Source organism: Enterococcus sp. C65 (assembly GCF_040887165.1).
GTDB classification, from domain to species: domain Bacteria; phylum Bacillota; class Bacilli; order Lactobacillales; family Enterococcaceae; genus Enterococcus_B; species Enterococcus_B hirae.
In genome coordinates, this window is record NZ_JBFOFG010000006.1 from 115,344 (window position 1) to 230,686 (window position 115,343).

Below are 115,343 nucleotides of genomic sequence, written 5' to 3' on the forward strand. Positions count from 1 at the left end.
TTCAATTCATTCCTTCCTATTTTACCATATTCATAAAAAACTATATAGCAAATAAAAAAGGTTGTCTCACTCCTTATTCGTTTCATTCATTTTAACCTAAAATTACTTTGCTGAACTTCCATGATTTACTTTATGTTATTCCATGATTGAGAGATTCCTGCCTATCAATAAACAGCTTTTACTTAATAGATAAGGCAAAGAACCAATCTAACCAAGCCTAGATCTATCGAGTGAGGAAGAGAGATAAAAGAAGGATATGTATGATTGCATGGGGAACAAGGCGTACCGATTGATGTTGCCTTGGCGCTCACCTTGAGGAAATTGGGACATGCATGAAAAAAAATCTAAAAAAAATAAGTCTGATTTTGACGTTGCGGATCAAAATCAGGCTTATTTTCTTTTTAAGAGAGGGTGGTTGTCCCAAACTCTTTAAATGATAAGTTTAAGATTGTAATAGCTCTTTCACAATCGCATTCACTTGGTTCCCATCTGCTTTTCCTTTGACTTTCGGCATGATCGCACCCATGACTTTGCCAAATTCTTTGACAGAAGAAGCTCCAGTTTGTGTAATCGCTTCTTGAACAAGTTGACGAATATCATCCTCAGAAAGTTGTTCTGGCATGTATTTTTCAACAATTACTATTTCACTTTTCACTTTTTCAGCTAAATCGTCACGTCCAGCTTCTTCGAACTCATGTAAAGAATCACGCCGTTGTTTCATTTCACGAGACAACACTGTTAATTCTTCATCTTCAGTCAAGTCGTGACCTTCTTTGATTTGCTCGTTTTGAATGGATGACTTAATCATACGTATGACTTGTAAAGATTCTTTATCTTTTGCTTTCATCGCTGTTTTCATGTCATCGTTCAATCTACTTAGTAGTGACACACTACCAACTCCAATTCATAAAGGAACTAGTTTTTTTGCGTTTTTTTGCGTTTTTTCGCTGCTTTTCTAGCTGCTTCAGATTTTTTCTTACGTTTTACGCTTGGTTTTTCGTAGAATTCACGTTTACGAGATTCTTGTAAAGTACCCGCTTTTGACACGGAACGTTTGAAGCGACGAAGAGCATCGTCAATTGATTCGTTTTTACGAATGACTGTTTTTGACATGTTAATTCCCTCCCTCCGAGCTTAAAAAGTAACCGTAATTGTTATTGAAATTATAATCCAAAAAACAAGACTGTTCTATAAAACATTATATCTAATGCTGATTTGACCGTCAAGGGAATCTTTGGATTTTTTAAAATAATGATATGTTATTTTATTATAAAACAACTACTGACAGTTTTCACATCGACCGAAAATTTCAAACCGATGCCCTTCGATCGTACAACCTGATAATTGATTTTCAAAATAGTCCATTGGACACATATGGATTTCTTTCGTCATCCCACAAACGGTACAAATAAAATGATGATGGTGACCGATCTCTCCCTGGCAACAATGAAAGCGAAACTTCATTTCGCCATTCAAATCGGTTTCTTCTAATAAGTCTAACTCAGAGAAATCATGGAGATTACGATAAATCGTATCATAACTCACTCCTTTAAATTCCTCATTCATAAAATCAAATACTTCTTTTGCTGACACATAACGATTTCTTTTGACCAAATAAGTCAATAATGCTTCTCGCTTTTTCGTATATTTAAATCCGTTATTTTTCAAAATTTCTAACGATTGTTCGATTAATGTTTGGTTTTTCAAGTCTTTCCCTCCAAATCAAAATGATTACGAAGTACATATTCCACAGTATGGTATACTAAAGATAAAAAAAATGCAAGTGAGGTTTTTTATTTATGGCTTTTGACTCTACTGAGATCGTTACTTTTTTTGTCATTTCTGATTCAGCTGGTGAAACAGCAACAAAACTCGCACAGGCAACCATGGCACAATATCCTACAGTTGAATTTAATTTATTTCGTCGAACGTTTGTCACTGACCAAGACACCCTCGAACAAGCCTTACAAGATGCGTTAGCAGAAAAAGCGCTAGTTCTTCATACCTTGATCAACCAAGAGCTGATTGATTATACCCGAAGTTTTTGCGAAGAAAACAACTTATTTAGTTTTGACGTGATGACTCCACCGATCGAAGAAATCCAACGATTAACAGGAATTCAACCCACTCGTCAACCTGGAGCCTTACATTTATTGAATGAAAATTATTTTAAACGAATCAAGGCAATGGAATTTGCCGTAAAATACGATGATGGGAAAGATCCAAGAGGCTTCTTAGAAGCAGATGTGGTATTGTTAGGAGTTTCCAGAACGTCAAAGACACCGTTAAGTCTTTTTTTAGCGAATAAAAACTTAAAAGTGGCGAATCTCCCACTCATTCCTCAAGCCCATATCCCAAAACAACTTTGGGAGATCGATCCTAAAAAAATTGTTGGTTTAACCAATAATCCCGATATTTTAAATAATATTCGAAAAGAACGGATGCGTTCCTATGGATTAAATCCTGATACGGCTTATTCTGATATCGAAAAAATACGAGCAGAATTAGATTTTGCTAATGATTTGTATGAAAAATTAGGTTGCGTTGTGATCAATGTTGCTTCTCTCTCAATTGAAGAAACGGCTTCGTTGATCCTAAATGCCTTAGATTTAGAGGACCACAGTTATTATGGCACGGATACTTCAGGAGAAAAATAAAGAGCAAATAATTGTATCCAGTAAGCAGCTATAACAAACAACCAGAACCAAACGCATAACTAGTTGAAAAAAAAGCCAGCAGACACGTGTCTGCTGGCTTTTTTATTCAGTATAATCTATTTACATTCCCTTAGAAATGCCTCATTCTTATTTTACTGATGTTCCACATGTTTCAAGGTTTGTTCCAAGATATCCAACACGTGAAAATCATCTAAACTATACAATATTGCTTTGCCTTCACGATGCGATTTAACCACATGGTTCTCCCTTAATAAACGTAGTTGGTGGGAAACAGCGGATTGTTCCATTTCCACTGCTTGGCTGATGGCCGTCACATTTTGTTCTCCATCTTTTAAATACATCAATATTTTCAATCGGGTAGGATCACTTAAGACTTTAAATAATTGACTCACTTTTTCTATTTCGCTTTTTGGTGTGTCTGTCAACCGATTCACCTCCATAAAAAAAGACTGACTTCTAAAGTTTACCACTTTTTCCATCAGTCTCAATTATTTTATTCTTCTGTCATTGATTTGATGATTGCTTCATAGGTATCGATCTTTTCTTGTGCCTCTTGTGCAGAATTGCCTTTTACACCGATATAGAATTTGATTTTTGGCTCTGTTCCTGAAGGACGGATCGCTACCCAACCATGTTCTTCTAATACATATTTTAATACGTCAGATGGAGGTGTCGTTAATTTTTCCACTCGTCCAGCTGAATCTGTTTTCGTTAATTCTTTGAAATCTTCTGTTTGAAGAACTTTTGCTCCAGCAAATTCTGATGGGGCATGGTCACGGAATTTCTTCATCAAAGCAGCGATTTTGGCTGAACCTTCTTGACCACTCATCGTGACTGAGATTGTTTTTTCAGCAAAATAACCATATTTTTCAAAAATCATTTGTAAGCCGTCATAAAGTGTCTTCCCTTGTTTTTTATAAAAAGCAGCCACTTCGGCTAACAATAAAAGTGCTTGGATTGCATCTTTATCACGTACAAATGGTTTGACCAAGTAACCATAGCTTTCTTCAAAACCAAACATAAATGTATGAGAATGATCTTTTTCAAATTGATGGATTTTTTCTGCAATAAATTTAAAGCCTGTTAAGACATTGATCATCGTAGCGCCATAGCTTTCAGCGATGGCTGCAGGAAGTTCACTTGATACGATTGACTTAAGTACGGCTGCATTTTCAGGTAAAGTCCCTCGTGATTGATGTGCTTCTAAAATATATTGAATCATTAACGCACCGATTTGATTACCGGTCAAAACTTTATAAGAGCCATCAGGTTGGCGAACTGCTGCTCCTAAGCGATCCGCATCAGGATCAGTCGCAATCAATAAATCAGCGCCTTCTTTTTCACCTAAACGAATCGCATACTCAAATGCTGAATGTTCTTCAGGGTTTGGTGATTGAACCGTTGTAAAGTCAGGATCAGCTACAGCTTGTTCAGGTACAAGCATAAATTGTTCGAAACCAGCTTGTTGTAATGCTCTTTCTCCTAGCATTTTTCCTGTACCATGAAGGGGTGTAAACACCAATTTTAAGTCTTTCCCCATTGTTTGGACTAATTCTTGATCAATCGTGACTGCTTTGATTTCTTCCAAATATGCTTTATCGACTTCTTCACCAATGATCGTAATCAATCCACTAGTTTCTACTTCGTCATCAGCTAAAACAGCGACTTTTAAAGGATTACTTACTTCACGTACATATTTTGTCAATGCATCCGCATCAGCGGGTGGCATTTGTCCGCCATCTTCTCCATAAACTTTATAGCCATTGTAAGCTGCTGGGTTATGAGAAGCTGTCACCATGATTCCCGCAAACGTATTCAAATGACGAACAGCGAAAGAAAGTTCAGGTGTTGGACGTAGACTCTCAAAGACAAAAGAAGGAATATCGTGTTGTGCCAAAGTCTTCGCTGCTTCCATCGCAAATTCAGGCGATTGATGGCGTGAATCATAAGCAATCGCTACGCCGCGACGTTTTGTTTCTTCTCCTTGTGTATCCATAAAACGTGCCAGCCCTTCTGTTGCTTGTCTGACCGTATAAATATTCATTCGATTGATCCCAGGACCTAAAATTCCCCGCATTCCTGCTGTTCCAAATTCTAAAGGAGCATAAAAAGCATCTTCCAGCTTTTCAGGGTCCTGACTAAGATCAGTTAATTGTTTTTTTAAATTTTCTTCTAAATTTTCTTCATTGGCCCATTGTTGGTATACTTGTTCCCAAGACATGAAGCGAACACCTCTTTCTAAAATATCTACCTCTTTCAGTATAGCATTCTCTTTTTAGATAGAAAAGTCAGAAGGAAAAATAAGCGCAGATGGGGACTTCTTTTCTTTCACCAAGATCAAGATTAATCCTACTGTTTTTACAATATCAAACAAGATTTTTCTTGTTTTTGAAATTGCACTGAACCGTTACGATTATCTGGTTGAGTTTTTTTATTTTTTAGAATATCAAATAATTTTCTTTTTTTATTTGTTTGCTCTTCTTTCTTTTGCAAAGTTCCAAGATTATTCCAACTCTTCGGCTGATATGCTTGCCAAACTTCTGGTTCCTGTTCCCAAGGTGCTTTTACCCTCTGTCCTCCTTTCATAAAAATAACTTTCTTGCTCAATTCCTTCCTATTGCGATAAACGTAGCGAAGCTCAGTTGATGTTTTCTTTTTGCCGTTGCAATTGTCTTTAGATAAAACCTCACTCATATTTAACCCATCTAAACAAAAATGGATCTTTAAATTTGGATTTAGTTTTGCACTATTCAAGCCAATTTTGCATTCTCTACGTATATGCCTTATGGAGAGGAAAGTACGCATAACAGAAAAAATAAGTTCGATTTTGACAATAAACATCAAAATCGAACTTATTTTCTTTTTGAGAAAGAACTATTGTCCCACTCTCTCTTTAGTAGTATAAAAATGAATAATATTCAAACAGCCCTTCTAACGACCTCTTTTGATCACTTTACGCTTGTGTTGTTTCTTCTAATGCTTCTAAATATTTATAAACTTGTTGACCAGCAATGCCGCCATCGCCGACTGCTGTCGTGATTTGTCGTAAATCTTTTTCACGAACATCCCCAATAGCGAACACACCAGGCATAGTCGTACGCATGTCTTGATCTGTTGGAATCCAACCAGCTGCATTAGTTAAACCAGCTTTTTTAAATGGTTCAGTCAATGGATCTAATCCTACGTAAATAAACACGCCATCTGCTGCTAAATCAACGGTTTCATTCGTTTTCACATTATGCGCTTTAACCCCAGTGACCACCATGTCATTACCAACGATTTCATCTGTGACAGTGTCCCAGACAAATGAAATCTTTTCGTTAGCGAATGCGCGATCTTGGATGATTTTTTGCGCACGTAATTCGTCTCTTCGATGAACAATCACGACTTCAGAAGCAAATTGCGTTAGGTAGATGGCTTCCTCTACCGCAGAATCGCCACCGCCGATCACGACTAAGCGTTTGTTTCGGAAAAAAGCACCATCACATACGGCACAATAGGAAACACCTCGGCCAGCGTATTCTTCTTCTCCAGGAACACCTAACTTACGATGGATACAACCCGTTGCGATGATCACTGTTTTGGCTTCATAAGATTGATCTTCACAGATCACTTCTTTGTAATTCCCATGGTCTTTGATATCTTGCACAATTCCATAGACATTTTCTGTTCCAAATTTAGTGACACCTTCATACATTTTATATGCAAGGTCAGGTCCCATGATGGAATCAAATCCAGGGTAATTTTCAACTTCAGCGGTGTTATTCATTTGTCCACCAGGTGCGCCTTGTTCAATCATAGCAACTGAAAGATTTGAACGTGACGCATATAACGCAGCAGTCATTCCAGCAGGTCCAGCACCAATCACGATAACATCATACATATGTACATTCCTCCATTATAAAAATCAAGTAAGCTTACTTTACAGCCTATAGAAAAAAAAGTCTATTGTTCTGCTTACTCTTTCCTCGAATAGATTTATTATACTCGAAAAATCAGTTTAAAAACAATAGACTTTTATTTAATTCACTATTCGTTACTTAAATCTTCTCCATTTGTTGCAATGACTTTTTTATACCAGTTGAACGATTTTTTCTTCGAGCGTTCCAATGTCCCATTTCCTTCGTTGTCACGGTCAACGTAGATGAACCCATAGCGTTTCTTCATTTCGCCAGTCCCAGCAGAGACAAGATCGATACAGCCCCAAGTCGTGTAGCCCAGGAGATCCACACCATCAAGCTCAACCGCATCTTTCATTGCTTGGATATGTTGTGCTAAATAATCGATCCGATAGTCGTCTTCTACATAGCCATTTTCATCTGGTGTATCAATCGCACCTAATCCATTTTCGACGATGAACAATGGCTTTTGGTAACGATCATAAAGATCATTCATCGTGATACGTAACCCCAATGGATCAATTTGCCAGCCCCATTCACTGGCTGAAAGATAAGGATTTTTAGCCGATTCAAAAATATTACCGGCCGTTTGCTCTAATACTTTTTGATCAGTAGTAGCTACCCGGGAAGAGTAATAGGAGAATGAAATAAAATCAACGGTATGTTCTTTTAATAATTCTAAGTCAGTTGGTTCCATCTCGATTTTGATTCCATTACGTGCCATTTCTTTTAAGGCATAGGCGGGATAACTTCCCCTTGACTGGACATCAATAAAGAAATAGTTTTCCCGGTCCGCCTTTCTTGACGCCCAGACATCTTCAGGTTTACAAGTGTAAGGATAATTTGCGCCAGCTGCTAACATACAGCCAACTTTATTTTCTGGATCCACTTCATGAGCGATCTTTGTAGCGATTGCACTAGCAACTAATTCATGATGGGCTGCCTGGTATTTGATTTGTTCCACATCGTCCCCTTCTTCAAAATACAATCCAGCGCCCATAAATGGAGCATGTAAAATCATATTGATTTCGTTGAAGGTCAACCAGTATTTCACTAGTCCTTTGTAACGATTAAAAATGACATGGCAAAGTCTTTCATAAAACTCTATCAACTTTCGAGAACGCCAAGCACCATATTCTTTGACCAAATGCATCGGACAATCAAAATGAGTAATCGTCACTAACGGTTCGATTCCATATTTTTGACATTCTTTAAAGACATCTTCATAGAACTTCAACCCTTCTTCATTTGGTTCCTTTTCATCACCTTTTGGAAAAATACGACTCCACCCAATGGATAAGCGATAAGTTTTAAATCCCATTTCCGCAAAAAGTGCAATATCCTCTTTGTAACGATGGTACATATCAATGGCTGTTTTTGCTGGATAAAAATGTTCCTCATCAAAGTCAAACATTTTTTGTTTACCAGTGATCACTGAAAAACGATCTTTACCAATCGGAACAACATCAACATTAGCTAAACCACGTCCACCTTCAGCGTAGCCTCCTTCACATTGATTGGCAGCCGTTGCGCCACCCCATAAAAAGTCTTTCCTAAATGCCATCCTACTTCCTCCATTATTGTTTTTGATAAGTTTTTGTCAGGTTGTTTGCTATTTCATCTTGTACTTCGATCCCCTCTTCTTTTAAGCGGTGGATCGTTTCCTTAAATTGTGGCAAATACGCTTCGTGAGCAACAAACAATTCATCCATGATCCGTTTCGCTGTTTCACCCGAACGTACTAAGGGATTGATCGTAAATGCTTGAAGCGCTGTGCCATAATCACCCGTCACTGCCGCTTCGATCGTCAATAATTCCATATTTTTCATGACTTGAAGCCAGCCACGTTCAGCTGGTGGCAAAGAACCGAAAGCAACGTTACGTGCTCCTTGTGCCCCGACATACGCTGTGACCTCCACGACACAATCAGCAGGCAGATCAGGAACAGCGCCGTCATTTTTTGTTGAAACAACGATTTGGGTTTCTTTATTGGCATAGATCGAAGCGATCGTTTCACAGGCAGCATCTGAATAATAAGCACCCCCACGTTGTTGTAACTGTTCTGGTTTATGGTCTAGTTCTGGGTCCTGATACAACTCAAATAATTCTGCTTCCGTTTTTTTAACTTGTTCTGCTCTTGTACCAATTGTTTGATATTCTTCTAAAGCATGGTTCAACATTTCTTCTTCACGATAATAATAGCGATGGTAGCCACAAGGAATCATTTGCATTTGTTGTAATTGTTCCTTGAAAAACGGCACATCGAATATATTTTTTGGTAAGCCATTATTTTCAGCATAAAGTCGGTCGATTAGCTCATTCGTTCGATCGTTTCCATGTGAATCTGCTACTTTATGCCAATGAAAGTGATTGAGTCCAGCAAATTTATAAATCAAGTTTTCTTTGGTTTCTCCCAGCATTTCTGGCTCTGTCATCATTGCCATAACTGGTACATTACAAAGCCCAATCACCTTTTCCCATTTTCCGTAGCGAACGACAGCTTCTGTAACCATTCCACTAGGATTGGCAAAATTGATCAGCCAAGCATCGGGACATAGTCTTTTCATATCTTCTACGATTGAAAGAATGACCGGAATGGTACGAAACGCTTTGAACATACCGCCAGCTCCATTGGTTTCTTGTCCAAGCATGCCATAATATGCAGGGATTCGTTCATCTTTCACTCTGGCATCTAATTGACCTACCCGAAACTGAGTTGTTACAAAATCAGCATCCCGCAGTGCTTCTTCTCGATCCAACGTCGCATAGATCTTAACATCATAAGGCGAAGCATCCCACATTCGTTGAGACATTTCACTGACGATTCTTAGTTTTTCTTGACCCTCTGCTACATCCACTAACCAGATTTCTTTAATCGGTAATTCTTCATATCGTTTAATAAACCCTTCCATCAATTCAGGGGTATAGCTACTTCCGCCACCAATTGTTGCAATCTTCACTTTTCGTTCCATGAGCTTCCTCCTTTTTTGTTTTTACAACTATATTATGTTTTTTGTAAACGAAAACAACAAGTTAACTTTATTCTTTTGCATTTCCATTTACAAAAATTCATTATATAGCCGATTATTTTGTAAAAATCTTGTATAAGAACAACGAACGATTGACGAATCAATAAATAGCGCTTACAATATTTTTACACAAAAACTTAAAAACATGTAAAAGAGGATCGTCATGCTATTAAAAGAAAAACTAAAAAAAATTGCTTTTTCTCCCGCAGAAACAGAAGTGATCCATTTTATTCAAAGCCATGAACATCAACTCAAAGAAGCAACAATTCAACAAATTGCGAAGGCATGTTATGTCCATCCTTCTACGTTGATTCGGATTGCCAAAAAGGCTGGGTTCAACGGTTGGGTCCACTTTAAGGAAGCTTTTTTGGCGGAAAACGAGTATTTGGAAGGAAATTTTCAAGAAGTTGATGCCAACCTCCCCTTTCTAGAAAACGATGGAATCATGTCTATTGCGAACAAAGTCGCTGCACTGGAACGAATGACGATTGAAGACACACTCTCATTGCTTCACCACGATGACTTACAACGAGCAAAACAGCTTTTATTGAAAGCAAAAAAAATCGTCCTTTTTTCTAGTAATTCGAATACTTTGATCTCGCAGGCTTTTATGTTGAAAATGAAGCGAATCAAACGAGACGTAACGATCGTGACGACTTCAGGCGAATCCTACTATGAAGCCTACAACTGTACGCCTGATACTTGTGCCATCTTAATTTCTTATACCGGCGAAAATAAAATGATGTTACGAACAGCCAAGATTTTGCAAGAAATCAATGTGCCGATTTTAACATTGACGAGTATTGGTGATTCCACTCTTTCTACTTTCAGCTCAGCAATCCTTCGTATCACTACCAGAGAACGATTGTATTCCAAAATCAGTAATTTTACGATCAATACTTCAATTTGTTACTTACTAGACGTACTATACAGCTGTATCTTTGCAGAGGAATATCAAAAAAACCTCAACCATTTAATCAATATCGGACAAAAAGTAGACGATCGCCCAATCAGCTCCTCTATTATGGAAGAGCCTCCTGCAATTAAGGAATAAATTATCTTATCCTACACTTTTTGCTCGCTTACTTGTTTCCTCTTTTCACCATCTAGCTTGTATAAGTTAGTCGGAAAAGAAAAAACCTAAAAAAGTTATCCACGACGACATGGATATTTTTTAGGTTTTGTTTGCTTAAATTTCATGTTGTTTTTCGTAGTTGTTAGCAGTTGGACTAGGCTCAGTAGCGCCTATTAGTCCACGTTCTCTTGCCTGACTAAAACTTGCTCCCCCCCTCACTCTCTTTGTTTCTTTGTTTTGATTCAATTGATGAGAGTTGTTCCATTTTGGCAGCCACTACTTTTTTGAGCTCTTCTACGGATACTTTTGGATCATCAATCTTGTCGGCCATTAAGTCTACCAAAACTACTTTTTGTTTTTCATTAAGTTCTGACAGACGATAAAATGTCTCCGCTAAGAAATGATCACTAAATAGTTATTTTATATCTGTTTTGTTTATTTCAAACGCTATTGTTCAAGGTACTCTACTTCTGATACTCAATAAAATTGTCTTTATTAAAAAAACAGAGAAAAAGAAGATGATTTCCTCTTTTTCTCTGTCTGATTACTTCTATTTGGAACAACTATTCACTTTGGAGTTTATACATATCAGCATACAGTCCTTCTTTTACTAGCAACTCCTGGTGGGTTCCTTGTTCAACGATTTTTCCTTTATCCAAGACAAGAATGAGTTCTGCATCTTTGATCGTTGATAAGCGGTGCGCAATCGCAATAGTGGTTCTTCCTTGACGCATCTTTGCTAATCCTTCTTGGATCAACCCTTCTGTCTCGGTATCAATATTGGCAGTTGCTTCATCTAAAACCAAGATTTTAGGGTCAGTAACAATGGTTCGTGCGAATGTGATCAATTGTCGTTGTCCACTAGAATAACTTGCGCCTCGCTCAATCACTTTTGAATGATACCCATTTGGTAATTCATTAATAAAGCGATCTGCTTGGACAAATTCTGCCGCTGCACGTATCTGTTCATCTGTGATCGCTGGATCCATCATACGTATATTTCCTGCAATATCCCCATAGAATAGAAAAGCATCTTGGAGAACTAACCCCATTTTTTTACGAAGTTCAGCAATCGGATATTCCCGAATATCACACCCGTCAATTAAAATCTGTCCTTCATAAAATTCATAAAAACGCATCAATACATTGATGATCGAACTTTTCCCACTGCCAGTATGACCGACTAATGCGACAGTTTCACCAGGATTGGCAACAAAAGAAATGTTGTTCAGCACTTTATTTTTTCCATCATAGGAAAAGCTGACATTACGAAATTCGATTTTCCCTTCAGTGATGGTTTTGTTTGCTCCTTCATGTTGCTGTGGTGCGTATTCTTCTGTGTCCATGATTTTTAAGATTCTGCTACCAGCGACGATTCCGTCAGTGAATATACTTAAGAAATCCATCATTTGGGACATCGGATTGAAGAACCCTTGGACATATGTGGTGAAAGCATAGATCAGTCCAACTTCCACTGGTGATTTTAAGGCATCTAAACCAAAAAGCGTCAGTGCCCAAGCAATGGCTAATGCATATAAAAAGCTGATAATCGGGCTCAATAACAGCGAATTGGTTTTGATCATAGCGTATCGTGTATTGAGATAATCCGTATTGACCGCTTCAAATTCGTTTGCTAACCGTTTTTCCTGCCGGAATTGCTGGATGATCCGCATCCCTGAAATGGATTCATTTAATTTAGTATTCAACTGACTTAACTTTTCTCGCATATTACGATAAATCCGAGAACTAAATTTTTGATAATACCAGATCACGACTCCTAGAACAGGTAAAAAAAGCAACAGCCATAAAGCAATGCGTCCGTTGATTTGAAACATTGCAATAAAGGAGGAAACTACTGCGAAAATGCCTGTCAATACCATCAGAAAAACATACCAAAATTCAAAAAGCGTTTCGGTGTCATTCGTGACTCTTGAGACAGTCGAGCCGGCTGGTGTCTGGTCAAAATATCTCATTCCCAATGTATGCAATTTTTCAAATAGTTTTATACGGATATATTGATAGGTTTTAAGCGAAGCATTGGAATACAAATACCATTGGAAAAACCAGATGATACTTTTGACGATGACCCCAAATAAATACAAACCTGCAAAAAATAGAATCACTTGTGTCGTAGCAGATTGTTTGGCTAAATATTCATCCATAAAGGTTTGAATGATTCGAGGTAATAGGACATTGATTACTGACAATCCCAAAGCAAACAGGATGGCAATGATGAAAGTCGCTTTAAAGGGTTTAGCAAAATGCAACAAGCGTTTAATGATTTGCTTTTGCTCTCGCAATGGAATGGATTTTGACCATTCGGATTGATAGTTATCTTCCATCATTTTCTCCCCTTTCAATTTTGGCTTCTAACTGTTGTTTTTCCCACATTTGTTTGTACCAACCACCTAAAGCCAATAGCTCGGCGTGACGGCCACGTTCAACGATCTGTCCTTTGTCAATGACGATGATTTCATCAGCATGCATCACACTGCTTAGTCGATGAGCGGCAATGATCGTGGTTTTACTTTGACGAATTTCTTTTAAATTTCGCAAAATTCTTTCTTCTGTTTTAGCATCCACTGCCGACAACGCATCGTCAAGGATCAATAACTCTGGATTTTGGATCAATGCTCTGGCAATCGAGATCCGCTGTTTTTGTCCACCAGATAAGGAAACACCCCGCTCACCAACTAATGTTTCATACCCCTTCGGTAATTCTTTGATCTCTTGGTTGATTGATGCTAACGAAGCAGCAGCTTCCACTTCTTCGTTAGATAACTTAGGATCAGAAAAACGGATATTCTCACGAATCGTCATTGAAAACAAAAAATGATCTTGTGGTACATAGCCAATAGAATGTAAAAGAGCATCTAAGGAATATTCTTTGATCGAACGACCACCAAATTTGATTTGTCCTTGATAGTCATCATATTCACGCATCAGCAACTTCATGATCGTGGTTTTTCCAGCACCAGTTTTACCAACAATTCCTAATGTATCCCCTTCTTTAATTGCAAACTTGATTTGTTCCAAGGCGGGTAATTCTTCTTTGGGATAATGGAATTGCGCGATCTCTACATTTAATTCTCCTTTTGCGGGCGTCTTCACTGCACCAAGTTGTTCAACGATATGAGTCTTCTCATGTAAGAGTTCATTCACTCGGTCATAAGAAGCATTTCCTCTTTCCAGAACATTGAACAACCGACCAATAGCAAACATCGGCCAAACCAACATTCCAATGTAACTGATGAAGGAAACCATTTGTCCAATCGTGATCGTGCCATCTAGCACATATTTACCACCCAAGATGATCGTTAAAACATAAGATAACCCAATGATCAGCGTGATAAACGGATCAAACAAAGCATCTAAAAAGTTGACACGTTTATTCTTGGTGATTGCCTGTTCGATTTTTTCTTGAAAATCTGCCAGATCTTCCTGCTCTTGCCCAAAAGTTTTGATTACTTTAATCCCAGTAATACTTTCTTGCGTTTTGTCGTTGATACTGGAAAAAGCTTCTTGTGATTCTCGAAAAGCATCATGTAGTTTTGATCCTAATATCCTTGAAGTAACAGCTAATAGCGGCAAAGGGATCAAAGCAAGTAACGTCAAGCGCCAGTCAATGAAAAAGATCATGGCAATGATTGTGGTTCCACCAGTAATGACCGAATCAGCAAATGTCAAGATGCCTGCTCCTGCCACATTTTGGATCGCATTTAAATCATTGGTCGCATGTGCCATTAAATCACCTGTACGATATTTTTGATAAAACATACTATCCATACGGGTGAAATGGATAAACAAACGCTGACGTAATTCCTTCTCTAACCTCGCTGCACTTCCCCAAATATTCACCCGCCAAATGAAACGAAAGAGATACTGTAAAATGGCAGATCCGATTAATACAGCGATCCAAAAGACGATAAATCGCATGGAGAGATTCTTATCTGCAATCTCATCGATGATGATCCCGATTACTTTAGGCGGAACTAACTGAACCAAAGCAACACATAATAAAGAAAAAACGCCGATCACATAGTGCTTCTTTTCTTGTTTAAAAAACCAACCCAACTTCCTAAAAATAGACATATTTTTCCTCCTTTTTAACTCCCATCAACCTCTTTTTCTCTTGAAAATTTAGTCAGTGTTACTTATTTTTCTCACTAACTACACAACCTTGTTTTTAATCGCTTCCATAAATCCATCTAACAAAAAAAGCGAGCTGAAATCAATCAGCCCGCTATGATTTGTCCAATGAAAACCTTATTTTTTCCCTTGGTTTTTCATTTGTTGCATCATCTGACGAATTTTCTTTTCAGATGGTTTTTGCCCCATTGACATCATCATTGATCGTAACATGTCCTCATTAACGGGAGGATTTTTTTCTAAATAATCTTTCATATATTTACGCGCAAAAAAGAATCCACCGATTGCGCCGATTAATAAAGCAATAACTGCGATAAGTACGACTATTCCTGTTGTTACCATATAAATCTCTCCTTTCTATTTCCGAATTGCTCTCAATGACTTATTTTACTAAAGTTTTCCCAAAAAAGAAAGGCGTTTTCTTTAGTTTTGGCTAAAAAGTTTATTTTACTGCTTTCCTATAACTTCGCCAAATAGAAGCTTAACCATATATTTTTTTTAGGCAAACCGAATAAATTGCTTTCAATTTTTTTGATGCAGGTGTAGAATGGTGTCGTGAAGAAAATGAGAGGTGATCTTTTTGAGTAATCAATTCCATAAACAAAAATTGATTGAACACACCAACGGCTTATCTTTAGCTGAAGTGAACGGGACAGTCAAAGTTCCTAAAGGGAAAAGTTTTTTTAAAACATTATTAGCTTATTCAGGTCCTGGCGCACTCGTTGCGGTAGGTTATATGGACCCAGGAAACTGGTCGACTTCTATTACAGGAGGTCAAAACTTTCAATATTTACTGATGTCAGTCATTCTTTTATCCAGCTTAGTCGCTATGCTCTTGCAATATATGGCAGCAAAACTAGGCATCGTTAGTCAAATGGATTTAGCCCAAGCCATCCGAGCCCGTACAAGTAAAACACTTGGTGTGATTTTGTGGGTGTTAACTGAATTGGCAATCATGGCAACCGATATTGCAGAAGTAATTGGGGCCGCCATTGCCCTTTATTTACTTTTTGATATTCCATTAGTAATTGCTGTATTTATTACTGTTTTTGATGTTTTTGTTTTATTGATGTTAACTAAGATTGGCTTTCGTAAAATTGAAGCGATCGTCGTTTGTTTGATCTTTGTCATTTTATTCGTTTTTGTCTACCAAGTGGCTTTGTCAAATCCCGACTGGAAACATTTATTTGCTGGCTTTGTTCCTAATAGCAAAACGTTTGCTGATTCACCGATGATTGGTGGTGAAACACCATTGACAGGTGCATTAGGAATCATTGGCGCAACTGTCATGCCTCATAATTTGTATCTCCATTCTGCAGTCTCACAAACGAGAGAAATCGATCGGAAAGACCCAACCGATATCGCTCGAGCTGTTCGTTTTACAACTTGGGATTCTAATATTCAATTAACTATGGCTTTTTTAGTCAATGCTTTACTTTTGATCATGGGCGTTGCAGTATTTAAAAATGGTTCTGTGCAAGACCCATCATTTTTTGGGCTTTACGAAGCATTGTCTAATCCTTCTGTTATGAGCAATGATGTATTGACCACTGTAGCAAAATCTGGCATTTTATCTACATTATTTGCTGTTGCCCTTTTAGCTTCTGGACAAAATTCTACGATTACTGGAACACTGACAGGACAAGTGATCATGGAAGGCTTTATCCACATGCGTATGCCGATTTGGTTACGTCGTTTGGTCACACGTCTCTTGTCTGTCATCCCTGTTTTACTCTGTGTCCTCTTTACCAGCACGAAAGGAACGATCGAAGAACATACTGCTTTGAATCATTTGATGAACGAATCTCAAGTATTCCTTGCATTTGCGCTTCCTTTTTCAATGATTCCATTATTGATGATGACAAATAGTGAAGTAGAGATGGGGAAACAATTTAAAAATAATCTATTCGTTAAATCTTTAGGCTGGGTCTCCGTAATCAGTCTGACATTCTTGAATTTACGAGGGTTGCCTGGACAAATCGAAAGTTTCTTTGGTGATCAAGCAACTACCAATGAATTGATGTGGGCAGACAATGTGGCCTACTTGATTATCTTTGCTGTCTTAGCCTTATTGTGTTGGACGATCTTCGACTTGTATAAAGGGAACAAAAGATACGCAGAACGTTTGCAACAACTAACCGTCCAAGAAAATAACTAATAAAAAGATTAGATGATAAAAAAGTTGTTCCTTAAGTGTCCAACTTTAAAAAATAAGCCAAAGAATCCCGAAATAGTTACTCAGGGAAATTCTTCGGCTTATTTTAATTCGTATAACTACATTCAACAGCTTTGATGTCCATTTGTTGAAATGTCTTCGTGAAGAGATAAATCACGTTTTTTTCTACTAATATCAGTAGATTTTGCACAGATCCTACAATCAAAACTTTAAGGTTTCATTTGTTTATTCATTCACTGCTGCTAATAATTCTGGGAAAGCTTCTGGATCAAAGTGTTTTTCTTTTAACATAGCAATTTCTTTTCCATATGGTGCATAGGCCGTTTTTTTCTCTTTCCCTACATAAGGGGTTTCTAAGATTTTGGCAATATCTGAAAACATCGGTTCATGTACGATTTCTTTCAGTGCATCAAAACCGATCGTCCCGAAACCAATATTAGCATGACGATCCTTATGTGACCCTTGAGGATTCTTCGAGTCATTGATGTGTAACACTTTCAATCGATCCAAGCCGATTACTTTATCAAATTCTGTCATGACACCTGAAAAATCATGACACACGTCATAGCCTGCATCGTTCGTGTGACAAGTATCAAATGTCACAGACAATTTTTCATTCAAAGTCACGCCATCAATGATCTGCGCTAATTCTTCAAATGTCCGACCGACTTCCGTCCCTTTACCAGCCATTGTCTCTAAAGCAATTTGTGCAGTCTGTTCTTTCGTCAAAACTTCATTCAATCCTTCAATGATTTTGGCGATACCAGCTTCGGCACCTGCACCGACATGGGCACCTGGATGCAAAGTGATCTGGGTTGCTCCTAAAGCCTCCGCTCGGACGATCTCTTCTCTTAAAAATTGAACCGCAAAAGGAAACATCTCCGGTTTAATCGTATTTCCCAAATTAATAATATAAGGTGCATGAACCACTATATCAGATAATCCATGTTCCTTCATATACGCTTTCCCCGCTTCGATATTCATGTCTTCAATTGCTTTACGTCTAGTATTTTGCGGTGCTCCAGTATAAATCATAAAGGTTGAAGCACCGTAACTTGCAGCTTCTTCTGCTGCCCCTAATAGCATTTTTTTTCCACTCATGCTTACGTGTGACCCTAATAACATAAAATTCTTCCTCTCCATGAAAAGTGAATCAATGATCGAAATCCTTATCAAGCCATATTCCATTCATTGATAATCACTCTAAATAAGCTAATCTTTTTCTATTTTAACTGAACATATAGGGAAAGAAAAGTTTACGACTCGAAAACCGGTCTAGTGCTTTAAGTTTCTCGTTCACTCTATCATTCAGAAAAAGAAAGTTGAAATAATCCTTATAAAAATCACCATATCTGTTTTTTTGTTCCATTATTTGCTATAATTAGCGAAATAAAACTATTAGTTGAGGTGAACCCTTTTGCCACGTAAAGATACTCGGAAAAAGCAACATCGAAGGAAAAAGCAAAAATGGTTGGGATTAAACATCGCTTTTGGTGTCTTCCAATCATTGACTACTTTTATCGTCGTCCTTCTTCTGCTACTGGCAGCCCTTGGTGTTGGTATCGGAGCTGGTTATTTTGCCTATCTTGTTGAAGATACCGAAATACCATCCAAAGCAACCCTGCAATCAGAGCTTGGCAACATTACAGAAACATCTAAACTTGTTTATGCTGACAATTCTGAAATATCAAAGATCCAAACTGATTTAATGCGGACAGCCGTTCCTTCAGATCAAATTTCGCCTTTATTGAAAACTGCAATCATTAGTACTGAAGATGAGTATTTTGAGCGACATAACGGCTATGTACCAAAAGCTGTTTTGCGTGCTTTATTTTCTGAAGCAACTGGTATCGGTTCTTCCGGTGGTTCCACGTTGACTCAACAGTTAGTCAAACAACAAATCTTGACTGATGAAACAACATTCAAGCGAAAAGCAAATGAAATTTTATTAGCAGCACAAGTCGAGAAACACTTTTCCAAAAATGAAATTATTTCTATGTATCTAAATGTTTCTCCATTTGGTCGAAACAATAAAGGACAAAATATCGCTGGTGTACAAGAAGCAGCGAAAGGAATCTTTGGTGTCAATGCCAAGGATGTCAACTTGCCACAAGCTGCCTTTATCGCAGGCTTGCCACAAAGTCCGATCACTTATAGTCCTTATACAAATACTGGGAGTTTAAAAGAAGACCTTTCAGCAGGATTGAATCGAAAAGATGTGGTTCTATTCAGCATGTATCGTGAAAATAAAATCACAAAACAACAATATGAAGAAGCGAAAGCTTATGATCTCACGAAAGATTTCTTACCACAACAGATTGCTGAACAAAGTGATCGTGAGTTTCTATATTATACCGTTATGGGTGAAGCCACAGAGATCATCACTAAACAATTAGCTGAAAAAGATGATGCAGATTTATCTGATAGTTCAGTCTATGATGCCTACTATCAAAAAGCACAACAAACGATCCAAAACAAAGGTTATACGATCCATTCAACGATCGATAAAAATGTTTATGCGGCAATGCAAGAAGCAGCAAAAAGTTATGGTCATCTATTAGACGATGGCAAAGCCACACAAGTTGAGACAGGAAATGTCTTGATGGATAATAAAACTGGTCGTATCTATGGTTTTGTTGGTGGTAGAAATTATCTACAAAACCAAAATAATCATGCTTTTGACACCCAAAGACAAGCTGGGTCTTCGATTAAACCAGTACTCGTGTATGGTCCAGCCATCGATATGGGGCTTGTAGGATCAGAATCACGCGTTTCTGATTACGCAACTACGTGGCAAGAAGGAAGTAACGCAGGAGAAAAAATCGTCAATGCAACGAATGAAGGTTCTAATACCTTCCAAACGATTCGAGAGTCTTTGGAATGGTCTAACAATATCCCTGCCTATCATTTATATCAGGATGTTTTAGAAAATGGTGGTTCTAAACAATATGCTTATGAAAATTACTTGGCAAAAATGAATTATCCAACCAACGATAATTGGGGCGTTGAGTCTGCGCCGTTGGGAACCGTTGATGTAACGACTTTGGAACAAACCAATGGCTTCCAAGCTTTAGCTAATGGCGGGGTCTATCAAGAAGGTTATTTGATTGATTCAATTACTGATAACTCAGGAAAAGTCATCTACAAACATGAGGAAAAACCTGTAAGAGTGTATTCTGAAGCTACAGCATCAATTATGAATGATATGATGCGTAGTGTAATCACTGCGAAAATCACGACACCTTTTAAAGATGATATTACTGCTTTAAATCATGAACTGGGACAAGCGGATTGGATCGGCAAAACAGGTTCAACAAATGACTACCGTGATTCTTGGCTGATTGTTTCAACGCCATCTATTACGATCAGTAGTTGGGCAGGTCACGATGACAACACTGGAATGGACTCAAGAGCCCGATTACGTTCTTCTAGCTATTTAGCCAATCTCATTAATCAAGTATACCAAGCAAATCCAGCGATGTTCGGGACAAAGGATAAATTTGAATTATCTTCTGATGTCTCCAAGAAAAAAGTAGCATCCTTTACAGGACAACTTCCTGGTAAAGTTACTGTTGATAAGAAAACCATCGAAACGCCAAGTCAGACAGTTGAATCGCTTTGGGCAAAAAATGGTCCAAAAAAATCAACATTCAAGTTTGGTGTCGGTGGAACGGATGAAAACTATAAAAACTATTGGGGAACTGCTTCATCCTTTGCTCGAGCGCATCCAGCAAAAAAAGAAAATGATAAAGAAAAAGAATAACTCAGACTTTGTCAAATAATATTGATGAAACGTACCAACATTATTTGACAAAGGACCTACAAAAACAGTCGCCAATTATGGCGACTGTTTTTATCTTGTTAATTTTTCAGTAGCGCCCATACGCTTTTTTTCTTGCTGTTTGACTAAGTTCATTGCTTTATTCCTTTTTTGATCCACTGTTTGCTGTTGATGAGTATTTTTATCTGTAGTCGGTGAATATTTAGACTGATTTAGATCATTGGTAGCAGGTTTGCTTTTTTCTTTTTCATATGTGACTGGTTCCCATACCCCAATTTCAAACCACAGCGGGTTCGTTTCACTTGATTTCTTTTGGTTATCTGACTGTTGGACATTTCCATTGATATTCAATGATGGCTCAGCTTTTTCTAAATATAGGCTGGTTCCTTCTTTAGATTTAGGAGCAGTCAAGCTTTTAAAGGTGCTAGGGTTAAAACTATTTAGATCATTGGTAGCAGATTTGCTTTTTTCTTTTTCATGTGTGACTGGTTCCCATACCCCAATTTCAAACCACAGCGGGTTCGTTTCACTTGATTTCTTTAGGTTATCTGACTGTCGGTCATTTCCATTGATATTCATCGAGGGCTCAGCTTTTTCTAAATATAGGCTGGTTCCTTCTTTGAATTTAGGAGCAGTCAAGCTTTTAAAGGTGCTAGGGTTAAAACTATTTAGATCATTGGTAGCAGGTTTGCTTTTTTCTTTTTCATGTATGACTGGTTCCCATACCCCAATTTCAAACCACAGCGGGTTCGTTTCACTTGATTTCTTTAGGTTATCTGACTGTTGGTCATTTCCATTGATATTCATTGAGGGCTCAGCTTTTTCTAAATATAGGCTGGTTCCTTCTTTGAATTTAGGAGCAGTCAAGCTTTTAAATGTGCTAGAGTTAAAACTATTTAGATCATTGGTAGCAAGGTTGCTTTTTTCTTTTTCATGTATGACTGGTTCCCATACCCCAATTTCAAACCACAGCGGGTTCGTTTCACTTGATTTCTTTAGGCTATCTGACTGTTGGTCATTTCCATCGATATTCATCGAGGGCTCAGCTTTTTCTAAAGGTAGGCTTGCATCATCTTTGTCTTTTCCTTTAAAGTCACCTGATTGCCGGTTATCCCCTTCTTTGACAGTCATCACTTGCTTACTTTCGATTTCCCTACAATAATCGCTATTGTTTTCTCTATTTGGCTCTTCAGGACTTTGCATTTTACTTTCATCTTTATTCCAATTGGTTCTTTCGCTACTGTTCGTTTGTACTTCTATCCATACTTGTGGGTCATGCTGTTTTTGTTTCTCTTCTTCCAAACGTATGCTGTCACCCCTTTTTTGATTACGTTCCTTTGAAGCTTCACGTCTTTTTCTCCATTTGTTGACAGGATCTAATAACTCAATAGATTGATTGTTTTGAAATTGGAAGACTGTATCATTTTCCATGCTTTTTTTCAAAATATCGTTAAAATTGTCTCTAAACCGTCCATATATTTGACTTACTTTCCTACTGATGCTAACTAAAATAGCATCGATTTTACTGTCAGACAATTCACTTTTTTTCAAAGTAGAAAGATATTCAAAAGAATAACTCTCCGTATGTAAACCTATATGTTTTGCTAAGATATAACCAATCGCTTCTGATTTAAAATATTCTAATTGGTCTGGATAATCGGTACTAGTCCCTCTTGTCTTATGTATGGCTGAACGCATAAAGTTACTCAATGTTTGTTTATCATTCATCCCTGATTGAATCTCGATTGGCATACTTTTAAATTGGTTAATACTTTGGAACAAAATTTGGTAGAGAGATGAATCAACTGTTTGATTCCCTACATAGTATGCTGGTCTGGGTATTTCTTGCTTTTCCGCTAATTCACTAACATCGAAAACCTGTACTAGAAAAGAGGCTGTTAGTTTACTTTTTGTTTCTTTGTCGAAACGTACTTCTGTATGGTCTCTATAAAGTGCCTCTGGACCCAGTTTTAATTTTTTTTCTAGTTTCTTCCATTCCTGAGCCTCGAGAGCCAATTGGACATCTGGTTTTTGGGCGATCAGGTTTTGGGTTATTTTTGAGTGTTGCCAAGGAAGATGCGCTGTAACAGATAAAAACTTAATAAAATTATCCTCTTCTAGAAAAGTTGAAAGTTGTTTTTTTCGATACGTTTCAATCCCTTCCCTATCCCCCCGTTTATTCAAGCTTTGTATACTTTTATCGTCTATTCCCTCATTAAACCTAAGATTTAGTATATATTCAACTCCTTCTGGAAATAAGTCAATTGAGTTAACCAACTTATTACCACGTTCATTAATATGATGTGCCATACTTACAAAATAATAAAATTTTTCTATGATCTTTTCTTTATTTTCTTCTATAAACGGACGATATAATTCCATTCCCGGATCCTTAGTTACTATTACCAGTGAAGAATCAAGATACAAGGAATGATTAAAAACAAAACCTGGAGTACAGCGACGATTGTTCTTGTACTTCTCTTCCATTACTGGCAATGGATATACAAACTCTGTAAAAATTTTCTCTGTAAAAGATTTAATAGGAATATACCAATTTCTCCTATTTCTTTCCAATGCAAGATATGTCCTATTTAAATTTTCTAATGTTATTTCTTTGTACTTTGAAGTTTTTAACTCATCGTAAACATCAGGAAGCAGTTTCACAAAATAAATATCTGACATTTATAACTTCTCCTTACAATTTAGATTTTCTCTTCTGATAGAGATTCCATTTCATTATACGGAATAAAAAGCTAAAATTTGTCCAAGTTTTTACAAAAAAAATAAATAGTTGTTCTTGTTAACTAGCTAAAAGCTTCAACGAATGTTTACTTATTTCAATCACTAAATCTTTTTTAGAAGTTAAAACGAGAGTGGGACAATAGTTCTTTCTCAATCGTTGGCGATTTGGAAATTATAACCTGGTTTGCGCTGTCCATTTCGCATATAACCGTCTTTCATCCACATAAAGGTGGTAACAGTTAATGTTCTACATTTCGTGGTAAAGTTGTTTGGCTGATGGTATAATTTTTAAACATAAAGCACACTCCTTTGATTTTTGTTTAAGCACTTTAATCATACAAGGTTGTGCTTTTTATGTACCTTAAAATCAAAAAAATGGGGAAATAATCAGATTTTTTTCTGACTATTGTCCCACTCTCGTTTTTATCTGGTTATGGTTTTAAAGAAGCTTTTTTATCTTGCCACTGTTCTACGCCCGGATACTCCATTTTTTTTCTGCCGATTGTTTTTATTTGCTTTTTCCTGAGCTATCCTTTGCCATTGCGGAATGAATTTATCTGTAGTCAATGAATTTAGACTGTTAGTATCTACTTTTTCTAAAGTGCTTTTGTTGCTTTTGTTGCTTTTTTTACTTCCTTTTTTTGTAACTGTTTCCCAAGTCATTTCTTCCGGCTCATTTTGATCCGTTTGATGATCTGTCTGCTGATCTTTTCCATTAATAGTCGTCGAAAGTTTAGATTCAGTTCGGTTGGTATCCTCAGCTTTTTTCAAAGATAGGCTTTCACCTTCTTTGGCTTTCATGTTAAACAAGCTTGCAAAGGTTTTAAGGGTAGAAGATTCTTGATGATCTGTCTGCGGGTTAATTCTATTAATAGTCGTCGAATGTTCAAATTCATCTCGATTGGTATCCTCAGCTTTACTCAAAGGTAGACTTGCACCTTCTTTGGCTTTAAGGATAATCGATCCTTCAAAAGTTCTAAGTTTAGAACTCTTTAAATCATTGGTAACAACATTTTCTGAAGTACTTGTGTTACTTCCTTTACTTGTGTCTTTTTCCAAAGTTCCTTTCTCAAACCATTGTTGATTCGCTTCTCCGTATTTCTCTAGATTATCTAGCTGATTGTTTCTTTCTGTGCTTGAGTTCTCTTTCCAAGATCTCTCTTTAACTTCTTGTTGCTTAGTACCATTTGATCCTTTAATATGAACTGTCTGTTGCTCATTTCCCTTAATATCCATCGAGAGTTCAGTTTTTTTTATGCTGGCACCCTCAGTTTTTTCCAAAGATATTTTGACTTCAGGTCTAATCAATCCTTTAGAGTCGCCTGATAGCTGGTGGTTCCCTTCTTTGACTTTCCTCACGTGTTTACTTTCGATTTCCCACCAATACTCACTATTATTTTCGCTATTTTGCCCTTCAGAATTTTGTGTTTTACTCTCATATATATTCGGATGGATTCTTTTACTCTTTTTAGTTTTAACTTCTGTCCAAGTTTGTGGATCACGCTGCTGTTTTTCTCCTACTTTCAAACGTTTGTCGCTAAACTTTTTTTTACTATTTTCAATCAAAGCTTCACGTCTTTTTTTCCCTTTATTGACGGGGTCTAATATCTCTATAGATTGATTATTTTTAAGTTGGGTAACTTTATTCTTTTCGTTACTTTTATTCAAAATAATATTAAATTTTTCTATAAAGTCATTATATGTTTTATTTACTTCTGAACTAATGCTCTCTAAAATATTATCTATTGTAGTTTCAGACAATTTATTCTGCCTCAAAGTAGAAAGATATTCAAAAGAATAACTCTCCGTAGATAATCCTAAATGTTTTGCTAAGGTATAACCGACCGCTTCTGATTTAAAATATTCTAAATGGTCTTGATCACCGATACTAGTCCATCTTCTCTTATGTATGGCTGAACGCAATAAGATACTCAATTTTTCTTTATCATTCATTCCCGATTGTATCTCGATTGACCTACTTGTAAGTCCTCTGATACTTTGGAATAAAATTTTATAGAGAAATGAATCAACTGTTTGATCTCCTACGTAGTAAGCAGGTCTAGGTATTTCTTGATTTTCCTTTAATTCACTAACATCAAAAACCTGTACTTGAAAATAATCTGTTGGTTTAGAGTTTGTTTTTTTTTTGAAAACTTCTCCTGTATATGCTCTAAGGAGGGATTCCGGACACAGATTTAGTTTTTTTTCAAGTTTCTTCCATTCCCAAGCCTGAAGAGCCAATTGGACGTCTGGTTTTTGGGCGATCAAGATTTGGATTATGCTTGAATCTTGCCAAGGAAGATGAGATTTAACAGATAAAAACTTAATAAAATAATCTTCTTCTAGAAAATTTGGAAGTTGTTTTTCTCGATATGCTTCAATCCCTTTTATATCACCTCGTTTGCTCAAATTTTGTATACTTTTATCACTTATTCCCTCATTAAATTTAAGATTGCATATTTCCTCTATTTCTTTTAGAAATAATTCAAGCGTTCCGGTCTTCTTATCGTATACACAATGATTATAATATCCTCTTAGATAATGATAAAAAGCGTCCTTAATTTTTTCCAAATTTTTTTCTATAAACGGTAGGTATAAATCAGCTATCTCTTCACTTTTTATCTTTACTTCTATTACATCTGAAGAGGAAAGATTTAAGGACTGATAGAAAACTAATCCCGGAGAAACAAGATGAGGGTCCTCCTCCAATATTGGCAAAAAAAATACAGAATCTGGATGTTTTGTACTTGTATGAGCTTTAAAAGGAATATACCAATTTCTTTCATTTTGTTCGAACGCAAGATACATTCTTGTTTCTTTATTTAATATCCTATTTTTAGTTTCCTTTGAAGTTATTAAATCATTGTAAACTTCAGGGCGTAGTTTTACAAAATAAAAATCTGACATATACAGTAACTCCTGGCATTTTAGATTTTCTCTTCTGATAGAGATTCCATTTCATTATACGGAATAAAAAGCTAAAATTTGTCCAAATTTTTACAAAAAAATAAATAGTTGTTCTTGTTAACTAGCTAAAAGCTTCAACGAATGTTTACTTATTTCAATCACTGAATCTTTTTAGAGGTTAAAAACACTCCACTAGCATCATCTAGTGGAGTGTTAATCACTTATTATTTCGTCGATCCTTTTTCTTCAATTCCATAAGGTAAGATAATTGTTTTTTCTTCAACTTCTTCTTTATTCATCATTTTTGTTAATAGACGCATTGAAACGGCACCTAAATCATACAATGGTTGTGTGATACTTGTTAGGCGTGGACGTGCAACTTCTGTTAACAATGAGTTATTACTTGTAATGATCTCAAATTCTTCTGGTACTTTCACACCCTTATCTAAAAGACCATCTAAAATACCGATAGCTAATTCATCATCTGAAACATAAACAGCTGTTGCGCCACTGTTATGAATGCGATCAACTAGGGTTAATCCGTCTTTAAAGTTATACTCTGCTTCAAAGATCAAACCTTCGCTGTAAGGTAAATTATTTTCTTTAAGTGCTTCTTTATATCCTTTCAAGCGATTTTGACCATTGATTGGATCAATCAATGCCCCACTGACAAAGGCAATTTTTTTATTGCCATTCTTAGCTAATTTATTGACAGCATCCTTAGTTGCTGAAGTGTAATCGATATTCACACTTCCAACTTGTTCATCAGGGTCAATTGAGCCAGCCAATACTACAGGAGTCTTAGATCGAGAAAACTCACCACGGATTTCATCAGTGATATGATGTCCCATGAAGATCACGCCATCTACTTGTTTTGCTAGCAAGTTATTTAATACATTCACTTCTTTTTGATCATTGCCGTCTGAATTTGCTAAAATGATGTTGTATTTGTACATTGTAGCAACATCATCGATCCCACGTGCTAAAGAAGCAAAAAACATATTGCTGACATCTGGAATGATTACCCCTACTGTCGTTGTCTTCTTACTTGCTAGCCCACGTGCAACAGCATTCGGACGATAGTCCAATCGATCAATGACTTCTAATACTTTTTTTCTAGTCGCAGGTTTGACATTCGGATTCCCGTTAACGACACGTGAAACAGTAGCCATCGAAACATTTGCCTCTCTCGCTACATCATAAATAGTAATTGTTTGCTTTTCCATTCTTGCTCTCCTGTTCATTTTTATATGTTTTCTGAAAATACGCTTTACATTTCTAAAACAGGATAACAAATAATACTCAAAATTGCAACCGTTTTACTACCGCTTTCATGAAAATAATTCATTTTTTCACTTTTATACGTTGGTCTTTGAAACATTAAGTGGTACAATTATCTAATAATTCAATAAATTAGAAAGAAGGATGCCAAAATGAATAACGTAAAAATCAACGAATTACGTAAATGGATGGCTCAAAATCAAGTGGATCTTGCCTATATTAGTGATCCAGGACACATCGCTTATTTTTCAGGATACGAAAGTGAACCCCATGAACGTGTCTTAGCACTATTTATCCCACTTGAACAGGATCCTTTTTTATTCACTCCGGCTTTAGAAGTTGAAGATGCACAAAACAGTGCATGGTCTTTTGATGTTCGTGGCTATTTAGACAGCGAAAATCCTTGGGAAATCATTGGGAAAGAAATTCGTCACCGTTATGGTCAGCCTGGAAATATCGGAATCGAAAAAAATGCGTTAACCGTTGATCGTTTCGATGCCATTTCAGATGTTCTAACTGGTTCTGACAACTTTACTGATTTAACAGCAATCATTCAACGTCTCCAATTAATCAAAACACTGGAAGAAAAAGACCAATTACTTGCTGCTGGTAAATGGGCAGATGTTGCCTTTGAAATCGGCTTTAAGGCAGTAAAAGAAGGTGTTACTGAGCAAGCAATCATTGCAGAAATCGAATATCAACTAAAAAAACAAGGTGTTTCGCAAATGTCGTTTGACACGCTTGTTTTAGCTGGTAAAAACGCAGCAAGCCCCCACGGTGCTCCAGGCAGCACAAAAATTTCGCCTAATGAACTTGTTTTGTTTGATTTAGGTGTTGTTTGGGATGGTTATTGCAGCGATGCTACTCGAACTGTAGCCTATAAAAAACCAACTGAATTTCAGGAAAAAATTTATCAAATCACACTTGAGGCACAATTAGCTGCCCAAGCAGCTGTACGTCCCGGCGTAACGGCTGCCGAACTAGATCAAATTGCAAGAAATGTAATCAATAGCTATGGCTATGGCGAATACTTCAATCATCGTCTAGGTCACGGAATCGGAACCACTGTCCATGAATTTCCTTCCCTTGTAGCAGGAAATGATTTAGTCATCGAAGAAGGCATGTGCTTCTCCCTTGAACCAGGAATCTATATCCCTGATCAAGTAGGTGTTCGAATCGAAGACTGTGTCTATGTGACAAAAGACGGCTGTATTCCATTTACAACTACGCCAAAAGAATTATTGGTTATTGAGTAAGGTCGTGAAAGAAGCGGTTAACTCCGAACGAATAAGCGATGATTTTTTAAAATAGCTTCTCTTATTTTAGAAAATTATCGTTTATTGTTAAGGAGTTGCTTCTTGAACGCCGTGGATCAGAGGTTGTGAGAAGAGCGACTTGATCTGAGCGCTCACCAAGTAAAAACTGCGACGAGTAATCGCAGGAGCAGTAAGGATGAAAATCTCGAAACAGCTTCCCATGTTTTGAGATTTTTTGTCTTATCGCCGAAGATCAGCTCTTTGAACACCGTTTATCACTTCTACATCTATTAATGAGTCTAAGGGCGACTGTTAGTCCTAGACTCATTTTTTTCTTATCTTCAACCTCACTAATTGTTGTTGACCCATTCATACCAAAGAGCTCTGGTTACCATTAGATTTTACGAATTCTTCTGATCATTCTGGTTCTTTTATAGTGTCTTCACTCTCATGGTAATAAGCATGCTATCAAGTGATTACGCAAATTAGACGTTTACATTATGTATTATTCTTGTAATTATCCAAACAAAAAAATATCAAAGCTAGGAAACTTTGCTAGCTTTGATATTCATCACTTGTTCCGTTCGATTAACCAAAATCGAGATAGCATCTATTGATTATTTACAAAAAATAGAAATTGCCTATTTTCCATTGTCAGTAAATGTATCTTTTAAATCTTCTTTTTTAGCTTTGACATCTTCTTTAGCCATATCTGCCATTGCTTGCGCATCTTTTACGACTGGTTTTGCTTCAGCAATGCCTTCTTTGACTGTTTGTCCAGCTTCACCTGCAGCATCTTTCGCATTGATCATCATATCTTCAGATGCATCTTTAACTGTTTCATTCATTTGTCCGACTGGCTTTTTAAGCTCATCTGCTGATTTCTTGAAGCGATGAGAAAGATCTTCTGATTGTTCTTTTAATGTTAATAAAATGTCTTCAGACTCATCTTCGACATCATTTGCAGAATGATTGACTTTATTTTTCACGCTACCAGCTAAGTCACCAGCTTGTTGGGATAGATCTTGCGCTTTTTCTTTTGCGATGTCTGTTAATGTCGCTGATTTTTCTTTTGCCATATCCGTGTAGTCTGAAGCCATATCAAGTAAATCATCTGCTTGTGCAGCAAGTTCATCGCGTAGTTCTTTTCCTGACTTTGGTGCTAATAATAATGCTGCGACTGCCGCTGCTGTCCCACCAATAACTGCTCCTAGTAAAAATCCACCTTTTTTTGCCATAATTAAATTCCTCCAGTCTTTTCTGTATGTTTTTTATTTTTGAAAAACTTTAAAGCTGTGCCACCAACTTTTCCAGCCACGGTAGCTTTAGCTGTTGTACGCCCAATCCCACCAACTTTGGTTACGATATTTTTACTTGATGTATTCAATTCTGACACGCTTTCACTTAAATCCGCGATAGCTGTAAATAATGGATCAATCGTTTCTACTTTCCCATTGATGTCTAAAAGCAATTCATTACTTTTGACTAGTAAACCTTCCACCTGCCTTGACAAAAGATCGACATCTTTGGTGACGACTTCAATCGTCGTATTTGCTTCTGCCACTGTTTGATCCACTTTTTCTAATGTTTTTGATAATTGTAACAATACTCTTATGATAAAAACAACGAGGACTGCAAATGCGATGGCCGCAATCAGCCCAGCAATTTCTCCGCCTGTCATACTCGAACTCCCTTCTGATACTCTTTCTATAAGCATAGCATTTTCGCATTTTTTAAACAAATAAAAAATAGCAAAGCTTCAACTACTTTTTTTGGATAAGAGCAGTTGAAGCTTTCATTGCTAAAAAATTTATTTTTTCAGCTCATCTTTTGATTCAATTTTTTTGTTGTCTTTTTTTGGTACCATCGTTTGATCAGCTTCTAATTGTTTCCCTAGCTCTTTGATATATTCTTTTAATGGTTCGCCGACTTCTGGATGAGTCAAGCCGTATTCGATACTGGTTTTCATGAAACCAAACTTGTCACCAACATCATAGCGTTTGCCTGTAAAGTTACGAGCAAATACTCGTTGTGTTTTATTCAATGTATCAATCGCATCTGTCAGTTGGATCTCATTCCCAGCACCTGGTTGTTGTTCTGCCAAAACATCAAAGATTTCAGGAGTTAATAAATAGCGTCCAATAATAGCTAAATTACTTGGTGCTTTACTTGGGTCTGGTTTTTCAACGAAGTTTTTAACATTGAACAATCCTTCTTCTAATTCTTCACCAGGATTAATAATTCCGTATTTAGACGTATCTTTTTGTGGCACTTCCATCACTGCGATTGTTGATGCATGTGTCCGCTCATAGTCATCAATCAATTGTTGTGTCAAAGGTACTTCATCTTCCATGATATCATCACCTAACATCACAACAAAAGGTTCATTACCGATAAAAGCACGGGCTTGTAATACAGCATGTCCTAATCCTTTTGGATGAGATTGACGAATGAAGTGTAGATTTACATCAGTTGTTTCTTCAACCAACTTCAATAATTCTGTTTTCCCTTTTTCACTCAAATTCGTTTCTAACTCGATATTTGAATCAAAATGGTCTTCGATTGGTCGTTTTGCTTTCCCAGTGACGATCAAAATGTCTTCGATCCCTGATTTAAGTGCTTCTTCTACGATAAATTGAATCGTTGGTTTGTCAACGATTGGAAGCATTTCTTTTGCCATCGCTTTTGTTGCAGGTAAAAATCTTGTTCCTAAACCTGCTGCTGGAATAACTGCCTTTTTTACTTTCATTTGTCATCTCTCCTCTAAAAAATTAATCGTGAAAATTCATTTTCTTTTTTTCCATCTCGCAACATGATTTCTCTTGCCGCAATTTGTACATTTTTATTTTCATAAAGTACTTCATAAATTGTTTGAGTGATTGGCATGTCTACACCTACTTGCTGAGCAAGTTCTTTTGCGGCTTTTGTCGTATGGACACCTTCCACAACCATCCCCATATTTTCCAATACTTCTGACAGTTCATGCCCTTTACCTAACAAATTGCCCGCTCGCCAATTTCGCGAATGGATACTAGTACAAGTAACGATCAAATCGCCCACACCACTAAGACCAATAAAAGTCAATGGGTTGGCACCCATGGCAACACCTAAACGACTGATTTCAGCTAAACCTCTAGTCATAATAGCAGCTTTTGCATTATCCCCAAAACCTAATCCGTGGATTGCTCCTGCACCAAGAGCAATAATATTTTTCAATGCAGCCCCCATTTCAACCCCAATCACATCAGGGTTGGTATAAATCCTAAAATAATGATTCATGAATAACCTTTGGACAAAGGAAGCTGTTTTTTGATCTGTGCTAGCAGCTGTGATCGTAGTAATGTCATGATTTGCTACTTCTTCTGCGTGACTCGGACCAGATAAAACAGCAATGGATTGACGTTTGTCACTCGGGATCTCTTCTAAAAGAATTTCTGAGATCCGTTTGTGTGTTTCCTGTTCTAGCCCCTTGCTTGCATGGATGATTACAGGCTTGGTATTCAATTTAGTGACCACCTCTTGTGCTACAGAGCGAATGGCTCGTGTCGGAATCACGAATAACAAGGCATCAATATCTTGAACTGCCTGTTCCAACTCACTAAAACCACGGATTGACGTTGACAAATGATAGTCGGGTAAATATTTTTGATTGGTGTGTTGTTGGTTGATCTCGTCTATTTGCGATTGACGATGTCCCCATAGGCGAACATCATGTCCATTTTCAGCAAGAACTTGCGCAAGAGCTGTCCCCCATGAGCCAGCTCCTAAGACTGCCACCCTATATTTCATTTTACCACTCCTGCTATTTTTTTCATTTTTTTAGCTCTGTAAATTAGATAATCATTTGATTTTTACCAAAAGTGCGATCGTAATCTGGTAGATTTCCTTTTTTTCTACGCCAGATAAACAGAATAATTGTCCCAACGAATAAAAAGGCTGACAACAATTGGGAGATCCGAATAACACCTAAGAAGTATAAACTATCTGTCCGTAATCCTTCGATAAAAAAGCGCCCGAAGCTGTACCACATCACATAAACAAGTAAAACTTCTCCTTTTTTCAGTAAATGCTTTTTGTTTCTTAAAAATAGGAGTAGGATAAAGCCAATCAAACTCCAAACGGATTCATATAAAAAGGTAGGTTGACGATAAAAACCTTCAATGTACATATTATCAATTATGAATCTTGGGATATGCAGATTTTCTAAAAAAACTCTCGTCGTGACAGGGCCATAAGCTTCATGATTCATAAAATTTCCCCAGCGCCCAATTGCTTGAGCGAGTAGGACACTTGGTGCTGCTATATCTAAAAATGTCCACATGGAAATAAAGTGGTATTTGGTAAAGAAGTATAAAGTAATGGCACCTGCGATCAATCCACCATAAATAGCTAACCCGCCAGAACGGATATTGAATATTTGAATAGGATCAGCTATATATTGTGGTAAATCAAATAAAATATAGTACAACCGTGCGCCAATAATTGAAAGTGGCAATCCCCACAACATAAAATCAGTGACATCCTCAGATTTTAAGCCAACTCGTACGGCTTCACGGCTACTTAGCCACATGGCAATAATTATTCCCGATACAATGATCAAAGCATACCAATAGATTGGTATTCCTAAAAGATTGAACGCTACCCGATCGATTTGCGCTATCATGTTTCCACTCCTTGCTATTGTGCCCCTGAATTTTCTTCGATCAGACGACTTAATCTTTCTTCAAACGTTTTTGTTGCATCAAATCCCATCGTTTTTGCTCGGAAATTCATTGCAGCTACTTCGATGATGATGGCCACGTTTCGTCCAGTTTTGACAGGTATTTTTATTTGTGGAATCCCCACTTCTGCAATTTCCACAGAAGTATCTTCAGAACCTAGTCGATCATATTTTTTGTCCTTCGCCCAGGCTTCTAAATAAACGGCTAACTGCACTTGCATTGAACCACGGACAGCACTTGCTCCAAACAAGTTCATGACATCAATGATTCCGATCCCTCTGATCTCTATCAAGTGTTCTAAGATTTTTGGTGGTTCACCAATGACTGTCAGTTCATCTTGTTGATAAACATCTACTCGGTCATCGGCAATCAGGCGATGACCACGTTTGATTAATTCTAATGCGGTTTCACTCTTACCAATTCCGCTATCCCCTTGAATGAGTACACCTAACCCATAAACATCGACTAGCACACCATGAACGCTCGTTCTAGGAGCTAAACGACCATCTAAATAACTAGATAATTCTCCAAGCAAACGGGATGTGGAGATTGGTGAACGTAAGACAGCCATACCGTATTCGTTGGCTGCTTGAATCATTTCTTCAGAAGCTGGCAGCCCCCGAGAAATAATGAATGCTGGCATATCCTCACTGCACAATCTTCTCATGATCATCAGTCTTTCTTCCGGCATCATCCGTTCAGCAAAGCTAATCTCTTTGCTCCCAAATAATTGTAAACGATCATGTGAATAATAATTAAAATAACCGGTCAATTCTAAACCAGGTCTTGAGATGTCACCAGTTACGATAACACGCTCCAAACTCTTTTCATCACCAGTCACTATTTCTAATGATAATTTTTCTACTAATTGGCTTACTTTCACAACTTCTGCCATTCGTGCTACCTCATTTCTATTAGAGTGTTCCTTCCCATTTTATCATTGTCTGACAAAAAGTACTACCAAATAAAAAAAACGTTTTTATTTTAAATTCACTTTTTTTATAAAACAAAGCAAAAAGGTACAACCAGGGAATTTAAGACATTTCCCATGGATGTACCCTTTTAGTCATTATCGATTGTTCACGTTTACCTTCTACTATTGTGTTCACTGACAATCATATTCACCACTGACATAATCACAGCAATCAAAAAAGCTGATCCAAAGGAAGCAAAATTAAAATTAGATGCTCCAACAAAAAAGGAAGTCATCTTCAAGATTGCCGCATTGATGACAAATGTGAACAAGCCCAGTGTCACTAAAGTGAATGGTAGTGATAAAATTGTTAGAATAGGTTTGATGAACATATTCAAGATGGACAATACGAAACTTGCTAAAATAGCTGTCCAAATACTATCTACATAAATCATCGTCGGAAAAATCACTGCCAGAGAGATGAACGTCAACGTATTCACGATGAGGCGCTGAAGATAAGACATTAGAAGTCACTCCATTCGTCATCATTGACTTTTTCCGCCTCTTTACGTTTTTTTGTTTGTTCATGATGATAATTATTATTTTGATAATATTGGTTTTCATGCCCATAACGAGTCTGTTTGTTTCGTCCAGAAGGGATGAGCAAAGCCAATAAAATATATAAGATAACTGGACTTCCAAATGCCACTAAGCTTAGGAATACATAGATCACACGAACTACCGTTGGATCAATTCCAAGATATTCTGCAATCCCAGCTAATGTACCAGTCAAAACAATATTTTTATTTGATTTTGTCAATTTTCTTTTCATTTTACTTTCACCTCTGTTCTATTCATTTTAATGGAAGAAAAAGAGTGTGACAATAGATAAACTGTTCATTCTCACTACACTTTTTCTCCAAAGATTTTTGCTTTTCCTCGTTAAAGGAACGAATGACCAAGTATCATCGTTTAATAGTGAACGTACATCCCACTTATCAATCCTGCTTTCGATTGTTAGAATAAGCTAACTCACCGGTTGATTACTTTATTGATCCGTATCTTTTAAATAAATACTACCAGTCGTAGTCGATAATTGGATTCTAGCTACTTCATTTTCAGAGAGACGACGGAACTGTAGTAATTGATTGGTCCGTTCTTTTTTTTCACGGATTACTTCATAATCAGTCAGGCGGCTGTTGATGCTGCCTAAACTTGTTTTCGCATTACCTTCCATGCCAATTCCTGTTGGTAAAGCTACTTTGACATTGCCATTGACTGAACTTGCTTCAATTTTTTTCAAATGTTCTTCTTTCATTGTCAACCGTACATCCCCATTAACGAGAGAAACGGAAAGATTTTCAGGGGTTGTTCCTACAGTGACCGTACCATTCACTGTTTCGATGATCGAATCTAAGATTGCACCTGATTGAACATCTATATTCCCATTAACGCCTTCAATTTCAAGCATGGTTGCTTGTAATTTTTGAATGACGATATTTCCATTTGTCGATTTGGTGTACACATCTTTACCTTCTAAGTCGTTAATCGTAATATTCCCATTTAACAATTTGATTGCTGTATGGTCATATACTCGTTTTGGTAAATAAAAGACTAGATCCGCACGTACACGTTTATTTGGAATTTGGAATGAGACATGCTCATCATTGACTTCAATTTGACTACGTTCTAAGAATGCCTCGAATGGTTCTGCATTCATTTTACCGTATAATTTGATTTTAGCTTCAACTTTCACATCTTCACTTTCCCAAGTTTTCAATGTGACATTTCCGTTTGCAGCTTTGATATCAAGAATACTTGCTGCAGGTGCTTCATAATAAAATTCGTGTTCAAATTTTGTCGTTGCGATACCTGGTACACGGAGATTGACATCTTTCCATTCCATGTTTTCATTAACTGTTTCCGATACCGTTTGGAATGTCTTCCGCAAAAACTTGCCTAGCTGAGAACCAGCTTCAGACATTTTTTCTCCAACTTGGTTCAATGTATCGTTGGCTTGTTCTTTCCAGTCATCTGGTAACTCAAATTTATCAGCAATTGTTTCTTTCTTTTCTGTCCATTGGTTTTTGCGAATATCTTTTAATTCTGCTTCTAGTTTCAATTGTTCTTCTGTTAATTGTTCACTCGCAGCTTCTAATTCCTTGATCTCAGATTCAAGAGTCTTTCTTTGGAGAAGCTCATCTTCTGTTAGTTCATCCAATTCTTCTTTGGTATTCAGCTGCATCAATGTTTCCTGTTTGTCATTGCGTGCCGCTTTATTTTGTGCTAACTTTTCATTCACTTCGTCTAAATGAGCCGACGTTTGATTGGCTTGTGTTGCTAACTCATCTAAGATACGTTCCAAATTTTCTTGATCTTCTTTTTCGTTTTGTTTTGGATCGGCATTAAAATGGATTTCTTCTGATGTGCCATTTTCCAATTCATCGATCAATTGAGTTGCTTGATCTTTTTCTTTATGACTAGCAGTTACTTTATCTGCTTCTTTTGCGATTTGCTTTTCATCTTTCTCAGTTGCCATGCTTTCTAATAAATCTAAGCCCTCTTCAGTGGAAAGGATCCCTTTTTTAACTAAGTCTAAAATACGTTCTCTTTCTTTCATGGAAATTGCCTCCTTAAGCAAATATAGTTTGCAAGCTTTTCCTTACATTCATATTATGCACGGAATGGAAGAAAAAGTCATAGGACTTAAGTTGTAACTTTTTCTCCAACTTGAGTTACTGAACGATTTACTTCCCATTGAACCAGCCAATAATGCTTTAAAAACAATATTTCTTTCCCTTTTTATGGCAAGAAATATTGTTTTCTAATTTTTTATGAATTATGTATGAATATTATGGATATTAAAAAAGCAATTGGATAAATGACCATAAATAGCGTATAACACGAAACAGAATAACTAGTAAAAATATATTTCCGACAATAAAACGTCCCATATTACCAATGCTTTCTTTTAAATTACTAAATGTAAACCGACGCAAAAAACGTGGCATTGAATGATAGCCGTTTCGCTTCAAACGAAACTTTTCTTCATAGGTTAGTTCAAGCATATCATAATAAACAATTTGAAGTGGTTCACGCGGAAAAAAGGACTTGGAGAATCCAACCATCAATGTATACTGTTTATTCCTTGACGGCAAATTACGCATACCAGTTTTGTTAATCCTGACACTCTTGTCTTCAAGATCATTATAGCTATACTCTGCTTCTTGGATCTTAACGATTTTTGCTTCTGGTTGATTTATCTCTAGATATTTTTGATAGACCTCTGGAAATTTTTGTTTTTGCAGATAAAGATAAATACCTCCCCCAGCAATGATTATCATCAGTAAAACATTATAAAGCAAATGTTCCTGAAAGATGCCTGTATAAGCCAGAACAATCACGAGTACGAATGCTAAGATTAGAATTCGCTTCCAATAATAACTTTGATACATTCTTTTGATTGTCCGCTCATAATAAGCAAAATCTTGCTCAACAAATTTCATCTTCTTTCACTCCTTTTCATCTCTATGCTCTTATTATAATTGAACGAGTTGAAAAAACAAAGACTAGTCGCTGAATTTCGATTATACAAATGACAATTAGTCTTGACCTTTTTCTCTCAGAGAAGTCAGCAATATTCACTCTAAGTCTTCAAGTTACAAAAAAACCGAAGAATTCCTAGGATATTTCCTATTTTGGAATTTTTCGGCTTATTTCTTATAACTCACACGTTGATCGTTATTTTCCAATCTTCAAGAGTTAGAAAATTTCGTTATGATTTGAGTTTAATTCGGTGATTTTTCCTGTAGCTAGATACACGATCCATTCACAAATATTCGTTACATAATCGCCAATCCGTTCTAAGTAGCTGGCAACATTTAGATAATCTGTCCCACTGATGACTGTTTCTGGATCAGACTGCATATTTTTGATCGTTGCATTGTAGATGCGATTGAAATAATCATTGACCCGTTGATCCATATTTGCGATCGTTCGAGCATCTTTTTCATCCGTTTTGACGTAAGCAACCAATACATTGTCCACCATTTTTTTGACATAATCAGACATATCAGAGATTTCTTTTTCGATCTCTGGGATTCTGGTTTGACCTTTCACACGGATCGTTGATTTGGCAACTGAAACCGCATGATCTGCCATTCGTTCCAAATCAGAACTAGCTTTCATCACGGTAATAATCATCCGTAAGTCTGTAGTCACTGGTTGTTGCAAAGCAATCATTTCAAAACTTTTTTTCTCTAAACGTGTTTCCATGTCGTTGATTTTAATATCATTTTCGATCACTTCTTGTGCAAGTGCTTTATCATGTTTGATATAAGAACGAACTGATTTATGCACTGCACTACTTACCATCATCCCCATCTCATAAAATTGATTATGAAGGTTAAGTAGTTCTTCTTCAAACTGTGTACGTAACATTTCGTTTCCTCCTTATCCAAATCGCCCTGAGATATAGTCTTCCGTTTCTTGTTTTTCTGGAGTCATAAAGATTTTTTTCGTATCATTGAACTCAATTAAATTCCCATCTAAGAAAAAGGCTGTTTTATCAGAAATCCGTGAAGCTTGTGACATATTATGCGTAACTATAATCATAGTATATCTTTCCTTTAATTCCAAGAGCATGCTTTCAATTTTCCCAGTAGAAACAGGATCAAGCGCACTAGTTGGCTCATCTAACAAAATAATTTCTGGATTGACGGCTAACACTCTTGCAATGCATACCCGTTGTTGTTGACCACCTGATAAGGATAAGGCACTTTTATGCAGTTTGTCTTTGACATCATCCCACACAGATGCAGCCTTTAAACTTTCTTCGACTACTTGATCAAGGACTTTTTTATCTTTTTCGCCTTTTAGTTTTAACCCATAGATTACATTTTCGTAAATCGAAAAGGGAAAAGGATTTGGTTGTTGGAAGACCATTCCAATTTCTTTACGCAATTCAACAATGTCCGTTTTAGGGCCATAGATATCTTTTCCTTTATACAGGACACTTCCAGTGATCGTCACACTCGGTATCAAATCATTCATTCGATTCAATGAGCGTAGATAAGTTGATTTACCACAGCCAGAAGGACCAATCATCGCTGTGATTTCGCCTTGATTGAAGCTTAGATCGATTCCTTTTAACGCTTCTTTTTTTCCATAATATAAGTGAAGATCTTTTGATGAGATAATTTCTTTTGTCATAACGAATCCTCCGTCTTACCCAAAATGACCCGATACATAATCTTCGGTCGCTTTAATTTTTGGTCTAGTAAATATCTTATTCGTTTTATCGTATTCGATCGCTTTTCCTAAGTAGAAAAAGGCAGTGTAGTCGCTGATACGAGCTGCTTGTTGCATGTTATGGGTCACAATGATGATCGTGTAATCATCTTTTAGATTCACCAATGTTTCTTCTACTGTCCCAGTAGAAATCGGATCAAGTGCGCTGGCTGGTTCATCTAATAACAAGATATCCGGTTTCATCGCAATCGCACGTGCAATACATAAACGTTGTTGTTGACCACCTGACAAGGCTAAAGCACTTTTATCCAGGCTATCTTTTACTTGATCCCATAATGCTGCTTGTTTCAAGCTGGTCTCAACGATCTCATCTAATTTCTTCTTGTTCTTTTCGCCATGTTGCTTCAATGCAAACGTGATATTTTCATAGATTGATTTACTAAATGGATTTGGTCGTTGGAAAACCATTCCGATTCGCTTACGCATCTCATAGACATCAATTTGTGGTGCATTGATATCGACATCTTTGTACATGATTTTACCAGTCACCTTAGTATTTGCGATCCCATCATTCATCCGATTCAACGAACGTAAATAAGTTGACTTACCACAGCCAGAAGGACCGATTAAAGCTGTGATCTTATTCTTTTCAAATTCCAGATCAACACCTTTGATCGCTTCGTTGTCACCGTACCAAACATGAAGATCATCTGTATAAAGGGCAATTTCTTTTTCTTGACCCATTGTGATGATATTTCTTTCATTCCAATTATATTCTTTCATCTTACTTCTTCTCCTTAAGCTGAAGTCATTTTCCGGTATAAACGTTTACCAATCGCACGAGCACCAAAATTGAATAGTAATACTGCGATAATTAAGACCGCAGATGCTCCAGCAGATACTGATACGCCATCTGGCATCGTTCCTTCCGTATTGATTTTCCAAATATGAACAGCTAGTGTTTCAGCTTGACGGAAAATACTGATTGGACTAGAGACACTCAATGGATTCCAGTTTGAGAAATCAAGTGCAGGCGCGCTTTGCCCAGCTGTATAGATCAAAGCTGCTGCTTCACCAAAAATTCTCCCTGAGCTTAAAATGACTCCTGTTAAAATCCCTGGAGTTGCCTCAGGTACAACTACACGAATCACTGTTTCCCAACGTGACAAACCTAATGCAAGTCCTGCTTCACGCTGTGTGTAATGCACCGCTTGTAAAGATTCTTCTACCGTTCTCGTCAATAGAGGTAAGTTAAAAACTGTTAAAGCTAGTGCCCCAGAGATAATGGAGAAGCCATACTGGAATTGGATAACAAAAACTAAAAAGCCAAACAAACCAACGACTACAGATGGTAATGAGCTTAATATTTCAATTGAAGTACGGATAACATCAGTCAACCAGTTTTTACCAGCATATTCCGAAAGGTAAATACCGGCTCCTAAAGAAAGCGGAAAACTGATGATCATCGTGATCAATAATAAATAAATCGAGTTAAATAATTGGATACCGATTCCGCCGCCTACTTGATAGGCTTTTGATGGTTCAGTTAAAAATGACCAAGAGATATGAGGAATTCCTCGAACTAAAATATATAAAAGTAACGCAGCTAAGATCAATACAATAATTCCCGATATTGCATAAAGGACTCCTGTTGCGATTTTATCAGAGCGTTTTGCGTTCATTATTTCAATGCCCCTTTCTTACCAATCATTCGGATCACGATATTAAAGATTAATGACATCAATAGCAAGATCAAAGCTAATGACCATAACACGTTGTTTTCAATTGTTCCCATGATCGTATTTCCGATCCCCATTGTTAAAATCGATGTCAATGTTGAAGCAGGAGTTGTTAATCCTGTTGGCATCAAGGCAGCATTCCCGATGACCATTTGGATCGCTAATGCTTCACCAAATGCACGTGCCATACCAAATACAACGGCTGTCAAGATTCCTGGTACAGCAGCTCGTAAAACGACTTTATAGATCGTTTGCCAACGTGTAGCTCCTAAAGCTAATGATGCTTCACGATAATGACGCGGCACAGCTTTTAAGGCATCGACTGTCATAGTCGTCACAGTTGGTAAGATCATGACAAACAAAACAAATGTCCCAGCTAAAATACCAAAACCAGTTCCGCCAAAAATGTTTCGGATAAATGGTACGATGACTGATAATCCAATAAAACCATAAACAACAGATGGAATACCAACTAATAGTTCAATAACTGGTTGCAAGATTTTTGTGCCATTTTTTGGAGATATCTCTGTCATGAAGACCGCTGCACCGATGGCAAAAGGTGTCGCGATGATCGCAGATAAAAAAGTAACGATAAACGAACCAGCGATCATTGGTAATGCCCCGACCATCGGTTTACCATCCGCACCAATTTGTCCAGGATTCCAATTCGTTCCAAACAAGAAATCAAATACGTTGATCTTATCAACGAAAAAGGTCGCTAATCCTTTACTTGCAACAAAATAAAAAATGGCTACTACTACTAGAACGATCAAGGCGATACATAAGAAGCTGATGAATTTACCACGCTGCTCCATTTTTGAACGTTTTGATTTTGTTAATAATACTTTTTTCACATCTTCCACAGATGATTCCCCCCCAGTAAGGTTTAACATACTTATACAGTGTACAAAGCGAACATCAATTTGAGTTTAATAACATGTAAAATTTATGCGAAGTTTGTAAAGATTGTGTAAAGATGATTATTTTACAATATTTCCTTCCCAATCACGTTCTACTTGCATACGTGAAACCGGAATATAACCTAATTCACCTACGATATTATTTTGAACTTCTTCTGATAGCATGTAGTTTAAAAACTCTTTCGTTAACTGTTTTGGTTGATTTTTTGTATACATATGTTCATAAGCCCAAATGATCCATTTATTGGTCGTAACGTTGTCATCGGTTGGCTCTACACCATCAATACTCAAAGTAGCCACATCGTTGGTTACATATGAGAAAGCGACATAACTAATTGCTCCTGGAGTATCTGCAACGATTTGTCGCACCATTCCGCTTGAATCTTGTTCTTGCGCACGAATCGCCGTTTCTCCATCAAGGACCCATTTTTCAAAAGTACTACGTGTCCCACTTCCTGATGCACGATTTAAAATAACCACTGGTTGGTCTTTCCCGCCAAGTTCTTTCCAGTTGGTGATTTCACCCGTAAATAACTTCCGTAAGTTTTCCATTGAGATGTCTTTAACGCCCACTTCCTTGTTAACGATCGGTGTGATCCCAACTACAGCCACCCGATGATCAACTAAAGCAGCTGCATCGATTCCAGATTTTTCCTCCGCAAATAAATCAGAATTCCCGATATCTACTGCTCCAGATTGGACTTGAGATAATCCAGTTCCACTTCCTCCTCCTTGGACATTGATGAATTTCCCAGGGTTTGCAGCCTGAAAAGATTCAGCGACTGTTTCAACTAATGGTTGCAATGCGGAAGACCCGACAGCTGTAATGGATTCTCCTCGATCGATCCATTTTGAACAACCTGATAAAAGAATAGTTAATCCTATTATTGGTAAAAGTAATTTTAATTTTTTCATTTAGAAATCTCCTTCAGTCCTAAAGTAAGTTCATTTTAACATTTAACAAAATACTTGAAAACGAATTAAAATTATAAAATAACAAAAATAATGATTATTAATAAAAAAACACTATCTCATTAGGTTATTCTATGCTATACTGGCTTTGAAATGTGTCTCTTTATCAAACATTATCTAACTTATTTCTTGCTTTCCCCAAAAACAAGAAGTACCCCAAAGTTAGTTTTGTTCCTGTGAGACGCTTTCTCCATTTCTGACAGTTTACAGAAATGGCCCCGACAGAAAAAGGACATGAGCTGACGTCTTAGACGCCTCCCTCATGTCCTTTTTGATTAAATGGAAGTAGCAATTATAATAATGGCGAGATCAATCGTGCCAAACCTTCTTTTAATTTGATGATAAATCCTCGATTTTCATAGCGTTCTTTGGTTAACAGTTGTGACTTTCTTGAATCAGCAAAGAAAGCTTTTCTTACGTGAGTCGCCATTCCTTCATCATAGATCAACGCATTCACTTCAAAGTCTAATTTGAATGAACGGACATCAATATTTGCTGAACCAATTGAAACTATTCCACTGTCAATGATCATGGTCTTAGCATGGATAAACCCATTTTCATAGGTTTCGATCACTGCACCATATTCGATTAGTTCTGCTGCAAAAGAATAAGTTGCCCAATAGACTAACGGATGATCAGGTTTATTGGGAATCTGAATCTGAACTTTGACACCAGAAAGCAAGGCTAATTTCAATGCTTCATGAATGGATTCATCTGGGATATAGTAAGGCGTTTGAATCAATATTTCTTTTTTTGCTAATGAAATCATTTTTAAATAAGTCAATTTGATTTGTTCATGCTCAGAATCTGGGCCACTTGTGACGATTTGAAGTGCTAAAGTGCCTACAGAATCAATTTTTGGGAAAAATTTTGGTGCATAGCTGACTTCTTTCACGTGCTGCGAGTTCCAATCCATCAAGAAACGATTTTGTAGCGTATAAACTGCTTCCCCATAGATTCGCAAATGATTGTCTCGCCAATAACCAAACTTTGAAACTTCTCCTAAATATTCGTTTCCTACATTGAATCCACCAGTATAACCAATTTTCCCATCAATGACAACGATTTTACGATGGTTTCGATAATTGATTCGTGGATTGATATAAGGGACAAATAGTGGAAAGAAAAAAGCGACTTCACCACCAGCTACCTGTAATTCGTGGAAAAATTTTGCATTTACTTGGGTAGACCCCCAAGCATCTAATAATACACGGACTTTGACCCCTCTTTGAGCTGCTTCAGTCAGCGCGTCACGCACTTCCTTACCCAGAGCATCGCCCCGATAAATATAATATTGTAGATGGATATGATCTTTTGCCTGCTTGATGTCTTCAATCAATGCATCAAATTTTTCTCGTCCATCCGTAAATAAAGTCACTTCATTTCCAGTTGTGTACAATGTACTTTCAAACACTGTCAGCATATAGATTAGTTGCTTGACATCAACTTGTCCTGTTGGTGGATGCGGATAAAGTCCTCGCATCAAGGCTTGTTTGTCTTCTTCAATTTCCAAGTTCTTCCCGATTTTCCCTTGGATCTTCAAATCAAAGATCTTGTCTTGTGAAATACCTCTGCCAAAAAAGATATATAAAAGAAAACCGACAATCGGAATAAACATTAATACTAACAACCATGCCCATGTCTGAGCGGTTTCTTTTCGTTCACGAAAAACAATGACAATTGATAATAAGATATTCGCAATTAAGATGATCGTAAAAAAATTATCAACAACTACTCTCATGGCTCACCTCTTCACTTTTACACCTACTTAAGAATAGCCGAGATGTTTTTTAAAGTAAAGTGAAAGTATCAGACAGATAATGATCTCAATGAATTAAAATACCTACTGCTGAACCAATATGACCTCCTATTGATCATTACTTGATATTATTTTTTTATTTTATATTATGAGACAAAAAATGATAGCGTTTTACAAAGAGGTTGAGACAAAAGTGTTTAGCATCAAGAAATAAGAAGGAATTTCCGAAAATTTACAAAAAACACAAAAACTAGTTTTTGATATTGATTGTTATCTACTTGGTGCTTCTCAAATTTTTGGTAAATTTCGGCAAATTTTCCGAAGATGCTGCTTTTGTCTCACCGTGAACAAGAGGTCGTGAAAGAAGCGTTTAGCTCCGAGCGAATAAGAGAGGATTTTTTAAAATAGCTCCTCATATTTTAGAAAATCATCGCTTATTGTTGAGGAGTTGCTTCTTGAACGCCGTTTATTCGTTTTTAGAGATACTAGAAGAGACTGAGACGAGTTTTGTCCCAATCTCAACTAAAAAAGCAGACAGAAAAATGAATTTCTGTCTGCTGATTCATTGAATCATCCATTTAAACTTTAAAGTTGTTGGATCTTCTTGAAACAACTCGTTCCATCCTTTCATATGGTGAAACGATGGAAATGAATTAAAACTTCAAGAATCTTCTCATCGAAATAATTGATCCTAATGAACCGATAATGATTCCGATCCCAGCCATCAAAGCGTTGATTTTCCACACGATATCCTGTGGTTGGATCAAGGAATAGTGGGAGCGCAATAATGAAGGGTTAAGCATTCGGAATACTTCTTGGTACCCAAATGTAATCAGCAATACCGGAATAATTGCACCGATCAAACCAATCCAGCCACCTTCTAAAAAGAATGGCCAACGAATGTAGCCGTTTTTGGCACCAACTAATCGCATGATTTGAATTTCTTTTTGGCGAGATAAGATCGTGATTCTGATTGTATTTGAAATCAAAAACATTGCAATAAACAATAATAATGCTGCTGCAGCTAAGCCCCATGTTCGAACGGTTCCTGCAAGCTTAAGAATTTTATCTGAAGACGTTCCACCGTAATCCGCGCGAGAAACATTCGCTAATTTTCCGGCTTCTTGAGATACTTGTTTCGTATAAGAAGGTTCTGACGTTTGAACGACATAAACATCATATAACGGGTTGTTATCTCCTTCAAATAAACTCCATGAATTCCCCATAGCATCCTGGATCTTTTTCAACTCTTGGTCTTTACTTGAGAATTTGACACTTTTGACGTGATCAATCTCTTTTAATTGTTTTTCAAGAGTCTTCATATCTTTTTCATTTGTGCCAATATCAACGAAAACAGAAACATCTACGTTGCCTTCGATATCTTCGGCTAGTTTCGTTGCATTCATGATCACAGCCATGAACACCCCAACTAATGTTAATGTGATCGTCACGGCACTCACTGAAGCGACAGTCATCCAGCCGTTACGCTTTAAACTCTTGATACTCTCTAATAAATGTCGGAAAAAGGTTCTAATCATCGTATCCATATTCCCCTTCCGCTTGGTCACGTATGATTCGTCCATTTTCGATGGCGATCACTCGATGACGAATTGTATTCACGATCGTACTGTTATGGGTTGCCATAACGACCGTTGTCCCTTGAGCATTGATTCGGTCCAATAACTTCATGATCTCCCAAGAATTCTCCGGATCTAGATTTCCTGTAGGTTCGTCAGCAATCAATACTTTCGGCGTATTTACGATTGCACGGGCAATCGATACCCGTTGCTGTTCCCCACCAGATAGCTCACTTGGAAAAACACGCACTTTATGTTTCAATCCAACAAGATCTAACACTTCCATCACACGTTTTTTGATATCTCGTGGTTTTCTACCGATTACTTGCATCGCATAAGCGACATTTTCGTAAACTGTTTTTCTCGGCAACAGTTTGTAGTCTTGGAAAACTACCCCGATTTCTCTGCGTAAGTAAGGAACATCTTTGTTTTTGATTGCCATTAAATCATGACCAGCAACATTTAAGGTTCCTTTTGACGCTTTTTCTTCTCGATACATCAATTTGATGAATGTAGATTTCCCAGCCCCTGATGGACCAACTACATAAACGAACTCTCCTTGATCGATAACAACCGATAAATTTCGGATTGCAGTCGTACCATTTGAGTACTTTTTCATGACATCCTTCATTTCAATCATGGCGTTCTCTCCATATCTTTTCTCAGTCTCTCACCATTATAGCATGGTAATGTTTCATCTTGCTTTCAAAATCTTACAATTTTATTTCAATTAAAGTCAACTATTTAGAGGTGCATTTTTAAATATCCGTCAATAAATAAGTCTAAATCGCCATCCATTACAGCTTGAACATTACCAGTTTCTACGTTTGTCCGGTGATCTTTTACCATTGAATATGGATGGAAGACATAGGAACGAATTTGTGAACCCCAACCAATTTCTTTTTGCTCCCCACGCAATGCTGCAGCTTCTTGTTCTTTCTTTTCAACCTCAAGTTGATACAATTTCGCTTTCAACATGCTCATTGCTTGTTCTCGGTTTTTTAATTGTGAACGCTGCGCTTGACTAGCTACGACCGTTCCTGTTGGAAGATGAGTGATCCGAACGGCAGACTCTGTTTTATTGATATGTTGTCCTCCAGCACCGCTTGCTCGGTACGTATCGATCTTCAAGTCATCTGGGTTGATCGCAACATCAATCGTTTCATCTAGTTCTGGCATCACATCGACCGAACAAAACGAAGTGTGGCGCCGTTTGGCTGAATCAAATGGGGAGATCCGAACAAGACGGTGGACACCTTTTTCCGATTTTAAATAGCCATATGCATTATGCCCTTTGATCAGTAAAGTCACACTTTTTATTCCTGCTTCATCCCCTGCTTGGTAATCCAATGTTTCCACTTGGTAGCCATGTTGTTCTGCCCAACGTGTATACATGCGTAACAACATACTTCCCCAGTCTTGGGATTCTGTACCCCCTGCTCCAGGATGAAGTTCGACGATTGCATGGTTGCGATCATATGGACCATCTAAAAGCATGGCTAATTCATACGTCTTCATTTTTTCGTCTAATAGTTGGATTCTATCTTCTGCTTCTTGTTGCATTTGTGCATCTGGTTCTTCTTGCAACATTTCTACCATTAGGGCTAACTCTTCTAATTCTTCAGCTAACGCATTGAATTGATCATACGTTTCTTTATTTGTGTTGTTTTCATTGATCACTTTTTGTGCTGCTTCGCTATCATCCCAAAAACCAGGCTCTGCCATTTTGGCTTCAGCTTCAGCGATGTCTTCTTCCAACCGATCTAAGTCAAAGAGACCTCCTGAAACTTGTGACCTTTTCTTCCATCTCAGCTAATAAGTTACGGATTTCTGAAATCTCCATAAACTTCCCTCTTTCTATCTACATTATTTTATGTTTTATTCAACCACTTTAGTTTAACAGAAACGCTTCATAACAGAAAGAAGGTGAGTCGATTCTTAATCAAAAAGAACCGATCTCACCAATCTTATCTGCTAGCTGTCAAAAATTAGTTCTCATCTTTTCCATGACAGTTTTTATATTTTTTCCCGCTACCACATGGACAAGGATCATTTCTGCCTACTTTGTTCACGTGAACCGGTTGTTTTTTGGCACTTGTGTTGCTATTTTCTTTTGCATCACCGGTAGTTGGTTGAACTGCTTCGCCGGTTGGCACTTGCTCCCGTTGAACATTTTGACGAATCTCAGCTTTCATAAAGAGACGAGTCACTTCATATTCGATCGCTCCAACCATCTCTTCAAACATCTTGTATCCTTCTGTTTGATACTCAACCAATGGATTGTTTTGTCCATATGCTCTAAGACCGATTGATTGGCGTAATTGATCCATAGCATCGATATGATCGGTCCATTTCGAATCCACTACTCGTAGAATGACTACTTTTTCAAATTCTAGTAATTGTTCAGGTCCGTTGAGCTGGTTAGCTTTCGTATTAAATACTTCTTGTGCTAACTCATTTAAATATTCTTTGATCTGTTGCGGTTCTTTCCCTTTAAGGTCATCGATCGAGATACTGTCTTCATGGACTAATGTACTACCTGCAAAATCAACGATTCCTTCAAGGTTCCAGTTGTCTTTTTCTAGTTGTGTGTGTGCATCTACTACCCGACTGATCGTACGTTTGATCATATTCATCATTGGTTTAGACAAACTTGTTTCTTCCATGATGACTTCTTGACGTTGTTTGTAGATAACTTCGCGTTGTTCTCGCATTACATCATCGTATTGTAAGACATTTTTACGAGTATCGTAGTTATTTCCTTCGACACGTTTTTGTGCTGATTCCACTTGTTTTGTCAGCATCTTACTTTGGATCACTGCATCCTCTTCACCGATTTTCATGCGATCTAAGAATGCTTTGATCCGTTCAGAACCAAATCGTTTCATCAGATCATCTTCCAATGAAAGATAGAATTGAGACATCCCTGGGTCTCCTTGACGTCCAGCCCTACCACGTAATTGGTTATCGATACGACGTGATTCATGACGTTCTGTCCCGATAACAGCTAGTCCGCCTAGTTCTCTGACACCAAGTCCCAACTTGATATCTGTACCACGTCCAGCCATATTCGTTGCAATCGTCACCGCACCTTTTTGACCAGCATTCATGATGATCTCCGCTTCTTTGAAGTGGTTTTTCGCATTCAATACTTCATGTGGGATACGTTCACGATTCAACATATCAGACAATAATTCTGAAGTTTCCACTGCTACCGTTCCGACAAGAACAGGTTGTCCTTTGCGGTAACGTTCTTTGATGTCTTGCACCACCGCTTGGAACTTGCTAGTCAATGTTGGATATAACAAATCAGGTCGGTCGTCACGAATGACTGGACGATTTGTTGGGATTTGACAAACTTGAATATTATAGATTTCCCGAAACTCTTCTTCTTCTGTTTTTGCTGTACCAGTCATACCTGACAGTTTCTTATACATTCGGAAATAGTTCTGGAACGTGATTGTCGCCATCGTTTTCGTTTCGTCTTCGATCTCTACGCCTTCTTTTGCTTCAATCGCCTGATGTAATCCATCAGAGTAGCGGCGTCCATCCATGATACGACCAGTAAATTGGTCAACGATCAAGACTTTTCCATCTTGGACCACATAATCAATATCCAAGATCATGATATAGTTGGCACGCAATGCTTGATCCAGATGGTGGGTTAAGGCAGTATTTTCAATATCATATAGATTTTCTAAGCCAAATGTTTCTTCGGCTTTCTCGATCCCCGCTTCAGTCAAGCTGATCGTTTTCGATTGCACATCGATTTTATAATCTTCTTCTTCTTTCAAACGTTTCACAAAATTATCTGTTCTTGTATATAAAGCTGTTGATTTTTCAGCTTGACCTGAAATAATCAACGGTGTTCTTGCTTCATCGATCAAGATCGAATCGACTTCATCGACAATCGCATAATTCAATGGTCTTTGAACCATTTGATGACGATAAACGACCATGTTGTCTCTTAGATAGTCGAAACCTAATTCATTATTGGTGCTATAGGTAATATCACAATTGTAAGCATCTCGTTTTTCGTCCGCTGATTTTGAATTGATATTCAAGCCAACTGTTAAACCTAAAAAGTTATATAATTCGCCCATTTCAGAGGAGTCACGAGTAGCCAAGTATTCATTGACAGTAACGACGTGAACGCCTTCTCCCGTCAATGCATTCAAATAAACCGGCATTGTCGCTGTTAGAGTTTTCCCTTCACCAGTACGCATCTCTGGGATATTTCCATCGTGAAGAACGATCCCCCCCATCAATTGTACATGGTAAGGATAAAGTCCCAACACTCGTTTGGCAGCTTCACGAACTACCGCAAAGGCTTCCGGTAATAATTGATCTAAAGTTTCCCCATTTTGATAGCGAGCTTTAAACTCAGCTGTTTTTGCTTGTAATTGTTCATCTGTTAATGCTGCCATTTCGTCAGCATGATCTTCTACTTTTTTAGCAATACGATCTAAACGTTTTAGTTCTTTTTTATCATTTTCGATAATCGAACGAATAAAATTGGCCATGCGTTGTATAATCTCCTTTTTACATATATTATCCAGATTATGTAGATTCTAGTTTCTATTTTATCATTAGTTCTAGATAATTGAAATATCTTAACACAATTAATGTAATATATTCACAATTAATTCACAATTTCTGACGTAGACAAAAAAGAAGCTGTGGCAAACCGTGAAGGGTTTGCCACAAGCTTTTTACTGCTTTTTCTAATTGTTATTTATCAGTCGGTTTCAATCAAACCGTATTTGCCATCTTTACGACGGTAAACGATACTTGTACCATTGGTTTCTGCATCTTCAAAAATAAAGAAATTATGACCAAGCATGTTCATTTGTAGAACAGCCTCTTCACTGTCCATTGGTTTCAGTGATAAACGTTTCGTACGGACAATGTCTAATTCAGAATCATTTTCATGATCGGCATCGTCAGCTTCGTTATTGAATAATACCGCTGCATCGGCTGTGTTCATACCGGTTTCGCGAGATTTACGGTTAATTTTTGTTTTGAATTTGCGGATTTGTCGTTCCAATTTGTCAACTACCAAATCAATACTTGCATAAAGATCAGGTGATGTTTCTTCGGCACGCAATACAAGATAAGGTAATGGAATAGTTACTTCCACTTTCGCTGTTTTTTCAGTATAAACTTTTAAATTTACATGTGCTGTAGCATCGGGTGCATCACTGAAATAGCGTTCAAGTTTTCCTACTTTTTTCTCAACGTAGTCACGAATCGCTTCAGTTACTTCGATATTTTCACCGCGTACATTGTATCTAAACATAAAAATTACCCCTTTCGTCTACCACAATCAAGAAGGAGAAGGACCACTCTTTCCCTCTTCTTACTACCATTATATCGAACTCTAATCCATTTGCAAACTAAATCGCTATCAAGGACATTCGTTTTTCATTTATTTATCGAGCTAGCGAAAAGGTGCGGATTTTTTCAGGAGCATGTGGCAATAAACAAGAAGCCGCATGGAAAAGGGTTTGCCCCGTCGTATAGACATCGTCTACCAACAATACTTTTTTCCCTTTGATGATCGTTGGAACAACAGCTAATTTGAAAGGTTGGGTAGTTTTTAAACGTTCCTGACGTGTTTTTTGGGATTGTGGAAGTGAATGATCAGAGCGAGTCAGCAGTTGACTATAAGGTATTTTAGCTACTCTCAACATTTCAATGACCTGATTAAACCCACGTTCTTTTAAACGTGCAGTGGCTAGTGGGATTGGACAGATTTGATAATCGCTAAATTCTTGTTGTATTATTTGCAACTGTTTAGCAAATGTACCTGCCAGTCGGACATCTCCCATAAATTTATAGCGCTTTAACCATTCTTTGAAGGCTGAATCATAGTAAAAACAAGCATGATGACTGAAATCATAATTGGGATAGTCGTTTTTCCAGGCAATACAATCTTCACAATACGTAATATCACCAGGCAGTTCTTTCTGGCAAGTTCGACAGCTTTGCTGTTTATTTATCGGACGAAACAAATTTGAACAGTCCTCACAAATTTGAGGCAGAATCTTTCCCAACCCAAGAATCTCGCTGATCTTCAAATTTCGGATGACTTGTTTTTGACAATAACTACAACGATTCATGTGTTTTTTCTCCTCTAGGCTCACTATTTTTCATAGCAAGCTGCTTTTTTCCCTGACGATTCATTTCTTTGATCTCACGACAGGCTAATTTGATAGCTTTTGTCAGTTCTTCATAGAAAAAATAGACTTGGCTATTGGTAAAATCTCCCTTTCGATCGGCTCGACCAGCGATTTGTACAAGGGAAGATTTAGTAAAAACACGGTGATCAGCGCCTAACACGATCACTGACACATTTGCAAATGTTACCCCACGTTCCAAAATCATTGTAGTAAGTAACACATCATATTGTTGCTTTCTCATTTGCTGAACTTTTTCTGAACGGTTTGGATCTTTTGCGGATGCATCAGTAATACGGTACATGGGTAAACAACGCTTTAACAGTGAGGCTAATCGATTCATCAAGGGAATCGACGGACAAAATAATAAGACATGATTTTGTTGGAGCAGCATGTTTAGACACTTCAAAAGTGGTCGAAGTTTTTTTTCTTTCAAACAGTTATTCGGCCAGTCATTCCAAAAAAACAAATGTGGTTCAGGCAATAACCGTTGATGGAAGCGAAGTGGCAATTGATGGATCAAAAAGGTTGAACGGATTTTTTTCAGTAGCTGCTCATTAGGTGTCGCACTTAAATAGATAAATGTTCCTTTTGGTTTAATTGCAGTTTCAACAGCATAAGCTAACCCAGGATCTCCTGCAAAAGGGAACGCATCCACCTCATCGACGACTAACAGATCAAACGCCTGATAAAAACGATACAGCTGATGCGTAGTCGCAATCACGAATGGACTAAAGCGATAGGCTTCTTTCTTTTTTCCATGAAGCAGGACAATGTCTTCTTCTGGAAAAACGCCACAAAAACGCAGGTAAAGTTCGTTACACACATCAACCCTAGGTGAAACTAATGCGACTCGTCCACCTTTTTCTAACGTTTTTATGACCTTTTCATAAAGCATCTCAGTCTTTCCCGCTCCTGTCACAGCCCAAATCATGTGCTGTTTTCCCGAGACATCAGTGACCAAGTTCGTAGAAATCGCTTGTTGAGGTGGCGTTAACTTTCCTGTCCAAGTAAAACAGACATTTCTTTTCGGCAACTCAGGTTGTTCAAATAAAAATAATTCTTGTGTGTTGTCACAACGACCTAAAAAAAGACAAGCAGGACAAAAGAAGATCGGTTGATTTTTCTCTATTTTACCTATTTTTGTTTGCTTGTTGCACCGATTACATTTTAGCCAATTCCCTTGTAAATGAATGGCGGCTAGTTTCTGATAGCGAATCTGTTCAAAACGATCATCGAACCATTCTAACAAGTCTCTCGTAAGTAATCGTCTACCATATAAACTGCATAAACTACTTTTTTTCATCTAATCCCCTAAAAGAAGATACGCTACATCAGTCCATTCTTCAAAAAATTTGAGAAGAAATGGTTATTTGAAACGGTTGGTATAAAAAATAAGCCGAAAAATCCTTGAATAGGCGCCCTATTCGCTGGATTTTTCGGCTTATTTCCGATATGAACATCGTAGTATGCTCTGTCCTTTATTTGTTTTCAATTAAATGGATGGCTTGTTGTAATACTTTTTCGCCATTCATCAACCCATAATCTGCCATATTGATAATATCTAATGGGATTCCTTTTGGCTCTAGACGTTTTTCAAAATCAGCTTTCATGAAGCGGACTTGTGGTCCCAACAGCAAAACATCAACTTCTTTAGAAGCTAGCTGATTATCGGCATCAGAAGCTGATACGGCAAAAATATCCGTATCAATTCCTTGTTCTTCAGCAGCTTTTTGCATTTTTGTTACAAGTAAACTGGTACTCATCCCAGCAGAACATACGAGCATGATTGTTTTTTTAGTCATTTTACTCTCTCCATTCTTTTAACTTTTGCAAACGATTTCTTTTTTGCTTGTGTGATTATTATACAAAAAAGCAAGATAATGTCAACGTTTTCTTATCAGTCGAATAGCCAACTCGATTTAACTAATTGATTGAACACAACATATTCTTTTTTTAAATTGATCACCACAACCTCGTAGCCAGCATTGATCCAGCCATATGCTCCTTTTTCTGGGTGCTTATAATCATTTGCCCACCAATCAGTGCTTTGTCTAGCTGATTTAGGGAGCCCATAACTTGGAAAAAGAAGTTCGTCGATCTGTGTAAATGTTAAAGTAACCTGTGATCCCCCGTTATTTTTTAAATATTGGGTGATGGCGTCATATTTTTTTATGCGTTCTTTCATCCCCATCTCACCTTTCTTTCTTCTATTATCCCATAGACTCTCTTCATTACTCAAGTATTATAAGTGTTGAAACTAAAGGAATAATTCATTATACTTTGACTATTATCAACTACTTGTAAGGAGGAAGCATCACGCTGAATAGTTATAGAACCATCCAAGCAGACGGTCAAGCAGAAATCGAAGTCAAAAAATCTCGTTTTATTTGCTCTATGAAACGAATTGAAACGGAAGCAGAAGCTAAAGCGTTTATTCAGGCAATGAAAAAAGAACATTGGAAAGCAAACCATAACTGTAGTGCTTTCGTTCTCGGTGAAAAAAATGAAATTCAACGCAGTAGTGATGACGGTGAGCCTAGTGGTACGGCAGGTGTCCCAATGCTGGAAGTACTAAAAAAAAATGAATTAATCAATGTGGTCGCTGTCGTCACACGCTATTTTGGTGGGACAAAATTGGGTACCGGTGGTTTGATTCGTGCCTATACACAGGCTGTTTCTCACGCACTAATTGAAATCGGGATCGTTGAAGGAACACAACAGCAAGAAATAGCTGTCCATATCACCTATCCGCAATTAGGTAAATTAGAAAATATGCTTGAGTTGAAACATATTCCTATAAAAGAAACGATCTACACAGACAAAGTCACGGTTCACTGTTTGATTGTAGAAACAGAAGTTACTGCATTTAAAACAGCAGTCGTTGAATTATTGAATGGACAGGTGGAATTTACAGATGGTCCAATTTCCTATCATGAACAACTGGTAGAAGCTGACCAGTAATCACTCTATCCGCTGATCTCGAAATCAAAAAAGAAGAGCCTAGGACAAAACTTGTCTCAGGCTCTTCTTTATTTGGACTGTTTCGTGTCCCTCTTTTATTTCTCTAAATAAAATTCAAAACGATTCCCTACATATTGCGTACGAACATATTCAAATGGGGTACCGTCATCAAAATAAGAAGTTTGGCGTAAACGTAACACAGCATCTCCTTTTTTTACTTCTAAATATTCTGCAATTTTTTCTGAAGCAAGAATGGCTGTGATTGTTTGATTAGCTGCCCCGATCTTATGCCCACTTTTCTCTTCGAGTACCCGATAAAGAGAATTGGTAATTTCAGATTTACTATAGTCTGCAATAATCTTTTGCGGGATACTGGCTACTTCAAAACAGATTGGTATATCATCAGCATAACGAATTCGTTCCATACGAAGAATCGTTTCGTCTTTTTCCAGTTGCAGCTTCTCCATTTCACTAGAACTTGGGGAAGTTAAAAAATAAGAGATTGTCCGACTAGAGGGTACTCGATTCTGTGATTCCATAATTTCAGTAAAACTGGTCGCACCCGACATCTTTTCTTGGACTTTTTCTCTTGCTACATATGTACCTGAGCCAATTTTTCTTTCCAAAATCCCTTCATCAGCCAGGTTTTGAATGGCTTGACGTAAAGTCATTCGACTAACATTGAATTTCACTGCCAATTCTCTTTCAGAAGGAAGGCGATCACCGATTTTCCAAATACCTTGTTCGATTTCACTTTTGATCTGATCATGGATTTGTATATAGACTGGTAGTTGATTCGACATAACGTATATCCGCCCTTTCATTTCCTTTATTATAACTGGTATATACCTGGTTCACAACTGAAAAGGAAAAAGTTTCTTTTGCTCGACTAATTGTCGATCAATCATTTGCCAACCCGATTATTTTATCCAAAAGTTTATGTAAGTAAATGTGTGTCCTTCCTCTTTAATCCAAGTGGAAGGATTGAAAATCATTTTGTAAAATAACAAAATCTCCAAAAGACAGCAAAATCACTGTTTTTTAGAGATTGTGTTATTCTTAACGGTTTTTTGAAAGCCATTTTTTTGTGTGATTGGTTGGACGCTTTGATTTCACTTGTATCGCTTTTTCTGATTTTTTCGGTAACCGGACTTCTACCTGATACTTTTCCGACTTAATCAAATCATAGATTTTCTCTGCAGTCTCATCTACTTTTTCTTTCCACTTCATTTTACTGCCCCCTTTTTTTGATCTATCTACTATTCACTCTAGCCTATTTCTTGATAATCTTCAAGAAACAAGCTGTTTTCACACAAAAAAAGAGTGATCTTAATAGATCACTCCGTACTACTGGGGTAGCTGGATTCGAACCAACGCATGAGGGAGTCAAAGTCCCTTGCCTTACCGCTTGGCTATACCCCAATGAAATGGAGGAGAGTGGATTCGAACCACTGAACCCTAAGGAACGGATTTACAGTCCGTCGCGTTTAGCCACTTCGCTACTCCTCCGAAAGGTTTGTATCAACCTGACTTAGTTATAATACCTAATTTTCCAGATTTTTGCAACCCCTTATTGAAAATTTTTTTGATATTTTTTTATTCGTGTAGATTCCAGTGACGAATAACTGTTTCTATCGCGTTTTCAAGACTCTTTTCTTTCCCAAAATCTTCTTCACCAAAAAAAATTTCAAATTCTTTTGGTCCATAAGCCAAAATTTCCCCAATCATTTTTTTACCAATAAATAACTGAGTCACATCATAAGTTGTTCCTTTGATTTGTTTTTTGACTTCTTCGATACGTACTTCAATATCTTTATTTTTTTTTGACATCTTTTTCCACCTCCATGATAGTTTATCATATTCAATCATGGAATGCCTACCATATGTCTAAAAGTTTTGTTCAACGCTATGCATCATTGAACTAAACCTTCACGTTGAGCGGTGAAATTGGCAGCTGCTCCAATCAAGTTTGCATCATTTCGATAATCACATAATAAAATTTTAGGATCAAAGTCATTTAGTTCTAAATCAGTAGTTAATTGTTTCATTCGTTGATTGATTTCTGTTAATAACCCTGCTTTTGCAGAGATCCCCCCACCAATCACGATGACTTCAGGATCAATCGAAAATTGGATACTAAACAAACCTTTTGTTAAATAATTATAAAAATTATCTACCTCTTCTTTTGCTAGTTCATCCCCTTGTTCTGCTCGTTCAAAGACTTCTTTTCCGCTATAAGTCGTACGTGAAACTCCCAAACGGTCACAGTAACGCCAAGCCATTTGAACTGCTGTACCAAGCTTACTAAATGTTTGATTGCCTTCTAAGAACATCAAGCCAAATTCTCCCCCGTACAAATGAGCGCCTTTATTTAGTTGTCCTTGGGTAAAGATTGCCCCACCTACTCCAGTCCCAAGTACAACAAATGCTACATGTTGATATTCTTTCGCTGCGCCTTCATAATACTCAGCCATTCCAGCACAATTAGCATCATTTTCGATCGTCACTGGTAAATGGAAGAGTTCTTCCAGTTCATGAAAAATATTGAATCCGTGGATATAAGGAATGGCACTAATCCCTTCAATCAGCTGTTTCTCCTGATTCACTACTCCAGGTGCGCTGATTGCTACGCCTTCAATCGCCTTCTGTTTTACAAACGTTTGGAATACCTGTTTTAAATGCGCTTTCATTTCTTCCCATGTCTTAGGAGTCGGAAATTGGCTGGTGTCTTCAAGCGCTTGTCCATTCCAATAGCCATATTTTACTGCGGAACCACCAAAATCAAAAACTAAAATACCCATCATTTATTTGTCTCCTTTTCTCATACTGTTTTTATTTTAAGTCAAGCCACAGTATTTTGAAAGCCTTTTTATGGATGAGTTCAAATTTTCTTTGCTAGAGTTACTTGATCTCGTAAACGTTGGCCATTTTCATAGATTGGCTGTTTATAATTTTTGACAAAATAATCTTTTTCTCTAGAAATTTCCAGGAAGCCAGTTTTTTTATACAGTTGTAAAGCTGCTGATGACGTACTCCCCGTCCGAATAATGACTTGTTGTTGGGTGGTTTTTAACTTTTTCATTTCTTTTAGTGTATGGGTAAGCAACGCGTAGCCGATTCCTTGACCTTGAACTTTTGGAGCTACAGCTAAATTCATTATTTCAAACACTAATTTATTTGTGAGAAAAACGATCACTCCCTGAATGTCGTTTTCTGCTTTCCATATAAAACCAGCCCCTTGATCAATGTATCGTTGGACGTTTTCCTCTTCAGGATCTGCATCCAACAATAATGACCAAGGTAAAGTTGATTGCTCTAGTTTGACAATTCTTTTTTCTTCAGAATGCTCGGTCTTACCTGACTGTTTATTTTTCATCATAATTAGGCATCTCTTTATCTTTCTTATTACGTGTCAATTGGCAATTTAAAGGCACGTAATCGATTCCGCCCCTTACGAATGGATGGCAACGCAAAATGCGTGCTGTCCCCATCAGCGTTCCTTTAAATGCACCGTGTACTTGAATCGCACGTATCATATAGTTTGAACAAGTAGGATAGTACCGACAGCTAGGTGGGAAAGCAGGAGAAATAAACCGTTGATAAAAACGGACAATAGCCACTAAGATTTTTTTCATCTCATCACCTCATTATTAAAGCTTTGATCCTCATTCTCCTATTCATGACAAACGACTGTTCAAAGGAGCAATAATCTGCCAAACAGTGGAATGACTCACAATAAAAAAGGACTTCTCAAAAGCGAAAATTCGTTTTAAGAAATCCTTTGTTTGCTTACACTATCATTTTCACAAAACTCTTTATCTGAAAAAATCTTGGATGTGCAGCCACAAACTTGGTTGAAAAACCTTAAACGGATTTCCACCACCGATAACCCCGTATCCAATCATTGTTCCAGCTATAAATAAAAGAATCAGTAATAGTATGACAACTAAAATCTTCACCAATGTGATTAAAATATACCGTTGGCTACTCATTTTATCACGTCCTTAAACAGTGACTTGAGCTGTTTTATCAGCGGGCGTTTGATCGATTGCCACACGTTCCACATCTGCACCTAAGTTTTGCAATTTAATATGGAATTGATAATAACCACGATCTAAGTATTTAAGATTGCGAACGCGTGTTATGCCATTTGCTTTTAAACCAGCAAGTACTAATGCTGCAGCAGCTCGTAAATCTGTTGCATAAACTTCAGCACCTTGTAATTCATGATTCCCGTCCATAATCGCTACGTTTCCATCAATCTTCACATGGGCGTTCATACGGCGCATTTCTTCTAAATGTTGGAAGCGATTCTCAAAAACTGTTTCAGTCACCATGCTCGTTCCCTCAGCGACTAACTGAATAGCAGTCATTTGGGCTTGCATGTCTGTCGGAAAACCAGGATGAGGCATTGTTTTGACGTCAGTTGGTAAAATATGTTTTGGACCAACAACTCGAATGCCGCCTTCTTCTTCAGTGATCGTTGCACCCATTTCAATTAATTTAGAAATCAACGGACGATTATGTTCTGAGATTGCATCTGCGATCAAGACATTTCCTTCAGTCATCGCTGCTGCTACCATAAAGGTACCTGCTTCGATCCGGTCTTGAACAATTGCGTGTTTCACTGCATGCAGATGATCGACTCCTTCGATACGCATCGTTTCCGTACCAGCACCATAGATATTTGCGCCCATTTTATTTAAAATATTTGCAAGATCTACAATTTCAGGTTCTCGAGCGACGTTTTCGATGATCGTTGTTCCTTTAGCTTTTACTGCTGCCATCATGATATTTTGAGTGGCTCCAACACTTGGAAAATCTAAATAGATCGTGTTACCGATCAATTCATCCGCAATAGCTTCGATGTAGCCATTTTTTTGAATGATTTTCGCACCCAATGCTTGGAATCCTTTAAGATGTAAATCAATTGGACGTTTCCCAATCGCACATCCCCCTGGCATGGCAACTTTTGCATGACCATTTCTAGCAAGTAATGGTCCCATTACAACGATAGAAGCACGCATTTGACTCACATATTCATATGGCGCTTCGATTTCTAATTGTCTTGACGCATCAAGCGTTACTTGATTATTGTCTTCATCAAACACTACATCTACGTTTAAATGACGAATCACTTGATTCATAGTGAAGACGTCAGAAAGAATTGGAACGTTGTCTAAAACGGTTGTTCCTTCTTCAGCCAACAAACTAGCAGCTAAAATAGGTAGAACAGCATTTTTAGCTCCTTCGATTTTTACTGTTCCATTCAATTGTTTGCCACCTTTGACGATGATCTCTTCCATGTTGTTCCCCCCAAAAAATTCCAATGAGCTATAAAGGCTCAAAATCTTTTCTATTATATCATTTCTTTTATTAAAATAGTACCTTTTTTTATAGTACCTTTTTTTTACTGCAGGCTAACGAAAAGATTTCGACACAATGCAATAATTTCTAAGAAGAAATTACTGGCAGTATATCCTAAAAAAATAGAGAAGAATACAATCGCCATTCGAATTTGCGTATCATGCATTTTTTTAAAAAACATCTCAATTCGCAGTGACCGCAACGACCAGAAAGCCAGATAAATAAAAGCTAAATGACTCACGATTCGAATAATTGCATCAATTCCGTATACTTGCATAGTGACGTCCCTTCAAAATTATACTTTTTTTAATAACTAACAAAATGATGATACCATAAATTGGAAAAATAGAGAAATTATTGGTTGTAAAAAGATGGAATTTGTTGGCTAAACGAGACGAGAATTTTCAAGAACTTTACATTCAAATGATGACTCTGTTTCAATACCTTATTTTTATAAACTATTTTAACTACTATTTCACATGCTTTTTTGATGAAAGTTGTTCCTTATTTGCTTATGTACTCATATCATTATAATAGAATTTACCATTGATAATTAAACGATTATTTAATATAAATATATGCCCTCTCTTATAGTGTAGGAACAAAAAATCCTTTGTTTAATTTCTTGATGATCGTACAATCAAGTCTATTTCTTTTTTTTGCCATCTTCTTTGCTTGTACTTTAAGGTCAGCTAAGTTATTTGTTATTGTTTCATTTAAATTCTTTTATCTACATATTCGTTGGTTGATTGTTTCTGGTTTCACTTGATTTTCTTGAAAGGGTGGTTGTTCTGCTACTTTTAGCTCAAATAAATTATTTTTTATTTCATTTAGATACTTTTGTTTACATGTTCGTTGGTTGATTGTTTCTGGTTTCACTTGATTCTCTTGAAAGGGTGGTTGTTCATTCAACGCTTGCCAACTTTTTGGTTTATAACTTTCCCATTCATTTGAAGATGTTTTCCAAGGTGCAGGCACTTCATATCCATCTTCAAAAAAATGTACCTTTCCTTCAAAATCTTTCCAATTGCGAAAGAGATAGCGAATTTCTTTAGGAGTGAAAGCCTTTTTATCTTTTTTTTCTATAATACGTTTCATATCTAAACCATCAATACAATAATAAATGGTTACATTTTCATTATCTCTTGCACTGTCTAATCCAATTTTACAACCTCTAACAATCAGCTGTCCTGTATATTTGCAATTTTTCTTACATAGATGTTCTATATTTTTTTCCGTAGCTTCATGTAGCCCAGGATTAAAATTGATTACTTTATTTTTTTCAGTATCTTGTGTGCGTTGAAAATAGTAAGACCATAAAGGCCACCATTTTTTAAATGGTGAAATATATTTTTTCCAATTTATTGAAAAATCTTTTAAGTATTCAAGATTCATCGGATTTTTTGGGTGATCATATGTAATCGATGAAAAATGATTATTGTACTCTCTGATATCACAGGGACCTTGTCCTTCAGTATCACTTGAATAGAATCCTTTGTTTCTAATTTTTTCAATCTGTTTCTGTAAGTTCTCCGCTTTTAGTGATAAGCCATAAAATAGAATTATTTCCTGTTTCATCGTTCATTTTCCTTCCCATAAGTTTATTTATTTTTAGTTTTCAAGGTAAATAATAGCAGCAATAATCGTCCTCCTTTGAACTTTTTTCTTTTGTCCTAGTCCGATTTAACAAAAAAAATAGTCATACTACGAAAATTAAAACACTCAACGTTCTTCCATAGCGAGAGATTGATTTTTTCTAATCGGTTGTTTTTTTAACTGAGTTCTCTGATCCATAATTGTCTTGTTTTTTTGTTCTGCTGTTTCAAACTCAGCTTTTCTAGCGAGATTTAATTTTATTCGTTCCTTCAAATAAGCAATGTTTTGATCAGTACTAGTATTAAAAAATTGATTTGTTTGATCAGTAGGAATCGATTTATCTTGTATTATTGCATCATAAAATGGCTTTTGGATTTTCTCATTTGGCTGCGGGTGAAACTTATAAATTGGTGGGAGATATTGCTGATAATTTAACTGCCATGTTCGCTTGATGACATCAATTTGGCTACATGGTATTTTCTTTGATATTTCATTTATGTTTATTACGCCGTATTTATCTATCTGTTCTTTTAATTCAGCATCCAGCCTTGACAATTTATATTGCATTGGCATAGTCCATTCAGAATATGTCAAAAGAATCCTATCTATTGAAGTTTCCTTCTGAGAACCATTCAGATGAGATGCGTGTGCTTGTTCTAGGAGAACTTTTAAGTGATTCTTAGCTAAAATTGTAATATCATTGTTGTTCAATCGTACCATTTGTCTAATATTCTCAAATGATAAATTTTTCCTTCCGTGAAATACTTCCGTTAATAATTGCCGTGCTTTTTCTTCAGACTCTACTTTTATTTTATTATTCTCAGCAGTTACATCTATATTATTCTCAATTAAAATGTTTTTTACAGTTTGACAACTCATCTCATGTTTTTTAGCTAATTGCAAAAAAAATAGTTTATGTCTTTGCTCCAACAAACACTTCACTGATTCAACAAGCGCTTGTTCCTTCTTACTTTGAGTGCTTGTCTGCCCATTCTCCAATGGTTGTTGTGTTGAACAGCTGAACTCGCTATTACTTTCTATTGGCACGTTTGTATCTTGTACAAATTCCTTAGTTTCATATAAAGACTCTTGGGCTTTGGTAGACAGCGTTGTTGATTGGGAAGTGTTTCTGATCCCCAACATTTCTTCTATTTCTAGTAACCGTTCGACATCTAATGAGTACTCCAAATGATTTTCCAGTTCGTTCTCTGGAGCAACTTTTTGTTTCTTATACGAAGGAACTTGTACTTTGTTATTCTGTTCTAACACTGCATGACTATCTTGGTTTTGAATCATTTTCAGTTCATTTTCGTTAATAATGTTTTGCAACGTTCTCTTTCTTTGAATTATTTCCGATCGCGAGTGTTGTTGCTCAGCAAGATTACCTGTATTATTTTCCGATAGAGGTGGACCAAAATGATGTCTGTTAGATGGAAACTCCTCTTTTTCTTGTTTTTCTGATTCAAGGCTCTTATTTAAAAGATAGTCCCTAAATTCTTGTAATTGTTTATGTAACGAAACTGTTTGATCATCCGTAAGATTGCCTACTATTTCTGAGTAAGATAGCGTTTTTTGTTGCATATGTGTTTCTTCTTTTGTGTCTTCTGTGGAAAACCGTTGAATTTTTTTGGGCATTATGATACCTCCTTTTTTACTGCAATTAGTTTACCATAGTATCATAATGATGAAAGTTCCATATTTTTATGTAACAAAGAAGTAATTGTTCTTTACTTTTTATGTTTAGAATATAACTACCAATAAAAAAATCCAAAATTCTAAGGAATCTCCTTAAGAATCTTGGATTTTTTAAGGCCTACTTGTTAGGTCCTCATTCGTTGCTTTTAAGAATGTTTTGAAACCTTGATTCGGTTGATCGCACGATGCAAAGCAACTGTCGCACGTTTCAATTCATTCGTATCTTCTTTTTCTTTTGCTTCTGCGATTTGTCGCTCAGCACGTTGTTTGGCTCTTTCTGCCCGAGAAACGTCAATATCTCTTTCACGTTCTGCACTATCGGCAACGATTGAAACAACATTGTCACGAACCTCCATGATTCCGCCATTGACAGCAATCCAATCGACGTGGGTATCAGAGTCTGTTCTCTTCACACGGACTTCATCAATTGTTAATGGAACAATGATCGGCGCATGTTTAGGTAAAATACCAAGTTCCCCCGCTGTAGTACGTGCTACTACGATCGCTGCATGGTGATCATAGACCAAACCGTCAGGAGTCACCACATTCACAGTTAAATATTGATCCATGGGGCACCCCTTTCTAGTAGCCTAGTTTTTTCGCTTTTTCTACGACGTCTTCTATTCTACCAACACTTCGGAATGCTTCTTCAGGAAGATCATCGTATTTACCTTCTAAGATTTCACGGAAACCTTTGACTGTTTCTTCAACTGGTACATAAGAACCAGGAAGACCTGTAAATTGTTCCGCTACGTTAAAGTTTTGTGACAAGAAGAATTGAACTCTACGTGCACGTGAAACTAAAACTTTTTCTTGATCAGATAATTCATCCATCCCTAAGATCGCAATGATATCTTGTAATTCACGGTAACGTTGTAAGACATGTTGGACTTCAGTCGCTACTTTATAATGTTCTTCACCAACGATTTCAGGTGCCAAAGCACTTGAAGATGAAGCCAATGGGTCCACGGCTGGATAGATCCCTTGTTCTGTCAATTTACGCTCTAAGTTTGTTGTAGCATCTAAGTGGGCAAATGCTGTTGCTGGCGCTGGGTCAGTATAGTCATCGGCTGGTACATAGATTGCTTGGATCGAAGTGATCGAACCTTTTTTCGTTGATGTGATACGTTCTTGTAATTGACCCATTTCAGTTGCTAACGTTGGTTGGTAACCAACGGCAGAAGGCATACGACCTAAAAGGGCAGATACTTCTGAACCAGCTTGGGTGAAACGGAAAATATTATCAATAAACAATAGCACGTCTTGACCTTCTACATCACGGAAGTATTCAGCGATCGTCAAACCAGTCAAAGCTACCCGCATCCGAGCACCTGGTGGTTCGTTCATTTGTCCGAACACCATCGCTGTTTTTTCGATAACGCCTGAATCTTTCATTTCATAGTAAAGGTCATTTCCTTCACGAGTACGTTCCCCAACACCGGTAAATACAGAAATACCACCATGTTCTTGGGCAATATTATGGATCAATTCTTGGATCAATACCGTTTTACCTACACCGGCACCACCGAATAATCCAACTTTCCCACCTTTTAAGTAAGGTGCTAACAAATCGATAACTTTAATCCCAGTTTCAAGGATCTCCGTACTAGTACTTAATTCATCAAAGCTTGGTGCTTTTTTATGAATCTCACTACGTTCTGCATCTTCTGGGAAAGATGATCCTAAATCGATCGTATCTCCTAAAACGTTGAATACACGTCCTAGTGTATCTTTCCCTACTGGAACAGAAATGGCTTTACCAGTATCGATAACTTCCATACCACGTTGTAAACCATCTGTTGATTCCATGGCAATGGTACGGATCACTCCGTCCCCTAATTCTAATGCTGTTTCAAGAACAACTTTTGATTTTTTCTCATCATTTTTATAAACAACTAATGCGTTGTTGATATCTGGTAAGGATTGGTCTAAAGAAAATTCCACGTCGACAACGGGACCGATTACTTGAACAATCTTGCCTGAACTCATCTTTTTTCCTCCAATCTCAATACTATTCTAGCGCCGAAGCTCCGGCAACAATTTCGGTAATTTCTTGGGTAATAGCCCCTTGTCTTGCACGGTTATAAGATACCGTCAAATCATCAATGATCGTTGCAGCATTATCCGTTGCTGTCTTCATGGCAGTCATGCCGGCAGCGTGTTCTGCTGTCTTCGCATCAACGATTGCACCATAGATTAAGCTTTCCGCATATTGAGGCAATAACTGCGCCAAGATTTCTTCTTTTGAAGGTTCAAAAATGTATTCTTGGTCAAAAGTAGTTGCTTCTTCTGGATCTAAATCTGAAATTGGCAGCATTTTTTCTACACGAAATTGGCTAGTTAGTGAATTGATATGATGATTGTAGCATACGTACAATTCATCAAATACTTCATTTTGATACATCGTTGTTGCCATACCTACGATTTTACGCACTTCATCAAAACTTGGTTGGTCCGATAAATTACGTAATTCGTAAGCCAAATTAATTCCTCTAGCTTTGAAGAAATCTGCACCTGTACCTCCGATTGCGATCATCACATAATCGTCAGGAGATTTATGGTCTTCTTCTAAAATAGACATTGTTTGCTTTAAAATCGAACTGTTATAGCCACCAACTAAACCACCATCAGCGGTAATCACGATATACCCCGTTTTCTTTACCGGACGGCTGATTAACATACTATTGTAATTGATATCTCCACGAGGATTATCAGAAGCAATATCATTTAGTTGAGTAGCTGTCAAATGAGTGACGATTTCTCTGACTTTATTTGCATAAATCTGAAACTTCTGAGAAGAAGCTTCAGATTTTGTCAGTTTAGAAGCGGACACCATTTGCATTGCTCGAGTGATTTGACTCGTTTTCTTCGTTGAAGCAATCCGAGTCTTGATTTCATTTAATGAAGCGCCCATTCATCTCACCTCACTATGCATTTTGAATGGATTTCAATTTGTCTTCTGTTGAAGAAGTGTTTCCTTTTGTCGCTAAGAAAATATCTTTGTATTCTTGGATCGCTTGATTCAATCGTTCTTCTTCTGGAAGATCTTTCGTTGTACGGATTGTTTCAAAGATATCTGCATGATTCGTATCTAGATATTCAAATAATTCATGTTCAAAATCTAAGATGCTGTCAACTGGAATACTATCTAAGAATCCATGTGTCAAAGCATATAAGATAACTACTTGTTTTTCAACAGCTAGTGGTGCATGAAGTTTTTGTTTCAAGATCTCAACTGTACGACGTCCACGATTCAATTTCGCTTGAGTCGCAGCATCTAAATCAGAACCAAATTGGGTAAATGCTTCTAATTCACGGTAACTTGCTAAGTCAAGACGTAATGTTCCTGCCACTTTTTTCATTGCTTTGATTTGAGCAGAACCACCTACACGGGAAACGGATAAACCAGCATCAACGGCTGGACGAGTTCCGGCGTAGAACAAGTCACTTTCTAAGAAGATTTGTCCGTCAGTGATTGAAATAACGTTTGTTGGAATATAAGCAGAGATATCTCCAGCTTGTGTTTCAACAAATGGTAAAGCAGTCATTGAACCGCCACCTAAATCATCACTTAGTTTTGCCGCACGTTCTAGTAAACGTGAGTGCAAGTAGAAAACATCCCCTGGATAAGCTTCACGACCTGGAGGACGGCGTAATAGCAATGAAAGTTCACGATAAGCAACAGCTTGTTTTGATAAGTCATCAAAGATAATCAATACATGTTTGCCGTTGTACATGAATTCTTCACCCATTGCAGTTCCTGCATAAGGCGCAATATAAAGTAATGGCGCAGGTTGTGATGCACCCGCATTGACTACGATCGTGTAATCCATTGCTCCATATTTTTTCAAAGTTTCTACTTGTGTACGCACAGTAGAATCCTTTTGACCGATCGCCACATAGATACAGATCATATCTTGACCTTTTTGGTTAAGGATCGTATCGATTGCGATAGATGTTTTACCCGTTTTACGGTCACCAATAACTAATTCACGTTGACCGCGTCCGATTGGAACTAAAGCATCGATGGCTTTTAGACCTGTTTGCATTGGTTCATTGACAGATTTACGTTGCATAACGCCTGGTGCCATCGCTTCGACTGGTCGAGCTTTATCTGTAACGATTTCTCCTAACCCATCGATTGGTTGACCTAGCGGATTAACGACACGTCCGATCAAGGCGTCCCCAACTGGAACTTCCATGATTTTACCTGTTCGTTTTACTTTGTCTCCTTCACGAATGGATTCGAAATCCCCAAGGATAATGATACCTACATCATTTGATTCTAAGTTTTGCGCCATTCCGTATGAGCCGTTTGAAAATTCAAGCAACTCACCACTCATCGCATTTTCTAAACCGTGTGCACGAGCAATCCCGTCACCGACATAAGTCACGGTACCGATTTCTTCGACTGAAAGCACGTTTTGATAATTTTCAATTTGTTCTTTGATCAAGGCACTAATTTCTTCTGCTTTGATAGCCATTCGATTCACCTACCTCTTTGTACTATCTATTTAATTGATTACGCATTTTTTCTAATTGCGTGCGAATGCTTCCGTCGATCACTCGATGGTTGGCTTCAACAATTGCCCCACCAATAATAGAAGAATCAACGATTTGCTTCAATTCAACTGTTTGATAGTCCATTGTTTTTGCAACATTCATTTCTAGTTTTTGTAATTGTTCATCAGAAAGTGGTACTGCTGTTTTTACACTACCTAAAAGTAGTCCTTTGTAATCGTTGTAACGGTGTTCGTATTCATCGATCATAAACGATAATTCAGACATCCGATTATAACTATAGACCACTTCTAAAAAGTTTTTCACGATACCGTCAAACCCACTGACAAGTTTATCCATAATGATTCGTTTTTCGTGAGGTTCTAAGCGGACGTCACTAAGTACGTTGCCTAATCCAGGTACTTCACTATAGATTTGGCGTAAGCTTAGTAATTCTTGGTAAATTTCTTCTGCGCTATTTGAATCGATCGCCAGTTCAAATAGTGCTTTACCGTAGCGTCTGCCGACAGTATATTTATCTAGTTTCATTTGAAGAACCTAGACCTTCGATATATTGATTGATTAAAGATTCATGCATTTCTGGAGACAATTCTTTGTTCAAGATTTTAGCCGCGATTTGAAGAGAAAGATCTGCTACATCATCTTTTACAGAGTTTAAAGCTGTATCACGTTCTAACATGATATCAGTTTGCGCTTTGCTTTTTAGACGTGCAACTTCTTCTTGCGTTTCCTTCAAAATATTTTGACGGCTTAATTCTCCACTTTCTTTCGCATTTTTAATGATATCAGCTGCATCAGAGCGAGACGCTAACAATTGTTGTTCGCGTTCTTGTTCCATTTTTGCTGAATTGATGCGAGATTTTTCGGCAGAATCTAAATCATTGGCGATCTTATCTTCACGTTTTTTCAAAATATCGCTGATTGGTCCCCAAGCAAAATGTTTCAATAGAAACATTAGTATCAAAAATGAGCCGCTGACAACGATGATATTACCTAACATCGGATTACCAACTTCTGCAATTGCCAATTGATTCAGCATAGGCTAGCCTTCCTTTCTTTAAGGTGTATCTCATGGATGATGAAGGAATCCTGACTTCAATGATTGAAACAGCCTCCTCAACGCCTTTTGTTCTAGTATTATGATGAAACAACTCAATTATTTTGAAAATAATCAGGTTGTTTTTTTTCAGTTTTTGACAATTAAAAGAGGATTAGTGACAGTAGTCCTATCCTCAAACAGTTAATTGATTAAACAGCAAAGACTAGAATCAAGGCAATAACCACACCTAGAATAGGAACAGCTTCAACTAGGGCTACCCCGATGAACATTGTTGTACGTAATTGACCAGACATTTCAGGTTGGCGTGCCATTGATTCGATTGTTTTAGAGATTACTTGACCATTACCATAACCAGCTCCGATAGCTGCTCCCATGATTGCGATTGCTGCTGCGATATAATTCATAATTTATTTCCTCCTAAATATAGATAAATAGTAGTTTGTTAAAAACGATGTTACTCTTCTACTTCAATCTTATGGCTCATATATACCATCGATAAAGTGACAAAGACAAATGCTTGGATGCTTCCGATAAACAATGAGAATGCGATCCAGACCATCTCTAAAGGAATTGCTAACGGTAATGAGAACCAACCTAAATTATTCATCATATTGGCAATCAAGGTAAGTAAAACTTCCCCCGCGTAGATATTCCCGTAAAGACGCAAAGCAAGTGTTAATAGGTTCGTAAATTCTTCGATCAGCTTCATTGGAAACATGAAACTATATGGTTTCAAGAACGAATTTACAAAATACCCTTTAAATCCAAGCTTTTTCACCCCGAATAAATGAGTAAGTGTGATCATTATAAATGCCAAAGTTAAAGTAACAAACGGGTCTGCTGTCGGACTTTTCCAAAGTGTTGTTTCGCTAGGTAAGACGATTTTCGTTATTAAACCTATATTATTTGCCACGAAGACAAACAAGAACAATGTAAAAGCCAACAAATGAAAATTATTCAATTCTTTTCTAGGCAGATTATCTGTTACGATCCCTCGGGTAAAGTCAATGACCCATTCCAGCGCATTTTGTTTCCCCGTTGGTTTCATCTTAAGATTTCTTGTAAAGAAGTAAACTAAGAAGAAGACAATCAAACAGGTCAATAACACCATCATACAAACAGTACCATCAAACCAAACCGGTCCAATATGGAACGTTAGCGAGCGTTCATCCAATCCATTTCACCTCTTTTCCCTGAATTTCACATAAAATCAAATTCATGTGTACATCTGGTTTTTCTAAATCGTTTTCTAACCAAACGGTATCATACCACCATGAAACAGAAAATTCAAAACATTTTCATGAAAATCAGACAATTTTTTATTTCAGTCAAAAAAGTTTGCTTTTTCCTAGAAATCATCGTGGCGTTTTACAAGAAAAAACCTGTGATATCATGCTTTATCAGATTAAATGCTAACAAATTTTATCATTAAGTAAACCTAAAAGCACCGAATATGCGAAAAAGGATAATGAAATTATCTAGAGAAATTTTTTAATGTTCGATCAATTTGACGATCCACATCTTTTCTTTTTAGATCTTCTCGCTTGTCATAAGATTTCTTCCCTTTCGCAAGACCAATCAAAACTTTGGCATACCCATCACGAATATATACTTTTAAGGGGACGATCGTGACCCCGGTATTTTTTGTTTCAGTCTCTAGCCGTGAAATCTGTTTTTTGTGTAATAGTAACTTTCTTGTTCGTAACGGATCATGGTTAAAAATATTGCCTTGTTCATAGGGACTGATATGAACATTATGCAAAAATGCTTCACCGTTTCGAATACGGACAAATCCATCTTTCAAATTGATTCGGCTGTTTCGGATCGATTTGATTTCTGTTCCTTGCAGCACCATTCCTGCTTCCATCGTATCGATAATCGAATAATCATGGCGAGCCTTTTTATTTTGGGCGATTAACTTTCCGTCGCCTTTTGGCATATGACATTCCTCCAAACTGGTATTCATAGTGGTTATTGGTTATTTTTTCTTTTTCTTCTTAATTCCCTTATAAAAAGGTTTTTTCCCTTTTTTATTAGATGGTCCTTTTCCTTTTTTCCGCTCATTTGAATAGGAATTTTTCTTTCCATTCCGTTCAGTATGAGATTTTGATGAACGCTTTTGATGACGATTAGAAGGACGATTTTTGTTTGACGTTTTTGGACGTTCTAATGGAACGATTTCTTCTGCATCAATCAATTCAAAGTCGATTGCACGTTCTTCCGGGTCTGCTTTGATGACTTTTACCCGCACTTTTTGACCGATTTTAAAAGTTAACCCTGTTCGTTCGCCTACTAATGCTAAATGATTCTCAATAAAGTGGAAATAGTCTTGTTTCAACTCATTGATATGGATCAACCCTTCAATCGTATTGGGTAATTCGATAAACAACCCAAATTTAACAACTGAACTGATGATCCCTTCAAATTCCTCTCCTACTTTATCCATCATGTATTCAGCTTTCTTCATTGCATCTACTTCACGCTCTGCCTCGACCGCACGACGTTCCATCTTCGAACTATGCTCCGCAATTTCGGGTAGCTCATTTTCCCAATAAGTTTGATTTGCTTCACTTGGGTCTTGTCCATACGAGCGAATTAAGCGATGGACGATCAAATCTGGATAACGTCTGATAGGCGAAGTGAAATGCGTATAATATTCCGCAGCTAATCCATAGTGCCCAAAATTATCTTCTGAATAACGTGCTTGTTGCATACTTCTCAACAGCATCGTATTGATAACAGCTGATTCCGGCTTGTCTTCAACGTTTTCAATGACTTTTTGAAGATCTTTAGGTGTGATCGTTCCTTTTGTTCCACGAACGACGATTCCTAGTGCAGAAGCAAAATCAAAGAAACGTTGCATCTTTTCTTCTTTAGGTTGCTCGTGAATCCGATAAATGAATGGAAAGTTGCGTTTATTAAAATGTTCCGCCACCGTTTCATTTGCCGCCAACATGAAAGATTCGATCAACCGTTCGCCTACGCCACGGCTTCGCAATAAGATATCAGTTGGTTGTCCATCTGGTTCTACGAGTATTTTTGCTTCACGGTCTTCAAAAGAAATCGCTCCTCGACGAATCCGCATTTCTTCTAAAATCTGATGTAGCTCTTGCATCTCTTGAAACATCGGCACTAATTGCTTATACCGTTCCATTACCTGCTCATCTTGTTCTTCTAAAATCTGATTGACCGCTGTATAGGTCATTCGTTCCGTCGTTTGGATGACACTTGGGAAAATATCATGAGATACCACCTGACCATTTGGATCAATCTCCATCTCACAACTCATTGTTAGTCTTGGTACGTGAGGGTTCAATGAACAAATCCCGTTTGATAATCTTTGTGGGATCATTGGAATGACACGGTCGGTTAAATACACACTCGTTCCTCGTTCGTAAGCTTCACGATCTAACTGGCTTCCTTCGGTCACATAATTGGAAACATCTGCAATGTGTACACCTAAGAAATAATTACCGTTGGCTAATTTTTTCACAGTAACGGCATCATCCAAATCTTTGGCATCTTCTCCGTCAATCGTCACGATCAATTGTTCACGTAAGTCTCTCCGGCCAACTAGGTCTTTTTCATTGATCGTATCTGGCACTTGATCAGCTTCTGCCAAGACATCATCTGGAAATTTTGTCGGAATCCCGTTTGAGACAACAATCGATAGAATATCCATTCCAGGATCATTTTTATGGCCGATGACTTGTTTGACAATACCTTCTAAACTGGTCGCGTAGTTTTTCTCAGGATAATGGGTCAGCTCAACCATTACGATACTCCCATCAACTGGTCGAATCCCTTCAGCTGCTGCATAAACTTTAAACTGATTCAATTTTTTGTCTTTTGGGATAACCACCCCATAAAGATCCGTTTCATTTATCTCGTCGTCTGTGTAAGCCACGAATTCTCCAGCTAACTGCTTAGTTGCTCGTTTGCGGATCTCAACTACTTTACCTTCTGCTCCACGATCCATCGCAGTATCCGCCGTTTTTATGATATCGATCGCTACCGTATCGCCATCCATGGCATACCCGGTTGCTTCTTTAGGAATATAGATATCATCTTCTTCTGGATCAATCGTCACAAAGCCGAATCCTCTTTCATTGGCCCGAAACGTTCCTTCGATCAATACTGGTTTTAATGGTAGCTTCACTTTTCCTTTTTTGGTAAAGACCACACTTTGTTCTCGTTCCATTTGAGCGATTGTCTGAACGAGTAGCTTGAAATCTTCACTTTTTTGCAAGCCCAATCCTTGGGCGATTTCTTCCATTGAAAAGCTTTTTTTGCGCTCGCTCTCAATAAAAAAAATAATTTTTTCTTTCAATGTTTCTTTTGTCATTTTCATTCCTCATTCCAAGGTAAATTCTCTAGAAACTCCAACACATCTTTTTCCAGTAATTTTCTAGACTCTCCAACGGTGATCACATGTTTGCTGTTGGGATACCATTGAAGGGTCACTCTTTTATCGGCTAATTTTTTTGCTGTTTCGTAAACTCCAGCTGGATCAATCATTTCATCTTGACCGGCTTGGGCTAAAAAAACAGGTGCTTGGATGTCACTAAGTTTTCCTTCTGTAATTGCTGCTTGGTTTTGTATCTCTGCTAATTGCTGATAAACATTTGGTCGAAGCGCAGCGACAGTTTCTTCGATTTCCTGTTCAGATTCCCCTGCAAGTTTTAGCACATAACGTTCATATCGCTCAAAATTTTCTGGCACATGATTTTCAACTGGTGAAATCGGCGAGCAGAAACATCCGCCACCAATGATCTCTGGCTGTTCTGCTAATGCTCGAACAGCGAAGATTCCTCCCATTGATAATCCAAAAACGGCAACTTGGGAAAAACCTTCTGCTTTTAAAAAGTGGATGGCTTGTTTCGTATCTTCCCACCATGTTTCCGTTTTTTGCGCTAAAATGTCTTGTGGAGCTAGCGTTCCATGTCCAGTAAATAATGGAGCATAGACAGTATATTCTGACTTTTCCAAATATCGAGCCAGCATGCGCACATCATTCGGACTTCCAGAATAGGCATGTAAGAGTAGCACAGCTCTCTTGCTATGTTTTGCATAAAGGGGTTTTGGTAGACTTTTCATTAGGTTCACCTCGTTCTTCTCATTTTAACATAGATTGGCGATCCCTTAGGACAAAACCGCTCTTTTGGCAAATAAAAAAGAGCCGCGACGTCAATCACTGCTCTGCATGAAAGGAATTCTTTTTTCGCTCATTCAAATCAACTACTTAAAAAATTAAGCCGAAATTTTTTGAACGAAAAAACGATTCATAATTATTTCGACTAATCGTTAAATCAACTTTTTATTTAGAAGATAAAAAGGCTAGTACAAATAATAAAATCATCCAAATGGCACCCATTACCGCTGTCGAACGTTGCATGACTGCTTCAAAACCACGTGCTTTTTGTTTACCGAATAATTGATCCGCTCCGCCAGTAAATGCACTTGCTGCACTGTTTTGTTTACTTGGTTGCATCATGATTGCAATGACCATTACAATCGATAACACGATCACGATTCCTAAAATTACATTATACATTAAGCAGCCTCCTTTCCGTAAAATATCATCTATTTTACTTTATCATATAAAAAAAACTCTGACAACCTTCTCTTGCGAATGGGGCTCCAATTTTAGATAACATTTAGTATTAGCACTTATTCATGGGCAAAGACTGAAAAGATGAAAAAACCGAAAGAATAACAACGTTAATAGCCGGTTGCTACAATTTCGGTTTCTCTAATTTAAAAAAAGTTCATTTAGCGGATAGATCCACTTTTTGTCATTTCATTCATTGACGATCGTACGAAAACGAGTCGATTATTTACGAAGCACATCTTGATATTCAGGTTTTCTTTCAAATTCTTTCTTCGCATATGGACACAATGGAATAATTTTTTTACCTTCTCTTCGAGCTAGTTCTACGCCATTAAGCACTAATTTTTCTGCTAATTTTTGTCCACGATACTCTGGTTCTACAAATGTATGATCAATGATCATGATGTCTGGTCCTGCATCAGACCAAGTCATTTCCCCGATTTCTTTTGCTTCATCATTCAATAATACGAAACGATTTTTTTCTTCTTTGATTTCCATTTTCGCCACTCCCCGTATTGACCAAATAATTTGTTCTCCTTGATTCTAACAGTCTAGTTCTCAGCAAACAATTATTTATACTCGGAATAACCTGATTCTCTCCAATCGATTCGCTGTTCGATAAATGAGAAAACAACCGTCCAATATTTGGTGGGATCTTTCACGGCTGCTTCTAAATGTTGGGCTTCTGGGATCAGAAAAAGATCATTTTCACCAGCTGTTGCATTTTGGATCGTATAAGCGGCACTGACTGGAACGAACTGATCCTCTTCCCCATGAATGATCAATACTGGCAGATGGTTACTGCCCAACTGACGGGTTGCTGACGCCTGTTTCAAAGAATAACCAGCATATTTCTTTGCATAGCGATTTGCATGGCGCATGATCATTTTTTTAGGAAGAAAGGTTAGTTTGCTCAACATGTAGCGAAACTCCGCATAGACGGAAACAAACCCGCTATCTAGGATAAACCCTCGAACTGCAGGAGGTAGTTTTTCCCCACTAGCCATCATGATAGCAGAGGCACCCATTGAACTCCCATGTAAAATAATGTTAGCATCTGGCTGCAGCTGTAAAATATAGTTGATCCAGATAATCAAGTCTAAACGATCCAACCAACCCATTCCGATGATTTCTCCTTCACTCTTACCGTGAGCACGCAAATCAGGAATCAAGACGTTAAACCCTGCTTCTGCATATTTCTTTCCAATATAAGACATATCTGTTTTCCCATCACTTCGATAGTCATGGACACAAACAACCCATTTTTTGTTAGGAGAGGAACTTTGAAAGATTCGTCCTAACAGTTTTAACCCATCATGACTTTTGACTTCGATTTCTTTGCCTTTATTCCAAAAGCCCTCAGCTTCTGTTTCCGCAAGTTGCCGTTGCTTTTCCACGATCGTAAAAGCCGATGGGTCCATCAACTGATGACCTGTTTTCTCATACCAATCATATCCTCTTTGTAAACCCGATTGAATTAATTTTTGCGCATAGTAAGAAGAAAGTCCACGATAAATGACTGCGCCTAAAATGAGAACTATAAGAATAAGATACATGACAATCACTTATCTTCCCCGCTTTCCATAAATATTTTTTCTATTATCAATCCGTATAGCCTTCTATTCCATTGTACCATTTTCTAAAAAAACTGCTCAAGTTTTCACCCTAGGCTTCATTGAAATTTAAAATCAATCAAATAGGAATAAAAAATAAGATAACATTTACATTTTATTTAAAAGCCAGTATACTGATTCCGTGCATTTTAATCAAGGAGTATCCTTGGACTGGTTCGGAAACTTCCCAGAATAAAAAACTAAGTATCTCTACAGAAAGGAGATTGGAAATAATGCGAAAAGTAATTATTGACTGCGATCCTGGAATCGATGACACTTTAGCATTGATGTTAGCCATCAAGTCCCCCGAAATCGAGGTAGTTGCGATCACGACGGTCTGCGGCAATGTACCTGTGACGATCGGTAGCCAAAATGTTTTCAAATGTTTGAAACGATGCGGACGCTTAGACATCCCCGTCTATCAAGGGGAAACACAACCGTTGAAACAGCCGTTTATTAGCGCACAAGACACTCATGGGATGGACGGATTAGGCGAGACAAACTTTGCTCAAGTACAAGAAAAACAAATAGAAGAAAAATCAGCAGTCGATTTTTTGGCGGAATACTTTTCTAAAGAAACAAACACCTCGGTCATTGCACTTGGCCCTTTGACCAATATTGCTCGTGCTTTGATGAAAAATCCACATTTAGGGAAACATTTCGAGCGATTTATTTCAATGGGTGGCACCTACAAAAGCCAAGGAAACTGTTCACCAGTTGCTGAGTACAATTATTGGTGCGATCCTGATGCAGCTGCCTTTGTGTTTGAAAATTTAGGGAACACGATTGAAATGGTCGGTTTAGATGTTACGAGAGAAATCGTTTTGACACCTACCTTATTAGAATATTGTTGTCAGCTCAATCCTGAGGAAGGAGAATTTCTAAAAGCGATCACTCGTTTTTATTTTGATTTTCACTGGCAACAAGAAAGAATCCTAGGGTGCGTCATCAATGATCCTCTGGCCGTTGCCTACTTTATCGACGAAAGCATTTGTCAGGGATTTACTAGTTATACCGCTGTTGAAACGCAAGGAATCAGCCGTGGGCAAACACTAGTCGATCGCTTTGATTTTTGGCAAAAAGCACCAAACAGCACCATTATGACAGAAGTTGATACTCATCTATTTTTTCGGAAGTTTTTGACCGTTCTTTTAAATGCACAAGAAGAAACGATTAAAAAAGATCTGGAAAGATTAAAGATGGGATGAAAAACATGCGCAAAAAAAGAATCACCACACAGACGATTACGATCGTCGCTTTATGTATCGGAATCAATTATATCGGCGGAACCATTGCATTATGGCTACGATTACCGATCTATCTTGATTCGATCGGTACCATATTCGCTGGGACTTTGTTTGGTCCGGTATTTGGGTTACTCACTGGCTTGGCCAGCGGGGTATTAAGTGGTGTTACCACCGATATCTTCTCGTTGTATTATTCACCTGTTCAAATGGTAACAGGTTTACTTGCTGGAGTGATTTTCCATCAACGATTCACTCGAAATAAGAACCGCTGGACCTTAGTTTTCTGGGCACTTGTTTTATCATTGCCTGGGACCATTCTTTCTTCCCTAATCACTGTAAAACTCTTTGGGGGAGTCACTTCTTCTGGTTCAAGCATGATCGTTCAGTTCCTCCATGGAATTGGGTTCAATCAAACAATGAGCGTGATTCTCGTTCAAGCGGGCACCGATTACCTTGATCGCCTGCTCTCAGTAGTCGTCGTCACTCTTGTCGTCTCGGCATTGCCGAAAAGGGTCGTGAACAGAGCGATTTGATCTACGCAGTTGTGATGAGCTAGAGTAAATACACGAGCGAATAGAAGTCGGTTACTTCAATCATTCAATCAAAAAAACGCAAAACATGAAAATTTGTTTTGCGTTTTTTGATTTGATTGAAGGTTCTCATTTGTACTTTGAACCAAAATAGGCTGTTATGCTAAATAAGACAAGATGATCGCTTGATATGTGTCAATCATATCCAAATAATTATCGATTTCTACATACTCGTCTATTTGATGAGGCAAGTTTACGACTCCAGGACCGAATACCACAAAATCGAAGGAGTGAGCAGATTTAGTAAATTCAGCTGCATCTGTCGTTGCTGCTGCACCTACTAGGGGCAATGGTTGCTTGAACTGTTTTTGAATATGGTGGATCAACGAAGAATCAGGATTTGCTTTCACAGGAATCTTATTGTAGTCGATCGTCAATTCTAAGTGATAGTTCGTTCCTTCATTCAATTCATCCACGATCTTTTGTAATAAAGCAATGATTTGATCGTTTGGAAATTCAGGGATTGAGCGGATATTTCCTTGTAATTGCGCCTGACTTGGAATACTGTTGACTTGATTTCCTCCGTTGATCACTGTAACGTTATGAATCGTTTTTCCTAACGCTGAATTTTGGAAGGTTTGAGCTAAAGCATTCATTTGCTCGTTTGCACGCGTAATAAATTCATTTAAATGGTTGATCGCATTGTAGCCTTCTTGAGGCATTGAGCTGTGGGCTTCTTTACCATGAGAAACAACGGTATAGTTAATTGAACCCATGTGAGTATACATCAAATGGTAATTGGTAGGTTCCCCAATGATCAGTCCGTCTAAATCGTCGACATAACCTGCTTTTGTCAGTTGTTCACTACCTAATTCTCCGACTTCTTCCCCTACTGTCGCTAATAATTTGATTGTCCCATTAAACGGTTTGCCAGACTCTTTCAATTCAATTATCGCAATCACCATAGCGGCTAGCCCGCTTTTCATATCGGTAGCACCACGACCATACAAACGATTGCCTTTTATTTCTGCTGCAAAAGGCGGATAGGTCCAATTCGATTCATCTCCTGCAGACACAACATCCATATGGCCAGACAAACCTAATACTCTTCCGTGACCATTTTGATACGTCGCCACCAAGTTATCACGCCCCTCAGTATGAGAAACGATTTCTCCTTGGATTCCATGTTGATTCAATAATTGATTTAAGTAGGCGGCTACTTCCCCTTCGTTCCCATTCACTGACTTGATTCGGATCAGTTCTTGTAAAATAGCTATTTTTTCTTCATTTCCCATCCTGTCCCACACTCCTGCTGTTTCTTTCTATTTTACTGAAACAGTGTATTATTTTCAATCATTCATCCATTCTCAGTCGATTAGTTAGCAGCAGCCATTGACACTCCTATGTCTAAAGACACCGAAGCACCCCAAAATAGAAGGAGCTATTTCGGGATGCTTCGGCAATTCGTTATTGAGCTGTTGTAGATCGAAAACAGTTTTCAATGAACCGCTCCGTCTGCTCATAACAAGTTTTTGATTCTGGCAATGAATAATTAAATTGATATTCATGACTGATTTCTTTTTTCTGGTCTTTATAAAATAGTTCGTCTACAGGAACGTCTAACTCTTTTAATTTATTTGCGAAAGCAATCCCTTGATCTTGAAATGAATACGAATTTCCATCTGTGATATACGTAGGCGGGAAGTCTTTTGACACTTGATCAACTAAACTGGCTTGATATAAGCGTTCGTCTGTTTGCCAATCTTTCGTTCCAATCAAAGACCAAGCTACCGTTTTAACGAAGAAATGCATCAATCGATCACTCGATTGCTGTTTTGCTGTTTGTTGCAAGTCAACTGGTCCACAGTAAGAAATGGCTCCTTTGATCGCTGTTGGATCAATCATTTGTTTCATCTTCATTTCTTTTGCATACTGTTGATTTGTTTGGATAGTAACATACTGTAAGGCAATCTGAGCGCCTGCACTATCGCCACCAAAAATCAGCTTTGAAAGATCCAACTTCTGATTGTTCTCTTTTTTTAATTGTTGGACTAATTCATTGACTTGTACTACTTGATTGGGATACTGAGAGCTAGGTGCCGGTTCATAGTTCATAGCAACAACTGCGATGTGCGTATCTGAAGCTAATCTTGTTGCAAATTCTTTTACACCTGCTTTATCCCCGCTCACATAGCCTCCACCGTGAACCCAGATCAACGTGGGTAAAGGTCCCTCACTGCCTTTAGGATAATAGATATCGTAGTTGTTTTTTTTGAATTGTGATTGATAAGAACGATCAGTGAGCGAACTGGTGGAATCTTTTGCTTGTTCATACGTCTCTTTATCTGTGATCGTTACAGCATCGCTAAACAGATGTCGGATCACATAAGCACCCGGTCTCGGTGAAACTTGAAAAGCAATCACGACCAATAAAATGGTACTGAGAAGCAAAATACCGAACCATTTGAACCCTTTTAAAATTTTTGCTTTCATACACTTTCCCCATTATTCTGTTTTTTCCTTTTATCATAATATCTTAGCAATAATTAAATCGTTTGTAAACGTGACAAAAAACGATTATGTAATTCAGTTTTTGTTAGGATAAACTCTAAATTTTTTCTGCAAAAAAAGACCTTTCTCCTATCTTCAAGATAAGAGAAAGGTACTTTTTAATAACTTTAGAATGAAGTAGACCAGCACAGCTATATAATCGACGCTCTGCTATCGTCGTACTTATTTGATCGTCCTAAAATTATTTGTTTTTTAAGTTGTAGAAAGATTTCAAACCTTTGTATTCAGCAACTTCGCCTAATTGGTCTTCGATACGTAGTAATTGGTTGTATTTAGCAATACGGTCAGTACGTGATAGAGAACCAGTTTTGATTTGACCAGCGTTTGTTGCAACAGCAATATCAGAGATTGTTGAATCTTCTGTTTCACCTGAACGGTGAGAAACAACTGCTGTGTAGCCAGCTTCTTTAGCCATTTCGATTGCTTCAAAAGTTTCTGTCAAAGTACCGATTTGGTTAACTTTGATTAGGATTGAGTTAGCGATTCCTTTTTCAATACCTTCAGATAATTTTTGAGTGTTTGTTACGAACAAGTCGTCACCAACTAATTGAACTTTGTCGCCTAATACGTCAGTTAATTTCTTGAATCCGTCCCAGTCGTTTTCGTCTAATCCGTCTTCGATTGAGATGATTGGATATTTAGAAACTAATTCTTCGTAGAATTTGATCATTTCGTCAGTTGTTTTTTCGCCTTCGCCTGAATCAGCTAATACGTAAACACCTTTTTCTTTGTCGTAGAATTCTGAAGAAGCAGCATCCATAGCAAGAACAACGTCTTTACCAGGTACATAGCCAGCTTTTTCGATTGCTTCGATGATTACTTCAAAACCTTCTTCGTTTGAACCAAGGTTAGGAGCGAATCCACCTTCGTCACCAACAGAAGTAGCTAATCCACGAGATTTCAAGATTGCTGCTAATGCGTGGAATACTTCAGCACCCATACGTAGAGCTTCTTTGAATGTTGGAGCGCCAACAGGCATGATCATGAATTCTTGGAAGTCGATTGAGTTATCCGCATGTGATCCACCGTTGATGATGTTCATCATTGGAGTTGGTAAAACTTTTGTATTGAATCCGCCTAGGTAGTGGTATAAAGGTACTTCTAGGTAGTCAGCAGCTGCACGAGCAACAGCGATAGATACACCTAAAATTGCGTTCGCACCTAATTTACCTTTGTTAGGAGTTCCGTCTAAAGCGATCATAGCTTTATCGATTGCCATTTGGTCACGTACATCGTAGCCAATGATTGCTTCAGCAATGATGTTGTTTACGTTGTCAACAGCTTTAGTTACACCTTTACCGCCATAACGAGCTTTGTCTCCATCACGTAATTCAACGGCTTCGTATTCACCAGTTGAAGCACCTGAAGGAACCATTCCACGGCCAAAAGCTCCGCTTTCTGTGTATACTTCTACTTCGATTGTTGGGTTACCGCGTGAGTCTAAGATCTCGCGAGCGTAAACATCAGTAATAATTGACATGTTTTGTCTCTCCTTTGAGTTTGTTTTTTCCTAAGGGATTTCCCTCATATACGATTTTAGTTAATTTTAGGCGTTAGTGCAAACATTTCTTGCATTTTTCGCAAATTTTCACTAATTATTTTACAGCGTCTAATAATGCTAAGAATGAATCAGCTTGTAAGCTTGCGCCACCAACTAATGCTCCGTCAACATTTTCTTTCGCCATATATTCAGCAATGTTTTCTGGTTTTACAGAACCACCGTATTGGATACGTACTGCATCAGATACTTCTTTGCCGTATAATTTTTCAACTGTTTGACGTACAACGCCACAGATTTCGTCAGCAATTTGTGCATCAGCTGATTTACCAGTACCGATTGCCCAGATTGGTTCATAAGCAATAACCATGTTGCTTACTTGGCCATCTGTTAATCCTTCAAGACCAGCAGTGATTTGTCCTTCGATCCATTCAGCTGTTTTTCCAGCTTCGTAAGTTTCTAAAGATTCACCACAGCAAAGAATTGGGATCATGCCGTTTGCAAAGATAGCTTTCGCTTTTTTGTTGATGTCTTCATCTGTTTCATGGAAGTATTCACGACGTTCTGAATGTCCGATGATCACATAGTCCACACCTAAGTCTGCTAAAGCAGCTGGTGAAGTTTCACCTGTGAATGCACCTGAGTTTTCCCAGTAGCAGTTTTGTGCTGAGATTTTTAATTCTGTTCCTTCAGCTGAAGCCATTAGTTCTTGTAAGAACAAAGCAGGTGATCCGATAACAGAATCAACTTTTTCATTTGAAGGGATGTTGTTTTTTACTGCTTCAGCAAATTCTTTTGCTTCAGATGCAGTTTTGTTCATTTTCCAGTTACCAGCGATAATTGGTTTACGCATGACAGTATGCACTCCTTTAAAATTATGAGTCGTGGAACTCTCCTCCACGTATAAAAAGAAAAAGCTGCTTTTTGGTTAAGTTTATTTGAGTTTGAATCAATTCACCGTTGCAAAAAGCAGCTGTCTTCATCTAAATCAGATACAACGAACGATGCTTATTTATCGTTGATTGCAGCTAAACCAGGTAGTTCTTTACCTTCTAGTAATTCTAAGCTTGCGCCGCCACCTGTTGAGATATGTGTGAATTTGTCAGCAAAACCTAATTGTTCTGCAGCAGCTGCTGAGTCACCACCACCGATGATTGTTGTTGCATCTTCAAGGTTAGCGATTGCTTCACAAACACCGATTGTACCTTTAGCAAAGTTACTCATTTCGAACACACCCATTGGTCCGTTCCAAACAACTGTTTTTGCACCTTGTAATGTATCAGCAAATAATTTCACTGATGCAGGGCCGATGTCTAAAGCCATCAATCCTTCAGGGATATCGCCTTCGATTACTTGTGTTTCAACATCGTTTGAGAACTCTGGAGCACAAACGTTATCGATTGGCAAGACTAATTTGTCGCCAGCTTTTTCGATCAATTCTTTTGCTAATTCAACTTTATCAGCTTCTACTAAAGAGTTACCGATTTTGATTCCTTTAGCTTCGTAGAATGTGTAAGTCATTCCGCCACCGATCAAGATTTTGTCTGCTTTAGGAATCAAGTTTTCGATTACACCGATTTTATCAGAAACTTTTGCGCCACCTAAGATTGCGATCATAGGGCGTTTTGGTTCTTCAACGGCTTCACCGATAAATTTGATTTCTTTTTCCATCAAGAATCCAGCAACTGTTGGGATACCAGTTGAAGCAATTCCGACGTTTGAAGCATGCGCACGGTGAGCTGTACCGAATGCATCATTGACAAATACATCACCTAATGAAGCCCAGTATTTACCTAGGTCTGCATCATTTTTGCTTTCTTTTTTGCCATCAATGTCTTCAAAACGAGTGTTTTCAAAAACAACCACGTCGCCATCTTTCATGCCATTGATTGCTGCTTCTAATTCTGCACCACGAGTTTCAGGAACGAAAGTTACTTCTTTTCCTAATAGTTCGCCTAAACGTTTTGCAACTGGAGCTAAAGATTTACCTTCTTTATCTTCTTCCGTTTTTACACGTCCTAAGTGAGAGAAAAGAATTGCTTTTCCGCCTTGTTCTAATACGTAGTTGATTGTTGGTAATGCTGCTTTGATACGTGTGTCATCTGTGATCACGCCATCTTTCAAAGGAACATTAAAGTCAACACGGACAAGAACTTTTTTATCTTTTAAATCAATATCTTTCACTGTTTTCTTAGCCATTTTATTTCCTCCTAAATAAACTTACTATCAAAAAAAGCGGAAGAAGCGCGATTGCTTCCCCGCTTTTAAGTGTACATGCTTATAAATTACACTTGTACGTTTGGTCTATCTTATAAGTTAGCGAAGTATTCTAAAGTACGTACTAATTGTGCAGTGTAAGACATTTCGTTGTCATACCAAGCAACAGTTTTAACTAATTGTTTGTCGCCAACAGTCATTACTTTAGTTTGTGTAGCGTCAAATAATGAACCGAAAGTCATACCAACGATATCAGAAGAAACGATTTCGTCTGTGTTGTATCCGTAAGATTCGTTTGAAGCTTCTTTCATTGCTGCGTTGATTTCGTCAACAGTTACTTCTTTTTCAAGAACTGTAACTAATTCAGTTAATGAACCTGTTGGTACAGGAACACGTTGAGCAGCTCCGTCTAATTTACCGTTCAATTCAGGGATTACTAAACCGATAGCTTTAGCAGCACCTGTTGAGTTAGGAACGATGTTTGCAGCAGCAGCGCGTGCACGGCGGAAGTCACCTTTAGGATGAGGTCCGTCTAGAGTCATTTGGTCACCTGTGTAAGCGTGGATAGTTGTCATTAATCCTTCAACAACACCAAATTTGTCGTTTAATGTTTTAGCCATAGGAGCTAAACAGTTAGTAGTACATGAAGCACCTGAGATAACTGTTTCTTTACCAGTTAATGTTTCGTGGTTTGTGTTATAAACGATTGTTGGAACGTCATTTCCACCAGGAGCTGAGATAACAACACGTTTAGCACCAGCTGTTAAATGTTTTTCAGCAGCTGCTTTTGAAGTGAAGAAACCAGTACATTCTAGAACGATGTCAACACCTAGTTCGCCCCAAGGTAATTCTTCAGGGTTACGGTTAGCTAAAACTTTAACTTCTTTTCCGTTAACGTTGAATGAACCTTCGTGAACTTCAACTGTTCCGTTGAAACGTCCTTGAGTTGTGTCATATTTTAACAAGTGTGCTAACATTTTAGCATCTGTTAAGTCGTTGATTGCTACTACTTCGATTCCATCTACATCTTGGATACGACGGAATGCTAGACGTCCGATACGTCCAAAACCATTAATACCTACTTTAACTGTCATTTAAGATTTCCTCCTTATGAAAATCAAAAAAATATTTATTTTAAAGGGATACCCCTTTTAAAATCTCTTTTGCTGCAGCTTCATCAGTGATGAGCCACGTTTGTTTTGGTGCATTTTTCATATAGGCGCGAATCGCTTTTGCTTTTGACTTTCCCCCAGCAATCGCAAGAATGATGGGTACATTTGCCAAATCTTTCAATTCGATTCCGATGCGAGGAACTTTATATACGACTTCGCCATTTTCATTGAAAAAATAGCCGAAAGATTCCGCCACCGCATTCGCCTGTTTCAGCATGACTAATTCCTTTTCAGTCATTTTTCGACGTGCTGCCATATGGAGTGCGCGTCCAATACTATGAATAACACAATTTGCCTGACTAATCAAGTTTAACACTTCTTGAATAGAGGGTTCATTGAGCAAGGAATTGTACGTTGCTAAACTTAATTGTTCTGGAACATACAATGCACGATGATTTCCACTTGCTTTTGTAGCCATTCTAGCACTTACGGAATTTGCTTGTACAGTCACAGCCTCTCCGATACCACCACGAGCTGGCACAAATAGATTATGTCGCTGATTGTTTTCCAAATTTGTCAGTTGTTCAGCTACTACAGCCATCGTTGTTCCGCCCATTACAGCAATGATATTATTGCCCTCCGGTAGTAACAAATCTAAAGCTTCATTTAATGCTTCACCAAAAGCATCCGCCACTTTAGGCTGTTCTTCACTGTTTCCTGATACCACGATACAACGTTGATTCCCAAAATACTCAGCCAGTTTTTTTTCTGTCTGATGCATTCCTAAAAGTTGATCCATGAAGTTCTCAAGGCTTTGATAAACTTCTTCTCCTTTTTTGGTCAAAGTCATACCGCTTTTAGAGGTGTTGATCAAATCTAACTGTTTTAGTAGATCTGTTTCTGTTCGTAATACGCGTTCTGTGATGCCCATACTCTCTGATAAACTACGACGACCTATTGGCTGCATCCAATAAATATTACGTAAAATTTTATATCTTTCCTGTAAAACCTCGATAATATCCGGTGCAACAGATTCAATCATTTTCAATTCATCAAGCATAGCGATCTCCTTAGTTGGACGATATTTGTCCAATGTAGACTCAAAACGACCCATGTACGATAAAAAAAGAAAAGCGACTTTCCTACTACTAAGTATTTAAAAGGAAAATCTCAACCTCACGAATGTAAGTCTAACAGTTTTACCCGTTTTTTTCAATAAAAAAAGACTAGAAAAAACTTTTCATTTTTTTCTAGTCGAGATTCACATTATCTATCATAACGTTTTCTTTTCGATGAACTTGGGATTCCCAGCAGGTCACGATATTTTGCAACCGTCCTTCTTGAAATCAATATTTCATCTTTTTTTAATAATTCTACGATCTTTTGATCAGAAAGTGGTTTGATTTTGTCTTCTTGTTCTACAAGTTCTTGGATTTTCTTTTGTGCAGTATCAGCTGAGAGATCGGTCTCAGTATCTGTCCCACTTTGCTGTAGTCTAGTTGTAAAGAATTTCTTAAGCTCGAAAACCCCAAATTCAGTTTCCAGGTATTTTCCATTGACGGCACGGCTGACAGTGGATTCATGTACTTCCAACTCTTTTGCCACTTCTTTTAATGTCAGCGGTTTAATTGGTCGTTCTTTATTCGTGAAAAAGGCTTGTTGATGGGAAACAATGATTTGAGCCACACGTAAAATCGTATCCCCTCGTTGTAGAATCGTTTTTTTCAACCAGTCAAATTCTTGTTTCCGTTCTTTCAAGTACGCTTGCGTTTCTTTGTCTGCTCTTTTAAGCATCTGATTAAAATAATGTTCTTGGAAACGAACGTCTGGTTGATTTCCTCGTCTAGAAAGGACAGACACTTTTTGGTCCTTATCAACCATCACTTTGACATCAGGAATGATATATAATTCACTGCTTCGATCAAAAATTCGTCCAGGGCTTGGGCTAAGTGTTTGGATGTAATCAAAGATTCGTTGTACTTCACTAAGTTCGATTGAAAAGCGTTGGGCGATCTCTTTCCATTTGCGATCAACCAGCAACTCAAAACACTCTTCCAAAACGATATACGCTAACTCTGGTGCAAAGTCATCTCTTTCCGTTTGTAACATCAAACACTCTTGTAAACTTCGTGCCCCCACACCAGCTGGTTCAAGTTGTTGGACCAGCGTCAGTGCATCAAGGATCTCAATCGAAGTAGCATTTGTTTGTTCTTGTGCCTCTTTTAAATCAATCGTCAAAAATCCATTTAAATCAATGTACTCGACTAAATAAAGAACTAACTGACGTAAGAAGGTCTGCCGATAGTTCAAATGGATCTGTTCGATCAATGATTCAAATAAGGAAACACTGGTATCGGGAATTTGATTTAAGTAGTTGGTTTCTTCATTATCATTGGCTGATCTGATCTTCTGATAGTCAGATTGCCATTCTGGTTCCACTACTTCTATCAATGGATTTTCTAATGCTTGATTTTCAACAAATGCCAAGAGCTCTTCACTGTTATATTGCAATACCTGGATGGACTGTTGCAGATGTTGTGTCATGGCTAATTTTTGTGTTTGCTGTTGTTTTTGTGAAAAGTTTTGTTGAAATTTCATTTTTTTGTCCATTCCCCTTGTAATTTTTTTTTAGTTTCGTTACAATTGTGTCTGTACTTGCGTCCTTAGTGTAGTGGATATCACGTAAGATTCCGGTTCTTGAGACGGGGGTTCGATTCCCTCAGGACGCGTCTATTGCTATCTTAGCATATTTGGGAATGTTTTGCTTTCTAAATTTAAAAGATAAAAAGCTGATCCGCGTGTATGGATCAGCTTTTTTCGTTATTTTTTGTGTAAACTAAGTTTTACGAGCCACCCATACCTCTCCCATCACTTTTCTTTAACCATTCACTATTATTCAGCAATGGTTAGCGATCGCTGGCCACTTCCTTACCCGCCTGCAAATCAAAAAGTGATTCGGTGTTCACTATAACTGTATTGGTAATGGTTTCCGGCATTTTTTGTAGTAAACCTTAGAGCTAGCGCACTGTCTACACCACTCGTTGATCCGATTTGCCATGAAGTCGTACCTTGATTAAAGAAGTCACCATTCACGATATAATAGATACGATTGGCTTCTTCTAAGTTGACATAGACAGTTCCGGAAAAGGCTTTTGCCACTTCCTGGTCTTCTCTAACCAAATTTATTGCTATTATTCGTTTAATCGCTCTAAAATGACCACTTTCACTCGTTTCACAATAAAACCGCATCGTTGGCTTGTACGTCTTATTCACCGTCACAGTATGCGACAGTACTCGAAAGATTGCTTTATTTCGAGTAACTGTGTGAACCCTCTTATCCGAAGATTCAATTCTTTCCCTTGCTTTTGTTGATGAAAGTTGAAGATCGTTTGTGAGTTGCTCAATCATTTGATCATAAGTCATTACTTTGGAAAATGTTGCATGTGTTCCTACATTAGACTTGCTTGTAGTTGCCGCTATTACTTGGGGATGAGAAACCAACAATAGAAGTATAGAGCTAACAAACAAGGTCATGAGTATCTTTACTTTGTTCATACATCACCACTTTTTTCAATTAAGAATAAATCGCTTACAATAAATAGTTTATTGGACGATCCATTGAGATTCAAGTCTATTTTTTCACTCTACTTTTTAATAAAGAGAAAGAACAAATCAATAAAGAGAAGGAGCAAGCTGGCAAACGGTGAAATTCAGTTAGCTAATTGATCGAATCTTTCTACCCAAACATTGATCAAAGCCTTACGTGTTCCTCATCTCCCCTGATCCTGCTTGTGGCAAACTATTCTTTGCAAGCTTCTTCACGCAAAAAGCCAATCAAAACAATAGATAATGATTGGCTTTTCTGTCATCTAACGAAACAGTTTTTCAACTTAAGAAAAGACATTATGCTCCGTTTATTCACTTTTGATTCAAAAGATCATTTCTTGTTCTGAGGAAGTTCGTTCTTCCCCTTTCGCTAACTGTGTCACGATTGTTGCCATATTTTTATAGGATTGATTTAGTCCGATCCCACCTTTTTTTGGCATTTTAACGATGGGGATCACTTGCTGATATTTTGCTACAGCAGGATTTTCAACAGACATTGCAGCGGCAGCAGGAATGCCTTCTTTGTTAAATGCTTCGACTAACCCGCCTGCCATCTCTCCGAAATTGGGGTAATGCATAGCTGGTCCACATAATATCGCATCTGCTCCAAACTTTTTGGCGAATCCGATAAATTTTTGTTTGACTTCTTCTGGATGACTTGAATAGTAACGATCACCGCAGTATAAAGTAGCAATAATCTCTGCCTTTTTTTCTTTAAACAATGGTGCTAATGTTTCTCCCGGTCCTAGAGCTGTTTTTTTTCCACCTGGAGGTAATTGTGCTTGTTCGTCACTTCCCATACCTGCGGTCACATGGTTGAGGATCAAAATGATTTTTTTCATGCTCCTACTCCTTTTTATAAGGTATCAAAATCAAAGTCATCAAAATTGATTTCTTCTGCTGTTGATTCTTCTGCCTCAAGCTCTTCTTTCAGATATTGATTGTCTAACACTTTGATGAATGGATAATAAACTGCCATTCCTAATAAAATAAGTAATCCCTGAAGGACAGAAGCTTGCCAACCACTGACTAAAAAGCCTGAAATGATCGGTGGCGTTGTCCATGGAAGTTGAATCCCATTGGTGTAAGCAACTAACCCTAGGTCCATACAAAAATAAGCAATAATGATATTGATTGTCGGTACTAAAGCAAATGGGATCAAAATGATTGGATTTAATACGATCGGTAAACCAAAGATGATCGGTTCATTGATCCCGAAAATTCCTGGTACAAGCGATAATTGTGAAAGTTTTTTCACTCGCTGACTTTTACATACAAGAATCATAATCAAAATCAATGATAAGGTAGAACCGCCCCCACCAAATGTTGCAAACATATCTTGAAATTGACCTGTAATGATATTAGGAATTTCATGTCCGTCTTTAAACGCATTTAGATTTTCAATCGATAAAGCACGAAGAACTGGATTGAAAACTGCACCTACGACACTTGAACCGTTGATTCCGAAAAACCAGAAAAAATGTAAAAATAAGTACGCAATGATCATAGCACCTAAGGTATTCCCTAAACTTAACAATGGTGTTTGTAAGAATTTAAACAGGATTTCTTGTAAATTCCCATATGTGGTTAAACTCGCTACCCAATTCGCCACCATAAAGAACGTTAAGATGACGAAGCTTGGAATCAACGCTTCAAACGATTTAACAACAGTAGGCGGCACGCCATCTGGCATTTTGATTGTCCACCCTGTACGAATCAAGGCAACGAACATACGAGTCGCTACTAAAGCAACTACCATCCCTAAAAATAAACCACTTGATCCCATCCAACGTAAAGGAAGACTTCCGACTTCAAATACTTCAGTCGAACCTTCTGGCGTAAATAATGTGGTAAAAGGCGTTACGATAAAGAATGAAACTAAAGAAATAATTGCCGCTTGCATCGCATCCACTTTAAATTGCTTTGCTAAACTATAACCGATGCCCCCAACTGCTAAAATCGTCATGATATCAAAACTGGCGGTAGCAGGCTTATTCAACATGACTGCCCAATTTTCCCCTAAAAATCCAGCCATCCATTCATTCCAATTTGGTATTGGAAAGTTGGTCAATACTAGAAACAATGACCCCACGATCAATAACGGTGTAGAAAGTAAAAAGCCATCTCGTATAGCAATCAAATATTTATTTTCTCCAACCGTTTTTGCCATTGGTGTCAAAACTTTTTCTAACCAATTCAAAAATTTTTGCATCTTTTTTCCCCCGATCTTTTTGTTGACTCCAACTGTTTCCGTTTACAAAAACTCATTTTCTACTTTCTTTGATCATTTTCAGGACATCTTTCATCGCACGTTCGCCATCCATCATGCCATATGCTTCTGTGGCAATTGTGCCTACAGGAATGCCTAACGGCTCAAACGTTTTTTTCATTTTGTCACTTAAATGACGAACTTGTGGTCCTAATAAGATGGCTACCGGTTTCTCTTGTTCAACTTTTTCCTCTGCATGTATCGCTGGGAACGCATGGATTTCTAGTGGCATCTGATGTTTTGTGACTACTTCCATCATTTTATTGACCATAATACTCGTTGACATACCTGCTTCACAGAATAAATAGATTTTTTTTGTTGCCAATTTTTTCTCCTCCTTATATATACATATGCTGATTATCAGCTAAATGACTTCGATACTGGGATCAAACTGGGGCTTTGATGCGTTTTTCATAAGCATCCAACCATTCTTTGGTGATTGGTTCAATGATCGTTGTCTGATCAACTCCTGGATTAGCTAAGTAGATAGCTGGTTGCTCCTTTTCAGTTGCAACAGTAAACGTAAATTCGACATTGGTCGCAACTCCCCATTCACCTGCTTTATTCATAGCAACTAATGAAAAAGCACCTGCTTTGCCATACCGTTCTTTTAATAAATCAGTAAAAGAATACACAGCTTGATCACAGGCTTTTTGTGGAGTGACTCCTTCTCCCATCAAGCGAACAATTTCATAAGCTAGACAGCCTTTCATTAGATCTTCTCCTAGACCAGTTGCTGTCGCACCACCGATTTGACTATCGACGTAAAAACCAGAACCAGATAAAGGGGAATCTCCCACACGACCTTGCTTTTTCATAAATAATCCAGAACTAGACGTTCCTGCAGCCATGCCAGTGTGTTGATCCAAAGAAACTACGCCCACCGTATCATGTCCGTCATAGGGGCTTAGATTCGTTTTCGCCACTTCTGCCACTCGTTTTTGCCAAATTTTTTTAGCTCTTGGCGTTAGCATGTTTTTCCGTTCGAATCCTGCTAGCATTGCATATTCAGTGGCTCCTTGTCCTACGCGAAAACTATTGAATTTTTCATTACTTAATTTTCTGGCAACTGATATTGGATTCGCAATATCTACGATCCCAGCCACTGCCCCAATTTTGAACGTATCCCCATCCATAAAAGCCGCATCCATTTCTACAATGCCTCGTTCGTTTGGCAAGCCACCATAGCCAACTGATTTATAAAATGGATAGTCTTCTACACATTTGATTGACGTTTCCACGGCATCTCCGCATGTTCCTTCCTGTTCTAATAATTCTTTGGCAGCTAACACACCATCATGTGCCATACGCCACGTTGCGATAATTCCCCACATGTTTACTCCTCCTATATATAGCGCTTACATCTATTTTATTTAGTATATACTATTATGTCTATACTAAAAAGAGACTTTTCTTAAAATCTAATTGATTTATAAGAGAAGTCTCTGATAATCTTTTTTTTTAAATATATAACTGTTTATTCGATCAATGCTTGAATGCTTCGCAGGTATATCTCTAAATTCATGCGCAGATCTGTTACTTCCATATACTCATTTTTGTTATGTGCAATCCCTTTCTGTCCAGGAAAAGAGGGACCAAACGCTAATACATTAGGAATCTTTCTGGCATAAGTAGCACCCGTTGTCGTCACTGGTGTAGGGTCGTTCCCAGTAATCTCGCCATAAATTTGAGATAGTTTTTTGATTTCAGGCGAATCTTTTTTCTGACAGATCCCAGGAATACTGCGATTGATTGTAAAAGTCGCTTTCTCGGGCAACTGTTTAGCCAACCCACTCACGACTTCCTCTTCTGTGACTGAAACAGGGTAACGAAAAGCAACTTCTAAATCTAACCCGTTAGTGTTTTTTTGCAAATTCACAGGTGTAAGAATCAACCTGCCTGAATCTTCATCAGACAAAGCAAGATCGATTCCTTCTCCATAATGTTTATTGTGGAAAGCTTGCCAGATCCAATCAAAATAAGCTCGTATTTGTTCTGGAACAGCTGAATCTGCTTTGATTTTTTCGGCAAGCAGCGTAATCGCATTCTCTCCTAATTCTGGGGCATTACTTGGAGAACGTTTTCCTTCCACATCAAATTTTTTCTCATTAATCGAAACACTCAGCTGGTCTGGCACATGATCTCGATATTGATCCCCTGCAAAATCACTGATTTGAATAACTTCTTCTTTAACTAATGGGAAATGAATCGTTAGGTTGACTACTCCTCTTTCTCCGTAAACAACTGGATATTTACAATCTGGCGTAAAACCAAATGATGGCGGAACTTCAGCCTGTAAATAATGAGCCACATCAGACATCCCACTTTCTTCGTCAGTCCCAAAAATAATGCGGATCGTTTTTTTAGGAACCGCTCCCATTTTTTTCAACAGGATCAGAGCATAAAAACAACTAATGATCGGCCCTTTATTATCTAAAATCCCTCGTCCATAAAAGCGTCCATCTTTTTCGCTTAAATCAAAGGGTGGAAAATCCCATCCCGATCCTGCTGGAACCACATCTAAATGACCAATGATCCCAATATAGTCCTCATCATCTTCTCCCCATTGGACGTACCCGATCGCATCAGCAATCACTTTGGTCTTAAACCCTACTTCTTTTCCTTTTTTAAGTACAAGGTCCAACACTTCTCGAGGTGCTTTCCCAAACGGAGCATGATCTTCCGGCTCCCCTTTCACACTTGGTACTTTCATAACTGTTTGAAGAAACTCAAGAAATTCTTCCCAATGATCATCAATCATCGACTTGCTTTTTTTCAATTTATTCACTCCTTTTTTGACGAATCAACGTATTTTTAAATGTATATTTATCTGCACGATAAAACGAGCAGTCATATAAGATTGGTTTGGCTGCTGGCGAATATGTCATTGAATGGACAAACAACATCGGTTCATCCACAGCTACTTGCAAGAGTTTTGCCACGTCAGCCGTCGCTTTCACTGCTTCGATTTCTTGGTGAGAATAAGCGATCTCCACGTTTTTTTCGATCACTTGATAGAGTGACCCACTTAATTCTTCTTGAGAGACTTCTCCCAGATAACGTTTTAAAATATAAAGATTTTCAACCGTCATTGGTTCGTCATCAAAATAACGTAATCGTCTCAAATGAACGATTGGCTCAGAAATCGATTCACCAAAAGCTTGTTTAACATTCGTTGGTAGTTGTTCAGTAACTTCGCATTCTAAGACTTGCGTTTTTGTCTTTTTCCCTTGGATTCGAGCAGTTTCGGTAAAGCTTTGCAATCCTCCAGAGCCACTTTGGATCTTAGGTTGTTTCATGACATACGTGCCTTTACTTTTTTCTTTGATCAACTTATTTTGGCTGATCAATAATTCGATTGCTTTACGAACAGTTAAACGACTACATTGAAACTCGTCTGCTAAATCATATTCTGAAGGTAATTTTTGACTAGAAACGTAAATTCCTTCCATGATTCGCTTCTCAATTTCATTCGCAATTTCTTGAAATTTTGGTTGTTTTTTCACGAGATTCCTCCTATATATTTTCCAAGCTCCTGTTAACACGTTCATTTTGAGCAATGAACAGGATGGTTTACCATAGGAAATAGTATGAGTTAAGTATATACCAAAAAGGATATACTTTCATTCCTCATTTTTATTTTCCAAATAATATAAAGATTGGCACCTAAAAAAACACGCTTCAAGAACCCCAGTAAGGCTATCTATTTTTTATAAGGAATCACAAAATTGACCCTTCAAAAATGCCACTTACCGTTTTTTCATTTTGCAATTTCTCTTGTTTGATTTTCCTTTATAAAAGAGATGATTTTGCTAAGCAAGATCGAAAAGCATCAGGCAACAGAACAAAAATATCCGAACGATAGTGAAATATTCCTGATACTCCATCAGGATCGATGATCAAAACATCCATCAACTATCGTTCGAATAATTTAGTTTTACACTTACTATTTTTCATTGAGTGGTACAGCAGACTTTTATTGCAATATAAGGAACAATTCTCATTGCATCATTTACAAACCGTCAATAATTCTATACATGCAACAATCAATAACCTCTTGGACAAATACTACTTATTGAAAGTTACTGACTATTAGAAAGTTTGAACGTACTTTTTCTCACTGTCATAGTTTTGATTTTACCAAATAGATAGACAGCAATACTACTTATGCCTACTGTTACAAGGTATCTTGTCTCCCACCAATTCTTTACTACAGGTAATCGATCAACTGCTCGTACGATAAAGATATGGATATAATAAATTTGAATAGAATTTTTTGATAACCATATGATTGGGTCGAGTTTATATTGAACTATCTTTTTACTCAATAGTGTAGTCACTAGAAATAAAAGGATAGATAGGCTTAAGCCATAACTTATATACTGTAATTGCGGTGGATATTTGAAAGCTTGTATGTCAAAGCTTCTTGTTTTAAGGATTGAAACAAAAAATAGAAAAACAAACAAACCACATAATTTGAGATTATCTATCATACGATTATTGTAAACACAGATTCCAATAAATACGATAAATGAATAGCCAACTAATTCTAAAGCAAACAAAATCAAAAAATGTCCCGTTGAAACCAATGACAGATTTTGCGCATACTCCAATAGCAGCATACAAAAAATGAATAGCAAGATGATCATTGTCCGTTTTTCTTTCAGTGAATATAACCACTTGAAAATCGGACTCAATAAGGCTATTTCAAAAAATATCCTTAATATCCACATATAACCGATACCTTTATCAGAAGACATCGCAAACGAAGAAATGATATATTCAAAATGATATGGAAAATCCTTATGTCTCAATAATGCGATGGCCCCAAAGAGAATAAAATAGCCTAGTAACACTTTCCAAGTAGGAATAATTAAACGCTTAAATCTTTTAAAAAGATAGACTCGGTATTTTTCTTCTTTTGTGGATAAGCTAAAGCTCATCCCTAGTAACATAGTTATTAATGGAACATCAAAAGTTCTTAGCTGAAGTAGATTATTAGGAGGTGAAATATGGGCTAAAATAATGAATAAGATAGCCACTCCTCTTAAAATATCAATGCGTTTGTCTCTCATCGTTTTCCTCTCATTCAAATGCCACTAATTTTTACGATAAACACTCTCTGATAAATTAAGGACAAAAACTGGTGTAAACGTTAATTCCTAGTGAAAGAACAATATTTCGCAAAAAATGTGCGGGGCATTTTTGAATTTCTTCACTTTCAAAAGTAAAACATCATTAAGTCATTGACACCAATTCGATTCGTGTTAGTTTTCTGAAAAAACATTATGTGTCTCACTGAGATCAATGACTTTCTGGATGCTTTCACTTTTACCTTTCACTTTTACATAGTAGCTGGACGTAATCAAAATAATGAGTGGTTATTTTTCTTTGATCGTCACAACATTTCCTTCGCTAATTTGATGGCCATTTGGTGCGTATAAGTTCATTGTTACTTTATCCCCTGATTTTATTTGATTGGCTTTCACATAGTAATCGATGTTTCCTTCAGCAAAGCTACCGCCCCAGCTGACTGATTTTCCATTAACAAACAATTGTCCTTTTTTAACTTCCCCTTGATAGGTTCCAGAAATCGTTTGTGTGCCTAAGGTATAGCTTAAATCAGTTACTTTTACCTCACTTTTTTGATAGGTTACGTTAATTTTGCTGTTTTCGATGATATTTTTATTTCTATCCACTCCTTCAAGAACCACCGTATCCGTTTCAGATAGTTCCAGTTGACCAATATAGTAAGTGAATTTACCATCTTTAAAGGCACCTCCCCAACTGATCACTTTTCCATTGACAGTTAAACGACCTTGGTAGATGTCGCCTTCATAAGTCCCTTCAATGACTGTACTTCCTTGTTTCTTCACTGCTTGAGTTATTTTTCCTGTTACTTTTTTTAGATTGACCGGTTGTTCTTCTCCTAACGAATGTTGATTTGGATCATATCCTTGGATCGATACCTTATCCCCGTCTTTAATTTGAGAAGGCTTCACATAGTAGGTAAATGTCCCGTCTTTAAAAGTCCCACCCCAGCTAATGGACTGTCCATTGATTGTTAAGTGAGCCATTCGAACATCTCCCGTATATGTTCCGGTAATAACAGAAGCACCTAATTGATAGTCAGCCATCGTAATCGCTCCAGAATAACTAGTGATCGTTAGAGTTGCGGTATCCAGTAATTTATTCTCTTCATCAAAAGCATCTAAAACAACTGTATCCTCTGCACTTATTGTTTTAGGTCCACAATAATATGAGAAGGTTCCATCTGAATTAAAAGTTCCTCCCCAGCTGATCACTTTTCCATTGACGGTTAATCGAGCCTTTTTCACATTACCATAGTATCTTCCAGTAATTGTTGTTTTACCAAGGATATACTGATCCGCCTGAATCGTTCCTTTGGTTTCTTCTGGAAGTTCCTCTTCAGTGATTGATTTCCAACCTTTATCTGTCATTTGATACCAATAACTTTTTTCATCATCATTAGGAATCAATTCACTATTATGATAACGTTCAATCCGGTTATCTGATTCTTCATGGGTAATATGGACATAATCGCCGATTTCATAAGGAGCGCCTTTAAACATTTGACTTAACTTGTCACTATCTTCTTCACCTGACAATTCAACTGCTTTTTTCTGTTTCAGATAACGATCATATTGCTGGATCGTGACATACACGTCATTTCCCCAACTTTGATGAAGTTTACCTGATTTCCCAACCATTGAGAAAGTTTTGGTCTCTGGATTTGGCACAATAATCTGATAGCCATAAGCATTACCAAAAAGTTTAACGGCTTCTCCACCCAGAATAGTCAGCTCATCATTTGAAACTGTTGTGGTTTCTCCCACACTGTTAGTGACTTTTATCTGTGTGCTTGTTTGTCCTACAGTTGCAAAATCTGGCACTTGTACATATTCGACTTTAGTGATTGGCACAATGTTTTTTTCTGAGCTTGTATCTACTAATTGTGTAGCATCCACTGGTAATCCCAAGAATAAATCTTCTGTGATTGATGTAACTACTGGTTTTAGGTCAACCTCTTTCCAGCCTTTATCTGTCATTTGGTACCAATAACTTTTTTCGTCATCCTTAGGAATCAATTCACTATTATGATAACGTTCAATCCGATTACCTGATTCTTCATGAGTGATGTGAACATAATCGCCAATTTCATAAGGAGCATCTTTAAACATTTGACTTAACTTGTCGCTATCTTCTTCACCCGACAATTCGACCGCTTTTTTCTGTTTCATCTGATGGTCGTATTGTTGGATTGTTACATATACATCATCTCCCCAACTAAAATGAAGTTTACCTGAATTTCCAACCATCGAGAAAGTTTTGGTCTGTATATTTGGCACAATAATCTGATAACCATAAGCATTACCAAAAAGTTTGACTGCTTCTCCTCCTCGAACAATCAGCTCATCATTTGAAACTGTTGTGGTTTCTCCCACACTGTTAGTAACTTTTATCTCTGTGCTGGTTTGTCCTACAGTTGCAAAATCTGGCTCTTGTACATATTCGACTTTAGTGATTGGTACAATGTTTTTTTCTGAGCTTGTATCTACTAATTGTGTAGCATCCACTGGTAATCCCAAGAACAAATCTTTTGTGATTGGTGTAACTACTGGTTTTAGATCCACTTCTTTCCAGCCTTTATCTGTCATTTGGTACCAATAACTTTTTTCATAATCATTAGGAATCAATTTATTATTGTGGTAACGTTCAATCCGATTATCTGATTCTTCATGGGTGATATGAACATAGTCACCGATTTCATAAGGAGCATCTTTAAACACTTTACTTAACTTGTCGCTATCTTCTTCACCTGACAATTCAACCGCTTTTTTCTGTTTCATCTGATGATCATACTGGTGAATCGTTACATATACATCATCTCCCCAACTAAAATGAAGTTTACCTGATCTCCCCACCATGGAGAAAGTTTTAGTCTCTGGATTAGGTGCAATGATCTGGAAACCATAAGCATTACCAAAAAGTTTGACTGCTTCTCCTCCAGTTACCTCTTTAATAGGTAAAACATTAGAAACGCCATTCTCATTCGTTAGCTTAATGGTATTCCCTGGATAATCAGGATATTTGCCAATCCCTTGATAGTAAACATTTGAAATCTTCGTAGGACTATCAAGTGGAATAGATTTGAGGTTTTCTAACGAAATTTGGCCTGCTGTGGTAAAAATTGGCAGATTAGTCAATGTAAAGGAATCCAGTGTCGGAATGGTGTAAGGCTTAACAGCTCCTGGGAGTGCATAATCCTCCCCACGACCGTCCACATCTTTCCAAATTTCTTTTTCTAGTTTCTTAAACTGTTGACAATATTTTTCTGTTTCAGCAGTTGTTTTTATTCCCCATTGATTAAAGTAAGGAACTAAGTTACGATTTGCCGCTTGAGAAAATACTTTAACCATTGTCTGAATCTCCTCATCATTGGATGAAGGGAGTTCTCTTGTTTCCATTGTTCGATATAGTTGAGAAACAGTCTTATAGTAATCTAAACCGAAGACGCGCTCTAAGGACCAAAACATCCCCAACTGAGCAAATAGCTCATCGCCTAAACTACTAAAATCACGTTTATCTACATCAATATTAAAGTAATCATCAATGACCTTTTGTGTTGAGCTGCTTGCAAGTCGTGAAGGGAAGCCTAATTTTTGTTGGACATACATAGAAGAGATATTTACCGTTACTTCTGTCATACCATCAAATTTGTATTGAGGTGTTTGGAACGTATGCCCCATTTCATGCCAAAATCCCCATTGCTGATCTGTCGGTTTACTTCCTAAAATATCCTGAGAAGCGCCCGTATCTATTTGAAAAGAGATATAGTTATTGGTCGCATAAGCATAGCCTGCCCCTGAATCAGGATTGGCAATATGAATTCTTTGATTCATGTTCTTCTCAGCAGCATAGCCTGCTTGATTATTAAACCCATAACATTCTACAGTCAGTTGATATACTTTATCCCAATAACTAGCCAATTCATTTAAACGATCTTCGGAAAGAGGCGTTATATTTTTTAGTTCACTCATTTGAAATGTTCCAAACACATATTTTCCCTCAATGACAAAAAAAGGAACATTCGTCGTGGAATCATTCAATCGTTGAAAAAAGGTTGCTTGATTATTTTTGCCACCTAATCGAAATTCAGGAACCTCGACTCCACCTGTTAAAGTAACATGAATCGTTTGGTCATAAGATTGGTTACGAATATAAACCATACCATCGCTGTCTTCTCTAGTAATATGATTGATCCCTTTAGTTAACTGATAATCAACCGGATTTGAACCAATGCTTTCTGGTGCAGAATTAAGATTCTCGTACTTTCCATACTGCCCGATTACTAAGCTAACATTTTCTGGATTCTCTTTGACTTCTACCGTAATTTCTTCTCCACGAGGTAAAAATAGCCCTGTCACTTCCAAGTTATTGTGAGTAGTATTTCTCCGCTCTTTATCATAATCTGTATAGAGATCTCCTCTTGGAATAGCAGTAACATCCACAGTTGGCGTCTTTAATTCTTTCGTGTCAGCGTGAACAACCATCGAACTAACCTGCCAAGTCATCGTCATCAATAAAAAACAAAAACCCCATCTTTTGATCAAATCGTTTAATTTAGCCATCTTTTTCATAATATCTCCCTATCTATAAAAGATAATTTTTTATAAATTCTTCTATTACTAATTGTTAATAGCTGTTTTCTCGTTGATTATTCATTTCGTTACTCTTATTTTTGAACATTGCTTTTTCATAAGGATATCTTTCTGATAACTAAGTACTTAAAAAACTAAATGGTACTGGCAATCAGCGAGTACCATTTAGTTCATCTTAAATATGGAATTTTTTTCTTAATTAACAGAAACTGTTTGGTTTTCAGCCAATAAGTTGCCACTTCCATCATAGAAATTCATTGTTACTTGATCATCAGCTTTGATTAGATCTGGCTTCACATAATAACTGATTGCCCCATCCTTAAAGCTCCCACCTTTACTGATCAGTTTACCATTGACAAACAAGTGTCCTTGGTGAACTTGGGTATCAGAACCATAGGCTCCTTTGATCGTTTGTGTGCCGATTTTATAAGTCAATTCGTTGATTTCAGCTGTTGGTGTTTGAATAGTGACATCAATCTCTGATCCTGGAATTTGTTGTCCTCGATTGTTGGCACCCATCAAGACTACTTGATCATCTTCTGACACTTTAAGGTTTCCTACATAATAACTGAACTTGCCATCTTTGAAGCTGCCGCCTTGACTAACTTTTTCGCCATTGACCAACAAGATTCCTTGGTAAACATCGCCTGTGTAGCTTCCTTCGATCACTGTACTGATTCCCACACGATGGGCTTCTGTTAATTGACCCAGTTGTTCTCCTATAGTTACCGGTTGTGGGTCCCCTAGTGGTGTATTGAATTTATCATATCCTTGAATCGTTGCTTGATCCCCTGCTTTGATGACTTGAGAGTTCACATAATAGCTAAACTTGCCATCTTTATAGGTTCCGCCCCAACTAACGACTTCTCCGTTCACTACTAGTTTTCCTTTATGGATATCCCCCGTGTAAGTTCCAGTAATCGTTGAATCACCCAACTGATACGCGTCCACTTGATCAATTGATCCTGAAGATTCGGAAATCACTTCAATCTCTTTGGAATCCATCAATTTCTTCTCTTTGTTGTAGCCATCTAATACGACTTTGTCGCCGACTTTTAATTTGCCAGCACCAACATAATAGCTGAATTGACCATCCTTGAAGCTACCGCCCCAGCTGACCACTTTGCCATTAACGGTTAATCGGCCGAGAGACATATTCCCTGTGTAGGTTCCAGTAATATTGACATCTCCTACATGATATTCTTGTGGTTCCAACTCACTTTTCACTAGTTCTGCCACATAAGTTCCTGCCGTTAAATCACCCGTGCCGTAATTTGCCATAAAGTCAGCCGGTGAATAGCCTTTGGACTGACCATCTTCACGAATCCAATTTCCTGTCAGCTGATCCCCTTCGTTCAATGCTTCAGGCGCTGATAACTTAGTGTCTCCAATCGCCTTAAAGTGATCGCCTAGTGTTAATTTCTTAAGTGGAGTCTGATAAAACATATTTTCCGACGTTGTTAATTCACTTGTATCAAAACCACTTATATCTAGACTTGTTACGCTATCCATAGCTGCAAACATCGCAAACATACTTGTTACGTTACTGGTATCAAAGCCACTTATATCTAGACTTGTTATGCCACCCATACCTGTAAACATAGAGTGCATATCTGTTACATTACTAGTATCAAACCCACTCACATCTAAACTTGTTACGCTACCCATACAGTAAAACATACTACTCATATCTTTTACATTACTGGTATCAAAGCCACTTACATCTAAACTTGTTACGTTACTCATATTGTTAAACATATCCGCCATATTGGTAACGTTACTGGTATCCAGTTGACTTAGCCCTTCGATTTCAGTTACATTCGTAAGGTCTTTACCACTGGAATCTGTACTAAATAAGTATTTAGAATTTTCTGGAGCCACTACTTTCCCAGCCAAGACAATTTTTTTGATGGCTTCATAATCCACTGTACCACTGTTCCAAGGTGATTCTTCATAGCCACTTAACTCACCTGCTTCGATCGTCAATACCCCTGTATTTTCATCAAACGTATACGGACTAGTGCCCCATGTGCCTGTTTCAACGGAAACATACGTGCCAGCAGTCAAATCACCGGTGCCATATTTTTTCATGAAATCATCAGCTGAATAAAGATTTCCTTTGCCATCTTCTCGCTTCCAAGCAGAAGTAAGACCTGCGTTTCCGCTGTCTGATTCTACAAATTTAAATGTATCTCCTAGAGTTAATTTCTTAAGTGGAGTCTTAGCAAACATAGTATGCATCTTTGTTACATTACTAGTATCAAATCCACTTATATCTAGATTCTCTAACTTCCACATAGAATTAAACATCCAACTCATGTTTGTCACTTTACTGGTATCAAAACTACTTAAATCCAAGTTTTTTAATGCAATCTGAAAAGCAAACATATAAGACATATCTGTTACGTTACTGGTATCCAGTTGACTTAATCCTTCGATTTCAGTTAAAGACTGAAGTGTAGTGGCCCCTCCAGCAAATAAGTTGGTAGAGTTTTCCGGAGCAATTACTTTGCCAGATAAAACAATTTTCTGGATTTTTCCACCTGCCACTTTTTTGGTCATCCATGGTGATTCTTCATGGCCACCTAACTCACCAGCTCCGATTGTTAATGTTCTTGTATCTTCATCGAACGTATACGGACAAGTTCCCCATGTGCCTGTTTCAACGGAAACATACGTGCCAGCAGTCAAATCACCGGTGCCATAGTTTTTCATGAAATCTGCTCCTGTATAAACTTTCCCTTTGCCATCTTCTCTCTTCCAACTAGAAGAAAGAGATGCACCAACTCCATTAACTTCTACAAATTTAAAGGTATCTCCTAAAATTAATTTCTTAAGCGGAACATTATCAAACATTTCTTCCATATCTGTGACTTTGCTAGTATCAAAGTTACTTACATCTAGACTTGTTAAGCTATTCATCTCGTTAAACATACGATACATATTTGTTACATTACTGGTATCAAAGCCACTTACATCTAAACTTGTTAAGCTACTGACAAAACTAAACATAGATTTTATATTTGTTACATTACTGGTATCAAAGCCACTTACATCCAAACTTGTTAAGTTTGTCATACTATAAAACATACTATCCATATCCGTTACGTTGCTAGTATCAAAACCACTTACATCTAGACTTGTTACATTACTCACATCTTCAAACATCGAAGTCATATCCGTTACGTTGCTAGTATCAAAACCACTTACATCTAGACTTGTTACATTACTCACATCTTTAAACATACCAGTCATATCTGTTACTTTATTAGTATTCAAGCTACTTACATCTAGACTTGTCACACTACTCAAATAGTCAAACATCCAAGCCATATCTGTTACATTACTGGTATCAAAGCCACTTATATCCAAGCTTTCTAGACTATTCGCATTATAAAACATACTATTCATATCTGTTACTTTGCTAGTATCCAGTTGGTTTAACCCTTCGATTTCAGTTACATTCGTAAGTTCGCCGTTACTTCCACTAAATAAGTAGCTAGAATTTTCTGGAGCAACTATTTTTCCAACTAAGACAATTTTCTTGATTGCTGTCGCCTCTACGTTTCCGCTATTCCATGGTGATTCTTCATAGCCACTTAATTTACCTTCTGTGATCGTTAATGTCCCTGTCTCTTCTTCAAAAACATATGCGCTGGTTCCCCAATCTCCCCATGTTCCTGGTATCTCTCCGTCTTCTTTTTGCGCTTCCGCTGTTGGATTAGTTGCATCCCCTTCACTTTCGGCAGTCGGTGCTGTTGCTTGCTCTTGTTCTTTTGCTTGTTCCTGGGTGTTCTCAGTTGTTTCATCAGCTGCTTCATCGGTTGGTACTGACGAGTCACTAGTTGTAGTGGTTGAATCCGTTGGGTTTACTAACGGATCTGTGACGTTTTGTATCGTTTGATCGATGACTTCTTTTGCTTCATTCGCCTGTGTTTGTTCAGTAGAAGTTTCAGCTGTTGGTGTCAAAGTATCCGCTAATGCCATTGTTGGTGCAATCCCGGTATTTCCCATCACACCAGCCACCGCAAACATCGTTAATAGCTGTTTTTTACGTTTTGCTGTTAATTTTTTCTTACTCATTTTTTACTCCTTCATGTTCTTATTTTTGATCATCTATTTTCCATGAATACATCACTTTATCTGTTGGTTTGTATTCAATGGCTTTAGGCGTTTCGCCTTTTTTCAATTGAAAATAGAGGTCTCCTTCAATCGTCTCTCCTTTGTCCATTTCGTCCCCGAAGCTGGCAAAATCCATATTGATGGTTTGTTCCCCTTTATCTGTTTTCAATAAGAAATCAATCGCACCTAAGCCTTTCATATCAGCAGATACATTCTTCCCTTTGACGTGTACGCTATAGATGGTTTGTTTTTTTTGATTCGTATCGAGCAATGTCTTTTCTCCAAAATCAGTAAGCGTCATCTCGATCCCATTGACGATCAACGATTCTGCTTTTTTCTGCGTATGGCTAGCAGTACTAGTAGAAGTCGTTGTAGTCGAATGCGTCGTACCGCAAGCGCTCAATCCCCAAAAGCAGGCAATTCCAGCTACGAAAAGTCCAATTGTTTTTTTCATTTCTTCCCTCCTTTTTTCTGCCTAGTCGCTAACTAATTCTATATTCAAGCAAATCCACTTGATTTACTTGTATCGCTATTTTACTCGTTTTAACCCCTAATAAACGCTCAATTTAACCACTTATTATTTTAAAATTTTGATCGTTTTTTTTTAATCCTTCTAAATTAGAGTGATTTTTCAGTGAATATAATTAAGCATTGTTGTCCCTGGACAACAGATCCTTATTGACCGATTTAGCGATAGACACTCGTTTTCTCAAAGGTTTTCCCTTGGCTATTCATCTATACTTTCAGTATATTCACTAAAAAAACAGACTAAGCATAGCAGTTAAACACATCAATGGATGATGTTATACACTATGCTTAATCTGTTTCGATCCGTTCATTTGTCAGTCTTTTTTGGAAAACTACAGGCTTGTTTATAATAATGAGGGTATAGCAAACCTTAGTTTTCCTATCCTCTATGCTCTATTTCAGTTGAATTAATCATTTAAGTAATCTGGAGAAGCTAAAAGTGAACGTGTCACTTCTTTAGGTATCACAAAGGTTGGTGTGCCCATATAGCCAGGTGCGATCGAAAATTGATCGTAAACTAAGACTAATTCGTGGTTTTTATTGATATAAAAAGATGTGTCTTTAGTAACTAATGGCGTTTTTTTGATTAGTCCATCTTTAAAATCATCATCTGTCCAATAATACTGATCAGGGTTTTCTTTGCTATTTTTTTGCATTTGCTCTTTGACTTCATTTGTCAAAACGGAAAGATACTGATCATCTTTGAATAAAAGTGGTAAAGATAGGACTACTCCGCTTTTTTTATCAATCGTATCATAACGCTTTTCCGTATAGCTGTCTGCGGCAGTTTGTGTCATCTTTCGTTCGATCACTAAAAAACGCGGATCATCCAACAGTTTCTGATAATCTCCCGTAACTTGAAAATGATTTGTTTTAAAGTCTTGGTACTGTACTTTTGCTTTTTCAAAGTTTTCTTGTCCTTCACGAAAGTACTTTTTGTTCAGTCCAGCAATCGTCTGACTATTTTCTTTATCTTTTGTACTGATTTGCGGCACTCGGATCTCGATTGCTTCATCAGACAGTGTTTTCCCTAAAATTAATTTCACGACTGGACCAATCAAGGGTAAATCTTCAGCAAAACTACGAATTTGATTGTTAAAAAAAACACTGCTGAACATCATCGCAATAATAGCAAAAGATAGAATAAGTCCTTTCACTTGTTTTTTTCGTTTCACTCGCTGGTTAAACCTTTGTTCTTCCAGTGAGTAGCGTTTGATCATCTCATTTTTGATACCACGAGGGATTTCTTGTTGTTGATAGACTTGTTTCAGTTGTTCTAATTCTTTCTGAGCTGAGTACATCCGTCTTTCTCTCCTTTATTGTGATTTTTACTGTAAGATTTTTCTTAGCTGATTTAACGTACGATACATTTTGGTTTTGACGGTGTTTTCATTCAAATCAAGAATCTCTGCAATTTCTTTTAAACGAAAGCCTTCAAAAAAATGTAAAATCAAAATTTCCTTTTCGGGGCTATCAATTCCTTCAATGATTCCATGTAAATCAGTCAATGAATCGTCCATTGTATGAGCGAGTTGAATCGTTTCTTCTTCCAATGTTTCCGATTGATTTCGTTTTTGCTTACGCCAAGCATCGATCGCTGTTCGTATCAAAATACGATAAAACCAAGCTGAAAATTGTTCAATCTCTTTCCCTTGTTCAATAGCAGCTAACGCTTTATGAAAACTGTCTTGCATCACGTCTAATGCTTCTTCTTTGTTATGAACATAATTCATTGTGATCCGAAACATTTTTTCATATTCCTCTTGGATCAATTCACTTAATAAATTCTTTGATTTTTCGATTTGCTTCTTTTTCTTGTAACGATTAAAAATCGGACCCATCTCCTTTCCCTCTCACTTACTATGACGATCAAACAAACCAAAAAGTTTCAATTATTTTTTAATTTATGTAAAAAATCAATACAAAAAAACTGCAGATCCCTTATTGGGGGATCTGCAGCTATGAATCCGAAAGTCTATTCTTCGGTAAACTCTTCGTCCTCGTAGTCTTCGTCTTCATCGTCATCTTCAATGATGCTTAGATCTTCTTCGATGTTGCCTGGTAATTCTTCTTCATCGTCACTTGTGTCGTCTGCACCGATTTCTTGCAGGTCAGAGTTATAAGCAGCGATTTCTTCATCATCGTCATCATCATCTTCAAAAAGATCATCGTCATCTTCGTCAGACAAGTCAGTATCTTCTGGGTCATCATCATTATAATCGATCGCATCTTCATCATCGTTGATAAAGGCATTGACTTTTTTACGTTTGCGTCGACGAGGTGTATCTTCATCTTCTTCGTCAATTCCATGGTTTACTTCTTCATCGATCGAGTCGATCGCATACCATGAACGCAAGCCCCAACGATTGTCACCTAATGAAATAAAGCTACCATCAATATTTAAGTCAGTATAAAATTGTGCCAGTGAATCACGAATCTCACTGTCTGATTTTCCAAGATAGGTTTGGATTTGGTTGGCTAAATCAGAAAAATCCATCACATCGCCACGTTGTTCTAAGATCGCATGTGCTACTTCGATCATTGATAATTCGTTTTTGTTTGCACCTTCAAATACACTAATTTCCAATCAGGACACGTCCTTTCACAGTCTACTCCTTATCATACAAAATCATACGTAAAAAATCAAACGTTTCTTTGCGATTTAAGCAGTAAAATCTAAAGTTAAATAATATTCCCCTAATTTTTCTGGTCCCATTAGCAAGTCGTATTCAATCATTACTTTCCCAGCGGTTGGTCGGTCTTTCAGACTAACATGTAATTCTTTGGTATACGTTTCAATTTGAAGCATGCCATAAGGTGTCCGATACGTTGTTTCCAAACGTTCACGATACCCGAATTTTAGTCGCATCCGTGTTTCTCCCGCACGAATCAATTGAACCTGTCCATCGGGCATCAATTTGATCGTTACAGGGATTTCTTCTGCTGTATTTTCCTGAATTTCCTGGTATCGTATGTATAACGTATCCCCAATTTTGACCATTTGACCTTTCAGATCAAAGAAAAAGTCTTGATGCTCCCCGTTTTGCATGACTTTCGTCCGTAATTTGATTGAAATGGGTGTTCCTTGCGATTGTGCCATTTTACCTTCTCCTTTACTTCATATAGGTACATTGTTCCTAGTTTTCGTCTATTTGTCAAACAACTCGTCATCGAAGAGGTTGTGAAAGCATCGGGGAGCTCCGATGACAATAAGAAAGAATTTTTTAAAATAGCTTCTCATATTTTGAAAAATTCAGGCTTATTTCAAGGAGCTGATGCTTGAACACCGTTTATTCGTTTTTAGAGTATGTTAGAGTATAGTATAATAATGAGAGAAACTCCCATGAAACGATGACAAACGTGAATCATTGGAATGTCAATCGATGATTAATTATATAAAGGAGCGAATGTAATGAATCCAACAATTATTTTGGATCAAAAAATTTATCAAAAAAATGATTTTACCCCTTTTGCTCTGACGGATATCTTAACCGAGTATTCAAAAAAAAACAACCAAAACTTTCTCCATTTTTGGCAATATGAACAAACAGTGATCTTAGGAATGAAAGATACTCGAACGCCCTACTTCCATGAAGGCATTCAGGAGCTAAGAAAAGCAGGCTATCAGCCAATCGTTCGTAACGCTGGTGGATTAGGGATCATTTCTGATCAAGGGGTTTTAAATCTCTCATTGATTTTCCCTCAAAACGAACAGGAGAAGATATCGATTGATGCTGCCTATGAAAAAATGCTCACATTGACTCGTCTGGCTTTTCCAACCGTATCAATCGAAGCTTTTGAAGTGACTCATTCTTATTGTCCTGGTACGTATGACCTGAGTATCAACGGTAAAAAGTTTGCGGGGATCGCCCAACGTCGCATAAAAAACGGGATTTCTGTGATGATGTATGTTAGTGTCAATGGCGCACAACAAACCAGAGGTCAAGCGATGAAACGATTCTATCAAGAAGCGTTGAAAGAGGATTTCGGCATGGATGGTTACCCGGCGGTCGTTCCTGAAAGTATGGCAACCTTAGCTGATTTACTTGAAACGCCTTTAACCATTGAGGATGTAAAACAACAATTCCAATTGGCACTCACACAACTCTATGGAGAGAGTCGTTCCGTTGATGCGCTATGTTGGAAAGAGGCACATGTCACTTCTGAACAGTGGACGAATCAAATCAATCGAATGGAAGAACGAAATAAATTAAAGGAGCTTGCTGATGACTATTCCTTATAAATATCAATTATTACCGATCGAAAAGGTCTTTCGTGACCCGGTCCATAACTATATCCATGTCCAACACCAAGTCATTTTAGACTTGATCAATTCAAAAGAAGTCCAACGATTGCGCCGTATCAAACAGTTAGGCACTTCTTCCTTTACTTTTCACGGCGCTGAACATAGTCGGTTCACTCATTCATTAGGGGTCTATGAAATATCAAGACGGATCTGTGATATCTTTTCCCGCAATTTCCCTCAAGAAAAAATTGGCGCTGACGGCTGGGATGATCGAGAACGTTTGGTTACATTGTGCGCAGCATTGCTTCACGATGTTGGTCATGGTCCTTATTCTCATACATTTGAGCATATTTTCCATACGAATCATGAAGCGATCACTGTAGAGATCATTACTTCTCCTGAAACGGAAGTTTATCAAATTTTGAATCGTGTGGAAGAAGGATTTCCAGAAAAAGTTGCCAGTGTGATTCAAAAAACGTATCCTAATCCCCAAGTCGTCCAAATGATTTCTAGTCAGATCGATGCTGATCGAATGGATTACTTGTTACGAGATGCCTATTACACTGGGACAGAATACGGTACGTTTGATTTAACCCGAATTTTACGTGTCATTCGTCCCTATAAAGGCGGGATCGCCTTTTCGATGAATGGGATGCACGCAGTCGAAGATTATATTGTGAGCCGCTATCAAATGTACGTTCAAGTTTATTTCCACCCTGTGTCTCGTGGCATGGAAGTAATTTTAGAACACTTGTTACATCGGGCGCATGAGTTGTATCGAGAAGATCCCAATGTGTTTGAATCCCATTCTCAACTACTCTTACCGTTTCTTGACGAAAACTTTACACTGGATGAGTATTTAAAATTAGACGATGGCGTTTTAGGAACTTATTTTACCCAATGGACGGAATTTTCTGATCCAATCTTAAGTGATTTAGCTAAACGTTTCTTATACCGTAAACCGTTAAAATCGGCGACTTTTTCTGGGGATCGCTCTTCTTCCTTGATCAAGGAAATGACTGCTCTTGTGGAAAAAGTTGGCTACAATCCTGTCTACTACACTGCCATCAATTCCAGTTATGATTTGCCTTATGATTTTTATCGCCCCGAAGAAGGACGCCATCGAACACAAATCGAAATCTTGCGAAATGATGGAACTTTGGTAGAATTATCAGAGGTGAGCCAACTTGTGGCTGCTCTTGCTGGACAAGAACAAGGAGATGAACGATTTTTCTTTCCAAAAGAAATGGTTGATCCGTCTTTAAGAAATCACTACGATCTATTTGACGAAACCTATCAAGAATTTGCAAGCCATATCCGCAATGGTTCACTGATTAACCAAACAAACTAAAACACACGATCACTGGAGGAAATTATGTCTATCAAGTTAGTCGCCATCGACATCGATGGAACCTTATTAAATGAGAAAAGAGAAATTACAGCAGACGTCAAAGAAGCAATTGCTCAGGCTGTCGCTAAAGGAGTAGCTATCGTCTTGTGTACCGGCAGACCGTTGCCTGGTGTCCAAGAACAGTTGAATGAACTCGATTTATTCCAAGAAAATGACTACGTGATCACCTACAATGGCGCACTTGTCCAACAAACAAAATCAGGAAAAATCATCGCACGACATGGTTTGACACATGAAGATTATTTAGAAATCGAAGTGATGGCTCGTCGAGTTGGCAGTCATCTACACTCCATTGATGATCAGGCGATTTACACCTCTAATCGTGATATCAGTGCGTATACGATCCATGAAGCCAGCTTAGTTCATATGCCGTTGAAATACCGCACACCTGAAGAAATGACACCAGATATCAATTTGGTTAAAATGATGATGATCGACGAACCTGATATCTTAGATGCTGCGATTGCTCGTTTACCACAAACATTCCGTGAAAAATACACGACAGTGAAAAGTGCGCCTTATTACTTTGAAGTATTAAACAAAGAAGCAAGTAAAGGCGCAGCCGTTGCGAACTTAGCGCAACATCTTGGAATCGATCAGGATGAGATCATGGCGATTGGTGACAACGAAAATGACTTATCGATGATTGAATATGCTGGCTTAGGCGTTGCGATGGGAAATGCAGTTCCGCTAGTTAAAGAAGCTGCCAACGTGGTCACTAAAACAAATGAAGAACATGGTGTGGCAGAAGCGATCAAAACGTATGTTTTATCATAATAAAAATAACATTTGCTACTAAATAAAAATCCAAAACCAGTTCGTCACTGACTGTACGCTGGTTTTGGATCTTTTCTTGATTTAATTGTTTTAATTGTTCAATAACCATTTTTCAACCGCCCATTTGTGGCTACCTCGTTTTAATTTTTCAATGGCTTCTTGTGGTGTGACCCACCAAATGGTATTCGTCTTTTCAGTTGGTTCTGCCACTTGTTGCCAGCCGTTTGCCACGTAAAAGTAGCCTGGGTTATAGTAATAGGTCTGACGGTAATTGGAATAAAAATACTCATCCGCTTCCCCTAGATAAGTCGCAATTTCTGCGACGATCCCCATTTCCTCAAGGAGTTCTCTCTTAAGAGCTGCTTCTTTTGTTTCCATCGCTTCGATCTCTCCACCAGGTAAAAAATAAGCACCATTTGGAGCTTCAATCAAAGCTAGTTTGTTCTTTTCTTCCACGATGATATAGGCAGCATATCGTGGGGAATACTGGACCCCTGCTTCTTTTTCACCAAATACTGGTTTATCCATCATTTTGTCCACCTTAAGCTTATTTACTTTTTATTTTACATGAGAGTTTTCTCATAAACAAGCGCAAATCTTCTATTGCTCTTTCTTTTTTTGTTATGATGAAAAAAAAGGAAAGGAAGTAGTTATTTATGAAAATGGCTCATACTTGCGTTCGAGTGAAAGATCTTGACGCTTCATTAGAATTTTACCAAAAAGCGTTTGGCTTTGAAGAAAGTCGTCGTCGTGATTTTCCGGAAAACAAATTCACCCTTGTTTATTTAACTTTACCAGGAGATGACTACGAATTAGAATTAACTTATAACTATGATCATGAAGGCTATGATCTAGGGAATGGCTATGGACACATTGCTATTGCTGCGGATGATTTAGAAGCACTTCACGAAAAACACCAAACAGAAGGATTCAATGTGACAGACCTAAAAGGACTTCCAGGAACAGCTCCTTCTTATTATTTCGTTGTTGACCCTGACGGATATAAAATCGAAGTTATTCGGGGATAAGGTTGTTAAAAAAACGCTCAAAACAGCTTCTCTTGTTTTGAGCGTTTCTTTTTTATTATCATCGGAACTCCCCGATACCTTCACAACTACCCAAGCATGATGCTTTCTTCTGGGTATTTGTAATTGGCTTCTGTCCTGTTCGCTTTTACTAGTAGTGAAAAAACGACTGTCATGATTCCTACTCGACCGATATACATCAAAGAAATAATGACTAGTTTTCCGATCAATGTCAAATCCGGGGTCAACCCCATCGTCAAACCAACTGTCCCAAAAGCGGAAAAGACTTCAAACGCAATATATTCGATTCCTGACGTTTTGGGAATCGTCTCCGTCACAGATAGGACCATGATCGCAACAACACATAAAGAGAGAGTTACAAAGAAAAGAGTCAATGCACGTAGCACAGCTGCTTGGCGAATGGTTCGACCGAAGGCTTCTGCTCGTGTCTTTCCTTTAAACATGGCATGCATTTGGATCAATAAAATTCCTAATGTCGTAGTTTTCAGTCCTCCAGCTGTCGAACCAGAAGTTCCTCCGATGTACATCAAAAACATCGTTAAAATCAATCCTGCATGACTCATCTGTAAATAATCAATAGAGTAATAGCCTGCTGTTCTTGGTGTCACACTCATAAAAAATGTATTCGCTAATCTTTCTGTAAACGTACCTTTAACTAAAGTCAGTCCATTTCTTTCAGTGATGAGAAATAAAATAAATCCACCAATTAATAAGAGTGCAGTTACAGATAAGGCGACTTTTGAATGTAGTGTGATTTTTTTGACCCGATGATAACTTAGAATATCACGCCAGACAATAAAACCTAATCCACCTGCAATGATCAACGCTGAAACGACCATGATCAGGTAAACATTTGTTTGATCCGCGAGTAAACTGTCTCCTAATAAATCAAATCCTGCATTACAAAAACTAGAAACGGCATGAAAGATACTAAACCAGATTCCTTTAGCCCAACCAAATTCAGGAATAAAAACTACACTCAAAGCAACCGCCCCGATTACTTGGATCACCACCGCAAATTTTAAGATATAGATCATTAACTTAATTACA

At 37.6% G+C, this 115,343-nt stretch carries 105 protein-coding genes, 3 tRNA genes and 1 riboswitch (1 of these 109 only partly in view); of the genes, 13 read left to right on the top strand and 95 right to left on the bottom strand.

All coding sequences use genetic code 11. The features are described 5' to 3' along the window. Positions 1 to 442: 442 nt before the first annotated feature. From AB3I12_RS08400 to AB3I12_RS08410, 3 genes are all read right to left on the bottom strand, one after another. Complete coding sequence (locus AB3I12_RS08400) at positions 443 to 889, bottom strand: GatB/YqeY domain-containing protein (protein WP_010718529.1); 447 nt, start codon at positions 887 to 889, stop codon at positions 443 to 445. 26 nt (positions 890 to 915) lie between these two features. Then, the gene (gene rpsU, locus AB3I12_RS08405; RefSeq protein WP_010718530.1) at positions 916 to 1,113 is read right to left on the bottom strand and encodes a 30S ribosomal protein S21; all 198 of its coding nucleotides are present in this window, start codon (positions 1,111 to 1,113) and stop codon (positions 916 to 918) included. A gap of 165 nt (positions 1,114 to 1,278) precedes the next feature. Continuing rightward, complete coding sequence (locus AB3I12_RS08410) at positions 1,279 to 1,707, bottom strand: Fur family transcriptional regulator (protein ID WP_010718531.1); 429 nt, start codon at positions 1,705 to 1,707, stop codon at positions 1,279 to 1,281. Between the two features lie 92 nt (positions 1,708 to 1,799). On the opposite strand from AB3I12_RS08410, the gene AB3I12_RS08415 reads away from it, so the two are divergent. Then, entirely contained in the window at positions 1,800 to 2,657 is an 858-nt protein-coding gene (locus AB3I12_RS08415) for a pyruvate, water dikinase regulatory protein (RefSeq protein ID WP_010718532.1), read from the top strand. A 152-nt stretch (positions 2,658 to 2,809) separates the two neighbouring features. Here AB3I12_RS08415 and AB3I12_RS08420 read toward each other — a convergent pair whose 3' ends face one another. From AB3I12_RS08420 to AB3I12_RS08445, 6 genes are all read right to left on the bottom strand, one after another. Further along, complete coding sequence (locus AB3I12_RS08420; protein ID WP_025480128.1) at positions 2,810 to 3,157, bottom strand: helix-turn-helix transcriptional regulator; 348 nt, start codon at positions 3,155 to 3,157, stop codon at positions 2,810 to 2,812. 14 nt (positions 3,158 to 3,171) lie between these two features. Beyond that, positions 3,172 to 4,899: a phospho-sugar mutase gene (locus AB3I12_RS08425; protein ID WP_010737954.1), complete on the bottom strand. Its 1,728-nt coding sequence runs from the start codon at positions 4,897 to 4,899 to the stop codon at positions 3,172 to 3,174. A gap of 137 nt (positions 4,900 to 5,036) precedes the next feature. Next, complete coding sequence (locus tag AB3I12_RS08430; RefSeq protein WP_063627384.1) at positions 5,037 to 5,372, bottom strand: hypothetical protein; 336 nt, start codon at positions 5,370 to 5,372, stop codon at positions 5,037 to 5,039. 259 nt (positions 5,373 to 5,631) lie between these two features. Next, positions 5,632 to 6,561: a thioredoxin-disulfide reductase gene (gene trxB, locus AB3I12_RS08435; RefSeq protein ID WP_010737956.1), complete on the bottom strand. Its 930-nt coding sequence runs from the start codon at positions 6,559 to 6,561 to the stop codon at positions 5,632 to 5,634. Between the two features lie 146 nt (positions 6,562 to 6,707). Continuing rightward, positions 6,708 to 8,141, bottom strand: coding sequence for a 6-phospho-beta-glucosidase (locus AB3I12_RS08440; RefSeq protein WP_063627385.1), 1,434 nt, complete (start codon positions 8,139 to 8,141; stop codon positions 6,708 to 6,710). A 13-nt stretch (positions 8,142 to 8,154) separates the two neighbouring features. Beyond that, a complete protein-coding gene (locus AB3I12_RS08445; RefSeq protein WP_063627386.1) occupies positions 8,155 to 9,549 on the bottom strand; it encodes a 6-phospho-beta-glucosidase in 1,395 nt (464 codons plus the stop codon). 220 nt (positions 9,550 to 9,769) lie between these two features. On the opposite strand from AB3I12_RS08445, the gene AB3I12_RS08450 reads away from it, so the two are divergent. Next, positions 9,770 to 10,660, top strand: a complete 891-nt coding sequence (locus AB3I12_RS08450) for a MurR/RpiR family transcriptional regulator (RefSeq protein ID WP_063627387.1) — start codon at positions 9,770 to 9,772, stop codon at positions 10,658 to 10,660. A 217-nt stretch (positions 10,661 to 10,877) separates the two neighbouring features. Here the strand turns inward: AB3I12_RS08450 and AB3I12_RS08455 are convergent, their stop codons facing one another. From AB3I12_RS08455 to AB3I12_RS08470, 4 genes are all read right to left on the bottom strand, one after another. Beyond that, on the bottom strand, positions 10,878 to 11,012 hold the full coding sequence (locus AB3I12_RS08455) for a hypothetical protein (protein WP_265096494.1): 135 nt from the start codon (positions 11,010 to 11,012) through the stop codon (positions 10,878 to 10,880). A gap of 232 nt (positions 11,013 to 11,244) precedes the next feature. After that, positions 11,245 to 13,023 carry an ABC transporter ATP-binding protein gene (locus AB3I12_RS08460; RefSeq protein WP_010718540.1) on the bottom strand — a complete coding sequence of 593 codons (1,779 nt, stop codon included), beginning with the start codon at positions 13,021 to 13,023 and terminating at the stop codon, positions 11,245 to 11,247. Next, entirely contained in the window at positions 13,013 to 14,773 is a 1,761-nt protein-coding gene (locus tag AB3I12_RS08465; RefSeq protein ID WP_063627388.1) for an ABC transporter ATP-binding protein, read from the bottom strand. The genes AB3I12_RS08460 and AB3I12_RS08465 overlap by 11 nt, the downstream gene beginning before the upstream one ends. 174 nt (positions 14,774 to 14,947) lie before the next feature. After that, the gene (locus tag AB3I12_RS08470) at positions 14,948 to 15,172 is read right to left on the bottom strand and encodes a YneF family protein (RefSeq protein ID WP_063627389.1); all 225 of its coding nucleotides are present in this window, start codon (positions 15,170 to 15,172) and stop codon (positions 14,948 to 14,950) included. 238 nt (positions 15,173 to 15,410) lie between these two features. Between AB3I12_RS08470 and AB3I12_RS08475 the strand changes: the two genes are divergently transcribed. Continuing rightward, positions 15,411 to 16,988: an Nramp family divalent metal transporter gene (locus tag AB3I12_RS08475; protein ID WP_063627390.1), complete on the top strand. Its 1,578-nt coding sequence runs from the start codon at positions 15,411 to 15,413 to the stop codon at positions 16,986 to 16,988. A gap of 243 nt (positions 16,989 to 17,231) precedes the next feature. Here the strand turns inward: AB3I12_RS08475 and AB3I12_RS08480 are convergent, their stop codons facing one another. Further along, a complete protein-coding gene (locus AB3I12_RS08480; RefSeq protein ID WP_010737962.1) occupies positions 17,232 to 18,131 on the bottom strand; it encodes a deoxyribonuclease IV in 900 nt (299 codons plus the stop codon). 292 nt (positions 18,132 to 18,423) lie between these two features. Between AB3I12_RS08480 and AB3I12_RS08485 the strand changes: the two genes are divergently transcribed. Beyond that, positions 18,424 to 20,769: a transglycosylase domain-containing protein gene (locus AB3I12_RS08485; RefSeq protein ID WP_063627391.1), complete on the top strand. Its 2,346-nt coding sequence runs from the start codon at positions 18,424 to 18,426 to the stop codon at positions 20,767 to 20,769. A gap of 90 nt (positions 20,770 to 20,859) precedes the next feature. Here AB3I12_RS08485 and AB3I12_RS08490 read toward each other — a convergent pair whose 3' ends face one another. From AB3I12_RS08490 to ccpA, 3 genes are all read right to left on the bottom strand, one after another. Continuing rightward, entirely contained in the window at positions 20,860 to 23,469 is a 2,610-nt protein-coding gene (locus AB3I12_RS08490; protein ID WP_063627392.1) for a hypothetical protein, read from the bottom strand. Positions 23,470 to 23,982: 513 nt separating this feature from the next. Beyond that, positions 23,983 to 26,436, bottom strand: a complete 2,454-nt coding sequence (locus tag AB3I12_RS08495; protein WP_063627393.1) for a hypothetical protein — start codon at positions 26,434 to 26,436, stop codon at positions 23,983 to 23,985. A gap of 224 nt (positions 26,437 to 26,660) precedes the next feature. Further along, a complete protein-coding gene (gene ccpA, locus AB3I12_RS08500; protein WP_010718548.1) occupies positions 26,661 to 27,662 on the bottom strand; it encodes a catabolite control protein A in 1,002 nt (333 codons plus the stop codon). A 207-nt stretch (positions 27,663 to 27,869) separates the two neighbouring features. On the opposite strand from ccpA, the gene AB3I12_RS08505 reads away from it, so the two are divergent. Continuing rightward, complete coding sequence (locus AB3I12_RS08505) at positions 27,870 to 28,973, top strand: Xaa-Pro peptidase family protein (protein ID WP_010737965.1); 1,104 nt, start codon at positions 27,870 to 27,872, stop codon at positions 28,971 to 28,973. Between the two features lie 641 nt (positions 28,974 to 29,614). Here AB3I12_RS08505 and AB3I12_RS08510 read toward each other — a convergent pair. From AB3I12_RS08510 to AB3I12_RS08635, 26 genes are all read right to left on the bottom strand, one after another. After that, positions 29,615 to 30,211, bottom strand: a complete 597-nt coding sequence (locus tag AB3I12_RS08510) for a YtxH domain-containing protein (RefSeq protein ID WP_034867377.1) — start codon at positions 30,209 to 30,211, stop codon at positions 29,615 to 29,617. Positions 30,212 to 30,213: 2 nt separating this feature from the next. Further along, positions 30,214 to 30,654: a DUF948 domain-containing protein gene (locus AB3I12_RS08515; protein ID WP_010718552.1), complete on the bottom strand. Its 441-nt coding sequence runs from the start codon at positions 30,652 to 30,654 to the stop codon at positions 30,214 to 30,216. 129 nt (positions 30,655 to 30,783) lie between these two features. Then, positions 30,784 to 31,722 carry a UTP--glucose-1-phosphate uridylyltransferase GalU gene (galU, locus tag AB3I12_RS08520; RefSeq protein ID WP_010718553.1) on the bottom strand — a complete coding sequence of 313 codons (939 nt, stop codon included), beginning with the start codon at positions 31,720 to 31,722 and terminating at the stop codon, positions 30,784 to 30,786. Between the two features lie 14 nt (positions 31,723 to 31,736). After that, on the bottom strand, positions 31,737 to 32,762 hold the full coding sequence (locus AB3I12_RS08525) for an NAD(P)H-dependent glycerol-3-phosphate dehydrogenase (protein WP_010718554.1): 1,026 nt from the start codon (positions 32,760 to 32,762) through the stop codon (positions 31,737 to 31,739). Positions 32,763 to 32,805: 43 nt separating this feature from the next. Beyond that, the gene (lgt, locus tag AB3I12_RS08530) at positions 32,806 to 33,636 is read right to left on the bottom strand and encodes a prolipoprotein diacylglyceryl transferase (protein WP_063627394.1); all 831 of its coding nucleotides are present in this window, start codon (positions 33,634 to 33,636) and stop codon (positions 32,806 to 32,808) included. Positions 33,637 to 33,650: 14 nt separating this feature from the next. Beyond that, a complete protein-coding gene (gene hprK, locus AB3I12_RS08535) occupies positions 33,651 to 34,589 on the bottom strand; it encodes an HPr(Ser) kinase/phosphatase (protein ID WP_010718556.1) in 939 nt (312 codons plus the stop codon). 191 nt (positions 34,590 to 34,780) lie between these two features. Next, positions 34,781 to 35,131, bottom strand: coding sequence for a phage holin family protein (locus AB3I12_RS08540; protein WP_010737969.1), 351 nt, complete (start codon positions 35,129 to 35,131; stop codon positions 34,781 to 34,783). Then, on the bottom strand, positions 35,131 to 35,439 hold the full coding sequence (locus AB3I12_RS08545) for a PspC domain-containing protein (protein ID WP_010718558.1): 309 nt from the start codon (positions 35,437 to 35,439) through the stop codon (positions 35,131 to 35,133). Before AB3I12_RS08545 ends, AB3I12_RS08540 begins: the two co-directional genes overlap by 1 nt. Positions 35,440 to 35,655: 216 nt before the next feature. Further along, a complete protein-coding gene (gene liaX / locus AB3I12_RS08550) occupies positions 35,656 to 37,227 on the bottom strand; it encodes a daptomycin-sensing surface protein LiaX (protein ID WP_010737970.1) in 1,572 nt (523 codons plus the stop codon). A 241-nt stretch (positions 37,228 to 37,468) separates the two neighbouring features. Continuing rightward, the gene (locus AB3I12_RS08555) at positions 37,469 to 38,113 is read right to left on the bottom strand and encodes a hypothetical protein (RefSeq protein WP_034699165.1); all 645 of its coding nucleotides are present in this window, start codon (positions 38,111 to 38,113) and stop codon (positions 37,469 to 37,471) included. Positions 38,114 to 38,369: 256 nt separating this feature from the next. Next, positions 38,370 to 39,047, bottom strand: a complete 678-nt coding sequence (gene phoU / locus AB3I12_RS08560; RefSeq protein ID WP_010718561.1) for a phosphate signaling complex protein PhoU — start codon at positions 39,045 to 39,047, stop codon at positions 38,370 to 38,372. A 12-nt stretch (positions 39,048 to 39,059) separates the two neighbouring features. Continuing rightward, positions 39,060 to 39,818, bottom strand: coding sequence for a phosphate ABC transporter ATP-binding protein PstB (pstB, locus tag AB3I12_RS08565; protein ID WP_010718562.1), 759 nt, complete (start codon positions 39,816 to 39,818; stop codon positions 39,060 to 39,062). A 15-nt stretch (positions 39,819 to 39,833) separates the two neighbouring features. Further along, complete coding sequence (pstB, locus tag AB3I12_RS08570) at positions 39,834 to 40,640, bottom strand: phosphate ABC transporter ATP-binding protein PstB (protein WP_010718563.1); 807 nt, start codon at positions 40,638 to 40,640, stop codon at positions 39,834 to 39,836. 14 nt (positions 40,641 to 40,654) lie between these two features. Continuing rightward, on the bottom strand, positions 40,655 to 41,539 hold the full coding sequence (gene pstA / locus AB3I12_RS08575) for a phosphate ABC transporter permease PstA (RefSeq protein WP_010718564.1): 885 nt from the start codon (positions 41,537 to 41,539) through the stop codon (positions 40,655 to 40,657). After that, a complete protein-coding gene (gene pstC, locus AB3I12_RS08580; RefSeq protein WP_010718565.1) occupies positions 41,539 to 42,459 on the bottom strand; it encodes a phosphate ABC transporter permease subunit PstC in 921 nt (306 codons plus the stop codon). The genes pstA and pstC overlap by 1 nt, the downstream gene beginning before the upstream one ends. 117 nt (positions 42,460 to 42,576) lie before the next feature. Then, positions 42,577 to 43,431 carry a phosphate ABC transporter substrate-binding protein PstS gene (locus AB3I12_RS08585; protein ID WP_063627395.1) on the bottom strand — a complete coding sequence of 285 codons (855 nt, stop codon included), beginning with the start codon at positions 43,429 to 43,431 and terminating at the stop codon, positions 42,577 to 42,579. A gap of 349 nt (positions 43,432 to 43,780) precedes the next feature. Continuing rightward, positions 43,781 to 45,229, bottom strand: a complete 1,449-nt coding sequence (gene cls, locus AB3I12_RS08590; RefSeq protein WP_010718567.1) for a cardiolipin synthase — start codon at positions 45,227 to 45,229, stop codon at positions 43,781 to 43,783. A gap of 671 nt (positions 45,230 to 45,900) precedes the next feature. Further along, a complete protein-coding gene (gene ftsX, locus AB3I12_RS08595; RefSeq protein ID WP_278250225.1) occupies positions 45,901 to 46,785 on the bottom strand; it encodes a permease-like cell division protein FtsX in 885 nt (294 codons plus the stop codon). Continuing rightward, positions 46,778 to 47,464, bottom strand: coding sequence for a cell division ATP-binding protein FtsE (gene ftsE, locus AB3I12_RS08600; protein WP_010718569.1), 687 nt, complete (start codon positions 47,462 to 47,464; stop codon positions 46,778 to 46,780). Before ftsE ends, ftsX begins: the two co-directional genes overlap by 8 nt. A 104-nt stretch (positions 47,465 to 47,568) precedes the next feature. Further along, a protein-coding gene (gene prfB / locus AB3I12_RS08605) for a peptide chain release factor 2 (RefSeq protein ID WP_178243920.1) occupies positions 47,569 to 48,667 on the bottom strand; the annotation gives its coding sequence in 2 pieces (ribosomal slippage) (positions 47,569 to 48,594 and positions 48,596 to 48,667; 1,098 coding nt in all). A gap of 145 nt (positions 48,668 to 48,812) precedes the next feature. Beyond that, complete coding sequence (secA, locus tag AB3I12_RS08610; protein WP_063627396.1) at positions 48,813 to 51,347, bottom strand: preprotein translocase subunit SecA; 2,535 nt, start codon at positions 51,345 to 51,347, stop codon at positions 48,813 to 48,815. A 215-nt stretch (positions 51,348 to 51,562) separates the two neighbouring features. Continuing rightward, positions 51,563 to 52,123, bottom strand: coding sequence for a ribosome-associated translation inhibitor RaiA (gene raiA / locus AB3I12_RS08615; RefSeq protein WP_010718572.1), 561 nt, complete (start codon positions 52,121 to 52,123; stop codon positions 51,563 to 51,565). 133 nt (positions 52,124 to 52,256) lie between these two features. Further along, positions 52,257 to 52,946: a ComF family protein gene (locus tag AB3I12_RS08620; protein ID WP_063627397.1), complete on the bottom strand. Its 690-nt coding sequence runs from the start codon at positions 52,944 to 52,946 to the stop codon at positions 52,257 to 52,259. Then, positions 52,933 to 54,309, bottom strand: a complete 1,377-nt coding sequence (locus AB3I12_RS08625) for a DEAD/DEAH box helicase (RefSeq protein WP_063627398.1) — start codon at positions 54,307 to 54,309, stop codon at positions 52,933 to 52,935. The genes AB3I12_RS08620 and AB3I12_RS08625 overlap by 14 nt, the downstream gene beginning before the upstream one ends. Positions 54,310 to 54,484: 175 nt before the next feature. After that, positions 54,485 to 54,808 carry a PTS sugar transporter subunit IIB gene (locus AB3I12_RS08630; protein ID WP_010718577.1) on the bottom strand — a complete coding sequence of 108 codons (324 nt, stop codon included), beginning with the start codon at positions 54,806 to 54,808 and terminating at the stop codon, positions 54,485 to 54,487. 95 nt (positions 54,809 to 54,903) lie between these two features. Then, entirely contained in the window at positions 54,904 to 55,191 is a 288-nt protein-coding gene (locus AB3I12_RS08635; RefSeq protein ID WP_010718578.1) for a hypothetical protein, read from the bottom strand. A gap of 134 nt (positions 55,192 to 55,325) precedes the next feature. Between AB3I12_RS08635 and AB3I12_RS08640 the strand changes: the two genes are divergently transcribed. Continuing rightward, entirely contained in the window at positions 55,326 to 55,967 is a 642-nt protein-coding gene (locus AB3I12_RS08640; protein ID WP_025480523.1) for a YigZ family protein, read from the top strand. 95 nt (positions 55,968 to 56,062) lie between these two features. On the opposite strand, the gene AB3I12_RS08645 is transcribed toward AB3I12_RS08640, so the two are convergent. The 27 genes from AB3I12_RS08645 to AB3I12_RS08775 all read right to left on the bottom strand — a co-directional run bounded on the left by AB3I12_RS08645 (position 56,063) and on the right by AB3I12_RS08775 (position 77,382). Continuing rightward, positions 56,063 to 56,770 carry a GntR family transcriptional regulator gene (locus AB3I12_RS08645; RefSeq protein ID WP_010718580.1) on the bottom strand — a complete coding sequence of 236 codons (708 nt, stop codon included), beginning with the start codon at positions 56,768 to 56,770 and terminating at the stop codon, positions 56,063 to 56,065. 256 nt (positions 56,771 to 57,026) lie between these two features. Beyond that, the gene (locus AB3I12_RS08650) at positions 57,027 to 57,197 is read right to left on the bottom strand and encodes a hypothetical protein (RefSeq protein WP_010718581.1); all 171 of its coding nucleotides are present in this window, start codon (positions 57,195 to 57,197) and stop codon (positions 57,027 to 57,029) included. 120 nt (positions 57,198 to 57,317) lie between these two features. After that, positions 57,318 to 57,389 (bottom strand) — tRNA-Gln (locus AB3I12_RS08655). Positions 57,390 to 57,395: 6 nt separating this feature from the next. Further along, a tRNA-Tyr gene (locus tag AB3I12_RS08660) sits at positions 57,396 to 57,476 on the bottom strand. 87 nt (positions 57,477 to 57,563) lie between these two features. Further along, entirely contained in the window at positions 57,564 to 57,797 is a 234-nt protein-coding gene (locus tag AB3I12_RS08665) for a DUF2969 domain-containing protein (protein ID WP_010718582.1), read from the bottom strand. An 83-nt stretch (positions 57,798 to 57,880) separates the two neighbouring features. Continuing rightward, the gene (locus tag AB3I12_RS08670) at positions 57,881 to 58,768 is read right to left on the bottom strand and encodes an ROK family protein (RefSeq protein ID WP_025480524.1); all 888 of its coding nucleotides are present in this window, start codon (positions 58,766 to 58,768) and stop codon (positions 57,881 to 57,883) included. An 80-nt stretch (positions 58,769 to 58,848) separates the two neighbouring features. Next, a complete protein-coding gene (locus tag AB3I12_RS08675; protein WP_063627400.1) occupies positions 58,849 to 59,346 on the bottom strand; it encodes an N-acetyltransferase in 498 nt (165 codons plus the stop codon). Further along, positions 59,333 to 59,602: a membrane protein insertion efficiency factor YidD gene (gene yidD / locus AB3I12_RS08680; protein WP_063627401.1), complete on the bottom strand. Its 270-nt coding sequence runs from the start codon at positions 59,600 to 59,602 to the stop codon at positions 59,333 to 59,335. Before yidD ends, AB3I12_RS08675 begins: the two co-directional genes overlap by 14 nt. A gap of 180 nt (positions 59,603 to 59,782) precedes the next feature. After that, positions 59,783 to 59,959 carry a DNA-directed RNA polymerase subunit beta gene (locus tag AB3I12_RS08685; protein WP_010718586.1) on the bottom strand — a complete coding sequence of 59 codons (177 nt, stop codon included), beginning with the start codon at positions 59,957 to 59,959 and terminating at the stop codon, positions 59,783 to 59,785. Positions 59,960 to 59,971: 12 nt separating this feature from the next. After that, entirely contained in the window at positions 59,972 to 61,273 is a 1,302-nt protein-coding gene (gene murA, locus AB3I12_RS08690) for a UDP-N-acetylglucosamine 1-carboxyvinyltransferase (protein WP_010718587.1), read from the bottom strand. A 104-nt stretch (positions 61,274 to 61,377) separates the two neighbouring features. Continuing rightward, a complete protein-coding gene (locus tag AB3I12_RS08695) occupies positions 61,378 to 61,611 on the bottom strand; it encodes a DUF1146 family protein (RefSeq protein WP_010718588.1) in 234 nt (77 codons plus the stop codon). Positions 61,612 to 62,060: 449 nt separating this feature from the next. Then, positions 62,061 to 62,912 (bottom strand): hypothetical protein, encoded by an 852-nt coding sequence (locus AB3I12_RS08700; RefSeq protein ID WP_231105510.1) that lies wholly within the window; start codon positions 62,910 to 62,912, stop codon positions 62,061 to 62,063. A 144-nt stretch (positions 62,913 to 63,056) separates the two neighbouring features. Beyond that, positions 63,057 to 64,565, bottom strand: a complete 1,509-nt coding sequence (locus AB3I12_RS08705) for a hypothetical protein (RefSeq protein ID WP_231105511.1) — start codon at positions 64,563 to 64,565, stop codon at positions 63,057 to 63,059. Positions 64,566 to 64,771: 206 nt separating this feature from the next. After that, positions 64,772 to 65,194 carry a F0F1 ATP synthase subunit epsilon gene (locus AB3I12_RS08710; protein WP_010718593.1) on the bottom strand — a complete coding sequence of 141 codons (423 nt, stop codon included), beginning with the start codon at positions 65,192 to 65,194 and terminating at the stop codon, positions 64,772 to 64,774. A gap of 13 nt (positions 65,195 to 65,207) precedes the next feature. Continuing rightward, positions 65,208 to 66,614 (bottom strand): F0F1 ATP synthase subunit beta, encoded by a 1,407-nt coding sequence (gene atpD, locus AB3I12_RS08715; RefSeq protein WP_010718594.1) that lies wholly within the window; start codon positions 66,612 to 66,614, stop codon positions 65,208 to 65,210. 22 nt (positions 66,615 to 66,636) lie between these two features. Beyond that, on the bottom strand, positions 66,637 to 67,539 hold the full coding sequence (locus AB3I12_RS08720; protein WP_010737986.1) for a F0F1 ATP synthase subunit gamma: 903 nt from the start codon (positions 67,537 to 67,539) through the stop codon (positions 66,637 to 66,639). Between the two features lie 13 nt (positions 67,540 to 67,552). Next, a complete protein-coding gene (gene atpA, locus AB3I12_RS08725; RefSeq protein WP_010718596.1) occupies positions 67,553 to 69,109 on the bottom strand; it encodes a F0F1 ATP synthase subunit alpha in 1,557 nt (518 codons plus the stop codon). Between the two features lie 22 nt (positions 69,110 to 69,131). Further along, positions 69,132 to 69,674, bottom strand: a complete 543-nt coding sequence (atpH, locus tag AB3I12_RS08730; protein WP_034699144.1) for an ATP synthase F1 subunit delta — start codon at positions 69,672 to 69,674, stop codon at positions 69,132 to 69,134. Next, a complete protein-coding gene (atpF, locus tag AB3I12_RS08735) occupies positions 69,661 to 70,185 on the bottom strand; it encodes a F0F1 ATP synthase subunit B (RefSeq protein WP_010718598.1) in 525 nt (174 codons plus the stop codon). The genes atpH and atpF overlap by 14 nt, the downstream gene beginning before the upstream one ends. A 209-nt stretch (positions 70,186 to 70,394) precedes the next feature. Then, positions 70,395 to 70,610 (bottom strand): ATP synthase F0 subunit C, encoded by a 216-nt coding sequence (atpE, locus tag AB3I12_RS08740; RefSeq protein ID WP_010718599.1) that lies wholly within the window; start codon positions 70,608 to 70,610, stop codon positions 70,395 to 70,397. A 50-nt stretch (positions 70,611 to 70,660) separates the two neighbouring features. Beyond that, on the bottom strand, positions 70,661 to 71,380 hold the full coding sequence (gene atpB / locus AB3I12_RS08745) for a F0F1 ATP synthase subunit A (RefSeq protein WP_010718600.1): 720 nt from the start codon (positions 71,378 to 71,380) through the stop codon (positions 70,661 to 70,663). Between the two features lie 300 nt (positions 71,381 to 71,680). Beyond that, positions 71,681 to 72,145 (bottom strand): SsrA-binding protein SmpB, encoded by a 465-nt coding sequence (gene smpB, locus AB3I12_RS08750; RefSeq protein ID WP_010718601.1) that lies wholly within the window; start codon positions 72,143 to 72,145, stop codon positions 71,681 to 71,683. 39 nt (positions 72,146 to 72,184) lie between these two features. Beyond that, a complete protein-coding gene (gene rnr / locus AB3I12_RS08755; RefSeq protein ID WP_063627403.1) occupies positions 72,185 to 74,551 on the bottom strand; it encodes a ribonuclease R in 2,367 nt (788 codons plus the stop codon). A gap of 2 nt (positions 74,552 to 74,553) precedes the next feature. Beyond that, positions 74,554 to 75,303 carry a carboxylesterase gene (locus tag AB3I12_RS08760; RefSeq protein WP_034699138.1) on the bottom strand — a complete coding sequence of 250 codons (750 nt, stop codon included), beginning with the start codon at positions 75,301 to 75,303 and terminating at the stop codon, positions 74,554 to 74,556. Positions 75,304 to 75,523: 220 nt separating this feature from the next. Then, a complete protein-coding gene (gene secG / locus AB3I12_RS08765) occupies positions 75,524 to 75,760 on the bottom strand; it encodes a preprotein translocase subunit SecG (protein WP_010718604.1) in 237 nt (78 codons plus the stop codon). A gap of 279 nt (positions 75,761 to 76,039) precedes the next feature. Continuing rightward, a complete protein-coding gene (locus AB3I12_RS08770) occupies positions 76,040 to 76,315 on the bottom strand; it encodes a GNAT family N-acetyltransferase (RefSeq protein ID WP_010718605.1) in 276 nt (91 codons plus the stop codon). 71 nt (positions 76,316 to 76,386) lie between these two features. Continuing rightward, a complete protein-coding gene (locus AB3I12_RS08775) occupies positions 76,387 to 77,382 on the bottom strand; it encodes an alpha/beta hydrolase (RefSeq protein WP_063627404.1) in 996 nt (331 codons plus the stop codon). Positions 77,383 to 77,595: 213 nt separating this feature from the next. Next, a riboswitch (PreQ1 riboswitch) is annotated at positions 77,596 to 77,640 on the top strand. A 23-nt stretch (positions 77,641 to 77,663) separates the two neighbouring features. On the opposite strand from AB3I12_RS08775, the gene AB3I12_RS08780 reads away from it, so the two are divergent. Continuing rightward, positions 77,664 to 78,638: a nucleoside hydrolase gene (locus tag AB3I12_RS08780; RefSeq protein ID WP_063627405.1), complete on the top strand. Its 975-nt coding sequence runs from the start codon at positions 77,664 to 77,666 to the stop codon at positions 78,636 to 78,638. Between the two features lie 5 nt (positions 78,639 to 78,643). Further along, positions 78,644 to 79,210, top strand: a complete 567-nt coding sequence (locus AB3I12_RS08785) for an ECF transporter S component (protein ID WP_063627406.1) — start codon at positions 78,644 to 78,646, stop codon at positions 79,208 to 79,210. A gap of 155 nt (positions 79,211 to 79,365) precedes the next feature. Here AB3I12_RS08785 and AB3I12_RS08790 read toward each other — a convergent pair whose 3' ends face one another. The 8 genes from AB3I12_RS08790 to rpoN all read right to left on the bottom strand — a co-directional run bounded on the left by AB3I12_RS08790 (position 79,366) and on the right by rpoN (position 89,203). Next, a complete protein-coding gene (locus AB3I12_RS08790; RefSeq protein ID WP_063627407.1) occupies positions 79,366 to 80,502 on the bottom strand; it encodes an ArgE/DapE family deacylase in 1,137 nt (378 codons plus the stop codon). Positions 80,503 to 80,674: 172 nt separating this feature from the next. Continuing rightward, a complete protein-coding gene (locus AB3I12_RS08795) occupies positions 80,675 to 81,700 on the bottom strand; it encodes an alpha/beta hydrolase (protein ID WP_063627408.1) in 1,026 nt (341 codons plus the stop codon). 259 nt (positions 81,701 to 81,959) lie between these two features. Then, a complete protein-coding gene (gene eno, locus AB3I12_RS08800) occupies positions 81,960 to 83,258 on the bottom strand; it encodes a phosphopyruvate hydratase (protein ID WP_010718611.1) in 1,299 nt (432 codons plus the stop codon). A gap of 115 nt (positions 83,259 to 83,373) precedes the next feature. Continuing rightward, on the bottom strand, positions 83,374 to 84,129 hold the full coding sequence (tpiA, locus tag AB3I12_RS08805; protein WP_010718612.1) for a triose-phosphate isomerase: 756 nt from the start codon (positions 84,127 to 84,129) through the stop codon (positions 83,374 to 83,376). A gap of 155 nt (positions 84,130 to 84,284) precedes the next feature. Continuing rightward, a complete protein-coding gene (pgk, locus tag AB3I12_RS08810) occupies positions 84,285 to 85,475 on the bottom strand; it encodes a phosphoglycerate kinase (RefSeq protein ID WP_010718613.1) in 1,191 nt (396 codons plus the stop codon). 110 nt (positions 85,476 to 85,585) lie between these two features. After that, the gene (gene gap / locus AB3I12_RS08815) at positions 85,586 to 86,587 is read right to left on the bottom strand and encodes a type I glyceraldehyde-3-phosphate dehydrogenase (RefSeq protein ID WP_010718614.1); all 1,002 of its coding nucleotides are present in this window, start codon (positions 86,585 to 86,587) and stop codon (positions 85,586 to 85,588) included. Positions 86,588 to 86,627: 40 nt separating this feature from the next. After that, the gene (locus AB3I12_RS08820; protein WP_172595671.1) at positions 86,628 to 87,719 is read right to left on the bottom strand and encodes a sugar-binding transcriptional regulator; all 1,092 of its coding nucleotides are present in this window, start codon (positions 87,717 to 87,719) and stop codon (positions 86,628 to 86,630) included. A 152-nt stretch (positions 87,720 to 87,871) separates the two neighbouring features. Continuing rightward, positions 87,872 to 89,203 carry an RNA polymerase factor sigma-54 gene (gene rpoN / locus AB3I12_RS08825; RefSeq protein ID WP_063627409.1) on the bottom strand — a complete coding sequence of 444 codons (1,332 nt, stop codon included), beginning with the start codon at positions 89,201 to 89,203 and terminating at the stop codon, positions 87,872 to 87,874. Positions 89,204 to 89,262: 59 nt separating this feature from the next. On the opposite strand from rpoN, the gene AB3I12_RS08830 reads away from it, so the two are divergent. Further along, positions 89,263 to 89,334, top strand: a tRNA-Arg gene (locus AB3I12_RS08830). 214 nt (positions 89,335 to 89,548) lie between these two features. On the opposite strand, the gene AB3I12_RS08835 is transcribed toward AB3I12_RS08830, so the two are convergent. The 15 genes from AB3I12_RS08835 to AB3I12_RS08905 all read right to left on the bottom strand — a co-directional run bounded on the left by AB3I12_RS08835 (position 89,549) and on the right by AB3I12_RS08905 (position 109,913). Then, positions 89,549 to 90,160, bottom strand: coding sequence for a hypothetical protein (locus tag AB3I12_RS08835; RefSeq protein WP_063627410.1), 612 nt, complete (start codon positions 90,158 to 90,160; stop codon positions 89,549 to 89,551). 374 nt (positions 90,161 to 90,534) lie between these two features. Then, positions 90,535 to 91,053, bottom strand: a complete 519-nt coding sequence (locus AB3I12_RS08840; RefSeq protein WP_010718618.1) for a GrdB-related putative oxidoreductase — start codon at positions 91,051 to 91,053, stop codon at positions 90,535 to 90,537. A gap of 14 nt (positions 91,054 to 91,067) precedes the next feature. Next, positions 91,068 to 92,423 (bottom strand): PTS cellobiose transporter subunit IIC, encoded by a 1,356-nt coding sequence (gene celB, locus AB3I12_RS08845; protein ID WP_010738000.1) that lies wholly within the window; start codon positions 92,421 to 92,423, stop codon positions 91,068 to 91,070. Between the two features lie 52 nt (positions 92,424 to 92,475). Continuing rightward, positions 92,476 to 92,805, bottom strand: coding sequence for a PTS sugar transporter subunit IIB (locus AB3I12_RS08850; protein ID WP_010718620.1), 330 nt, complete (start codon positions 92,803 to 92,805; stop codon positions 92,476 to 92,478). 61 nt (positions 92,806 to 92,866) lie between these two features. Further along, positions 92,867 to 93,814 carry a N(4)-(beta-N-acetylglucosaminyl)-L-asparaginase gene (locus tag AB3I12_RS08855; RefSeq protein WP_034699124.1) on the bottom strand — a complete coding sequence of 316 codons (948 nt, stop codon included), beginning with the start codon at positions 93,812 to 93,814 and terminating at the stop codon, positions 92,867 to 92,869. A gap of 143 nt (positions 93,815 to 93,957) precedes the next feature. After that, positions 93,958 to 95,259 (bottom strand): Sapep family Mn(2+)-dependent dipeptidase, encoded by a 1,302-nt coding sequence (locus AB3I12_RS08860; RefSeq protein ID WP_368015651.1) that lies wholly within the window; start codon positions 95,257 to 95,259, stop codon positions 93,958 to 93,960. A gap of 1 nt (position 95,260) precedes the next feature. Continuing rightward, a complete protein-coding gene (locus AB3I12_RS08865; protein ID WP_063627411.1) occupies positions 95,261 to 95,986 on the bottom strand; it encodes a GntR family transcriptional regulator, LSA1692 subfamily in 726 nt (241 codons plus the stop codon). Positions 95,987 to 96,562: 576 nt separating this feature from the next. Beyond that, a complete protein-coding gene (locus AB3I12_RS08870; protein WP_063627412.1) occupies positions 96,563 to 97,555 on the bottom strand; it encodes an acyltransferase in 993 nt (330 codons plus the stop codon). Positions 97,556 to 97,861: 306 nt separating this feature from the next. Then, positions 97,862 to 102,142: an immunoglobulin-like domain-containing protein gene (locus tag AB3I12_RS08875; protein WP_063627413.1), complete on the bottom strand. Its 4,281-nt coding sequence runs from the start codon at positions 102,140 to 102,142 to the stop codon at positions 97,862 to 97,864. Between the two features lie 216 nt (positions 102,143 to 102,358). Continuing rightward, positions 102,359 to 106,246 (bottom strand): BspA family leucine-rich repeat surface protein, encoded by a 3,888-nt coding sequence (locus tag AB3I12_RS08880; RefSeq protein WP_081248833.1) that lies wholly within the window; start codon positions 106,244 to 106,246, stop codon positions 102,359 to 102,361. A gap of 19 nt (positions 106,247 to 106,265) precedes the next feature. Next, the gene (locus AB3I12_RS08885) at positions 106,266 to 106,739 is read right to left on the bottom strand and encodes a DUF4352 domain-containing protein (RefSeq protein WP_063627414.1); all 474 of its coding nucleotides are present in this window, start codon (positions 106,737 to 106,739) and stop codon (positions 106,266 to 106,268) included. A 481-nt stretch (positions 106,740 to 107,220) separates the two neighbouring features. Beyond that, on the bottom strand, positions 107,221 to 108,114 hold the full coding sequence (locus tag AB3I12_RS08890; protein ID WP_063627415.1) for an RsiV family protein: 894 nt from the start codon (positions 108,112 to 108,114) through the stop codon (positions 107,221 to 107,223). Between the two features lie 27 nt (positions 108,115 to 108,141). Beyond that, positions 108,142 to 108,654, bottom strand: a complete 513-nt coding sequence (locus AB3I12_RS08895; protein WP_063627416.1) for an RNA polymerase sigma factor — start codon at positions 108,652 to 108,654, stop codon at positions 108,142 to 108,144. A gap of 134 nt (positions 108,655 to 108,788) precedes the next feature. Continuing rightward, positions 108,789 to 109,400, bottom strand: coding sequence for a DNA-directed RNA polymerase subunit delta (gene rpoE / locus AB3I12_RS08900; protein ID WP_010718626.1), 612 nt, complete (start codon positions 109,398 to 109,400; stop codon positions 108,789 to 108,791). A 75-nt stretch (positions 109,401 to 109,475) separates the two neighbouring features. Further along, positions 109,476 to 109,913 (bottom strand): DUF1934 domain-containing protein, encoded by a 438-nt coding sequence (locus AB3I12_RS08905; protein WP_010718627.1) that lies wholly within the window; start codon positions 109,911 to 109,913, stop codon positions 109,476 to 109,478. 312 nt (positions 109,914 to 110,225) lie between these two features. Here AB3I12_RS08905 and AB3I12_RS08910 point away from each other — a divergent pair, with 312 nt between their 5' ends. The 3 genes from AB3I12_RS08910 to yidA are packed head-to-tail and all read left to right on the top strand — an operon-like array spanning position 110,226 to position 113,247. Next, positions 110,226 to 111,056, top strand: a complete 831-nt coding sequence (locus AB3I12_RS08910; RefSeq protein WP_063627417.1) for a lipoate--protein ligase family protein — start codon at positions 110,226 to 110,228, stop codon at positions 111,054 to 111,056. Continuing rightward, complete coding sequence (locus tag AB3I12_RS08915; protein ID WP_063627418.1) at positions 111,040 to 112,410, top strand: HD domain-containing protein; 1,371 nt, start codon at positions 111,040 to 111,042, stop codon at positions 112,408 to 112,410. Before AB3I12_RS08910 ends, AB3I12_RS08915 begins: the two co-directional genes overlap by 17 nt. 24 nt (positions 112,411 to 112,434) lie before the next feature. Continuing rightward, entirely contained in the window at positions 112,435 to 113,247 is an 813-nt protein-coding gene (yidA, locus tag AB3I12_RS08920; protein WP_010718630.1) for a sugar-phosphatase, read from the top strand. Positions 113,248 to 113,337: 90 nt separating this feature from the next. On the opposite strand, the gene AB3I12_RS08925 is transcribed toward yidA, so the two are convergent. Continuing rightward, positions 113,338 to 113,775 (bottom strand): NUDIX hydrolase, encoded by a 438-nt coding sequence (locus AB3I12_RS08925; RefSeq protein ID WP_034699102.1) that lies wholly within the window; start codon positions 113,773 to 113,775, stop codon positions 113,338 to 113,340. A gap of 128 nt (positions 113,776 to 113,903) precedes the next feature. Between AB3I12_RS08925 and AB3I12_RS08930 the strand changes: the two genes are divergently transcribed. After that, entirely contained in the window at positions 113,904 to 114,275 is a 372-nt protein-coding gene (locus tag AB3I12_RS08930) for a VOC family protein (RefSeq protein ID WP_063627419.1), read from the top strand. Positions 114,276 to 114,361: 86 nt separating this feature from the next. Here the strand turns inward: AB3I12_RS08930 and AB3I12_RS08935 are convergent, their stop codons facing one another. Beyond that, positions 114,362 to 115,343: the 3' portion of a TrkH family potassium uptake protein gene (locus AB3I12_RS08935; protein WP_063627420.1), read on the bottom strand. 365 nt of this gene lie beyond the right edge of the window; the window shows 982 of its 1,347 coding nt (coding positions 366-1,347); its start codon lies off the right edge, out of view; it ends in the stop codon at positions 114,362 to 114,364.

Bases quoted from the DNA above. Each gene is read 5' to 3' on its own strand.
- rpsU (WP_010718530.1), bottom strand. From the start codon at position 1,113: ATGTCAAAAACAGTCATTCGTAAAAACGAATCAATTGACGATGCTCTT.
- AB3I12_RS08415 (WP_010718532.1), top strand. From the start codon at position 1,800: ATGGCTTTTGACTCTACTGAGATCGTTACTTTTTTTGTCATTTCTGAT.
- AB3I12_RS08420 (WP_025480128.1), bottom strand. From the start codon at position 3,157: ATGGAAAAAGTGGTAAACTTTAGAAGTCAGTCTTTTTTTATGGAGGTG.
- AB3I12_RS08425 (WP_010737954.1), bottom strand. From the start codon at position 4,899: ATGTCTTGGGAACAAGTATACCAACAATGGGCCAATGAAGAAAATTTA.
- AB3I12_RS08430 (WP_063627384.1), bottom strand. From the start codon at position 5,372: ATGAGTGAGGTTTTATCTAAAGACAATTGCAACGGCAAAAAGAAAACA.
- trxB (WP_010737956.1), bottom strand. From the start codon at position 6,561: ATGTATGATGTTATCGTGATTGGTGCTGGACCTGCTGGAATGACTGCT.
- AB3I12_RS08440 (WP_063627385.1), bottom strand. From the start codon at position 8,141: ATGGCATTTAGGAAAGACTTTTTATGGGGTGGCGCAACGGCTGCCAAT.
- AB3I12_RS08445 (WP_063627386.1), bottom strand. From the start codon at position 9,549: ATGGAACGAAAAGTGAAGATTGCAACAATTGGTGGCGGAAGTAGCTAT.
- AB3I12_RS08450 (WP_063627387.1), top strand. From the start codon at position 9,770: ATGCTATTAAAAGAAAAACTAAAAAAAATTGCTTTTTCTCCCGCAGAA.
- AB3I12_RS08455 (WP_265096494.1), bottom strand. From the start codon at position 11,012: ATGGCCGACAAGATTGATGATCCAAAAGTATCCGTAGAAGAGCTCAAA.
- AB3I12_RS08460 (WP_010718540.1), bottom strand. From the start codon at position 13,023: ATGGAAGATAACTATCAATCCGAATGGTCAAAATCCATTCCATTGCGA.
- AB3I12_RS08465 (WP_063627388.1), bottom strand. From the start codon at position 14,773: ATGTCTATTTTTAGGAAGTTGGGTTGGTTTTTTAAACAAGAAAAGAAG.
- AB3I12_RS08470 (WP_063627389.1), bottom strand. From the start codon at position 15,172: ATGGTAACAACAGGAATAGTCGTACTTATCGCAGTTATTGCTTTATTA.
- AB3I12_RS08480 (WP_010737962.1), bottom strand. From the start codon at position 18,131: ATGTTATTAGGGTCACACGTAAGCATGAGTGGAAAAAAAATGCTATTA.
- AB3I12_RS08490 (WP_063627392.1), bottom strand. From the start codon at position 23,469: ATGTCAGATATTTATTTTGTGAAACTGCTTCCTGATGTTTACGATGAG.
- AB3I12_RS08495 (WP_063627393.1), bottom strand. From the start codon at position 26,436: ATGTCAGATTTTTATTTTGTAAAACTACGCCCTGAAGTTTACAATGAT.
- ccpA (WP_010718548.1), bottom strand. From the start codon at position 27,662: ATGGAAAAGCAAACAATTACTATTTATGATGTAGCGAGAGAGGCAAAT.
- AB3I12_RS08505 (WP_010737965.1), top strand. From the start codon at position 27,870: ATGAATAACGTAAAAATCAACGAATTACGTAAATGGATGGCTCAAAAT.
- AB3I12_RS08510 (WP_034867377.1), bottom strand. From the start codon at position 30,211: ATGGCAAAAAAAGGTGGATTTTTACTAGGAGCAGTTATTGGTGGGACA.
- AB3I12_RS08515 (WP_010718552.1), bottom strand. From the start codon at position 30,654: ATGACAGGCGGAGAAATTGCTGGGCTGATTGCGGCCATCGCATTTGCA.
- galU (WP_010718553.1), bottom strand. From the start codon at position 31,722: ATGAAAGTAAAAAAGGCAGTTATTCCAGCAGCAGGTTTAGGAACAAGA.
- AB3I12_RS08525 (WP_010718554.1), bottom strand. From the start codon at position 32,762: ATGAAATATAGGGTGGCAGTCTTAGGAGCTGGCTCATGGGGGACAGCT.
- lgt (WP_063627394.1), bottom strand. From the start codon at position 33,636: ATGATAGCGCAAATCGATCGGGTAGCGTTCAATCTTTTAGGAATACCA.
- hprK (WP_010718556.1), bottom strand. From the start codon at position 34,589: ATGGCAGAAGTTGTGAAAGTAAGCCAATTAGTAGAAAAATTATCATTA.
- AB3I12_RS08540 (WP_010737969.1), bottom strand. From the start codon at position 35,131: ATGTCTTATCTTCAGCGCCTCATCGTGAATACGTTGACGTTCATCTCT.
- AB3I12_RS08545 (WP_010718558.1), bottom strand. From the start codon at position 35,439: ATGAAAAGAAAATTGACAAAATCAAATAAAAATATTGTTTTGACTGGT.
- liaX (WP_010737970.1), bottom strand. From the start codon at position 37,227: ATGAAAGAAAGAGAACGTATTTTAGACTTAGTTAAAAAAGGGATCCTT.
- AB3I12_RS08555 (WP_034699165.1), bottom strand. From the start codon at position 38,113: ATGAAATTTGTTGAGCAAGATTTTGCTTATTATGAGCGGACAATCAAA.
- phoU (WP_010718561.1), bottom strand. From the start codon at position 39,047: ATGTTACGTACACAGTTTGAAGAAGAACTACTTAACCTTCATAATCAA.
- pstB (WP_010718562.1), bottom strand. From the start codon at position 39,818: ATGACAAAAGAAATTATCTCATCAAAAGATCTTCACTTATATTATGGA.
- pstB (WP_010718563.1), bottom strand. From the start codon at position 40,640: ATGAAAGAATATAATTGGAATGAAAGAAATATCATCACAATGGGTCAA.
- pstA (WP_010718564.1), bottom strand. From the start codon at position 41,539: ATGAACGCAAAACGCTCTGATAAAATCGCAACAGGAGTCCTTTATGCA.
- AB3I12_RS08585 (WP_063627395.1), bottom strand. From the start codon at position 43,431: ATGAAAAAATTAAAATTACTTTTACCAATAATAGGATTAACTATTCTT.
- cls (WP_010718567.1), bottom strand. From the start codon at position 45,229: ATGAGAGTAGTTGTTGATAATTTTTTTACGATCATCTTAATTGCGAAT.
- ftsX (WP_278250225.1), bottom strand. From the start codon at position 46,785: ATGATTAGAACCTTTTTCCGACATTTATTAGAGAGTATCAAGAGTTTA.
- ftsE (WP_010718569.1), bottom strand. From the start codon at position 47,464: ATGATTGAAATGAAGGATGTCATGAAAAAGTACTCAAATGGTACGACT.
- secA (WP_063627396.1), bottom strand. From the start codon at position 51,347: ATGGCCAATTTTATTCGTTCGATTATCGAAAATGATAAAAAAGAACTA.
- raiA (WP_010718572.1), bottom strand. From the start codon at position 52,123: ATGTTTAGATACAATGTACGCGGTGAAAATATCGAAGTAACTGAAGCG.
- AB3I12_RS08620 (WP_063627397.1), bottom strand. From the start codon at position 52,946: ATGAATCGTTGTAGTTATTGTCAAAAACAAGTCATCCGAAATTTGAAG.
- AB3I12_RS08625 (WP_063627398.1), bottom strand. From the start codon at position 54,309: ATGAAAAAAAGTAGTTTATGCAGTTTATATGGTAGACGATTACTTACG.
- AB3I12_RS08630 (WP_010718577.1), bottom strand. From the start codon at position 54,808: ATGACTAAAAAAACAATCATGCTCGTATGTTCTGCTGGGATGAGTACC.
- AB3I12_RS08635 (WP_010718578.1), bottom strand. From the start codon at position 55,191: ATGAAAGAACGCATAAAAAAATATGACGCCATCACCCAATATTTAAAA.
- AB3I12_RS08645 (WP_010718580.1), bottom strand. From the start codon at position 56,770: ATGTCGAATCAACTACCAGTCTATATACAAATCCATGATCAGATCAAA.
- AB3I12_RS08650 (WP_010718581.1), bottom strand. From the start codon at position 57,197: ATGAAGTGGAAAGAAAAAGTAGATGAGACTGCAGAGAAAATCTATGAT.
- AB3I12_RS08665 (WP_010718582.1), bottom strand. From the start codon at position 57,797: ATGTCAAAAAAAAATAAAGATATTGAAGTACGTATCGAAGAAGTCAAA.
- AB3I12_RS08670 (WP_025480524.1), bottom strand. From the start codon at position 58,768: ATGGGTATTTTAGTTTTTGATTTTGGTGGTTCCGCAGTAAAATATGGC.
- AB3I12_RS08675 (WP_063627400.1), bottom strand. From the start codon at position 59,346: ATGATGAAAAATAAACAGTCAGGTAAGACCGAGCATTCTGAAGAAAAA.
- yidD (WP_063627401.1), bottom strand. From the start codon at position 59,602: ATGAAAAAAATCTTAGTGGCTATTGTCCGTTTTTATCAACGGTTTATT.
- AB3I12_RS08685 (WP_010718586.1), bottom strand. From the start codon at position 59,959: ATGAGTAGCCAACGGTATATTTTAATCACATTGGTGAAGATTTTAGTT.
- murA (WP_010718587.1), bottom strand. From the start codon at position 61,273: ATGGAAGAGATCATCGTCAAAGGTGGCAAACAATTGAATGGAACAGTA.
- AB3I12_RS08695 (WP_010718588.1), bottom strand. From the start codon at position 61,611: ATGCAAGTATACGGAATTGATGCAATTATTCGAATCGTGAGTCATTTA.
- AB3I12_RS08700 (WP_231105510.1), bottom strand. From the start codon at position 62,912: ATGAAACAGGAAATAATTCTATTTTATGGCTTATCACTAAAAGCGGAG.
- AB3I12_RS08705 (WP_231105511.1), bottom strand. From the start codon at position 64,565: ATGCCCAAAAAAATTCAACGGTTTTCCACAGAAGACACAAAAGAAGAA.
- AB3I12_RS08710 (WP_010718593.1), bottom strand. From the start codon at position 65,194: ATGGATCAATATTTAACTGTGAATGTGGTGACTCCTGACGGTTTGGTC.
- atpD (WP_010718594.1), bottom strand. From the start codon at position 66,614: ATGAGTTCAGGCAAGATTGTTCAAGTAATCGGTCCCGTTGTCGACGTG.
- AB3I12_RS08720 (WP_010737986.1), bottom strand. From the start codon at position 67,539: ATGGGCGCTTCATTAAATGAAATCAAGACTCGGATTGCTTCAACGAAG.
- atpA (WP_010718596.1), bottom strand. From the start codon at position 69,109: ATGGCTATCAAAGCAGAAGAAATTAGTGCCTTGATCAAAGAACAAATT.
- atpH (WP_034699144.1), bottom strand. From the start codon at position 69,674: ATGAAACTAGATAAATATACTGTCGGCAGACGCTACGGTAAAGCACTA.
- atpF (WP_010718598.1), bottom strand. From the start codon at position 70,185: ATGCTGAATCAATTGGCAATTGCAGAAGTTGGTAATCCGATGTTAGGT.
- atpE (WP_010718599.1), bottom strand. From the start codon at position 70,610: ATGAATTATATCGCAGCAGCAATCGCAATCATGGGAGCAGCTATCGGA.
- smpB (WP_010718601.1), bottom strand. From the start codon at position 72,145: ATGCCAAAAGGCGACGGAAAGTTAATCGCCCAAAATAAAAAGGCTCGC.
- rnr (WP_063627403.1), bottom strand. From the start codon at position 74,551: ATGACAAAAGAAACATTGAAAGAAAAAATTATTTTTTTTATTGAGAGC.
- AB3I12_RS08760 (WP_034699138.1), bottom strand. From the start codon at position 75,303: ATGAAAAGTCTACCAAAACCCCTTTATGCAAAACATAGCAAGAGAGCT.
- secG (WP_010718604.1), bottom strand. From the start codon at position 75,760: ATGTATAATGTAATTTTAGGAATCGTGATCGTGTTATCGATTGTAATG.
- AB3I12_RS08770 (WP_010718605.1), bottom strand. From the start codon at position 76,315: ATGGAAATCAAAGAAGAAAAAAATCGTTTCGTATTATTGAATGATGAA.
- AB3I12_RS08780 (WP_063627405.1), top strand. From the start codon at position 77,664: ATGCGAAAAGTAATTATTGACTGCGATCCTGGAATCGATGACACTTTA.
- AB3I12_RS08785 (WP_063627406.1), top strand. From the start codon at position 78,644: ATGCGCAAAAAAAGAATCACCACACAGACGATTACGATCGTCGCTTTA.
- AB3I12_RS08790 (WP_063627407.1), bottom strand. From the start codon at position 80,502: ATGGGAAATGAAGAAAAAATAGCTATTTTACAAGAACTGATCCGAATC.
- AB3I12_RS08795 (WP_063627408.1), bottom strand. From the start codon at position 81,700: ATGAAAGCAAAAATTTTAAAAGGGTTCAAATGGTTCGGTATTTTGCTT.
- eno (WP_010718611.1), bottom strand. From the start codon at position 83,258: ATGTCAATTATTACTGATGTTTACGCTCGCGAGATCTTAGACTCACGC.
- tpiA (WP_010718612.1), bottom strand. From the start codon at position 84,129: ATGCGTAAACCAATTATCGCTGGTAACTGGAAAATGAACAAAACTGCA.
- pgk (WP_010718613.1), bottom strand. From the start codon at position 85,475: ATGGCTAAGAAAACAGTGAAAGATATTGATTTAAAAGATAAAAAAGTT.
- gap (WP_010718614.1), bottom strand. From the start codon at position 86,587: ATGACAGTTAAAGTAGGTATTAATGGTTTTGGACGTATCGGACGTCTA.
- AB3I12_RS08820 (WP_172595671.1), bottom strand. From the start codon at position 87,719: ATGGGTCGTTTTGAGTCTACATTGGACAAATATCGTCCAACTAAGGAG.
- rpoN (WP_063627409.1), bottom strand. From the start codon at position 89,203: ATGAAATTTCAACAAAACTTTTCACAAAAACAACAGCAAACACAAAAA.
- AB3I12_RS08835 (WP_063627410.1), bottom strand. From the start codon at position 90,160: ATGAACAAAGTAAAGATACTCATGACCTTGTTTGTTAGCTCTATACTT.
- AB3I12_RS08840 (WP_010718618.1), bottom strand. From the start codon at position 91,053: ATGAAAAAAATCATTTTGATCCTCAACCATGTGACCGCAGGTATGGGA.
- celB (WP_010738000.1), bottom strand. From the start codon at position 92,423: ATGCAAAAATTTTTGAATTGGTTAGAAAAAGTTTTGACACCAATGGCA.
- AB3I12_RS08855 (WP_034699124.1), bottom strand. From the start codon at position 93,814: ATGTGGGGAATTATCGCAACGTGGCGTATGGCACATGATGGTGTGTTA.
- AB3I12_RS08870 (WP_063627412.1), bottom strand. From the start codon at position 97,555: ATGAGAGACAAACGCATTGATATTTTAAGAGGAGTGGCTATCTTATTC.
- AB3I12_RS08875 (WP_063627413.1), bottom strand. From the start codon at position 102,142: ATGAAAAAGATGGCTAAATTAAACGATTTGATCAAAAGATGGGGTTTT.
- AB3I12_RS08880 (WP_081248833.1), bottom strand. From the start codon at position 106,246: ATGAGTAAGAAAAAATTAACAGCAAAACGTAAAAAACAGCTATTAACG.
- AB3I12_RS08885 (WP_063627414.1), bottom strand. From the start codon at position 106,739: ATGAAAAAAACAATTGGACTTTTCGTAGCTGGAATTGCCTGCTTTTGG.
- AB3I12_RS08890 (WP_063627415.1), bottom strand. From the start codon at position 108,114: ATGTACTCAGCTCAGAAAGAATTAGAACAACTGAAACAAGTCTATCAA.
- AB3I12_RS08895 (WP_063627416.1), bottom strand. From the start codon at position 108,654: ATGGGTCCGATTTTTAATCGTTACAAGAAAAAGAAGCAAATCGAAAAA.
- AB3I12_RS08905 (WP_010718627.1), bottom strand. From the start codon at position 109,913: ATGGCACAATCGCAAGGAACACCCATTTCAATCAAATTACGGACGAAA.
- AB3I12_RS08910 (WP_063627417.1), top strand. From the start codon at position 110,226: ATGAATCCAACAATTATTTTGGATCAAAAAATTTATCAAAAAAATGAT.
- AB3I12_RS08915 (WP_063627418.1), top strand. From the start codon at position 111,040: ATGACTATTCCTTATAAATATCAATTATTACCGATCGAAAAGGTCTTT.
- yidA (WP_010718630.1), top strand. From the start codon at position 112,435: ATGTCTATCAAGTTAGTCGCCATCGACATCGATGGAACCTTATTAAAT.
- AB3I12_RS08925 (WP_034699102.1), bottom strand. From the start codon at position 113,775: ATGGATAAACCAGTATTTGGTGAAAAAGAAGCAGGGGTCCAGTATTCC.
- AB3I12_RS08930 (WP_063627419.1), top strand. From the start codon at position 113,904: ATGAAAATGGCTCATACTTGCGTTCGAGTGAAAGATCTTGACGCTTCA.